Source organism: [Actinomadura] parvosata subsp. kistnae (assembly GCF_900323885.1).
Classification (GTDB): Bacteria; Actinomycetota; Actinomycetes; order Streptosporangiales; family Streptosporangiaceae; genus Nonomuraea; species Nonomuraea composti.
Map to the genome: position 1 here is coordinate 1 of NZ_OOHJ01000011.1, position 112249 is coordinate 112249.

Genomic DNA, 112249 nt, shown 5'->3' on the forward strand with positions numbered 1-112249 from the left:
CGGTCACCGAGCAGGCGGTCGACCGCCGCCACGCCGTGCCGCTCCACCAGCGCGTCCAGCCCGGCCCGGCCCTTCGCCCTGTTGCGCCGCCACTGGTCGAAGGCCAGCGTCGACAGCTCGGCCGCCGCCGTGAGGTCACCCGCCTCGCCGCGCGCCTTCAGAATCGCCCCCCGCCACCTGAACGCGGTGTTGCCGCGCTGGTCGTCGTGCAGCAGCCACGGCAGCAGCTCCTCCCGGTGCCCGAGCACGTCGAGCAGCGCGAGGCGCACGTCGGTGGACTCGCGCGGATCCCGGACGCGGTCCAGCAGCCCGGGCACCCGCGCCTCGGGGACGCGCTTGAAGAGCGCCTCCGCACACCGCCGGCGCCGCCACCACGGGTTCCTGGAGTCGAGGACGTAACGGGCCAGCTCGTCGGCGTCGATCTCGCGCAGGGCGGCGGTGTCGGCGGGGCCGGCCTCCGGGATGGCCGAGGTGATGCGATCCACGCGCGGATGCTACCGGCCGGCGGCCTTTTCTGGATTTCTCCCGCCGAACGTGTCGAAGCGGCGCGGGCGGCTCCGACCTTCTCGTGAAGGTGACCCGGAGCGAAGGAGGCTCGTGATGAGCAAGGTAGTGCTGGACGTGTCGGTCTCCCTGGACGGTTTCACGGCGGGCCCGAACGTGCGGGCGGAGGAGCCCATGGGCGACGGCGGCGAGCGGCTGCACGAGTGGATGGGCGGCGAGGGCCCGGGCGGCGAGGCCGACCTGGACGTCCGCCGGCAGGTCGACGCGGCGGTCGGGGCCACCGTCATCGGGCGGCGCACGTTCGACCTCGGCCTGCGCCCCTGGGGAGGAACGCCGTGGCCCGGCGTCCCCGGCTTCGTCGTCACCCACCGCACCAGGCAGGACCTCGTCGGCGACAACGGCGGCACGTTCGCCTTCGGCGGGCTGGAGGCCGCGTTCCGGCGCGCCAAGGAGGCGGCCGGCGGCAAGGACGTCCTGGTGCTGGGCGCCGACGTCGCCCGGCAGGCGCTCAGGGCGGGCCTGCTCGACGAGCTGTGGCTGCACCTGGTGCCCGTGCTGCTGGGCGGGGGGACGCCGCTGTTCGCCGGGGAGCAGGTCGAGCTGGTCCAGGAAGGCACGCCGGTCGCCGGGAGCGCGTCGGTGACCCATCTGCGTTACCGGGTCGTGCGCGGCTAGAGGCGGCTAGAGGTGAGCGCCTGAGGCGAGCGGCTGGTGTGCGCGGCTGGTGTGCGTGCACCCCACCATCGGACGAACCGGCCTTTCCCGGCGGTTCCGTGCGCTAGCGTGATCTTGTGACGTTCGCGGAGGGCCGGATGGCGGCGTGGCGGCTCCTGCTGGTCGCGGCGACCGTCGCGGGCCTGGTGTGCCTGACGGCGTCGATCGGCCGGCCGTGGGCCTACTTCACGGTGCAGAGCAACGTGCTGCTCGCGCTCTACTACGGCTGGCGGCTGGTCGCGGGACGCGGGAGGCCCGCCTCCGCCGACGTCAAGGGCGCGGTGACCTTGTACCTGGTGGTCACGTGCCTGGTCAACTACGTCTCCCGCGACCTGGCGAACCCGCTGGCGCTGCTGGACGGCGGCGGCGCGCGCGGCTGGGGCAACTTCCTGCTGCACTACGTGACACCCGTGATGGCCCTGGTCGACTGGGCCGTCTTCGACCGGTCGCGCCGGCCCCGCTGGGCGGCGCCGTTCGCCTGGCTGGGCTTCCCGCTGCTGTACGGCGCGTTCGTGCTGCTCGCCGCCCCCAACCTGCCGCGCCGCTACGTCTACCCGTTCCTGAACGTGGAGCGGCTCGGCTGGCCGATGGTGGCGGGGGCGGCGGTCGGCGTGCTGGCCGCGTTCGTGGTGCTGGGTTACGCGCTGCTCGGCCTCCACCGGCTCACCGCCGGCCCACGCCTGCCCTAGCGCGGCGTCCGTACGACCACGCTCCCACCAGGAGCGCGCCGCCCAGCCCCGCGAAGGCCAGCCCGCCGAACAGGATCATCCACGCGATGTCCGCGCTGGTGGTGAACGGCGCCACCGGCGCGAACGGCGGGATCACCCCGGCCAGGCCGAGCGGCACCATGGCCAGCAGCACCACCCCGTACGCCCCCAGGCAGAGCCCCACCGCCCACGCCGGGATCAGCGGCAGCAGCGGCGGCACCCGCCGCCCGGCCAGCACGAGGGTCCACCGGGGGAACACCATCCCCCACCGGTGCACCAGCCCGAGCGCCAGGAACACCCCGAGCAGCGCCATCAGCACCGTCAGATCGACACCCACGGCCGCCAGTGCCCGGTAGAGGGCGCCCCCGTCGTTCTCGACGCCGTCCAGCCAGGCCTGCCCGCTCACGCCGAGGGCGTCCCCGCCCAGCGTCCACACCGTCTTCACCCCCGCCCACGGCACCAGGCCGCACAGCAGCAGCCAGACCGCCATCCGCACCCGTGGCGAAGCACCCATGCGTTCTCCCTCCCCGATCGCCTGTCCCAGGGTCGCGGCGACGGGACGGGGCCGCCTCCCCCGTACGGGGGAATCAGTCCCGCGCCGGCCGCAGCCCCGCGGACAGGGCGACCTGCACGGCCAGCATCGCGGCGAGGAGCGGGAGCCAGGCCAGCCTGGCCGGCAGCCAGGCGGAGGGGGTGGAGAGCGCGTTGAGGCCCGGGATGGGGCCGAGCCTGGTGGTGGCCAGGGCGACGATGACGGGCGCCGTCTGGTGCCAGAGGAAGACCGGCAGCGCGAGCCGTCCCATCAGCCGGGCCAGACGTCCGGGCGCGCTCCCTGCCGCCCCGTCGGTCACGGGGGCGGGCGCGGGCCTGCCGGCGAGGATGAGGAGGTACGCGGTCACGTACGGCACCGGCTCCAGCACCACGCCCAGGACCTGGAGGATCACGTCGCGCGAGTAACCGTTCGCCAGCAGGACCAGGAGCCCGACCGCCCACGCCACCAGGAACGTCACCACCGGCCGCGGCACCCGCCTCCCTTCCACGCCCGCGCCGGCGGAGGACAGCACGGTGAGTGCGGCGAGCTGGATCGGCCAGGTCGCCCAGGACGGCAGCCCGGCCGGGTCGCTCGCCACCCCGACTCGCGGCGTGCTGACGAACACGGTGGCCAGCCAGTGCACGACCGCGATCCCCACGAGCACGATCGCCGCGACGGCCACCGACGGCGCGCTCCGGCCGGACATCCGGTGGGGCAGCCGGTGCTGCGTCGAGCGGGTCATTCGGCGCTGCCCGTGACGGCGATGCGGGCGATGCGCTTGAGTGCGGGGCTGCCGGGGCGCAGGTACGTCCCGTGCGTCGCGTCGCCGGCGTCGAACACGCGGGCGCCGAACGCCGGGCTCACCGGGTCCGTGCCGAAGCCGAACGGGCCCAGCTCCACGCCGGGGCGCCACACGTCGTCCCGGCTGCCGAGGCCCGCCCACACCCTGGCGCTGGTCCGCAGGTCGCCGGCCGTCGCGGCCCCCAGGCCCGGGCTGCCGGTCACGACGAGGTCGGCCACGCGCAGCCCCGCCACGGCGCGTCCGCAGACGACGGACCCGTAACTGTGGCACACCAGGCTGATCCGCGCCTGTTCCGGCAGCCCACGCTCCCCCTGCGCCCGGTCCCCCTGCACCCGGTCCCCTGCACCCGCTCCCCCTGCACCCGGTCCCCCTGCGCCCGGTCCCCCTGCGCCGGGGTCGCCACCACCGCCGCCCGCTCGTCCAATGCCCGGTCGAGGGCGGTGAGGAAGGCTCGTAACCGTTCGGCGCCGCGTTCGGCCGGCCACGTCGTGACGACCTCGGGGTTGATCAGGTCGGGCGGGTCGTAGCCGAGCCAGCCGATCACCGCCGTGCCCGGCTCGATGGCCGCCGCCTCGTCGTGCAGGGCGCGGGCGGCCCGGCCCGGCCCCTCGTAGGAGGAGTCGAACGAGCCGAGGCTCTGGCCCGACCCCGGGACGTAGACGACGACCGTGCGGGCCGTCGCCAGGTCGCCCACCACCTCGATCGCCTGCCCGTCGCCCTTGTGGCTGATCGCCAGGAACTGCCGCCCCGGCCGGTCGCCGGCCGCGTACCGCTCCTGCAGCGCCTGGCCGGTGAGCGCGGGCGGCGGGGGCAGCACGTCCGCCTCCGGCCGGCCGGCCGCCGCCGCCAGTGCGGCGAGCAGCATCGCGGGCAACACGCTGCGGGGAAATCTCATGCGTGCAGACTAGGAACGCGCGGGCCCGCCCGGCGTCGGCCGAAAGGACGATCTTGGTCGGGCCGGGCAGTGACCCGGGTCCTCCCCCCGAGGAGGACTCTGGACCCCTGCGGAGGCGACCTTAGGGGCGGCGGTCCGGGATCCAGGAGCCGTGGAAGCCGGTCGGGACGCCGCGCGGCAGGTCCACCGACGCCACGGGCCCGCCCCGCACGTGCGTGGCATCGAGCACCAGGAGCTGCGAGGCGGAGCCGTCGCGGCGGGTGGTGATGGTCATGAGCCAGCCGTCGTCCTCCTGGCGCGGCCCCTGCGCCGCCGGCACGAACACGGCCTCCCCCACCATCGTGTCCTCGTCGAGCTCGTGCACGTCGCAGGCGCCGGTGTCGAGGTCGTACTTGACGACGGCGCAGCGGTCGCGGCTGCGCGGCTCGCTGCCGGTGACGGTGTAGAGGTAGCGGGAGCGCCGCCCCGTAACGTCGTCGTCGATCGTGGGGAACTCCACGACGCGGTCGTCGAGCGGCTGCTCGGTGGCGGTGCCGGTGGCCGGGTCGAGGGTCCAGCGGTGCAGGCGGGCGCGGCCGACCGCCGGGTCCGACGGGACGAAGCCGCGCGAGGCGTCGGCGCGTGACAGCAGCGCCCACAGCGCGGTCCACTCCTGCGGCGAGTAGCGGACGGCGTCCAGCAGCACCCGCCCGGCGGCGTCCTCGTGGGCGTTGCCGACGTGGAAGATCCAGCACGGCTCGATGGCGAACCAGGTCACCTCCGCGCCGGGCCGGTCGTGGCGCATCAGGCCGAGGCGGGCGCCGTGGCCGTCGTCCCAGCCGTACGGCATGCCCTGCCCGGCCAGCGCGAGCTGGAAGGTCATGGGCAGGTCGAGCCAGACGACGTGGTGCTCGGTGACGGCGAAGTCGTGCATCATCGTGCCCGCCCGCACCGGCACCTCCCTGCTGTGGACGAGCTCACCCTTGGCGTCGAGGCGGTGGTAGGTGAGGTAGGGAGGGCGGAAGCCGTAGCCGAAGAAGTGCAGCTCGCCGGTGGCGGGGTCGCGCTTGGGGTGGGCGGTCATGGCGGTGGTGAGCCGGCCGCCGAAGTCGCAGGGGCCGACGGTGCCGAGGTCGGGCGTCACCTCGTACGGCAGGCCGACCTCGACGAGCGCGTAGACGCGGTCGGCGTGCGCCATCACGTGGGTGTTGGCCGAGGTGGAGGCCAGGTCCACGCGGCCGTCGGGCGTGACGAACGGCCTGCCGTGGAAGGCGCCGGTGCGTACCCACCGGTTGCGGTACCACTCGGCGCGGCCGCCGCTCAGCCGTACCCCGTGCAGCATGCCGTGACCCGCGTGGAGGTGGCCGCTGCGCTGCCCCGGCAGGGGGTTGGGGCCGTTGCGCAGGTAGCGGCCGTCCAGCTCGGGCGGCAGCGCGCCGGTCACGGGCAGGCCGGTGGCGTCGATCTCGTCGGGCACGGCTCTGAGGTGGCCGGGCAGGTCGTACTGGGCGACGGTCTGCGGGTCGATCACGGGACCCTCCCTCAAGGGCCGGGGAAGCGCCCACCCTAGAACGGGGCGGCGGCGCGGCATAGGGGCGCCGCCGCCACACTCGCGGGGCGCGGGCGGATGCCGCTGGTCAAGGCCCGGCAAGCAAGGTCGTGGCCTCGGCGGTTCAGCTAGGTCCGCCGCCGGGATCTTGCTTATCGTGAGCGCCTGTTGGCCCAGGAAAGGCGGACTTAGGATGCTCTATCGGCAATCCGTGCGGCTCGGGGGCGAGCCGTCATGAGCCGGTCACGGTACTCGCGGGTGGCCGGGGTGGCGGTGCACGTACCGGATGACAGCCTCACGACGCCGCAGCTCGAAGACCTGCTGGCCGAGCGCAATCCCGGCCTGCGCGTGCCGCGCGGGCTGATCGAGCGGCACAGCGGCGTGCGGCGGCGCCACGTCGCGCCGCCGCACACCATGGCGTCGGACCTGGCGGTGGCGGCGGCCCGGCGGCTGCTGCGGCGGACCGGGCACACGCCGCCGTCCATCGACCTGATCATCCACGCGGGGGTGTCGGGCGACGCCGTCGAGCCGGCGACGGCGCACATCGTGGCGGCCAAGCTGGGGGCCTCCTGCCCGGTGTTCGACGTGCGGGACGCGTGCAACGGCGTCCTGCGGGCGATCCATCTCGCGGACGCGCTCATCACCGGCGGCGATCACCGTACGGTGCTCGTCGTCTGCGGCGAGGTGGTCACGTCGAGCATCCAGTGGCGGCTGGCGTCGCAGGAGGACTTCGAGCCGGCGATCCCGTCCTACACGGTGTCGGACTCGGGCTCGGCGCTGCTGCTGGAGTCGAGCGCCACGCCGGGCGTGCTCGGGCACCGGTTCGGGGCGAACTCGGCGTACTGGGAAGCCTCGATCATGCCGTTCGTACGGGACGCCTCCGGCGGGTTCCGTCCCGGGCCGTTCACCATCGATCCGGTGTCGCTGGCCATCGGGGTGCAGAAGCTCGACCTGGGCGTGCTGCGGCAGCCGCTGGCCGAGCGCGGGCTCGCCTGGGAGGACGTGGCCGTGGTGTGCGCGCACCAGCCGTCGCTGGCGGCCCTGTACTGGCTGTGCGACCTGCTGGACCTGCCCCGCGACAAGGCCGAGGAGACGGTGGCCGAGCACGGCAACCTGGCCGCGTCCACGCTGCCGATGCAGCTCCATCTGGCCGAGCGCGAGGGGCGGCTCAAGCGCGGCGACCTCGTCGCCCTGGTGGGCGTGGCCAGCGGGCTCAGCTCGGGCACGGTGCTGCTGCGCTGGTGAACGCCGCCGCGGCGGCACCGACCTTGCCCCTCTCGTCGTGAACCGGGCCGCGAGCGGGCGCCCTGAAGCCGTAGGAGGACCTCGTGCGCGTCAGTGCTCGTCGTGACACCGTGACGGCCGGCCCCTCCCCCGCCGGGCCGCGCGCCTGGCAGGACGGCCTCGCCGGCGGCTCCGGCCTGCTCGACCGGCTGGGCCGGTGGGCGGCCGGGCCGGGCGGGCGGCTGATCGTCGTGGTGTGGCTGCTCCTGGCGGGCGGGGCGGCGCTGCTGCTGCCCGGCCTCACACAGCGGCTCGCCCCGCCCTCCCTGGAGGTGCCCGGCTCGCCGTCCGCGGCGGCCGCGGCGGTGGTCGCGCGCGGGTTTCCCGAGCTGGGGAGCGAGCAGGTGATGCTGGCGTTCGGCTCTCCGACACTGAACGCGGACGACCCCCGCTACCAGCGGGCCATCGCCGCGACCGTGGAGGCCCTGGCCGCCCGGCCGGACATCGGCGCGATGCTGCCCCTGCCGGAGCCCGGCACCCCGCCGCCGTCGCCGCCGCCGCCGTCGCCGTCGCCGGATACCGGTGGCACGCCGCCGCTGGCGGAGACCCGCGCCACGCCGCCGCCGGCGGAGAGCGGGGGCCGGCATCCCCGGCACGCGTATGTGCTGGCGGGCGTGCATGGTGACGAGCTGGCCCGGCAGCGGAACCTGCCCGCCCAGCTCGCCACCGCGCGGCGGGCCGCGCAGGAGGCGTCGGCGGGGGCCGTCACCGTGACGATCCTGGGCGTCAGCCGGGCCTTCGCCCAGCTCGCGCACGCCGACCTGGCCGATCTGCGGTCGATGGAGGCCATGACCGTCCCGGTGGCGGCGCTGCTGCTGGTGCTCGGGCTCGGCGCGGTGGGGCGGCGGCGGTGCCGCTGGTGGTCGGGGGCGCCGCGATCCTGACGGGCATGGGCGCGCTCGCGGTGGCGGCCACGCTGGCGCCCGTCGACTCGACCATGCTGACCTACACCGTCACCATGTCGCTGGGGCTGGGGCTCGACTACACGCTGCTCATCCTGCTGCGTTACCGCCAGGCCCGGCGCGCCGGCCTGGCCCCCGCCGTGGCCGCCGGGCGGGCCGCCGCCACCGCGGGCAGCACCGTCACCTGGTGCGCCGCCGCCATCGCCGTCACGTCCTGCCCGCTGCTGGTCGTCGGCGTGCCGTGGGCGCACTCGCTGGCGCTGGCCGGAATGCTGGCCGCGTTCGTGACGCTGGCGGCGGCGCTGACGCTGGGGCCGGCGCTGCTGTCCCAGCTGGATCACCGGCTGGAGTGGGGCACGCTGCCCTGGCACCGGCCCGGCCGTGGCACCGGGCCGTGGCGGGGTGGTGGACGGGTCAGGTGGGTGCGGGGGGCCGAGCGGATGATGCGCAGGCCAGGACGGTACGCCCTCGCCACCGTGGCCGTGCTGGCGCTGGCCGCGCTGCCGGTGCTGCACCTGCGGATGGGGCTGCACTACGACCGGCCGGCGCTCGCGGGCACCGACATCGGGGCCGGGCTGGCCGGGCTGGAGCGGGACGGCGTGGCGGGGCTGACGACCGTCGCCCTGCCGCATCCCGGCCGGGCCACGCCCGTGGACACGTTCGCGTTCCAGCAGGCCCTGAAGACCGACCCGAGGGTCACCATGGCGACCGTCCTGGACAACGGCAGGGACCTGACCGTGATGCTGGTCGCCGACCGCTGCCCGCCGGACGGCGCGGCGGCGGCCGGCTTCCAGCGGGACCTGCGCGCGCTGGCCGCCCGGCTGCTTCCGGCCGGTCAGCCGGTGCTGGCGGTCGGGCCCGCGGCGCGGCTCGGCGACCTGGCGGCGGGCGCGGTGAACGGGCTGTGGCAGGTGCTGGCGGTGGTGCTGCTGGCGTCGTTCGTGCTGCTGATGGTCACGTTCAGGAGTCTGCTGATCCCCGTCAAGGCCGTGGCCATGAACGTGTTGTGCGTCTGCGCCGCCTTCGGCCTGCTCACCGTCGTCTTCCAGGACCTGGGCGGCGGGGGCGCCGACATCAACGCGTTGCTGCCGTTGATCGTGTTCACCATCGTGTTCGGGCTGTCGCTCGACTACGAGGTCTTCCTCGTGCACCGCATCGCCGAGCACTACCGCCGCGGCGGCGACAACACCGCCGCCGTCCTGCACGGGCTGCGGCACACGGCGCGGCCCATCACGCTGGCCGCCGCGATCATGGCCGTCACGTTCGGCGGGCTGATGCTGACCCGGCGGCTGGACTTCCAGCAGGGCGGCTTCGCGGTGGCGGCGGCGATCGTCCTGGACGCCACGATCATCCGGATGGTGCTCGTCCCCAGCCTGATGCGGCTGCTGGGGCGGGGCAACTGGTGGCTGCCCCGCCTCAGCGTCCCAAGAAGGCGGTGATGGCGGGCACGAGCCGGTCGTGCGCGTCCTCCAGCACGTAGTGGCCGGCTCGCGGATAGACGTGGACCTGGGCGCGGGGCAGGCGGTGCCGCCACTCGCGCAGCATGACCGGGTCGAAGACCGGGTCGCGCAGCCCCCAGCCGATCAGCACCGGCCGGTTCGCGAACGCGCCCAGGCCCTCCTCCGCCCGCAGCAGCAGCGGCCAGGACGGATCTGCGGGCCCGAGCGGGATGTCCTGGACGAACCGCCGGACGGCCACCCGGTGCCCGTGCCCGTCGTCCGGCGCCAGGAAGGCCGCCCGCACCTCACCCGGCAACCGCCCGCGAACCCCGAACGGCGGCAGCGTGGCCAGCCGGGCGAAGGCGTGATGGCGCAGGAACAGGCGCTCACCCAGCCGCGTCTCACGCAGCAGCCAGAACGGCAGCCGCAGCGCCGGGCGCACCCGGGGGCCGTGCGGGTTGGGGAAGGCGGCCGAGTTGAGCACGACCAGCCGGGCCACGCGGCCGGGATGGCGGGCGGCCCAGGCCAGGCCGATGGGGCCGCCCCAGTCGTGCACGACGAGCGTCCAGCCGCGCTCGGGGGCGGCCCGCTCGGCGATGAGGTGGTCGGTGAGAGCGTCGAGGTCGTCCACGCGGGAGGCCAGGGTGAAGGGGTAACGGTCCTGGGCGGGTTTGTCCGACAGGCCCATGCCGAGGTGGTCGGGCGCGACGCAGCGGTGCTCGCCGCGCAACGCCAGGATCAGCCGGCGCCACAGGTAGCTCCACGACGGGTTGCCGTGCAGCATGAGCACGGGGGCGCCGGCCGGGTCGCCCTCGTCCAGGTAGTGGCGGCGCAGGCCGTCGTGGACGAACCAGCGCGAGTCGAAGGGGTAGCCGGGCAGGCGCGTGCCGCCACCGGGGCGGAGGTGTCCGGACATCAGGACCTCAGCGACGGCCGTGCGGGACGGCGGTCCGACGGCGCATTCCAGGGCTCCAGGCGTGCGTCCTGGGTGCCGGACAGGTGGGCGGTGAGCCTTGCCAGGCCCTCCGCCGTGCTGACGCGCGGCTCGTACCCCAGGTCGCGGCGGGCGGCCGTCAGGTCGAACCAGTGCGAGGTCGTGGCCTGGACGGCGGCCAGCCGGGTGAGCGGCGGCTCCGCTCGTACGGCGGCGAGCCGGTAGGCGTGCTCGACGGCCACGGCCGTGGCGCGGGCGAGGCGGGCCGGGACGAGCCGCGTCACCGGTGGCGCACCAGCGGCGGCCAGCAGGGCGTTGACCCAGGAGACGGCCGGGGCGGGCGCGTCCTGGGTGATGAAGTAGGCGCGGCCGGCGGCGGGCGAGCCGGGGGCGAGCGCGTCCAGGGCCAGCAGGTGGGCCTCGGCGGCGTTGTCCACGTACACCGTGTCGATGCGTTTGCCGGGCGCACGCGGCAGGATCAGCCGGCCGCGGCGGGCCGCCGCGACGAGCCGCGGCAGGAAGTGCGGGTCGCCAGGCCCCCAGATGAGGTGCGGGCGCAGCGCGACGGTGGCGAGCCGGTCGCCGTTCGCGGCCAGGACGAGCCGCTCGGCGATCGCCTTGCTGGCCGGGTAGGAGGCCAGGAAGCGGCGGGCGTAGGGGGCCGACTCGTCCACGCCCTCCAGGTCGCGGCCGTCGTGCACGACGCTCGGCGAGGAGGTGTGCACCAGGCGGGGGACGCCGGCGCGCAGGCAGGCGTCGATCACGTTCGCGGTGCCGTCCACGTTGATCGAGCGGTAGGCGCGGGCCGGCCCCCACACGCCGGCCAGGGCGGCGCAGTGCACGACGGCCTCGCGGCCCGCCACGGCGGCCCGTACGGCATCGGGGTCGCGCACGTCGGCGGTGTGCTGGACGACGCCGAGCGCGGCCAGCTCCGGGTAGTGGCGGCGGTTCAGGGCCGAGACGTGGTCGCCGCGCGCGGTCAGCAGCCGGCACACGGCCTGGCCGAGGAACCCGCCGCCGCCGGTCACCAGGACCTTCACCGCTCCTCCCGGCCCAGCCGGCGGGCGGCCCAATCGGCGAGGAGGGGACGGCGGATCTTGCTGGCGTGCCGGACGTCCATCGGGAAGCCCCGGTGCGGCAGCACCTCCGCGATGCCGCCGAGGGTGATGGCGCGGGCTCGGACGCGTTCGACGAGGTCGCGGCGCTCGCGGCGGGAGGTGCCCGGCTCGCACTCCACGCACAGCACCGGGCGCTGGCCGCCCGGCGGGCCCACGGCCACCAGCGCGCTGCGCCGCACGCCCGGCAGCGCGTCGATGATCGGCTCCACCTGGTCGGTGTAGAGGTCGCCGCCGGCGGTGCGGACGCGCTCGCTCTTGCGCCCGGCGAACCACAGCCGCCCCTGCTCGTCCTGCCAGCCGAGGTCGCCCATGCGGTGCACCGGCTCGCCGTGGTCGTCGATGCGGGCCAGGGCGCTCTCGTGCGGGCGGGCGAGGTAGGGGTCGCCGACCGCGGGGCCGGCCACGGTGATCTCGCCGACGGTGCCGGGCGGCACCATCAGGTCGTCCGACCAGTGCGGGATCGGCTCGTCGGTGACGCGGATGACGCGGACCACGTTCCCCGGCAGGACGGAGCCCAGGCAGGTGCCGGCGCCGCGGGCGGTGGCCGGCGCGGTGGCGGTGAGCTCGGCCGCGTCCGCCATGCTGACGAGCAGGCATTCGGTCGCGCCGTACACCGAGCGCACGTCCGCGTGCGCCGGCAGGCACCGCCGGGCGCGGTCCAGCACCGGGTACGGCAGCGGCGCGCCGGCGGTGAGCACGATCTCGACGCCGTCCAGCACCTGGCCGTGGCGCAGGCAGTGGCGGGCGAGCCGGTCCAGCAGGGCGGGTGCGGCGAACAGGCCGCGCACGCCGTTCGTGGTGATGGAGCGGACCATGGCGGCGGGATCGGTGCGGTCCGGGCGGCGCAGGTCGAGCCGCGGGATGACGGCGGCGCACCCCATCGACGGCGCCGCCACCGCGAACGGCAGGAACGTCGAGTACACGGTCGCGCCCGGCTCCAGCGCCCCCAACTGGGCCAGCAGGCCGGTCTGCCCGGTGAGGTGCCGGTGGCGGTAGGGCACCCCCTTCGGCGGGCCGGTCGAGCCGGAGGTGAAGGCGATGAGCGCCAGGTCGTCGGCGTCCGGACCCGCCGCCGCCTGGACGTACGGTGTGCGGGGCCTGGTGAGCCAGAGGGTGCGGGTGGCGAGCGTGACGGTGGTGTGCACGCTGTCGGCCGCCCAGCCCAGCATCGCGCGCGCCAGGTGCGCGCGCGGCACCCCGATGAACGCCCCCGGAGCCGCCTCCGCGAGGCACGCGCCGATGGCCCGCACGCCGAGCCCCGGATCGATCAGGACGGGTACCGCCCGCAGCCGCAGCAGGGCCAGGACCACGGCCACCAGCTCCCGGCCGGGCGGGATCATCACGGCGGCCCGCGTCCCCGGCGTCACCCCCGCCCGCGACAGCCTGGCCGCCGCCCGGGTGATGAGCTCGTCGAGCCGGGCGTACGTCAGCGTCTCGGGACGGCGGCGGCGCCGGTCCACGTGGCAGGCGGCCGTGCCGGGGTGGGCGCGGGCCCAGTGCTCGGTCATGGCCACGACGTCGAAGAGCGGGGTGGTCACACCGCATCACCTTCCACAGCTCGAAAGGAGCGACTCGGGCGGGCTCAGCAGGAGGCGGCCTCCAGGACGCGGACGTCCCTGGGCAGCTCGAAGCCGAGAAACCTCGGCGCCGGCCCCGCCGCCCCCTGAACCTGGGCGCCCTGAGCCTGGGCGCCCTGGGCCTGAGCGTCCTGGGGCGGCTGGGACACCCCGGTTCCTGGCACCGTTCCGGACGTCGTGCCGGGCACTGTGCCAGGCGCCATGCCGTTCGTCGCGCCGGTCGCCGCCACGCCCGCCGCCGCGCTCGCCGTCGCGGCCGGTGCCGTGCTGCTCGCGGAGGCCGCTCCCGTCGCGGAGCTCGGCGCGAAGAAGTTCGTGACGGCCTGGGCCAGCGACTGCACGGGCACGGTGACGCACACCCGGTCCGGGTCGGCGGCCGAGGGCAGGAGGCCGGCGGGAGTGTCGTCGGCGGCGGCCGGGCCGGTGGGCGCGCAGGCGATCAGGGCGGCGGCGAGCAGGCCGGCGGTGGCGGAGATACGCACGATGAGTCCTTCGTCAAGGTGTCGGAAATCAAGGTGTCGGCAAGCGGATGGCGAGAGTCAGTGCGGCGAGAAGACGAGCGTGGCGTTGTGGCCGCCGAAGCCGAACGAGTTGGACATCACCGGCCCCGGCGGCATGGGCCGGACCCGGCTGACGACGTCGACGTCGCACCGAGGGTCCAGGTGGTCGAGGTTGGCGGTGGGCGGGATGACGCGTTCGTTCAGCGCGAGGACGGCGGCGACGGCCTCGATGGCGCCGGCGCCGGCGATGGCGTGCCCGGTGACGCCCTTGATCGAGGTGACGGGCACCCGCGCGGGGCCGAACACCTCGTTGATCGCCTGGGCTTCGGCCACGTCGTTGAGCGGCGTGCCGGTGCCGTGCGCGTTGACGTGCGCGATCTCGTACGGTGCCAGGCGGGCGTCGGCGAGGGCGGCGCGCATGCAGCGGGCGGCGCCCTCGCCGTGCGGCGGCGGCGCGGTGAGGTGGTGGGCGTCGGAGGTGGAGGCGTAGCCGGTGAGCTCGGCGTAGACGCGGGCGTCGCGGCGCAGGGCGTGCTCGAGGTTCTCCAGGATGAGGAAGGCGGCGCCCTCGGCCAGGACGAACCCGTCGCGGTCGCGGTCGAAGGGCCGGCTGGCGCGTTCCGGCGCGTCGTTGCGCTGCGACAGGGCCTGGCAGCGGTGGAAGGCGAGCAGCACGGTCGGCGTGACGCAGGCGTCCGCGCCGCCGGCGATGACGAGGTCGGCGGAGCCGTCGCGGACGAGGCGGGCCGCTTCGCCGATGGCGTGGGAGCCGGAGGCGCAGGCCGTCTCGACCGACAGGCTGGGGCCCTGGACGCGGTGCTGGATGCCGATCGCGGCCGCCGCCGAATTGTGCATGATCATCGGCACGTGGAGGGGGCCGGGGTTGCCGCGTTCGGGTGCCGGCCGGCGAGCATGACCGCCTCGTCGGACATCCTGCCGCCGAAGCCGGTGCCGGTCACGACTCCTCGCCGGTGCGGCGGGGTCCCGGTGGGGCCGTCGAGGTGGGAGGCGTCGGGGAAGGCGTCCGTCAGGGCGTCGGTGGCGGCGCACAGCGCGAGCTGGGCCACCCGGTCGAGCCGGGACGCCTGCTTGGGCGTCAGGTACGCCGAGGTGTCGAAGCCGGTGATCTGGCAGGCGAACCCGACGCCGAGCCCCTCGGTGTCGAACGAGGTGATCGGACGGGCGGTGGAGCGGCCGGCGAGCAGCGCGTTCCACAGCTCCTTGGGGTGGGCGCCGGCGGGGGTGCGGACGCCCAGCCCGGTCACCGCGACGCGGGCGCGCGAGCCGTTCACGCCGGCTCGCTCAGCAGCAGGAGGCGGGCCTTGGCGAGGACGTCCCCGACGGTCCGTACGTCGGCGAGGGTCTCGCGGGGCAGCGGGCCCCACGTGTCCTCCAGGGCGACGTGGAGCTCGGCCAGGTCGAGGCTGTCGGCGTCCAGGTCCTCGCGCAGCAGCGCGTCCTCGGTGACCCGGGCCGGATCGACCTTCAAGATCTTCGCGCAGCGCTCGCGCACCACGGTCACGATGTCTTCGTCGCTCACAGCGAGCTCCTTCCTCCGAGACGTCGTCAGCGCTCGTGTCACCCAGCGTCGCCGATAGGGCGATAGATGATCTCTTGTGGCACGTCGTCCGCCGTTAAGGAGTTGATCAAGTTTTGCCGGGACGCGGTTCGCCCGGGCCGCCGCAGATCATGCTCGGTTCTGTCGTGGGCGCGCCTGAGCAGGATCAGCAGCGCGCCGATCACGGCCAGTACGAGGAGATGACATGCCCGTTCACCCGCTCATGCCCGCACGCCCGCTCATGCCCGCACGCCTGCCCATGCCCGTCCGCCCGCTCACGGCCGCTCGCCCGCTGATGACCGCTCGCCCGCTGGTGGCCGCGGCGGTCGCGGTGGTGATGACCGCCGCCCCGGCCTCCGCTTCCGGGGTGAGCGTGCAGCAGACGCTGCTCACCTGCCAGGTGTCCACCACCTCGGAGCGCCCGATCACGTTCACCCCGCCGGTCAAGCTGATGCCCCGCACCGTGACGGCCCAGGCCGGCATCGTGCTGACCGGCTGCTCCTCGTCCACGCCGGCGGCGGCCAACCTGCGCACGGGCGTGATGTCCGTGCGCAGCACCGGCCGCGCCTCGTGCGCCGGCGTGCGGGACGTGCACGGCAAGGGCACCATCACCTGGTACGGCGCGGACGGCACCCGCACCGGCATGTCCACCGTGCGGCCGTCGGTGCAGAAGGTGGCCGGTTACAACCCCGGCGACATGCTGCTCGGCGGGCGGGTCACCAAGGGGGCGCTGGCCGGGGCGAACGTGGTCGGCACCGCCACCCCCACCTCCGACGTCAGCGTCTGCGCCACGAAGGGGCTCGGCGCCGTCCACGGCACCGGCAAGATCACCTTCATTTCCTGACGTACGCGCGCTCGATGAAGGGGCGCTCGCACAGGTGGTAGAAGAGGTAGATGCCGAGCTGGAAGGCCGCCGCCACGGCCAGGCCCTCCAGCGAGTGCGACCACAGCGCCCACCCGTAGGCGTGCAGGTTGCCGGCCCCGTACATGGGGTTGCGCAGGTGGCGGTAGGGGCCGGCGACGACCAGCTCGCTCGCGTCCCCGATCGGTCGGCCCATGAACATGTCGCGGCAGTAGTACGTGTCCAGGCCGGCGGTGCGGGCCGCCCACAGTTTGTAGAACGTGCCCACCGCCATGAGGGCCGCCCCGGCGGCGTACGCGGCCCAGGACGGGACGGCGGCGGGCAGGCTGTCACCGTAGGCGTAGATGACGACGGCCTGCGCGAAGCCCTGGTTCATGAACAGCACGCCCAGGGCGACCTCGTACAGGGCGTAGGCGCGGTCCTCGCCGAAGCGGGCGATGAGGGCCGTGCGGCCGGGGCCGCCCAGGGTCAGGCTCAGGCCGCCGTAGTACAGCAGCCACACCGTCGCGGCGTAGGCGGTCGCGACCGCCGGGGTCGTCAGGACGGGGGTGAGCAGGTAGTACAGGGCGGCCGTCAGGACGAACAGGAGCAGGCGGGCCGGGCGGTAGCGGGTGCCACGGTCCAGCCGCAGACCGGAGATGCCGAGCAGGATGACGGGCCACCGCCAGGCGGTGGTCCGAGTGGCGGCGGCGGTGATGGTGTGCATGTGCGGGTCTTTCCGTTCACTAGACGGATAGTGACTCTATCGTGACTCACCGTGACGCTTGGGTGGTCGGCCTTCAGCAGGGGGCGGCCTGGAGGACGAGCACGTTCCGGGGCAGGGCGGGCCCGGCCGCCGCACCTGTGGCGGCGGCGTCCGGTGCGGTACCACTCGCGGAGGCGGTGCTCGCGGCGGCGAAGCTCGCGACGAAGGAGCTGAAGGCCTCGGCCATCGCGCTCACCGGGACACTGATGCAGAACTTGCCCGGGTCGCCACCGGGCGCCCCGGCCGCCGGGACGGCCACGTCGCTCAGGTCGCTCAGGTCGTTCAGGTCGGTCACGTCGGTCAGGTCAGCCAGGTCGGGGACGTCAGCGGCGGCGGCGGGGCCGGCGAGCAGGACGGCGCTGAGGGCGGCGGCGAGGACGCGAATGCGCACAATGACTCCTTGGTCGGTACGGCGACAGATCAGAGGGGTCTGTCACCCAGCGTCGCCGATGCGGCAATAGATGATCACTTGTGACGCGACGTGCCCCGTTAAGGAATTGATCAAGTTTGCACCGATGAGTTCCGGCGCCCGTCGTCGGCCGCTTCACCGGCCCGGAGGGCGACCTGATCGGCGTGATCGGCGCGCCCGCCCCGTGGCCGCCGTCGTGTCACCCCGTGTCCAGGACCCTCCCCAGGGTCTACGGTGGAGGGTCGTGACGACTGAACGATGGGCTTTGGGCGGCGACCTGAGCGTCGCGCGGGTCGGCTACGGCGCGATGAAGCTGACCGGCTGGCCACGGGGCGACCGGCCCGACCGCGAGACGGCCCTGGCCGTGCTGCGCCGGGCCGTGGAGCTGGGCGTGAACCACATCGACACCTCGCACTACTACGCGCGTGACGGGGTGGCGGCCAACGAGCTGATCAGGGAGGCGCTGCACCCGTACCCGGACGATCTGGTGATCGTGACGAAGGTGGGCGCGCTGGTGGAGGGCGCCGACATCGGCCTGCCCGCCTCGGAGAAGCGGGGCCTGACCCCGGACGGCCTGCGCCGCGGCGTCGAGGCGAACCTGCGCTCGCTGGGCGTGGACCGTCTCGACGTGGTGAACCTGCGGATGGGCGACCTCGACCGCGGCGAGACCTCCCTGGCCGGGCCGCTGGAGACCCTGCTCGCGCTGCGCGAGGAGGGCCTGATCCGCCACCTGGGCGTCTCCAACGTGACGGCCGCCGAGTTCGCCGAGGCCCGCGCGATCGCGCCGATCGCCTGCGTCCAGAACCTGTACAACGTGGCCAGCCGCGACGACGACCCGCTCGTGGACGCCTGCGCGCAGGCGGGGATCGCCTACGTGCCGTTCTTCCCGGTCGGCGGCTTCCAGCCGGTCACGGCCGAGCGCCTGGACGCGGTGGCCGCCCGGCACGGCGCGACCGTGCCGCAGGTGGCGCTGGCCTGGCTGCTGGCCAGGTCCCCGAACATCCTGCTCATCCCGGGCACCGGCTCGCTGAGCCATTTGGAGGAGAACGTGGCCGCCGCCGCCCTGAAGCTGAGCGAGGACGACCTGGCCGAGCTCGGCTGAGCGAAGGGCTCGGCGCCCTGGTCAGTGCCACCAGCCCGCGACGACCTCGATGTCCTCGCTGTCGAGGGCCTTGTGCCAGACGGGGTCGCGCAGCAGCCGCGTCTCCCACGTCCGTACGATCCCGTCGGGTCCCGTGACGGCGTCCGCGCGGGACGGGTGGAGGAACAGCTCGCTGGTGCCCTCGGGCAGGGCGGCGAGGCGGCGGAGGTAGTCGTCGCGCAGCCGTTCGTAGCCGCCGAGGTCGCGGGCGGTGCGCCGGTTGGTCGCGATCGTGTGCGGGATGGGCACGCCGAGGGCGTCGGCGTGCGCGACGGCGCGTTCGTGGGCGGCGGCGAGCGGGGGCGGGAGCGGGCCGCCGAAGTACGGCTCGGGGTCGCGGGGCAGGCGGAAGGCCAGGCCGTGGCGGGCGCACCAGCCGAGCGTCTCGGCCAGCCACGATCTGCCGTGCAGGCCGTACAGGGTGCCGGCGTGGGAGTCGGCCGCCTCGGGGGTCAGGTCGTGCGCGCGCATCCAGCGGAGCTGCGCGTCGGCCTCCGCGATGACGTCCGCGGCCGTGCCACGGGCGCCGAGCACGAACGGGTCGTCGGTGAGCGTCCCGTCGGGGTCGGTGAGGGTGGCTCCGGTGGTGAGGGGACGCCAGCGCGGCAGGCCGCCCTCGCTGGTGAGCGTCACGTGCAGCCGTGATACGACGCCCGTGTGGCGCACCTGGCCGGCGGCCCGCTCCGCTTCCGGGGAGACGCAGATGAGCGTCGTGGCGGAGATGTGCCCTTCGGCGAGCAGGGCGACGATGACCTCGGTCGTGCCCGGCTCCCTGCCGAGGTCGTCGGCGGTGATCACGAGCCGGCGGCTCATCGGGGACGCTCCGCCGCGCTCCCGCCGGCCGGTTCGGCGGCCTCGGGCGGGGTCTCGATGGGCACCGTGATGAGGCGGGCCGCGATCGCGCCGATCGCCGTCAGCACGAACGGGTAGCCGCACAGGTACACGCGGAACGCCAGCCCGGGATCGGCGCCGGGGTCGGTGCCCGAGTTGTAGCCGAACAGCAGGCCGAGCGAGGTGAGCGCGAGGCCGGTCACGACGCCGTTGAGGCGGGAGAAGAAGCCGAACGCGGACAGGAAGAGCCCTTCCCGGTGCTCGCCGTTGCGGGTCGCGTCCACGTCCAGGACCCGGGCGACGATGAGGTCGTTGGTGGCGAGCATGCCCGACCAGCCGGCGCCGACGAGCACGCCGGCGGCGATGCCGGTGGCCAGGTCGGTGGCGAGGAACAGGCTGGCGAAGCTGACCGCGAGGACGGCGAAGGCGATCCGCCACGTCCACAGGGCGCCGCGGCGGGCGACGACGCGCGTCCAGGCCACGAGGCCGGCGGCCGAGACGAGGATGACGACGCCCTGGAGGTAGAGGGCGTTCACGACGGGGAGGCCGAGCGCGTAGCGCACGTAGAGCTGGATGCCGGACAGCACGAGTGCCATGGCGATGCCGTAGCAGGCGCCGGTGAGCCCGACCGTCCAGAACAGGGGGTTGCGCACGATCGACCAGATGCTGGGCAGCAGCCGGGGCCGCTCGCGGGTGGCGTAGCGGGGTCGCTCGCGCGCGCTGAGCGCCATGAACACGATCACGGCGAGCGCGACGGCGCCGTAGACGATCGCGGTGGTCTGGAAGCCCTGGGTGGAGCGTTCGGTGCCGAAGACCTCGGTGGTGAGCAGCGGGGTGACGGCGAGGGAGATCACGAGGGCGACGAGCTGGAAGCCCTGGCGCAGGCTGTTGGCGACGGCGCGGTCACGCTCGCGCGGGTACAGCTCGGGCAGCAGCGCGCCGTAGTTCGCGTTCAGCATCGAGTCGAAAGCCTCGCACAGGATCGCGAACACCGCGAACCACAGCACCAGGCCGGCGCCTTCGAGCGACGCCGGCGCGGAGAAGAACGCGATCATGCAGGCCGACAGCATCGGCGCGCCGACGAGCAGCCAGGGGCGGCGCCGGCCGAACCGGGTGCGGGTGCGGTCGGACAGGTGGCCGAGCAGCGGGTTGTCGAGGGCGTCGATGATCGCGTAGATCACCATGACGGCGCCGTACGCGCGGACGTCGAGCCCGAGGATGTCGACGTAGTAGAGGATCATCGACCCTTTGATCATGTTGATCGGGATCGAGGTGCCGAACATGCCGATGGCGTAGCGCCACGCGGGAGTCCGCCCCGGGCCGGTCACCGTTGCAGGCTGGGTCACGCGATCACCTTCCGTACGCGGTGGCCACCATCGTCGGACGGTGGCCGTCCTCGCGCCAGTGGTGCGCCCCTTCAGGTGATCGCCGGGCGGCCGGATCTCGTTGCAGGGACGTCACCCGCCGATCGCGGGCTCGGGCTCCGCCGTCACCCCGGCGAGCAGGTCCCCCAGGTGCTCCGCGATCGCCAGGATGGTGGGCTGCTGCCACAGCAGGGTCGCGGGCAGGCGGCAGCCGAAGCGCTTGTCCAGGCGGCGCCGCACCATGACGGTCATCACGGAGTCGAGCCCCTGCTCGACCAGCGGGCGCCGGACGGCCAGGTCGCCGGGGTCCAGCCGCATCACGGCCGCGATCTCCGCGCGGACCTCGGGCAGGACGCGGTCGCGTACGTCGGCGGGCGTCAGGCCGGCGAACGCGCCCACCGGCCCGCGCCGCTCCTCCTCGTCGGGGGCGGGCGCGTCGATGACCGGGTAGCGCAGCCCGGTCAGGTGCCCCACGACGCGGCCGTCCACGTCGGCCAGCAGCGCCCGTACGGTGTCGGGGGCGGCCGGGTCCACGGCGGCGTCGACGACCACGGTGGAGGGCGGCGTCCCGGTCAGCACCACCTCGCCGATGTGCACGACCATGCGCAGCACCGGCTCGCCGGGGAACACGCAGGGCGCCACGGACATCGCCGCGTCCAGCGCCGGCGCCCAGCTCCCCGGCTCCCCGGCGGCGACGGTGTGGACGGTGGCGCGCAGCGCGCCGTCCCCGCCGAGCAGGGTCTCGATCGTCCAGTCGAAGCCCGTCGAGGGCACGCCGACGGCGTCCAGCCGCCGGTGCACGTACCCGGGGTCGAGGGGGGCGAGCCCGGGGGCGTCCGGCAGCACGTCGGGCTTGACCTGGCGGGGCGCGGCCACGTCCGTGGTGGCGTGCACCAGCCAGGCGGGCTCCGGCTCGCCGGGCGCGGCGGGGGTGCGGGCGGCGAGCCGCACCGCCGGGGGCTCGTGCACGACCTGGATCTGCCGGCGTTCCGCCGTCATCAGCGGGTGCGTCATCTCGACGCCGGTGAGCGTGACGTCCTCGCCCTCCTCCCCGGCCGCGCGCAGGAACGTGTTGACGAGGACGGCGGCGGGCACGATCTCGACCCCGTTGAGCGCGTGGCTGCCAGGGTAGGGCCGGTTGGCGTCCTCCAGGCTGGTCCGCCACGCCCTGGTGCGGCTGCCGGCGAGGGCGGTCACGGCGCCGAGCAGGGTGTGGGAGCGCACGTCGTGCCCGCGGTTGCCGTCGCCGGTCGGCAGCTCGCGCCAGTGGCGGCGGTGCTGCCAGGCGTACGGGGGCAGGTCGGCCAGGCCGCCGTGCGGCTGGAGCCGGCTCCAGTCCACCGTGACGCCGTGGCAGTGTGCGGTGCCGACGGCGATCGCGAACGTGGCGCGCTCGGGCTGGTTGCGGCGCAGGGTCGTGCCGACGAACACGTCCTCGAACCCGTGCTCGGACAGCGTCTCGGTGAGGGAGTGCGCGACCACGGGGTGCGGGGAGATCTCCAGGAACACGCGGTGGCCGTCCTGCGCCGCGGCGGTGGTCGCCGCGGCGAGCCGCACCGGGTCGCGCAGGTTCGCCGCCCAGTACGCGCCGTCCAGGACGGGCGTCGAGCGGGGGTCGGGCAGCGCGGTCGTGTACATGGGCAGGCGCGGCGCGCCGAGCGCGAGGTCGGCGGTGGCGGCGGCCAGTTCGGCGGCCAGCGGCTCCATTTGCGGGCTGTGGAAGGCGACGTCGGAGGCGACCCGGCGCACCATGATGCCCTCGGCCGGCCAGTCGTTCACGACCTCCTCGACGGCGGCGACGTCGCCGGACAGCACGGTGGAGCCGGGCGCCGACGCGATCGCGGCCACCAGGTCGCTGCGCCCGGCCAGCCGCTCGGCCGCCTCCTCGAAGGACAGGCCGGCCATCACCATGGCGCCCTTGCCCTCGGCCTGCCGCAGCAGCTTGGAGCGGCGGCAGATGAGGCGGGCGCCGTCGGCGACGCTCATCGCGCCGGCCGTCACCGCCGCGGCGAGCTCGCCGACGGAGTGGCCGATGACGGCGACCGGGGTGACCCCGTAAGCGCTCCACAGCCTGGCGAGGCCGAGCTGCATCACGAAGATCATGGTCTGGACGCGGTCGATCGTGCCGAGGTCCCCGTCGGTCAGGACCTGGCGGGGTGAGAAGCCGATCTCCGCGGCGAAGATCGGCTCCACCTCGTCCACCAGGGCCGCGAACTCCGGCTCGGCCAGCAGCTCCCGCCCCATGCCCCGCCACTGGCAGCCCTGCCCGGAGAAGACCCAGACCGGCCCGGGGCCGGGGTCGGGCAGGACGCCGCCGGTGACGACGGCTTCCGCGGGGCGTCCTGGGCGAGCCGGCGCAGGTGGGCGACCAGGTCGTCCCGGCCGGCCGCGGCGACGACGGCGCGGCGGGGCAGGTGGGTGCGGCGCAACGCCAGCGTGTGGCCCACCGAGGCCAGGTCGAGCCCCTGGGCGACGTCGTCGGCAAGTCTGCCGGCGTAATCCCGCAACGCCTGTTCGGAGGCGGCCGACAGCGGGAACAGCCGCTCCCCCGCCTCCTCTCCCCGGGGCGCGTCCTGGGCGGGAGGGGCCTGCTCCAGCACGATGTGCGCGACCGTGCCGCCGTACCCGAAGCTGGACACGCCCGCCCGGCGCGGATGCTCACGCGCGGGCCAGGGCGACCGCTCGGTCAGCACGCGCAGGCCGGAGGTCTCCCACTCGACGGCCGGGTTCAGGGTGGTGAGTACGCTCGGCGGGATCTCGCCGCGGTGCAGGGCGAGCACCGCCTTGATGACGCCGGCGATGCCGGCGGCGCCTTCGAGGTGGCCGATGTTCGACTTGACCGAGCCGATGAGGCACGGGTCGCCGGGGGGCCGCGGCGCGCCGTACACGCGGGACAGGGCGCCCGCCTCCAGCGGGTCGCCGAGCCTGGTGCCGGTGCCGTGCGCCTCGACGTAGTCGACGGTGCCCGGCTCGATGCCCGCCTGGCGGCACGCCCTGGCCATGACGTGCTCCTGGGCCTCGCCGCACGGGGCCATGATGCCGTTGGTGTGCCCGTCCTGGTTGACGGCGCTGCCGATGACGAGCGCGAGGACGCGGTCGCCGTCACGCCGCGCGTCGGACAGCCGCTTGAGCACGACCACGCCGCAGCCCTCGCCGCGCCCGTAGCCGTCGGCCGCCGCGTCGAACGACTTGGACCGGCCGTCGGGGGCGAGGGCTCCGGCCGTACCGAGGGTGAGGGTCTGGCCGGGGGTGACCAGCAGGTTGACGCCGCCGGCGAGGGCGACGTCGCTCTCGCCGAGCCGCAGGCTCTGCGCGGCCAGGTGCAGCGCGACCAGCGACGCCGAGCAGGCGGTGTCGATCGCCATGCTGGGGCCGCGCAGGTCGAGGGAGTAGGAGATGCGGTTGGCGACGGCGCAGGTGGCGGCGCCGATGCCGGTCCACGCCTCGATCTGGGGCAGGTCCTCCAGGAGGCGGCCGCCGTAGTCGGCGGTGCAGACCCCGACGAACACGCCGGCGTCGGTGCCGGCCAGCTCGTGCGGCGGCAGGCCGGCGTGCTCCAGCGCCTGCCACGCGGTCTCCATGAGGATGCGCTGCTGGGGGTCCATCAGCTCGGCCTCGCGGGGCGACAGGCCGAAGAACTCGGCGTCGAAGCCCTCGATGTCGCTCAGGAAGCTGCCGTGCCGCACGGCGCCGCGCAGCGCGGCGGCGTCCTCGGGGCTGCGTTCCTCGTACGCCCGCCAGCGGCCGTCCGGCAGCGGGCCGGTGGTGTTGCGGCCCGCGCACAGCAGGTCCCAGAACTCGTCGGGGGTGTGGACGTCGCCGGGCAGGCGGCATCCGATGCCGATGACCGCCATCGGTTCCACCCGGGCTGCGCGCATGTGCGTTCGTCGTCCCTTCGCTTCAGATCCACTGGGGAGTGTCGGTGATCGTGATGACGGCGCCGGACACGGTCACGCCCGGCCCGGTGCCGAGCATCAGCAGGTGGTCGCCGGGGCGGAGCTGCCCGGTGGCGAGCAGGTGGTCGAGGGAGAGGACCTGGTCGGATGCGCCGCAGTGGCCGATGGTGCGGCCGTAGTCCCACGTCGAGCGGGACATCGGCAGGTCGAGCAGGGCCATGCAGCGCTGCTCGACGATCTCCTCCGAGTAGTTCATGAACGCCACCCTGGTCAGGTCGGCGGCGGTGATCCCGCTCTCGTCCAGCAGGCCCTCGACGACCTCGACCAGCGCCCGCTGGATGTGGAACAGGGCCGCGGTGGCGTCGCCCGACGGCATGACGTCGCGGCGGAACTGCTCGTTGCGGGCCGTGAAGCTCATCCGCCGGCCGACCGTGACGCCCGGCGGGAACAGCGGCTCGCTGCCCCGGTGCAGCTCTTCCGCCTCGGCGACGGTCGTCGTGCGGACCGACAGCAGGCGCGCGAAGCCCTGGTCCCTGGTGAGGACGAGCGCGGCGGCGGCGTCCCCGCCGACGTAGCCGGGGCCCATCCGCCAGCGGTCCATGAGCGGGGTGCCGTAGTTGTCGGCGGCGACCAGCAGCGCGGCCTGCTTGCCGGGCGCGCTGCTCAGGTGGCCGGCGGCCAGCTCCAGGGCGATGAACATGCCGTTGCAGCCCTGCCGGATCTCGGTGGCCAGGACGTTCCCGCCGACGAGGTGGCGTTGCAGGTAGGAGTGCGGGGGCCAGCCGTCGGGCCCCTGGTGCCAGGTGGAGGCGTACAGGAGGAGGTCGAGGTCGCCGGGCGCGCGCCCGGCGCGTTTGAGTGCGGCGCGCGCCGCGTGCAGGGCCATCTCCGGCGCGGGCGTCTCGCCGGCCACCGCCGCTCCCGCCAGGTTGTGCAGCTCGGCGTCCTCGGCCGGGTACCAGCCCTTCGCGACGGCCTTCTCGACGCTGACGATCGTCCGGGGCACGAAGGTGCCGACGCCGCTGATGTAGGTGTCCGCGTACCGCATGAACGTGTGCTCCCGGCTCAGACGGATTCGAGCTCGCGGACCATCGCCACGATGGTCGCGACGTCCTTGAAGTTCTCCGGGTCGAGCTTGGCGGCGGGGACGGGCACGCCGACGTCCTTGCGCAGGAAGTTCAGCAGCCGCGCCGTGCGCAGGGAGTCGAGCAGGCCGGAGACGAGGAGCGGGGTCGTCTCGTCGACCTTGATGTCGTCGCCGTCCAGGACGAGGTTGTCCTGGATGAAGGCGACGAGCCGCTGCGTCAGCTCGGTCATGCGGGTGATCCTTCCGTGACGGGGGCGGTGGCGAGGATCCTGAACGCCGCCGCGGCGACCGAGGTGCCGGAGCCGAACCCGACCATGAGCAGGTGGTCGCCGGGGACGAGGCCGCCGGTCGCGAGCAGGTGCTCGAAGGCGATGAACTGGTCGACCGCGCCGCAGTGGCCGACGCGCCGGCCGTAGTCCCAGGTCGTCTGCTCCTCGTCGATGCCGAGCCAGGACATCTGCCCCTCCAGGTCCTCGCGGCGGCCGTGCGGGAACGCCACGCGGGTGATGTCGCCGAGGCCGATCCCGGCCTCGTCCAGGGTCTGCTCGACCTGCTGCATCATCGTCTTCTGGATCGTCAGGTGGATCCCGGTGCCCTGCGCCTTGAGCAGCCGCTGCCGGAACTCCTCGTGCCGGTCGCCGAAGCTCAGCCCCCTGCCGACGGTGGCGTCCGGCGGGAACAGGGGGTAGGCGCCGTCGTTGACCGCGTCGGCCTCGGGGATGACCGTCACGTTCACCGACAGCAGCTCGGCCAGGCCGTAGTCCTTGCCGAGGACGAGCGCGGCGGCGGCGTCGCCGATCAGCGCGCCGGGGGTCATCCGCCAGCGGTCCACCAGCGGGGTGCCGTGGTTGTCGGAGGAGACGACCATGGCGGTGCGGCGGCGCGCGTCGCTGTTCAGGTAGCTGGCCGCCAGCTCCAGCGAGCTGATCATGCCCACGCAGCCGCTGCGGATCTCGAACGCCGGTACGCCGCCGCCGAGGAGGTGCTGCTGCAGGTAGTGCTGGGGCTGCCAGCCGTTCGGGCCCTGGTGCCAGACCGACGGGTAGAGCAGCAGGTCGAGGTCGCGCGGGGAGGACTCGCCCCAGCGGTCGTAGGCGTCGAGGACGGCCAGGCGCGCCATCTCGGGCGCCGGCATGTCACCGGCCACGGCCGCGCCGAGCTGCTGGAACCGCTCGGCCTCTTCGGCCGGGTACCAGCCTTTCGCGACGGCCTGCTCGACGCTCACGCTCTCGGGCACATGGACGCCCAGGCTCCTGACGAACATGTTGGATGTACGCACACGTCCCCTAACTCGTCGACGATCCCGGACAACGGTCTTCGGGCATGGTAAGGCGGCTCATCCGAAATATTTCGGGCTCCGGGAAATGCCGGGGACACCCGGCCGGACGACAATGAGAAATGCTGCTGAATAAGCCCGGCGGGCCGTCCCAGGCAAGGATAGGGGCGGCCTGTCGGCGGAGGCAATAAGAGCGTCCATAAATTGCGCCGCGACATTCCGTGAGCGGCATTTGACAGACCGTGGCGTATTTAGGAAATACGCGTTTCCGGTTCCGCGCACCGCCTTTTCCGAATGCAATTCGGGGGGCGGTGCGCGGGGGGCGGTGCGCGGGGGGGCGGGTCAGGCGGGCACCCTCGTGCAGGCGAGGTTGTTGACCTTGAACTGGGCCGGGATGTCGTTCGTCCCGGTGGCGGTCGCCGAGAAGCCGAGACTCTGGCTGGAACCGGGGCCGATGTAGGAGTTGTGGCCGGCGTCGCGCGCCACCACCTGGGCGCCGGTCTGCGTCACGGTGGCGTTCCAGGCGCTGGTGATCTGCTGGTTGCCCGACCAGGTCCACGTCACGGTCCAGCCGCTGATGGGGGTCGTGCCGGTGTTCCTGATGACCACACTGCCGTTGAAGGCGCCGTTCCAGACGCCGGTGCTGTAGGTGACCTCGCAGGAGGTGCCCAGCTTGAGCCCGCCGCGCAGGAACGTCGCGAAGTTCGCCCAGGTGGCGTTGAGCGTGCCGGTCCCGACGGTCTCGCCGCAGCCGGTGGTGGTGCGGACGGTCTCCGTACCGTAGTGGGCGGGATCCATGATCTGGACCTTCATGTGGTCCGCGCCGGGCACCGAGACGAACGTGCCGGTGCCGCACTGCGCCTTGATCCGGTTGTAGAGCAGGACGCTCTGCCCGTGCGGCACCAGGAAGTCGGCCTGGCCGTGCAGGAACAGCAGCGGCGGGTCGTTGGCATCCACGTAGGTCATCGGGTTGGCCTGCGCCACCTTGTCCGGGCAGGTCTGGATCGGGCAGCCGACCAGCAGCGACTCCGGGGAGGCGGGCGAGTTGTGGTCCAGGCCGCCGGTCGGCAGGTTCTGCGCGTTCATCTGCAGGAAGTCGGTCGGGCTGTAGAAGGCGAGCCCCACCTGCACGTTGCTGGAGACGCCCGTGGTGCCGACGGTGCCCTCCAGCGCCGTGACGCCGCCGGAGAAGGTGGCCATCTCCGTCAGCCAGCCGCCCGAGGAGTCCCCCATGATGGCGAAGCGGTTCGGGTCGAGCTGGTACGTGGCCGCGTTCGCCCGCAGCCAGCGGATGGCCCCCTTGATGTCGTGCACCTGGGCCGGGAACGTCGCCTGGCCGCTGGAGCGGACGCTGACGCCCGCCACCGCGAAGCCCAGCGGGTTGAAGACGGCCGCGATCTCGTCGGCGCCCTCCTTGCCGTTGTCACTCGTCCACGCCGAGCCGCTGTGCCAGATCAGCAGTGGCCGGGGCGTGATGCCGGTGGACGGCAGGTAGAGGTCCAGAAGGTGCCCCTTGCTGCCGGACGGTTGCGCCGGCGCGTACGCGATATCGGTGATCACCTGCGCGGCGTGCGCCGGCGGCACGGAAGCGGCCGACACGCCTAAGGCGGCCAGCACGGTCATCGCCATGCCGACGATCACGGCCCTGGGAATTCGAGCTTGCATGGTGCGACTCCGGTTGGTCGGATGCTCACCGCTCTCCCGGCGGCCGTCCGCGCCCCTCCGGTGCCGGGGCAGCCGCGATCCGCACGCCGACTTCAGCGCCGGCGACCTGCTTCGGGTGCCGCGGCTCACATCGATATGGGCGGGGAGACGATATGACACGCACCGGACGATGGTCAAAGATTTCCTTGCGATTACGGCGAGAAAAGTTCCGACTCTCGTCGTGACAATTCTCCTGGCGCGCTGTGAGTGATATTGTCCAGCCTCAAGATCGCCCCCGTCGCAGGAGGACGAATGCGAAAGTTACGCGCTGTTCTCGTCTCGGCCGTCATGGTCGCCGGAGTCTCGCTCACGATCGGCGCCGCCCCCGCCCACGCCGAACGGCTGGCCGGTGTCTTCAGAGACCACTCGGAGTGCGAGCGGATCGGAGCCTACGGCATCACCCAGGGCTGGTGGGACGACTACTCGTGCCAGTGGGAGGGACGGTACCGCTACTACTTCCTCTACGCCTGACCTTCTGAAACGCCCCCGTGATTCCCCCTCCCCGCCCCGGGTAGCTCCCACCCAGCGAACCCGACGGTGAGGAGCAGCATGGGACAGCCGTGGACCCGCCTGGCGCGCTCGGCGCTGGCCGCGACCTTCGGCACGGCCGCACGCCTGCGGCACGGCCGGCCGCTCCACCCGTCCGGGCTCGTCCTCGACGCGCACCTGCGCCTGCACGGGACGGCCCGGCGGTGGGGAGCGGCGTTCCTCGACGAGCGCGTGGACCTGCGCGGCACCGCCCGCCTGTCCCGCTCCGTCGGCGTGCCCTGGCCCGTGCCGGACATCCTCGGCATCGCGCTGCGCTGGCGGCAGGACGACACGACCGCCGACCTGCTGCTGGCCACCACCGGCCGCAGCCCGGCGGGCCGGCGCCTGCTCCGGCCCGCGACCCGCTGGACGGGCCTCTACACCAGCCTGTTCCCGTACGAGTCGGACGGCGGGCGGTTGCTGCTGGGCGCGCTGCTGCACACGCCCGCGGCGCTGCCGGCCACGCCCGGCGCGCTCGCCGGAGCCGCCGGGCACGGCCCGCTCGTGCTCGAACTCCTCGTCGCCGAGCCGTCGGGGCCGTGGCACCTGCTCGGCCAGGCCCACCTGACCGGCCCGGCGACCCCGGACGCGGAGCGCCCGATGCGCTTCAACCCGCTCCGGCACCCCATCCCGGGCGTACGCCCGGCGGGCTGGCCGAACGACGTCCGCGACGCCGCGTACGTGGCGGCCCAGTCGGCCACGTCTCGCTCAGCGGCGTCTCAGTCGGCGGCGTCTCAGTCACGCTCCCCCGGCCGCCGCGCCCGGGCCATGACCTCCTCGTCGGTCAGCGGGCCGCTCGGGTGATAGCTGAGGCACAGCGGCGTACGGATCTTCTGCGGTGCTTCGCCCTCCAGCGCGAGATAGAATTCTCCCGCTGTGAGGGCACCGAGGTCGGGCACGTCGCCGCCTCTGGCCCTGGCCATCTCCTGTGCGGCCGTGATCTGCGCCGGCACGGTGAGCCGGCCGAAGAGGTGCGTCGCGGCGTTCCCGGAGACCCTGTTGTGCAGGTTCTTGGGCGCCTGCGTAGCGAAGATCAGCCCGAGACCGTACTTGCGGGCTTGTGAGGCGAGGGCCAGCGTGCTGTGCGTGCACGCGGTCGCCGCGCCCGACGGCGCGAAGCTCTGTGCCTCGTCCATCACCAGCAGACCGAGCAGCGGCCGGTCGCGCGCCGGGTTCTTCTTGATCCAGGCGAACAGCGCCATCTGCAGCTGGTTGACGAAGCTCTGACGGGCCTCATCACCGAGCCCGATCATGCTGATGACCGAGATCCGGGCACGCCTGCCCGGCGACGGAACCAGCAGGACGCCTGGATCGACGGGCGTTCCGCTGCCGCCGAACATGGGATCGTTGTCCATGGAGGCCGTCAGTGTCTGCGCGAGATCCGCGGCGATCTCCGGGGCGCCCGCGAGCCGGCTCACCCCATCGGGCAGGTCGGAGAGCAACTCGATCAGGCCTTGGAGGCTGTTGCTGCCCTGCCTGCCATAGTGTTCGATGGCCCGGCGCAGCACCGCGAGGCCTCGGTGGGCCTTCGGGGAGCGTCCGGCGAGGTTGGCCCGAGGCGTCAGGGCTGAGGCGGCCACCTCGACCGCCATCTCGAACTCGTCAGGGTCGTCCCGCACGCTGCCGAAGTCCGGAAGCGGCTGGAAGCTCAGCGGGCGTCCCGACTCGCGGCGTGGCGTCCAGATCACGATCTCGCTGCCGGAGAAGTAATCCGCCGCCCGGGCGGCGTCGCCGGGCCGCCACTCCGGAGGTGGCTGGGGCCACGGGTCGCCAAGCCGGGCGAGGTCGTTGTTGGGATCCAGGACGATCGCCGACACACCGCGCAGCGCGCACTCCTCGACCAGGTGCCGGATCAGTACCGTCTTGCCGGACCCGGAGGCGGCGAAGATCGCCGCGTGCTTGCGGAGCGCCTCCAGCGTCACCGTCACTGGCGCGTCGTCGTGATGCGCGTAGCCGAGGGTGAACCCGGGCGGCGTGTCCTCGGCCTCGGCACCCCGCCGATCGGGGCCCGGCACGACGGCCGCAGGCGCGGACGCCGCCCATGAGCCGGCGTCGGACAGCGCCTCCTTGAACAGGGTGATCTGCTCGGTCGGGCGATAGCGGACCAGCCAGGCGTGCAGCTCGGCCGGGTTCTCCTTACGCAGGCCGTCCAATGCGGCGAGCACGCGCAGATCAGCCTCGTCGATGCTCAGCGTCATGCCGCCGTCCGCCGCGAGCTCCTTGAGAGCCTCCTGCGTCTTGGCGGACCGGGACCATGGGCCGTTGCGGATGAGGATGAGCTTGCGCTTGCGGACGCCGGCGTCCAGGCCGGAGGCCGTGCGGGCACGGCGGATCCGATGCAGCGCACCCACACCGTGATGGGTGTCGCTGATCGCCCGGAAGGACCAGTGCACCTGATCCTCCGAGAGGGTGTCGTCCGGTGAGCGTTCCCGTTCCTCCTCACTGCGCTCGTCGAGCGCACGACGCAGCCGGGCGTGCAGGTCCGGCTTGGCGCTCGGAGGCGGATCGACGCTGAACCTCTCACCGTCGTCGCCGCGCTCCACGATCCACGCGTTCAGGCCGGCCGCGAGAAGAGCGGGAAACCGGTCGTCCTCCATGTCGTGCTCCAGCGGCGACGTCACGTCCGCCGTTCGCACCAGCTCCTCGAACCGGGACTCGATCCTGACCAGCGCCTCCTCGGACACGGTCGGTGCCGTCCTGTCGGCCGGCCGGGCGATCCGGTCCTCCTCGGGGACCTCGGCGAGGCTGTGCAGCTCCCGTACTTCGTCGTCGACCAGACACGCGCGGATGTGGCGGTCGATGTCGACCAGCAGCCTGCGCGGCGTGTAGTTGACGGCTTCCTCGAACACCCCCTCCCGTACCGGCCAGGTCGGATAGGGCGGGGTGAAGCCAATGGCCTCATATCGCGCTTTGAAACGCCTCTCGATGATCTCCCGGGCCAGCTCAGGTCTCCTGATCCCTTCAAGGGTCGGGCATCGCCGGAACCGGTCGGCGAACGACGCGATCGCCCTGTTTGCGATCAAGTCCCATGTCGTGGACAGGGTCGCGACGACGGTGAGCGTCCGGCGGGTCGTGTCTCGGAGATCCATGAGGCCGTTGGCGAGACCTGCTACCACAACCGCCACCTGCAGATCCACCGCGTCAACTGACAGCTTGGCGAGATCCTCCTGAAGAGCGGACTGCGCGATCAGGGTGTCAAGCTGGTCGAAGGCGATGACAGTCGGACCGGTCAGTGCGAGCAGCCAAGAGATGTCCTGAACGATCTGCTGAGGAGTTCGTGACCTCGTGCGGATGCCCCAAGCCTGGCGCTCGCCGGGGATCGCCTCCTCCTCACACGCAAGATAGCCGTAGGCCGTGTCCTGATGCTCCTCCTCGTCCGAGGCCAGCAACGCCAGGGCACGCGCCGTGTCTTTGCACTGCCGCGCGACGTGCGGATCATAGTCCTTGAGTCCTTCGATGAAGGTGTCCAGCGCAGCGCGGGTCAGCTCCGTCTCGCCGATCACCGCATGTCGCGCGGTCTGCGGCGTGCCGGCGCGAACAGCCAGCCTTCGCAGCAGCAGCCCGAGTTGTGTCTCGTCACCGATGACCTGACGGAACATGCCGTCGAGCAGGAGGACGAGAACGCCGTCCCAGAACTTCTTGCCGTCGAGCAGGCCGATGAGGAAGAAGTAGCCGCCTCGTCGGTGCACCTGCTCGCGCACCCACCCCAGCAAGTGCGTCTTGCCGGACCCGGCTCGGCCCTCGAGGACCAGCCCGATCGGGTTGGCGTCGGGACTCGCCTCCGCCTCGGCGATGCCGTCCAGGACATCCCGGACGACCCTGGTGTGCAGCCCATCGACGTGGAAGGGCGAGCTGCGCCACACGTCGTCGGGCGCCTGCGCCCAGCTGAACCGCAGCGCGGCGAGGGCGGCGCGCTGTTCCTCCGTCATCGCAGTCCGATCGCCAGTTTGTGCCGTTCCTCGCCGCCGACTTGGAGGGATGCGTCTCTCTCACGCTGGCCGAGTCGATGCCGGTTGACCTCCGGCTCAAGCCGGACGTCAGGCGCGTCGAGCAGTTGCTCCAACGCCTTGTCGAGGTCGGCTTTGGCGACGTCCGCGAGGAGTGCCCGGATCTCCGTGAGGCTCACCCAGTCGCCCGGGCCGTCCGCCACCTGGCCGTACGCGGCCCGAATCCGCTCGTCGAGACCACGCGGATCCTGCGAGCGGGTGTCGTCGCCAGGTTTCCCGGCGGCGCGCAGGTCGAGGTTCTCCCTGTGCACTGCCGCGAGGGCGGCCCAGAGCTGTTTCTCCTTGCCCGAGCGCCGCTCGGCGGCCTCAGTCTGCTCCTCACCGAGCGCCAGAGGCCTTGCGAGCACCCGCACGCCCTTGTCGGCGAGGCTGTGCCGGTACGGCCTGCGGTCGGTCCTGGAAACCACGTAGCCGCCGGCGTTGAGCCTCTCGTAGGCCGGGCTCAGCAGCCTGACGCCGTACAGCTCGTTGAGCTCGGTGTTGGAGATCTCCCGGTCCTCGATCTTGAGCAGGAGGAGGATCGCGTAGTCCGCGGGTGCCAGGTCGTCCGACATCAATGGTCCTTTCACCGCATCATCGAGGAGTGGATTCGGGCCCGGTCATCGCCGATCCGTCGGCGTTGAGGCCGAAGGACCGCAGTCGCGCCATCTCTTCGGGCGGGTGGCGCTCCGTGGCCGTGTACAGCGCCAGGAGCCGGTCGGCAGCGCCCTGGGTGCCCGCGTTCAGCTCGTCGGTGAGCCCTTTCTCGTCACGAAGCGCGAACAGCAGCGCGCAGAGCTGTTGCGCCGCTTCCGGCTTGCCGTCGTCCACCGCCGCGCGCAGTTCGGCCAGCTCCGCCGCCGCGTCCCCGCCGTCCGCGTCGGCGGCGCGCCGCTTCGACAAGCGCAGCCGGGCGGGCTCGTCACCGGCCTCCGCTCGAATCCTCAGCAGGTCCATCTCGCCCCAGGCGAGATAAAGATCGGCAAGGGCCGCGGCGGCGAACTCCTGCCCCTGATCGGCCCGCCGACGAAGCTCGGGGACGCAGCCGCGGTCCGCGAGCCGCTCGACCAGCCGCTCGCCCGCGGTCAGATCACCCTGGCCCTCGCGCATCCGCAGGTCATCGCTGATGCCGCAGTCGACGAGAATCTCCGCCAGCCGTTCGCGTGCCACAGGGTCGCCGGCGTCCGCCGCCGGCCGGATGGCCTCGGCCCGTTGCCACAGTTCCTGGGTCCGGGACCACATTCGCCCCACCTCCCAGTCACGTGGGTCGGCAGCCAACCGGCGGCGCAGGACGTCCATGGCCCGGTCGAAGCGGTCCTGACGGATCAGCAGCTCGGCCAGCTCCATGGCCGCACCGCCGTCGCCGAACTCACCGGCGAGCCGTTCCAAGGCCGGCTCGGCGTAGCGATACCGCAGGCGCGCCGTGGCGGCGTCGGCGAGACGGCGCAGGTCCGCCGGGCGATGCAAATGCCTGATGAAGGCCCGCCACGCCTCGTGCGGCACGCAGGCCGTGCGCCGCACCCGGCGCAGATGCTGAGCCAGGTAGTCGGCGATGGTGTAGCCGCCGAGAGTGCCGGCCACGCCGCCGTCCACGGGTGACAGGGCGGCGACGGCGCCAGGCAGCGGCCCGGTCGCGTGCGGCAGGGCCTCGGCGAGCCACATCTCCGCAGGCCGGACCCGCTGGGCCGGCTTGAGATAGCCGAACATCGCGTCGGTGAGAAGCTCCGTGCTCAGCGGCGCGTGCACGCCGAGCCGGTGCCCGTCGGCCGCCACGGTGATGATGGCCTTGGCGTACGGGGTCGCCGGCTGCTCCCAGCACATGACCAGAGCGGGGCCGCCGGCGAGCGCTTGAGTCAGCCCCGTGTCCCGGGTGTGCAGCGCGACGCGGATCCGGCTGTCGCGCTCGGCGATGCCGCTGGCCTCGTTCAGCTCCGCCGTCGACAGGGAGTCGGGGACGCTGATGGTACAGGCGTCCCGCATCAGCCGGCGACTGCCCTGGGGTGCGGACGTCCAGTGGGCGTACTGGTCAGGCCACAGCGTGCCGACGACGACGTTCCCATGACGGAGCAGTGTGCGGACGCACTCGAAGGTCAGCGGCGGACGGCCACCGAGATAGTGCTGGAGCTCGTCAAGCCAGAAGACGGTCCTGCGCGGCCGGTGGCTCTTCAGCTCCAGCAGCTCTGCCGCCTCCGACGGCTGCACCAGCGACCAGTCGGGGAAGAGGTCGTTGACCGCTTCATACAAGGAGCGGGTCTTGCCAGTGGACGACGCCCCCACCATGACGACGAACGCCCCGCGGTCCGGGCCGTTGGCGGACAGCGCCGTCCGCAGGTCGAAGTCGAAGTCCCGCTGCACGTACGTGGGCAGGCCGTCCGTGCTCCCCGGGACGGTGATGGCGCTGTGGATGCCGAGCTCACGCGGCCCGGCCTCATCGACCCGCAGCCGATCATCCCGGTCCTGCCGCATCACCCGCTCCCAAGCGGCCAGCCACGCCGCTTGCTGTGTGCCGCCCTCCCGCACGCCGCAGACGTCGAGGATGCTGAGCAGCAGCGGCTTGGTGATCCGTGACTTCCCGCGCAGGGCGTCGCTGACCGTCGACCGCTTCAGCGCCTGCCGGTCCCGCCGGTTGCCGTAAGCGCGGGTGGCTCTTTCGAACGCGTCGAGCGTCAGCTCGTGGCGGCGGGACAGCGCGCGGAGCGCTTCGGCGAGCTGCTCGTCCGTGCGAATCCGAGCCAGTTCTTCGGCGGACCACGACTCCACTGGATTCACCTCGCCATCGCTGTCTCCGCCCGGAATTGCCGAAGGAAGGCCACGATATTAAGGTCTGCCGGCGGCCGGATATCGACATGACCGGCTGCGACCATTCACCACTGATCAGCGATCACAAGTGATCCGTACAACAGTGCCTCGGAGACTATCGCAGGCTCCGGGAGATCACCAGAAGTGATGCGCAGCTCGGCGGGCACTCAATTCTTACCTTTTCGCGGATTCCGCGGATGCTTCCGAAAGCCGTCCGGGCGGGACGAGCGGAGTCCGGCGGTAAGGGTCTCGCTGCTGCGGATCACCCGTTCCACCTGGTGTTTCGCGGCCAAGTGTTCCGGGTTCGTCCGCCGCTGTAGCCGGAAGTCCTCTGGTGCTGGTGCTCTGGTCCCGTCCACACCGGACGCCTTACCCATCAGCACAATGGAGGTCAGATGCAGCAGTGGTTGACGACAATCGAAGCCGTCCTTGGTCTCGCCGGAGCGATCATCGGCTTGGTCACCGCCGTGGTATCGAATCGCGTCCGGCGAACGCCGCCGAGACGGCGCCGCGGCAAATTTCGTAAATAGTGCGGACCCATTTTCGGCCAGACCGATCGGCATTTCAGCAAGCGTTGATTCCGCCGTCCGCACCTCCCGCCACAGCACCGCGTGCCCTCTCTTCAGGAATAGCCGGCGCAGGTGCTCGCCGAGGCGGTGGGCGCGTACCGGCGGTTCATCGTGATGGTTCCCGGCCCGCATCGGCTCGGGCCGGGGGCTACTGGACTGCCATGCCCTCATGCTCGGGCCGTCCGGCAGCACGGCCGATCACGAGACCTTCAGCCGTGCCAGCAGATGGCCTGCTCGCTGCCACCGCCGCCGCTCCGGCACCGAGCCAGACCTGCCAGAGCCGCCGGCGGGACGAGGGCATGAACTGCCCGGGCCCTGCCGGAAACGCCGGTTAGCGCAGGGAGCGGAAGGCGGCGCGGAGTTCGCCGGCGAACAGCGCCGGCTCTTGCCAGGCGGCGAAGTGGTTGCCCCTGCCCAGCTCGTTGAAGTAGATGAGGTTCGGGTAGGCCCGCTCGGCCCAGCTGCGCGGCACCCGGTAGATCTCGTGGGCGAACGTGCTGACGGCGGCCGGGACGGTGACGTTCTTGACGTCGAAGAAGCCGACCGTGTTCTCCCAGTACAGGCGGGCGGAGGAGACGCCGGTGTTGGTCAGCCAGGTGAGCGTGACGTTGTCGAGGATCTCGTCGCGGGTCAGGTCGCCGACGGGCTTGCCGAGGAAGGCGTCGGCGATGTCCTGGTAGCTGCCCGCGTCGTGGTTGAGCATCCAGGCGGCCAGGGCGACGGGCGAGTCCGCGAGGCCGTACATCGTCTGGGGGCGGGTGCCCATCTGCACGCCGTACCCGACGCCCTTGGCGAAGAAGTAGTCGAGCTGCTCGAACGTGCGCATCTCGGCCTCGGACAGGCCGGACGGCGGCGGGCCGCCGGCGCCGAGGACGTTGCGGGCCAGCCTGGTCCACACGTCCGGCGGGACGACGCCGGCCATGTTGGTGTGGATGCCGAGCAGCCCTTCGGGGGCCTGGGCTCCCATGAGGTCGGTGATGATGGCCCCCCAGTCGCCGCCCTGGGCCACGTACCGGGTGTGGCCGAGGCGTTTCATCAGGACGTCCCAGGCGCGGGCGATGCGGGCGGGGCCCCAGCCGAGCTCGCGCGGCTTGGCGGAGTAGCCGTAGCCGGGCATGGACGGGATGACCACGTCGAAGGCGTCGGCGGCGTCCGCGCCGTGCGCGGGCGGGTCGGTGAGCGGGCCGATGACGTTCAGCAGCTCGACGATCGAGCCGGGCCAGCCGTGGGTGATGATGACCGGCAGCGCGTTGTCGTGGGGCGAGCGGACGTGGATGAAGTGGATGTCCAGGCCGTCGATCTCGGTGACGTAGTGCGGCAGGGCGCCGAGTCGTCGCTCGCACCTGCGCAGGTCGTACTCGGTGGCCCAGTAGCGGGCGAGCTCGCGCATCACCGTGAGCTGCACGCCCTGCGTGAAGTCGGTGACGAGCTCGGGGTCGGGCCAGCGGGTGGCCTGGATGCGGGCGCGCAGCGCCTCCAGCTCCGGCTCGGGGGTGACGGGGACGGTGAACGGCCGGACGGTCGTGGGGGACATGGGAAGGCCCTCTCTCCACGGGGGTGGCTACGACCGAAGTGTGCGGCTCCCGGCTGCGCTTCGCCTCCGTGGGAACCCTGGGGTTTGCCACCCTGGGCCGGCGATCGTCCATTCGCAGATAATCTGCCAAAGGATTGTTTGGGTAGGCTGGGGGCATGACAGCGATGGCTCCCGCGCGTACAGAAACAGACCTGTCCTTCCTCCTCGACCACACCAGCCACGTGCTGCGCACGCAGATGGCGGCGGCGCTGGCCGAGATCGGGCTGACGGCGCGCATGCACTGCGTGCTGGTGCACGCGCTGGAGGAGGAGCGCACCCAGATCCAGCTGGCCGAGCTGGGCGACATGGACAAGACCACCATGGTCGTGACGGTGGACGCGCTGGAGAAGGCCGGGTACGCCGAGCGCCGCCCGTCCAGCACCGACCGGCGGGCCCGGATCATCGCGGTCACCGAGGCGGGCGCCGAGGTGGCCAGGCGCAGCCAGGAGATCGTGGACGGCGTGCACCGCGCGGCTCTCGAGTCGCTGCCCGACGACGAGCGCGAGGTGCTGGTCCGCGCCCTGAACCGGCTGGTCGGCGGGCATCTGGCGACCCCGGCGGAGGGGCCGCAGCCGGCGCGCCGGGCACGGGAGCGCGCCAAGTAGGTCCGAAGAGGATCGTCTATTACAGAACTATCTGCTACGGTCTCTCTTGTCGACCTGAGACGGGAGAGACCATGTCGAATGTGCTCAACTCGCGCTGGACCGCACTCGGTGTGCTGTCCGCGACGGGACTGATGACGATCCTCGACGGCAGCATCGTGACCGTGGCGATGCCCGCCATCCAGCGGGATCTGCAGTTCACGGCCGCCGGCCTGAGCTGGATCATGAACGCCTACCTGATCCCGTTCGGCGGCCTGCTGCTTTTGGCGGGCCGGCTGGGTGATCTGATCGGGCGGCGGGCGATGTTCCTGGCCGGGAACGCCGTCTTCACCGCCGCTTCCGTGCTGGCCGGCGCGGCCACCGACGCGAGCCTGCTGATCGCCGCCCGGTTCCTGCAAGGCGTGGGCAGCGCGCTGGCCTCGGCCGTGGTCCTGGGCATCCTGGTGACGCTGTTCACGGAGCCGGCCGAGCGCGGCAAGGCGATCGCGATCTTCAGCTTCACCGGGGCCACCGGCGCGTCCATCGGCCAGGTGCTGGGCGGCGTGCTGACCGACGTGCTGAGCTGGCCGTGGATCTTCTTCATCAACGTGCCCATCGGGGCCGTCACCCTCCTGCTCGCCCTGCGCGCCCTGCCCGCCGACCGCGGGGCCGGCCTGGCGGCCGGCGCCGACGTGCTCGGCGCCCTGCTCGTGACCTCCGGCCTGATGCTGGGCATCTACACGATCGTCAAGGTCGAGGAGTACGGCTGGCTCGCCGCCCACACCCTCGGCCTCGGCGTGCTCTCCCTCGCCCTGCTCGGCGGGTTCGTGGCCCGGCAGGCCACCGCCAGGACGCCGCTCATGCCGCTGCGGATCCTGCGCTCCCGCAACGTGACCGGCGCCAACCTCGCCCAGATGCTGAGCCTGTCCGGGATGTTCGCCTTCCAGGTGCTCGTCGCGCTCTACATGCAGCGGGTCCTGGGCTACGGCGCCCTGGAGACCGGCCTCGCCATGCTGCCCGCCGCCGTCGGCATCGGCACGATCTCGCTGTTCGTCTCCGCCCGGCTCAGCGCCCGCTTCGGCCCCCGTACGGTGCTGATCTCCGGCCTGGTGCTGCTGATCGCCGCGATGCTGCTGCTCACCAGGGTCAGCGTGGACGCCGGCTACGTCACCCACCTGCTGCCCCCCATGCTGCTGATCTCCGGCGGCGGGCTCGTGCTGCCGGCGCTGGCCACGCTCGGCATGTCCGGCGCCAAGGACAGCGACGCGGGGCTCGCCTCCGGCCTGTTCAACACCACCCAGCAGGTCGGCATGGCCATCGGCGTGGCGGTGCTGTCCACCATGGCCGCCTCCCGCACCGGCGACCTGCTGGCCGCCGGGGCCGGCGAGGCCGCCGCACTGACCGGCGGGTACCGGCTCGCGTTCGGCATCTCCGCCGGGCTGCTGCTGGCCGCCTTCGTGGTGGCGCTCACCGTCCTGCGCCGGCCCGCCGCCTCCGAGGACGCGCCCGCGGTGGAGACCGTCGCCGCCTCCTGACCCCCATCCCTCCGGCCCGGCGCACCCTGGTACGCCGGGCCTAGGGTTTTCACCGAGCCCACCCCCGATGCGACCGGCGCCCCTCTGCCCGCACGCTGTCCATGCCCGGAGAGAACGCCGAGGAGGAGGCAACGTTGTCGTACTTGCGCAACCCGAGCTTCGAGGCTCCCGACATCGCCCCCTGGACCCGGATGAACCAGGCGGCCGCCGTGCAGTACAAGATCTGGGGCACCAGCGACGCACGATCCGGCGGCGCCGTCCTCGTCATGAGCACGAGCCAGATGGAGGGCTCGGTCTGCCAGGACTTCACCGCCACCGGCCCGCCGCCCAGCATCTCCTGCTTCGCCTGGGTCAGATCCGCCTCGCAGTCCCCCGTGAAGGGGGCGCTGGCGATCTGGGACCTCGGCGCCAACCGCTCGGTGGCCGCCAGGTTCACCGCCACCCCGGAATGGCGGCTGGTGACCTGCACGATGGACACGGCGGGGAGCGGGCCGCGGCAGATCCGCATCGAGTTCTACCTGCGCACGACCAACCATGAGCTGTGGATCGACAGCGTGAACGCGTTCTGAGCCCGGCGCTCCGCTACCGCAGCTCGTCCCGAGCGGCCTCGAACAGCTGCCCGCGCAGTTCGTAGAACTCGTCCTGCTCCGGCAGCACGCCCTGGGCGTTCATCAGGACCACGTCCCGGAAGCTGCCCATTCCACCGTTGAGCGAGAGGATGTGGCGGATCGCGTACTGAAGCAGCTCGGGAGAGTCGCGATCATGCGCCTCCTCGACCTGTGAGTCGAGGCGCCTGAGGCCCTCGGCGTAGGACGCGTGCGGCTCACCGGCTCGTTCGAGCAGCTCGATCAGGGCGTGCAGCACCCGGCGCACGCGGTCCTCCTCCGAGGGAGCGGCCATGAGTACAGCACCTCCACTCCAGGCCCAGCCCAAAACGGACAAATGCATACATTTAGGGCGAGCAGGGTAGGAACGGATAAGGGATCGATTGCCCGCCCCGCGAGGGCGCCTCTGCCGCGTGAAGCGGCCGGGGCGTTCTCGTACGCTACGCGACCACGTCCGAGCACACCCCGCCGACGACCACGTCCGTCTCCCCCACCATCACCGTGGTGACGTTGTTCAGGACGAACACGCCGCCCTCCGTACGGGGCCCGACCAGCAGGGACTCCAGCCGCCACATCAGCTTCCGCTGCACCTCCTCGGCGGGCGCGCCGCCGCCGGCCGGCCAGAGGCCGCCGAAGCGCCGCTCGGCCGCGGCCCTGTCGAGCCTGATCGTGTAGGTGTGGCCGCCGGGGAACGGGTCCCGCTGGAAGATCACGATGACGTTTCCCGGGGAGACCCGCACGCCGTCCACCTCGACGGACAGGACGGTGGCTCCGCTCACAACACCCTCCTGAACTGCGCTCCCGGCACGGACTGCCTGAATGGTGGCAGGTTCGGGGGATGGTGAAGGCGGATCGGGAAGCCGGCCGCCGCCTCGCAGTCCGTGCCGATCTCGTCGATCCAGCGTTCGTTCCTGCTCCCGCGGAACTCGGGGATCATCGTGACCAGCACGTCGAGATCGGAATCGGGACGGGGGCCCGGGCCGCGGAACGTGCTGCCCGCCCGCGAGCCGAACACCTCCACGGACGTCACGACCTTCCTGTCCCCCACCCTGAGCCCGTCGAGCCTGGCCAGCACCCGCTGCCGGCATGTGATCACCCGCTTCATGAGGTCTCGCGGGTGGTACGCGGCCGGGGCCGCGTCAGGTTCGACGCCCAAGGGGATCGGTATGGGCGGTCAGCCGCTGCGTGCCGCCACGACCTGCTCGCGGTCCTTGGCGCGGTTGGCCCACAGGTAGGCCAGTGCCCCGGCGAACAGCAGGATCGAGGTCCACTGGTTGATGCGCAGGCCCAGCAGCAGCACCGCGTGATCCACGCCGCCCACCGGGTCGATGCGCAGGCCCTCGATCCAGAACCGGCCGAAGGTGTAGCCGGCGACGTAGACGGCGAACAGGCGGCCGTGGTGCAGGGCGAAGCGCCGGCCGGCCAGGATCAGGGCGAAGCCGAGTGCCGCGTCCCACAGCGACTCGTACAGGAAGGTCGGGTGGTAGAGCACGCCGGGGTCGCCGCCGTGCGCCCGGTCGATCTCCAGGCCCCACGGCAGGGTGGTCGGCGAGCCGTACAGCTCCTGGTTGAACCAGTTGCCCCAGCGGGCGATGGCCTGCCCGAAGGCGAGGCCGGGCGCGACCGTGTCGGCGACGTCGCGCAGCGACAGGCCGCGGCGGCGGCAGGCCAGCCACAGGCCGACGCCGCCGAGCGCGACGGCGCCCCAGATGCTGAGCCCGCCCTCCCAGATGAACAGCGCCTGGTACGGCTCCTTGATCGCGCGCGCCCCGAAGTAGGTCTGCCAGTCGGTGATGACGTGGTAGAGGCGGGCGCCGATCAGGCCGAAGATCACTCCGGGGACGGCGATGTCGTAGATGGTGCCGGGAGTGCCGCCGCGGGCGCGCCAGCGGCGCTCGCTCAGCCAGGCGCCGAAGGCGATGCCGGCGATGAAGCACAGCGCGTAGGCGCGGATCGGGATGATTCCGAGATCCCAGGCGCCTTGGGCGGGGCTCGGGATCGAGGCGAGGCCCATGGTGGAGAGGGTAGCCGAAAGGGCGCCGCCGCCGTACAGGATGTTCATGACATATCCGGACATGGGAGGAGTCGGGCCATGACCACGGACGGCACGGGCGTCTCGGTCGCCATCATCGGCGGGGGGATCGGCGGGCTCACCGCGGCGCTGTCGCTGCTGCGGCGCGGCATCGACGCGCACGTGTACGAGCGGGCCGCCGAGCTGAGCGAGGTCGGCGCCGGCGTGCAGATCAGCCCGAACGCCTCGCGCGTGCTGCACGGCCTCGGTTTGGCGGACGAGCTGGCCAGGACGGGCGTCAAGCCGGTGGCCCTGCACCAGCGCCGCTGGGACGACGGCCGCACCCTCGCCCGCACCCCGCTCGCCGGCCCCTTGGAGGCCGCCTTCGGCTTCCCCCACTACCTGATGCACCGCGCCGACCTGCTCGCCGCGCTGGCCGCCCGCCTGCCCGCCGACCGGGTACGCCTGGATCACCGCCTCACCGCGCTGACCGATCACGGCGACCGGGTCGAGGCCCGGTTCGCGAACGGGGCGCGCGTCGAGGCCGGCGTGCTGGTGGGCGCGGACGGTATCCACTCCGCCACCCGCGGCCTGCTGTTCGGGCCGGAGCGGCCGCGCTTCACCGGCTGTGCCGCCTACCGCGGCCTGGTGCCGGCCGACCGGCTCAAGGGGCTGGGGCTGGAGACCACGACCCAGCTGTGGATGGGGCCGGGCGGGCACTTCGTGCACTACTTCGTCGCCGGCGGCCGGCTGGTCAACTTCGTGGCGATCAAGGAGCAGGACACCTGGACGCGGGAGTCGTGGACCGACCGCAGGGACGTCGCCGAGGCGCTGGCCGCGTTCGAGGGCTGGCACCCGCAGGTGCGGGCGATCATGGAGGCGGTGGACGAGACGTACCTGTGGGCGCTGTTCGACCGGGCTCCGCTACGGCGCTGGTCGGCGGGCCGGGTGACGCTGCTGGGGGACGCCTGCCACGCGATGCTGCCGTTCATGGCGCAGGGCGCGGCGATGGCCGTCGAGGACGCGGCCACGCTCGCCTCCTGCCTGGCCGCCGCCGGGCCCGGCCCCGAGGTGGAGGCGGCGCTGCGCCGGTACGAGGCCGCGCGCGTGCCGCGGACGACACGGGTGCACGCCCTGTCGGCCGCCGGCAAGACCCGCTACCACCTGCCGGACGGGCCGGAGCAGCGGGCGCGGGACGCCGAGCTGGCGGGCGGGGCGGGCGGCCTGTCACTCGACGCCCTGGCATGGATCTACGGCCACGACGCCACCGCCTGACCGGACATTTCCCGCCGCGGGGTGGTTCTCTCAGCTCGTCGCCGCCACCGCCTCGCCCTCCTGGCCGTCGCGCACGGCGGGCTCCCGCTCTTCGAGCGAGCTGAGCCCGCGCCGCCACCGGCTCAGGACGTGCTCGGCCCAGCGGCGTTCGAGGGTCAGGGCGCAGGCGGCGCCGTACAGGATGTCGCCCGTCAGCGACGGCTCCTGGGCGGCGAGGTCGGAAGTGTTCCGCAGATAGGACGGGGCGGCCGGCTCCAGCGCGGCGAGGTGCCCGGCCAGGGCGCCGCGCAGCCGCCGGTGCAGCCCGAACAGCGACCTGACGTTCGCGACGGCCAGCGTGATGCCGGGCACGTCGGGCAGGTAGACGCCGTAGGAGTCGTCGAGCCCTGGCCCGGTCATGGCGGCCCCGAACACCGCCGGCACCTTCAGGTGGTGGATGGCGCGGTGCACGACGAGCTCGCGGTGGCGGCCCAGGCCGGCCTCATGTCCGAGACCGGCCTCGCGCCACAGGAGGGCCGCCGGCGAGAGCCCGCCCGCCTCCTCCTTGGCCACCAGCTCGGCCAGCGCGTGCCGGACGTGCTGCGGCGGCACGGCCGGCGGGCGCGGCACGTCGTGCGCGAGCGCGGCCTCCAGGCAGCGTTCGAGGTCGCGGCGGGTGGCCAGCAGCGACGGCTGCCACTCCCACAGGTCGTTGACGTCGTCGAAGCCGCGCGAGTGCAGCTCGTAGCAGGCGAAGAGGGCGAGCTGGAGGTCGCCGTCGTCCAGTGCCGTCTCGGGCGGCGGGGTGACCAGCGGCGGGTCCAGCTCGCACGGCGGGCCGGCGAGGCGGGCGAAGAGCCCCGCCGTGATCGGACCGCGGGCGGCGGGCAGACGCATCACGAACCTCCTCGTCGAGTTCCGGCTGTGCCGCGACGGCTGAGGCACGTGTCCGGGTACGGCCAGGTACGTGCATCTCCGGCACCTGCTCGCGCCCTTCCCTGCCCCGCCTCCGCGCACTCAAACAGCGCTGCCCGGAGGGCCTGATCAGGGGCGGGCCAGCAGGGCGGCGGCCACCGCGTCCGCGTCGCGGAAGAACGGGCTGTCCTGCCCGGGCCGGCCCGTGCCGACCTCGGTGAACCAGCGGGTGTGGTTGGTGGCCACGCCGAGCGCGTGCAGGTCCCGCGCCGCCCGTCCGAGCCGGTCGATCACCCGGTACGGCGCCCGCGTCACGGCCAGCCCGCCCACGTCGAAGCGCGCCCCGGTGGACGGGTCCACGTTCACGAACTCGCTGACCATCCCGTCCGCCAGGAGCTGCTTGACCAGCGGGGAGGCGTCCCTGGACAGGTCGCGGGCGGGCGCCCGCGCGTCCACGAGCACCTTCGTCACCCGCCGCGAGCCGCGCACCTGCGGCGAGGACACCCCGAACCCGCCCGGCACCGGCTCCACCGTGCCCCCGGGCCCGACCGGCCGCACGATCCCGGCTTCCAGCAGCGCCGCGAGCTGGTCCACGTGCTCGGCGGGCGGCCCGGCCGACAGGACGAAGCTCTCCGGGACGAACCTGGACAGGAAGTCCCGGTGCGAGTCGGGCAGCAGCCCGCCGAAGTCCACGACCTGCGGGAGCAGCGGCCGGATCACGCGCAGCATCTCCGTGGCCGCCTTGACCGTGCCGTCCACGCAGCCGGCGCCCGCGCGCCGGGCGTCCTCGCGCAGCAGCCTGGCCAGGGCGGCCCGGTAGTCGCCGGGGCCGCCGAACCACCGGCCGCGAAAGGGCCGGGCCAGGCGGGTGAGCGGGTGCGCGGCGCCGGTCGAGCACGCCAGGTCGGCCTCGTACTGGATGAGCGGCTCCACCCGGCGGGCGAAGTCGAGCTGCGGCGTGCCGGTGGCCGCCAGCGCCGCCGCCCGCAGCTCGGCCAGGCGTTCCTCGGTCACGACCCGCAGCCGGACGGGCGGCGCGGGGAAGTCGGGCACCTCCGGCCTGGCCAGGAACGGCAGGCCGCCGCGCGAGAGCGCCAGCAGGTGCGGCTCGTCGCCGCTGGGCACGTACCGCAGACCATTCCGGGTGGGGACGAACCGCCCGCCCCTGCCGAGCGTGACCGCCCGCATCACGTCGTAGAACGTCAGCCCGAAGCCGCGCACCGCCACCTCGGCCCCGGCGGCAGGTCGTCGAGCGGCATCTCGGCCGCCAGCCCCGGCGGGACGTAGCGCAGGCCGTGCTCGTCGGCGTGCCGCAGCCAGGAGAGCTGCTCCTCGTCGGGCTCCACGCTGCCGTGGCCGGTCGTGAGCACCGCCTTGTCCACCCGGTACGCCCTGCCGCCCGCGACCAGCCGCAGCCCGCCCGGCACGCGGGTCAGCCCCGTGACCTCCGCCCGGACGGGACGCACCCGCACGTGCGGCGGCGCGGTCGCGCAGAGCGCGCGGAACACGTCGGCCAGGTACTGCCCGTACAGCCGCCGCGCCGGGTAGGCGCCCGGCTCCAGCCCCGCCCAGCGGGCCATCGTGCCGTAGCGGTGGGCGGGCAGGCCGTCGTTGCCGGGAGAGCGCATCGTGCTCTCGCCCGCCGTCGTGTTGGCCGACAGCCAGGAGGGCTGGTCGACGCGCCACACCCGGCCGCCGCCGTGCCCGACCGCGTCGAACGCCCAGATCGTCACCTCGTCGCCGTCCCGGTGCGGGGTGTCGCGCAGCCGTACCAGGAGGCGTTCCAGCACCGACAGGCCCCGCGGCCCCACCCCTATCACGGCGATCACCCGTTCACTCATGCCGCTCCGCTGCCCGGGCGGGGCCGGGTCAGGCGTGGTGACCTGCCACGATTCCCCGCGTGGGCCGCCGTTCCGTGCGGCGGGGGCGCCAGCCGGCCACGAGGGCCAGCGCGAGGAGCAGCTCGGCCAGGTCGCCGCCGTAGTACATGATCTCGGCGGCGCCGCGCCGCTGCTCCTCGGGTACGGGCAGGTCCACGCCGATGCCCGCGTACATGAGCTGGGACAGGACGCTGTGGCCCGCGATCGCCACGCCCAGCACGACCAGGCGGGCCACCACCGGCGGGCGGCGCGGGGCCGGGTCGGGGCCGGCGATCACCCACGCGAACAGGCAGCCCGACAGCAGGAAGTGCAGGTTCACCCAGCCGTGGAGCCCTTCGTGCGCGGCCAGCGGCGTGCCGTACAGGACGAACAGGCCGCCCGCGCTGAGTACCAGCGCGGTGATCGGGTTGGCGACGGCGTGCACGGCGCGGTGGCGCAGCAGCCCGCCCAGGCGGCGGGCCCACGCTCGGGGGAGGGTGCGCAGGAGCAGGGTGATCGGTGCTCCCATGACCAGGCCGAGGGGGGCCAGCATGCCGATGAGCAGGTGCTGCGCCATGTGGCCGCGGAAGTCGGCCGCCGCCCAGGCCGCGACCGGGCCGGTCACGGCCGCCGCGACCAGCGCCAGCCCGGTCACGAACAATGCCGAGCGCCATCCCTTCCAGGTGGTGGCGCGGGCCGCGATCAGGTAGGCGACGGCCACCGCCAGGAGGAGGAGCAGGACGGGCGCGACGGCACCGGCGTGATCCGCATGACCGCCGTGGCCGGTCACGTCCGCGCCGCCCGTTCGTCGCCTGCGCACAGGTCGAGCTCCCCGCCGCCGCGCTGCAGCCCCCAGCCGCCGATCATCAGCAGCGCGCCGAGGAGCAGGAAGCCCAGGTCCCACCAGAGCTGGTACGGGCCGGTGCGGACGTGGTGGATGCCCAGCAGGTGGTGGTCGATCACGCCTTCCACCAGGTTGAACAGGCCCCAGCCGAGCAGGATCCAGCCCCAGAGGCTGCGCGAGCGCCAGACCCGGCCGCGCGAGGCCGTGACGCGCGAGTAGAGCAGCCCGAGCCCGATCAGCACCGCCAGCCAGGTGACGGTGTGGAACAGGCCGTCCCACAGCGTGTTCATGCGCAGCCCCGGCACGGTGTCCACCGGGTAGTCGCGGATGCCGATGTTGTCGGTGCCGGTGCTGCTCAGCATGTGGTGCCACTGCAGGAGCTGGTGCAGCAGGATGCCGTCGACGAAACCGCCGAGCCCGACCCCGAGGATCGTGCCGGGCAGCGCGATGGCGTTGCGGGTCGCCATGGGGCTCCTTCTCGCGTCCTTCGCGTCCGGGCGTGGCCTACCCCGCAGAAGCTTCGGCACGCACGGACACTCCGAGCCTTGCCGAGTCCCTGACCGGCTTCGGGGCTGTTACGCGGGTGGGCGGGCGCAGGCGTCCAGGTGGAAGTCCAGCACCGCCCGCGCGATCTCGCCCGGCTGCTCGGCCACCATGGCGTGGCTGGCGTCCAGCTCCAGGACGCGCAGGTGCGGCCGGTCGGCGACGAGGGGCAGCAGGTCGCGGCGGATGCCCGCGCGCTGCGCCGGCATGAGCTCGCCGACGCGGCCGGGCAGGCCGGGCAGGTTCCGCGTGGCCAGGACGAACAGGGCGGGGCAGCGGATCTCCGCGACCGACGGGACGCTGTCGAGGAAGTACGGGTCGTACCTGACCTGCCCGGCCAGCGCGGCACTCGGCCGGGCGAAGACGCCTTCGTCCGTGGTGAGCAGCGCCCTCGGCGGGAACATCGCGGCGTGCCCCTCCGGCAGTGGCTGCGCCATCGCCGCCGCCTGCGCGTCGAAGACCGTCTTCAGCTCCGCGAGGAGTGCGCGCAGCTCCTCCTCCTCGATGCCGGCGTAGAGCCCTGGGCCGGTCTCGGCCGAGCGCAGGCCGTCGAGGTTGACGATGCCGGGGGCGTCCGGGTGGCGCAGCGCCCACCGCACGGCGACCATGCCGCCGAGGGAGTGGCCGACGACGAGCGGCGCGTCCAGGCCGAGGTGGTCGACGACGGCCTGCACGTCGTCGAGGACCGCCTCCCACTCCCACGGGCCCTCCCCCGACAGGCCGTGGCCGCGCAGGTCCATCGCGACGACGCGGTGCGAGCCGGTCAGCAGGGGCGCGACCGCGTCCCAGTGCAGCAGGGTGCCGCCGAGGCCGTGCAGCAGCAGGACGGGCGCGCCGTCGCCCCCGTGGTCGCGGACGGCGAGAGGGACCGGGCGGTCGTCGATGACGAGGTCGTGCGGTGCGGTCACGGGTTGCTCTCCTTGGGGCGGTTGAGCCGGGCGTGGATGGAGGACGTCGTGACGCCGCCGTCGGGATGCTTGTCGAGCTTGCCGCGTTTGACCAGGTCGTGGACGCCCTGGCGGGTGATGCCGAGCATCGCGCCCGCGGTCGAGTAGGAGACCGCCGCCGCGGCAGGATGCCCGACGCTGCGCGCGACGGCCCGCCCGAGCGGGGTGCGCCACCACTGCTCGGGCGGGTCGAACGGCTCGTCACCGGGGAACAGGACCCCGATCAGCCGGGCGGCGGTCAGGGCGGCCTGGCGCGGGTCGCGTCCGAGCAGCTGGGCGGACCAGACCTCGGCCTGCACGCGCAGGCGGTCCTTGATCGGGGTCAGCAGTTCGTCGCCGTCGAGCAGGATCTCCAGCGGGTCCAGCACCCTGGTCTCCAGCAGCCTGATGAGGGCGGCCACGAGCTCGACGTGATCATCGGTCGTCGTCACTTGACAGACGATAGCAAGTACTTGCTGCCGTCCGTCAAGTAGCGGCGGTGCGGGGGATCAGGGCGCCTCGGCCAGCGTCAGCCCGTAGTGCTGCACGTAGTACTCCCCCACCTGCTGGCTGTGATCGACCAGGTACAGCTCGCGCGGGGACTTGTGGCCGTTGAGGCGGGCGGTGCCCACCACGAGCCGCGCCAGCGCCCGGCCGTCCACCTCGCCGGGCCGATGGGCCGGGGAGCGGTAGGCCGCGTCGGCCAGGTGCTCGGCGTCCGGCGGGCCGGCCAGCCAGCCCAGGGCGAGCAGCTCGGGCTCGGGCAGCGGGGTGGGGTTGAAGTCGCAGAGAGCCAGCTCCAGCACCGGATCGCAGGACAGGTACACGTGCAGCGCCCCGAGCCACAGACCGAAGTGGGTCAGATCGCGGGCGATGCCGAGCGCGCGGACCTCGACGGGCAGCGTGATCAGCACCGACGCCAGGGCACGGGCGAAGACGTCCCAGTCGTCGGTACGCCAGCCGCCCGGCATCCCCAGCCCCTCGTTGGCAGGGTCACGGCTGACGCCGAAGAAACCGCCGAGCGCGTACGGCTCGCCGTGCGACTGCCGCCAGTGCCAGCTCTCGACCGGCCCGTTCGGCTGCAGCAACAGCTCGGGCCCCTGCTCACCGGCCCGCAACTCCAGCGAGTCGCTCTCGCCCCGCCACCGCCGGAACGGGCTCCCCCACGACGCCGGACTGTCGTAGAACGGACCCGGGCTCCCGTACACCCCCATGATGGACGAGGGACCGAACGCGCCCGTCAGCACGTCGGCCGCCCGCCGGAACGCATCCGCCTTGGCGACCGGATCGTCCTCGGGCACGTCGACCGGCACGTACAGGCCGAAATACTCCTCCCCCTCGGCGTACTCCTCCACCGCGTGCCTGCGCACCGACCGCAGATACGCGTCACCGGTCGGCAACCCCGTGCGCAGCACCGGCCCGTGATGCTCCCGGTGCGGCGGCTCCACCCGGTGCCGCCACTCCCACCCCAGCCCGTCCACCAGCTCCCGCATGGCCGTCTCCGTCCAGCCACCGGTTTCGGCCTGCCGGAGCCGCCGCGCCAGCTCCAGCAGTACCTCGTCCTCCAGCCTCATCGGCGCCCACCCCTATGACGTTCGTCGGTTTTACCGGGGCAGCAGCATGCCAGCCGCCTCCGGCAGACGCCGCTCGTTTCACCCCGTCTCGAAACGTCCCTCCTGCCGAACCGGCCCGCACGACGCGCCGAACCAGGTGGCGAGGGCCGTGGCAAGGGTGGAATCGGGCTGGGGCTCGGACGTGGTGGACACCCACGCGGCGTGCCCGTCGGGGCGGATCAGCAGCCCTTCGAGCTCGGGCCGGCCGGGGCAGCGGGCGTCGCAGGTGTCCACCCAGCCGCCGGCGGCGGCGGGCAGCGGCCGCTCACCGAGGCGGAGCAGGAGCGGGCGGGCGCGGCGCAGCAGCTCGGCGACGCTCGTGCGGCGGCCGTCGAGGGTCAGCTCCAGATCGGGGACGAGGCGGCCGAGCCACGGGTGCTCACCCGGGATCTTCGGGTCGTATCGGGTGCTCACCCCGGTGGCCAGCTCCGCGAGGTACTTGCCGACGCCCGGCACCCGGTCCACGAGCTGCGCGAACAGGTCACGCACCGGAGCCAGCCCCGGGTCGTGCCCGCCGAGGGCCGCCTGCGCGCCGATGGTGCTCAGCAGCCGCTCACCCGCCGCATGCCGTTCCTCGTGATAGCTGTGCAGCAGACCCTCGGGCGCGCGCCCCAGCGCGGTGGCCGCCAGCTTCCAGCCGAGGTTGACCGCGTCGGCCAGCGCCACGTTCACCCCGACCGCGCCGGTCGGCGGGTGGATGTGCGCGGCATCGCCCGCCAGCGCGACCCGCCCGGCGACGTACCGCTCGGCCAGCCGCGCCGCGTCACCGAAGCGGGTCAGCCAGCGCGGCTCCCGCAGCTCCACCGGCCGTCCGAGCTGTTCGGCCAGCAGCCGCTCGAAGGAGGCGAGCGTCACCGGCTCGTCGCGGTCGGCGGGCGGCTCGGGCTCGTTCAGCACGATGCGCACGTAACCGGGCCGCGGGATCACGAACACCGTGCCCCGCTCCCCCTTCGTCATGCCGAACGGCAGGGCGGCCGGATCGGCGAGCTCCACGTCCGCGAGCACCCCGAACGTGGTGGCGGGCGTGCCGGGGAACGCGATCCCGGCCCGCTTCCGTACGAGGCTGCGGCTGCCGTCGCACCCGACGAGGTAGGCGACCCGCGCACGACGCAGAGAGCCCCCCGCCCCTCCGACACCGTCAGTCCGTTCGACGGTGACCTCGACGCCGCCCGCGTCCTGCTCCAGGTCGGTGACCGCGTGCCCCCACGACACCTTGACACCCAGCTCGGCCAGCCACTCCTCCAGCAGCTCCTCGACCCGGGTCTGCGCGATGCCCAGCACGTACGGATGGTCGCTGTCCATCACCGTCAGATCCAGCGGGCGGGCCGGGTCGGCGAACATGCTCGACGGAACAGTCGGCCCCTCAGCCAGGAACCGCCCGGCAATCCCGCGCCGATCGAGCAGCTCCAGACTGCGAGCGTTGAGGGTGAACCCCCTGCAGTACGGCGACCGCTCCGGCAGCGCATCGACCACCATCACCTCGGCCCCGGCCAACGTCAGCTCGGCCGCCAGCATCAACCCGGCCGGCCCCGCACCCGCCACCATGATCACGCCATCGCCACCACTCATCGCCCCAGCCCTCCGTCACGAACCCGACCACTCACCCAGCACCGCGCTCCGGTATGCGTCCTGTCGCTCATCAAGCCCCGCCCTTCCGCACCCGTCCCGCCGCTCGCCGAGCGCCGCCTATCGGCACACGACCTACCGCTCGCCGAGCGCCGCCTATCGGCACACGACCTACCGCTCCGCCAAGCCCGCGCTTCCGGGCCCGCTCCGTCGCTCGTCACTCGCTCTCCTCGGCGCGCACCCAGCCGGTCGGGTCCGGCCAGGGCAGCCGGCCCGTCTCGATGTCGGTGACGATCTCCTCGATCCAGGCAAGCTCCGCCTCCTGCATCCGGATCGCGTACTCCACCTCGACCACGAACAGCCGCGGCACCTTGCCGCTCGCCAGCAGCTCGCCGTGCTCGCGCCGGTGCTCCTCCAGCGCGGTGCGCACCCGTGCGGCGCGATCGCGCAGCGCCGCCGTGGCGCCGTCGGGGCCGAGTGCCCCGAGGTAGCTGACCGCGGACAGGAACTTCGGGTACTCGGCGGAGGGCACGCGGATCAGCTCCTCCACCCACCGCGCGAACTCGGCCCGCCCGAGCGCGGTGTGCTGGTACACGGTGCGCTCGGGCCGGGCGCCGACCTTGACGGTCTCCCGCGCCTCGATCCACCCGGCCCGCTCCAGCGCGCGCACGACGTCGTACAGGGAGCCCGTCGTCACCTTGAACACCCGGTCCAGGCCGCGTTCGCGCAGGGTGGCGGCCATGGCGTGCGGGTGCAGCGGGGTCTCGATGAGCAGCCCCAGGACGGCCAGGCCCAGTGCGTTCGACACCGGGAGGCGGTTACTCGTTCCCAATCGCTCGCCTCCTATTGCTCGGATCCGAGTATTAGCCGAGTGCGACGGCCTGTCAAACGGCGAGGGCCCCGCCACCGGCACGCCGGCAGCGGGGCCCTCTTGGGGTGGGACCGCTAGCAGTTCGTCTTCTTCTTGGTGAGGACGACCTGGTCGGGGTTGGAGTTGTCGACCTTCTTCTTGCCGCTGGTGCGGGGGTTGACCGAGAAGCACTTCCAGAAGAAGTCGTGGTTCTGCTTGACGAACTTCAGCTCGACCCACCGCTTCTGGTTGCAGTGGTTGTTGAAGTACACGGTGGTGGAGACGTTCCCGTCGCCCCACGAGACGTTGATCTTCTGCCCGCTCGGCGAGGTGCACGAGGCGGACCTCCGGTGCACGCCGAGCGCCTGCGCCTGGGCCTGCGCCTGTGTCTGGGTCTGGGTCTGGGACGTCGATTGCGCGGACGCGGCGGACGGGACGGCGAGCATCGCGAGAGCGGCACCGAGTCCGGCGATCGCGGGAGCGAGCTGGGAATTCCTCATGATCCTCTTCCTGTCTCGACGAACGCCCCGGATCGGCTTCGCCGGCCACCCCCGTCGGGCGGCGACCTCGGGCACCGGGGCTCGCTCCCCACGCTGACGAGTCGCCCTGACGTACGGCAAGCAATCTTTGTCCAGCGCCCGTCCAGAAACGCAGGACGAACGTTGGACAATGGAACGCCCAGGTCAGCGCCATGGGACGGAAGGCGCCGAGCCGGTCACAACCGCGCGTCGGAAGGCAGGGCGGCCGGGCCCCTTCGACAGCGGGGCGAACCGCCGTACCAGGAGGTGGGGATCAGGCGGGGGCAGGGGTGAGGCGGGGGCCGAGGAAGAGGCCGCCGCTGGCGTCGATGATCTGGCCGGTGATCCAGCGGGCGGCGTCGGAGGCGAGGAACGCGACGACGTCGGCCACGTCGTCGGCCTCGCCCAGGCGGCCGAGCGCCGTCGAGGCGGTGATGGCGTCGGCCAGGCCCGGCGACTCGAAGATCGCCGCGTTGGCGGGCGTGCGGGTGGCGCCGGGAGCGACCGCGTTCACCGTGATGCCGCGGGCTCCGAGCTCGTTGGCCAAGGTGAGGCTCATCGTCTCGATGGCACCCTTGGTCATGGCGAACGACGTCTGGGCGGGGTTGGCCATGCGGGTGGCCACGGAGGAGATCGTGATGATGCGGCCGCCGTCGCGCAGGAGCGGCAGCGCGCGCTGAATGATGAAGTACGGGGCGCGGACGTTCACCGCGAAGAGACGGTCGAACTCGGCCCTGGTGGTGACCCCCAGCGGGCCGGCGGGCGGGGCCGCCGCGTTGTTGACCAGGATGTCGAGCGGGCGCCCGGCCAGCGCGGCCGCCACTCCCGCGACGAGCGTCTCGGCGTCGCCGTCGACGCCCAGCTCGGCCCCGACGGCGAGCGCGGTGCCGCCGGCGCGCTCGATCTCCTCGACCGTGGCCTTCGCGCCGTGCTCGTCGGCGCCGAAGTGCACGACGACCATCGCGCCCCGCTCCGCGAGCCGGGTCGCGATCGCCCGCCCGATGCCGCGGGAGGCGCCGGTCACCAGGGCCGTCTTGCCGGTCAATGCGCTCATGTCTCCGCCTTCCAGAGGAACATGTTAGAGACTACCTTCTTGGTAGTCACTATCAGTACGGTAGTCTCTATCACATGGCCGACCAGCACTCAACTTTGCGGGCGCGCAGACGGGCCCAGACGCAGCGCATGATCCAGGGGCACGCGGTGCGGCTGTTCGCCGAGCGCGGCTACGACGCGACGACCGTGAACGACGTCGCCGAGGCGGCGGGCGTGTCCCCCATGACGGTGTACCGGCACTTTCCGACCAAGGAGGACCTGGTGCTGGTGGATCAGCGGGGCGAGCTCGTCGCGGAGCGCATCGCCGCCTCGCCCGTCGAGCAGCTCCTGGCCCGCCGCATCGGTGACGCGCTCGTCGACGCGGCGGCGGCGCTGACCGGCGACGACGACGGCAGGGCGTTCCTGCTCACCCGTCTCCGCCTGATGGTCTCCACGCCCGCCTTGCGCGCCCGACACCTCGACAACCAGTACGCCCTGCAACAGGCGATCATCGACGCCCTGGGAGCCGACACCGCCGACCCCGAGGCGGCCTTCCGGGCCGAGGCGGCGGCGGGCGCCTGCCTGTCCGCCCTGCACACGGCGCTGGTGCGGTGGGCGCAGGACGACGGGCGCGGCGAGCTGCCCGGCCTGGTCACCAAGGCCCTCACCGCGGTCTTCGGCCAGGAGGTCTTCGGCGGGGAGGGGGTCTCCGGCGAGGCCACCGCCTCACGCTGAGGCTCCGGCACTCGCCCCGCGCCGAAGCACCGGGCTCGTCCCGCGCTGACATGCGACGCCCTCGTGCCCGCCGTTCTCACACCGAGGCGCCGGCCTCCGGTCCGGCCCGATGGACGTCTCCGGCGCGGACTCGGCGAGGGCGACTGCGTCCCGTCCGGGCAGGGCGGGGGCTGTGACCGGGCGGTGCGGGCATGGCGGAGGATTTGGCCGCCCGGTGTGGGCAAGGCGGAGGCGCCGACGGCTGGTGCGGGCATGCCGGGGGCTGCGACCGGCCGGTGCGGGCACGGTGGAGGAGCCAGCGGCCGGTGCAGGCGCGGCACAGGTGCCCAGGGCTGGGCCGGGCTTGGCAGAGGCGCCAGCCACCGGCACAGGCGTGCCGAAGCCGATCAAGGCGCGCCAGCTGCTCATCCAGGCGCGCCGGAGGCTGCTCCGGGCGTGCCGGCGGCTGCTCCCGGCGTGCCGGCGGCCGGTTCGAGCGTGGCGGCTGCTGCTCCGGGCGTGGCGGAGGTGCTGGCGGCCGGTGCGCGGGTGGTGGGGTTGCGGGCGGCCGATGTGGGCCGGCGAAGGGGGTGATGGCTGGGTTGGGTTTGGTGGGGGTGGTGGCCTACGGGTTGGGCTTGGGGGTCGGGGCAGCGTCCGAATCGAGGTTGGTGGGGGTGCTGGTGGCCGGGGTGGGGGTGGTGAAGGCGCCGGCGGAGGCGGCCAGGACGGCGGTCCTGGCGGCGTGGTCGGGCAGGTCCGGGGTTGGTGGGGTGCGGAGCAGGACGAGGTGGTGGTAGAGGGGGGCCGTGGCGGCGATGAGGAGTTGGCGTGCGTCGGTGTGCGGGGGGAGTTCGCCGCGTTTGATGGCTCGGCTGACGATGACCTCGCAGCGGGTGTAGCGGTCCTCCCAGAGGTGGCGGACGCCTCGGGCGGCCTCCTCCGAGCGGAACGAGGCGGCGATCAGGGCGGCGGCGAGCGGGGGCTGCGCGGTCATCGCGGCGAGGTTTTCGCGGTTGAGCGCGGTCAGGTCGCCGAGCAGGGAGCCGGTGTCCTGGGGCTGCCAGTCGTCGTCGCTCGTCGCCTCGAAGACGTCGGCCAGCAGGCCGCCGACGTCCCGCCAGCGCCTGTAGACGGTCGCGCGGTGCACGCCGGCGCGGGCCGCTACGCCGTCCAGGCTGAGCCCGTCGTAGCCATGCTCGGCGAGCTCGGCGCGGACGGCGTCGAGCACCTGTGCGCGGATGCGGCCGGTACGCCCGCCCGGCCGGCGCCGAGGCCCTTGGGGCGCCCGGCTCTCCGACGACGGGACTTCTGAGGATGAGCCCTTCGACGGCGGGGGCTTGGGTGGCGACGCCTCCGACGGTGATGCCTCAGGCGCCGGCGTCTTGGGTCTCGGGGTCTTGGGTCTCGCGGTCTTGGATCGCGAGGGCTTGGATCGCGGGAGCTTGGATGGTGACACCTCGGACGATGGCGCCTCCGACGACGGAGCTTCGGGGGGCGGGGACTCCGGCGGCCGCGTTTCCGATGGCGAGGCCGCAGAGGACGGAGACCCAGAGGACGGAGACCTAGAGGGCGGGGGCTGGGAGGGCGGGGGCTTGGAGGGGGTGGCGCGGTTGTCGGGTTGCTCGGGGCGCGGAGGCATGACAGGATCTTAATGTAGAAGTTGTCGCATTAACAAAGGTTCTCCACATGAATCCGCTCGTTCCCGCCGACCCGGACGTCCTGCACCCCATGCCGGGTCAGCCGCGGGTGGTGCTGCTCAAGCCGCTGGTCACGTCCCCGCTGATCGAGGTCGGGGAGTACTCCTACTACGACGACCCCGATGACCCGACCGCGTTCGAGACGCGCAACGTGCTGTACCACTACGGGCCGGAGAAGCTGATCATCGGCAGGTTCTGCGCGCTGGGCACGGGGGTGCGGTTCATCATGAACGGTGCCAACCACCGCATGGACGGCCCCTCGACCTTCCCCTTCCCCACCATGGGCGGCTCGTGGGCGGATCACTTCGATCTGCTGACCGGGCTGCCGAGCCGGGGTGACACCGTGGTCGGCAACGACGTGTGGTTCGGTCATGGGGCGAGGGTGATGCCGGGGGTGCGCATCGGGCACGGCGCGATCATCGCCACCGGCGCCGTGGTCACCTCCGACGTGCCCGACTACGGCATCGTCGGCGGGAACCCGGCCCGGCTCATCCGCACCCGCTACAGCGAGGAGGACGTCGCCCGGCTGCTGGCCGTGGCGTGGTGGGACTGGCCGGTCGAGCACATCACCGAGCACGTGCGGACGATCATGTCGGGCAGCGTCGCCGACCTGGAGGCGGTCGCGCCGGCCCCGCGCCCCGCCTGACGTCCCCAAGCAGCCACATGACGTCCCTGGCCCGGTGCGCGACGCCGTCTCACGTCACACGACCTCCCCGCGCCGAGCACGACGTCCCCATGCCCACACCCCCGCCGCCACGAGCTTCTGGAACGAGTGATCGCCCATGTCCCACATCGCGATGGTCGGTATCCCCGCCGTCAGCCACGTCCTGCCCAGCCTGGAGGTCATCCGTGAGCTGGTGTCCCGAGGTCACCGGGTGACCTACGCCAACGATCCGGCGGTGGGTGAGCTGATCACCGGCACCGGTGCCGAGCTCGTTCCCTGCACGTCGGTGCTGCCGGTCGCCGACAACGACTGGCCCGACGACCCCATCGCCGCGATGAGCCTCTTCCTGAACGACGCCATGCAGGCTCTGCCACAGCTCCGCGCGGCTTACGACCGGGATCCGGCCGACCTCTACCTGTACGACATCGGCGCCTACGCGGCCCGCGCCCTGGCCGAGGCGCAGGGGCGGCCCCTGGTACAGCTGTCGCCGACGTACGTGGCGTGGAAGGGGTACGACGAGGAGGTGGCGGCGCACCTGCGGCAGTTGCCGGGCGCCGACGTCTACCGGGCCACGTTCGAGGAGTGGCTGGCCGGGTCGGGGGCGTCCACGACCGACGTGGACACGTTCTCCGGCGTTCCCGAGCGGGCCCTGGCCTTGATCCCGCGGGCCATGCAGCCGAACGCCGACCGGGTCGACGCCGAAAGGGTGACGTTCGTCGGGCCCTGCTTCGGGCCGGCGAGGGAGCAGGACGGCTGGGTCCGTCCCGCCGGCGCGGAGAAGGTTCTGCTGATCTCGCTGGGCTCCGCCTACACGCGGCAGCCGGAGTTCTACCGGCAGTGCCTGGCGGCGTTCGGGGGGCTGGCGGGCTGGCACGTGGTGCTGCAGATCGGCAAGTACGTCGACGCGGCCGAGCTGGGCGCCATCCCCGCGAACGTCGAGGTGCACTCCTGGGTGCCGCAGCGGGCGATCCTGGAGCAGGCGGACGCGTTCGTCACGCACGCCGGCATGGGCGGGTGCGGCGAGGGGTTGCTGGCCGGCGTTCCGATGATCGCGGTGCCGCAGGGGGCCGAGCAGTTCGTCAACGCCGACCGGCTGGTGGAGCTGGGCGTCGCCCGTCGCCTCGACACGGCGGACGCCACGGCGCCGGCGCTGCGGGCCGCCCTGCTGGAGCTCGTCGCCGACGCCGAGGTGGCCCGCCGGTCGGCGCGGCTGCGGGCCGACGCGCGCGCCGAGGGCGGCACCACCCGCGCCGCCGACCTCATCGAGCAGGCGCTGACCTGACCGCCACCCTCGCCAGGAGGCCGATGACCTGACCGCCACCGTCGCCAGGAGGCCGATGACCTGACCGCCACCGTCGCCAGGAGGCCGATGACCTGACCGCCGGCCCCATCAGGAAGCCTCCGGCCTGACCGCCGCCCGCGCTCACGCCTGTAACGGTCGCAACCCGGCGTGACGGCGATGCGGGTGGCGGCGCCGCCCGCACCGCGCGGCCGTTACGACGACGGCTGTTGCGGCTTCGGGGACAGCGGGATGCCGCGCCACGTCAGCAGCACCAGGAGGGCGCAGCTCAGCGTGAGGGCGATGTCGGCGACGTTGCCGACGAACAGCCCGCCGTAGTCGATGAAGTCCACGACGTGGCCGTGGGCGAAGCCGGGCGGGCGGAACAGGCGGTCGAGCAGGTGGGAGGCGGCGCCGCCGAGCAGGCCGCCGAGGACGACGGTCCAGGCCGTGGAGCGCAGGCGGCGGCCGGCGTACAGGATGCCCGCGACCGCGGCGGCCGTCGTCAGCGTGAACACCCACGTCGCGCCCTCGCCGATGGAGAAGGCGGCGCCGGAGTTCAGCAGCAGCCGCAGCTCGATGAGCTGCGGGAGCACGGCGATGTCCCGCCCTTGCGCCAGCGCGGAGACCGCCCAGAGTTTGGAGCCCTGGTCCACGAGCAGGACGGCCGCGGCCAGCACGAGCATCCAGCCGTACGGCGGCATCCGCCGGCCCGTGTCACGTGCGCTGTGCTCCTCAGGCATCTCCGCCCTTTCTCGGTTGCGTCGTTCCGGACGAATCTACCGAGATCGGCGCGCCGATGGGCGGATTCGGGGTCAGCCCGCCGATCGTTCCTCGGCCGGGGTGGCGTGCTCGGCCAGGCGGCGCAGCAGGTCGATCAGGTGGCGTCGTTCGGGGTCGGTGAGCCAGCCGAAGAGCTGGTCGCCGACGTGTTCGGCGATCTGCCGCGCCTCCGCGAGCACCTGCTCCCCGCGGCGGGTCAGCACGATGGAGTACGCGCGCCGGTCCTGCGGCGCCCGGCGGCGGGAGACGAGCCCGGCGTCCTCCAGCTCGTCGATGATGCGGACCATGGTGGACTTGTCGATGCCGATGTGGGCGGTCAGGTCGCGCTGGCTGACGGGGCCGTACATCGGCAGGGCCAGCAGGACGCCGAATCCGCGGATGTTGATGCCCAGCGGGCGCAGTGCCCGGTCGAGCCGTTCCCTGCTCTGATGGTGGGCGTCTGCCAGGAGCATGCCGAGCCCCACGTGATCGGCGGACGGGCCGCCGGAACCTGACAGGAGACGTTCGAGCAGGTCGTGGAGCATGCGCACATCCTAGTGCCAGCCAATATAGTCTCAGGTGAGATTATCTCACCCGAGTAGTCAGAGGCTTTTCGAGGAGGACACCCCCATGCCCGAGTCGACCCACCACCGCGCGTTCCCGGCGCGCGCCCGTACCGGAGGATCCCGATGATCGCGACCTCGGCCGTCGAGCGCGACTCCGATCAGGTCATGGTCGCGACGCGGGTGGTGAAGACCTACGGCAGCGGCGACAGCGCGGTGAGCGCGTTGCGCGGGGTCTCGGCGACGTTCGCCCGGGGCCAGTTCACCGCGATCATGGGGCCGTCGGGGTCGGGGAAGTCGACCTTCCTGCACTGCCTGGCCGGCCTGGACACCGTGACGTCCGGCACCGTCGTCATCGGCGACGTGGACCTCACAGGGCTGTCCCGCACCGGGCTCGCCGAGCTGCGCCGCGACCGGCTGGGATTCGTCTTCCAGTCGTTCAACCTGCTGCCGATCCTGACCGCGGAGGAGAACATCCGGCTCACCGCCCGGCTCGCGAACCGCCGCGTCGAGCCGGGCTGGTTCGACACGGTCGTGAACGCGCTGGGGCTGCGCGAGCGGCTGCGCCACCGGCCCACCGAGCTGTCCGGCGGCCAGCAGCAGCGCGTCGCCGTGGCGCGGGCGCTGCTGACCAGGCCGGAGGTGCTGTTCGCCGACGAGCCCACCGGGAACCTGGACTCCCGCGCCGGCGCCGAGGTGCTGAGCTTCCTGCGCACGGCCGTGGACGAGCACCAGCAGACGGTGGTCATGGTCACGCACGACCCGGTCGCCGCCGCGACCGCGGACCGGGTGCTGTTCCTGTCCGACGGGGCGATCGTGGACGAGCTGGCCGAGCCCTCCGTCGACGCCGTGCACGCCCGCATGCGCAAGCTCGAAGGGTGACGTGATGGGAAACCCCTTGTGGCTCATCGCGCGCCGGTCCTTCGCCGAGGGATGGGTGCGGCTGGTCGCCACGCTGCTCGCCGCGCTGGGCTCGATCGCGCTCATCGCGGGCTCGCTGCAGTTCGCCCTGCGCTCGCAGGAGGCGGTCTCCGGCGGCGACGCCAGCGAGTACTCCCGCGCGGACGTGCTGGTGCAGGGCGGGGCGGTGGACCCGGAGGACGTCTACGGGGCGCCCGACGGCCGGGTCAGGCTCGACCAGCTCACCTCCCGTCCCGGAGTGGCGGCGGCGGCCGGTGACGCCAGCGTGGCGGTGACGGCCTCCCGCACCAGCGGGCAGGCGATCATGGCCGCCGCCGAGGGCCGTACGCTGCTGCGCCCCTGGGTGTCCGACCCGCAGCTCAACCCCTACCAGCTCGACGCGGGGCGGGCCCCGGCCGCCGACGGCGAGGTGGCGGTCGTCCGGCACCTGGCGCGCGCCGGCGAGCTGAACGTCGGCGACACCATGACGCTGACGCTGCCCCACGAGACGCGGCAGGTGCGGGTCTCCGGCATCGTCAACGTCCAGGGCCGGGGCGCGGTGGCCGCCGGTGACCTGGTGCTGGCGTCGCCCGAGACCGTGCAGCGCGCCGCGATGCTGCCCGCCGGCACCTGGCAGAGCGTCTGGGTGAAGGCCGCTCCCGGCGTGCCCGCCGAGCAGCTGCGCGGCGAGCTGGCCCGCGACCTGGGCAAGGCCGTCACCGTACGCACCGCCGCGTCCGTACGGCAGGCGCAGCTCGCCGCCGCCTCGGGCGAGGGCACCACGATCGCCGGCATCGTCGGCATGCTCGCCTCCGTGGCGATCTTCGTCGGGATGTTCGTGGTGGCCAACACGTTCGGCACCCTCGTCCGGCAGCGCACCCGCCGGCTCGCGCTGCTCGGCGCGATCGGCGCGACCCCGCGCCAGATCGCCCGGCTGATCCGGCTGGAGGCGCTGGTGCTGGGCGCGATCGCCTCGGTGGGCGGCGTGCTGGCGGGCTTCCCGGTGGCCGAGCTGATCATCCGGCTGTTCGCGCGGGACGGCTTCGACGTCTCCGGCTCCGACCCCCAGACCGGCTGGATCGCCCTGACACTCCCGGCCCTGGCCGGCATCCTGGTCACCCAGGGCGCCGCCTGGCAGGCGGCCTACCGCGCGCGCAGCGTCTCGCCCGTCCAGGCGCTGCGCAGCACGGTCGCCGAGCCCCGCGAGCGGCGCCTGCCCGGCTGCTGTTCGGCGGCGCGATCCTGATCGGCGCCGTGGCCTGGTACGCGGTCGCGGCCGCCATCCGCGCCTCCGAGCCGCCCGGCCCCGACCGCACGTTCGTCATCGCGCTGATGGTCCTGTTCGGCTCGCTGATGGCCGTGACCGGGCTGGCCGTGCTCACCCCGTTCTTCGTCAGACCGCTGGGCGGGCTGGTGGGGCGCGTCGGCACGCTGGTCAGCGGGGAGACCGGGCGGCTGGCGCACGCCACCGTCACCCGCAGCCCGCGCCGCGTCGCCGCCGCCGCCTCGTCGCTGACGCTCGGGGTCGCGCTGGTCGCCTCGGTGGCGCTGGTCACGATCTCCGTGAACGGGCGGTTCCGCGAGGCGGGACGGGAGGTGATGGTGGCCGAGCACGCGATCACCTCGACCGCCAGGACCGCCGAAGGCGCGCCCGCGCCGGTGGCCCGCGACGTCGTCACGAAGGTGGCCGGGGCTCCGGGGTGTCCCGGGCGGCCGTCCTGACGCAGACCGAGGTCACGCTGGTGTCACCGGCGCCGGGCGGCTCGTCCGACGAGCGGCCCGAGCCGTTCGCCTTCCTGGTCAGCGGTGCCGAGCAGAAGGGGCTGCGGGACGTGCTCAAGCTCGGCGGCCGGCCGCCCGCCCTCGCCACCGGCGAGATCGCGCTGTCCTCGGCCGTCATGAAGGGGCAGAAGCTGCGGCGCGGCCAGGAGATCGTGGTGCGCGGCGGGCACGGCCGCACCACGCTCAAGGTCGCGGGGACGTACCACGACCCGTCCCACCTGTTCGCCGACCAGGCGCTCGTGTCGCCGGAGACGATGGACCGGCTCGACACCAACGCCGTCACCCGGGCGGTGCTCGTGCGGGGCGGCACCGCGGAGGCGCTGAACCGGGCCGTGGCCGGGGTGCCGGGCGTGCGGGTCCTCGATCGCGACGCCTACGTGGACGCCGCGTCGCAGTCGCAGACCCGGGCCCTGCGCTCCACGTACGTCTTCGTCGGCATGGCGCTGCTGCTGGCGCTGTTCGGGATGGCGACCACGGTGTCGATGAGCGTCGCCGAGCGGACCCGCGAGTTCGGGCTGCTCGGGGCCGTGGGCGCGACCACGCGGCAGCTGCGCACGATCATCCGGTGGGAGGCGGCCACCGTGGTCGTCCTCGGCACGATCCTCGGCCTCGCGATCGCGATGGGCACGCTCGGGATGCTGCACATCATGAGCGGTAGCTCCTACCTGCGGCCCGATCCGCCGTGGTGGCTGTTCCCGGTGGTCGCGGCGGGGGCGGCGGTGGCGGCCCTGGCGACGTCGGCGCTGCCGGCGCGCCGGGCGGCGGCCGTGCCCGTCCTGGAGGCCGCCAAGGCGGAGTGACCCGTGATGGAGTGAGCCCGTGGCGGGTCGCCGGCGTGCGGTGAGTGCCGCCTCACCGCACGCCGGATCCCCCGGGACGGACGCCGCCGCACCGCTCGCCGGGATCGCTGGGCGCGAACGCCGCCCCGTCGCGGGCCCGCAGGGTGCAGGGTGGGACGCATGATCCTCGCAACCTTCGACCACGGCGCCGGCGAGCTGGCGGAGAACATCGCGGTACTCGCCGACGGCACGATCTGCGTGACGCTGCTGCTGGCGGGCACCGTCTGGTCCTCCGGGTGGGAGCCGGAGCGGGTGGTCCCGCACGCGGCCGACGCGCTCGTGGTGGGCCTCGCCGCCGACGCCGAGGACCGCCTGTACGCGGCGGTGCGCGGCACGACCGAGGACGTGGCGGGGATCTGGCGGCGCGAGGCGCCCGGGCGCTGGGTGCGCTTCGCCGCCGCCCGAACCAGCGCCGGGCTCAACGGCATCACGTTCGCCGCCGACGGCACGCTGTTCGCGGCCGACTCCGTCAACGGCGAGATCCTGTGCTGCGCGCCCGGCGACGACACGCTGCGCCTCTGGCTGGGCGGCGAGCGCCTGCTGGAGCCGCTGGCGCCGGACGACCCCGTCCTGTCCACGGGCGTGAACGGGCTCAAGGTCTGGGACGGCGCCCTGTGGGCCACGAACACCGCGCAGGGCAGCGTGCTGCGCATCGCCCTCGACGACGGGCGGCCCGGCGAGGTGAAGCAGGTGCACACCGGCATCCCCGCCGACGACCTCGCCTTCGACGCCGCGGGCACGCTCTACCTGGCCGTCCACCCGCGCGACACCGTGGTGCGCATCACCCCCGACGGCGCCACGACCGTGCTCGCGACCGAGGCCGACGGGCTCGACGGGCCGACCGCGATCGCCGTCGTCGCGGGCGGGCTCCTCGTGACGAGCCTGGGCATGCTGGGCTCGCGGCACCGCCCGAGCCTGGTGCGTCTCGACCTGGAGGTGGCGGACCCGGCGCTGCCCCGCCCGCGCGTGCCCGGGCGCGCGTGACGCGGGCCGGGGCGATCGCGCAGCTCATTGTGCGGAAGGAGGGGGGTTCGTTGGTCAAGTCATGGGCGGCCGGGCGCCCGTTGCGCGATCCTGGGAGGGCGAGAACGACGCAGCCCACCTGACCGGCTGCTCCCGAGGCGAAGAACGATGGCGGTCCCGTGGAACAGCTGGAATACCGAAAGCTCATCAAGGTGCTGGAGCAGGTGGCCGCGGCTCGGGAGGGGGCGCTCTATCCGGTGCTGGCCGACGCCCTGGCCGTGCATCTCGGGTGGGTCGACGCGTTCGTGGCCGCGAACCCGGCGTACCTGGTGCCGGAGGGGCAGGGCGAGGAGCAGTACCTGACGATGTTCCGGCCGGCCTTCGTGGCGGAGTACGCCGAGCGCTGGCGCTGCACCAACCCGTTCGCCTCCCCCGAGGGCGTCGCGAGCCTGACCCGGCACGGCGCGGCGACGCTCGGCCGGCTCCGCCTGGGCGCGACCGGGCCGGAGCGGGACTTCGCGGACAGGTTCCTGCGCCGCAACGGCATCGACGACATGCTGAAGATCGTCGTCCGGTCGCGGGTCACGGGCGCGGTCAGCACGCTGGGGGTGCCGTTCGACGGCGCGCGCCGCGCCATCGGGCCCGGTGACCGGCTGATGGCGGTCACGCTGGGCCCGCTGCTGAGCCCGTACTTCGACGCGGCCCTGACGGAACGCCGCCCGGCGGGCTGACCGGGCGGCCGGAGGCCGTCAGAACGTGCCGGTCGTGGTGCCGGCGTCGCCGCTCGCCGGGGTCGTCAGCACGGTGTTGCCGCCCGGTTGCCACTGGTCGGCCTTGTCGGGGTGGTGGGCCTCCTGGCGTTTGACGCACTTCCACTCGATCGTGGTCCCGGGCGGGAGCTGGGTGATCGTGCCCGTCCAGGTGGGATAGGCGGTCGGGGAGAGCTTGACGGCGGAGGCCACCGACCACGCGCCGAGCTGCGGCGCGCCGCCGACCGCGTAGACGGACTGGCCGGGGGTGGTGGTGCCGTCGTGGCAGGTGAACGTGGCCGAGACGGGCGGCTGGCCGAGCGTGAACGCGAACGTCTTGGCCGTCGTGACGGGCGTCTCGGCCGACTTGGCGACGACGAGGTTGCCGCCGGCGTTGTAGAAGCCGCTGTCGGCGGCGTCGAAGGCGGCCTTGGTGGCGTGCCGGGTGAGCGGGGCGCCGTTGAGCGTGACGGCCGACGCCTGCGTGCCGGTGACCAGCTCGACGACGTTCTGCCGGCCGGCCGGGGCGCCGGCGTAGGTGCCGTCGGCGGCGGCGATGGTGACGGTCGCGGTGCTGCCGACGAGCTGCTGGCCGAGCCGCGTGGTGCGGACGGCGCCGCCCTGGTAGGCGGTCGAGGCGCCGTCGTCCTCGTAGAGGGTGAAGCTCGTGGCGGCGGGGTCGGGGTAGACGCGGGCGATCAGCTCGTTCCTGGTGGTGGCGTCGGTCCGCCGGCCCAGGACGTTCATGGTGCGGCCGTCCACGTGCATCTTGGGCAGGATCGCGCCGGCGCGGGCGAAGGCCGGCAGCCGGAAGACGCCGTCGACCCACAGCGGCCGGTCGGTGAACCACTGGCCGGTGCTGGTGAGCCTGTCGCCGGTGGCGTAGTCGTACCAGGTGCCGGCGGGCAGGTAGATGTCGCGTTCGCGCTCGCCGGCGCCGGCGATCACCCCGACGAGCAGGTCCCGGCCGATGAGCTTCTCGTGTCCTGCTTCGCGAAGGTTCGGGTCGTTCTGGTAGTAGTACGCGGGCGGCGGCACGACGGGCTCGCCGAACCGGTGGGCGCGGTGGGCGAGCGAGTAGTAGTAGGGCGTCAGCTCGTAGCGTTGCCGGAGGTTGGCGAGGTTGCTAGCGGAGTGCCCGATCTTGTCGGGTGCGGTTTGCAGGCAGTTGCACAGGTTCTCGGTGTGGGGGCGCACGGGCACCTCGAACCAGGCGCCGTCGGCGAACCACTGCGTGTAGAGCTCGTCCAGGTCGGAGTTGAGCATCTCCCTGCGGAAGCCGCCGATGTCGGAGCCGTAGTAGTCGATGCCGGACATCGACATGTGGAGCTGGGCGTTCTGCTGCTGGGCGAGCGCGGTCAGCTTGGAGCCGATGTCGGCCGACCACATGGCCACGCCGTGCCGCTGCATCCCGGCCGCGCCGGAGCGGGCCAGCATGAACGGGCGTTTCGTGCCGGAGCCGGCGTAGCCGCGGGCGACGCTCTCGGCCCATTTGAGGTTGTAGAGGTTGTGGTAGTCGGCGTGGGCGTGCTTGCCGGGCAGGATGCCGGAGGTCCAGTCGCCGGGGTCGTACATCTCGGGCTCGCCGAGGTCGAGCCAGTGGCCGAGCACGCCGGCGTCGATGAGGGGCTGTCTCTTGAGCGTGTGCCAGTAGTCGCCGGCGGCGTTCTGCGTCCAGTCGATCATGCCGCCGCGGCCCCACCAGTCGTTGGTGGTCAGGTGCGTGGGGGCGCAGGCGGCGCAGCCGGCGCGGACGAGGTAGCCGCGCGCGGCCAGGTCGGCGTGCTCGGGCAGGTTCCCGCCGACGTAGGACTCCTCGATCGTCATCAGGCCGACGCCCTGCTCGGCCTGGTAGGCGGCGATGGTGCCCGCCGGGTCGGGGAAGGCGGTGGTGTCCCAGGCGAGGGTGCCCATCCTGGTGTTGTCGGAGTGGGCGGTGACGCCACCGAACCACGGCAGGTCGAGGACGAACCCGTCCACGGGGAACTTCGCGGCGCGCAGCCCGGACAGCCGATCGTCGATCTCCTTCCAGCCGTCGTAGCCGAACTCCGACATCCACATCCCGAACGCCTTCTTCGGCGGCACCGGCGGCCGGCCGGTCAGCTCCATGTAGTCCTGGCGCAGGTCGGGCAGGTCGGGGCCGGTCATCGTGTACCACCTGAGCTGGTCGCCCCACGTCTCGACGGTCCACGGGTCGCCGGTCAGGTTCCATTCCTGCTTGTAGACCTGGTCGAGCAGCAGCCCGTAGTTCAGGTTCGCGGGGCCGACCGCGAACAGGACGGGGATCTGGGCGTTGCCGACCGGGCCGTTGTCGCCGTCGAAGGTCATGGCGTTGCCGTACGGGCCGCCGGGGCTGCGGGTGCGGCCCACCCAGTCGCCGTCGGCGTTGCCGCCGGTGAAGAACTGCTCGCCCAGCCCGTACGCGTTCTCGATCGCCCCTTTGGTGATCGTCAGGCCCTTCCACGGCTGGGCCAGGTTGCGCGGGCACGCCTCGTACAGCGGCCGGACCGGGTCGGACACCTTCACGCACAGCGTGCCGGGCGTGACTTCGACCTGCATGGCGGCCGTGGTGAGCAGGCTGCCCGTCTGGTGGAAGCTCGACGGCCCCGGATAGTCGGTCTTGGCGACCTGCGGCGTGCTGAACAGGGGCGCGTCGGTGCCCGGCGAGGTGCCGTCGGCCAGCTCGAAGTGCACGAGGTCGTCGTCGAGGAACTCCACGACGAGGTAGGCGGAGCCGTTGGTGAACTGCACGCGCTGGATCGCCGTCCCGGTCGCGAACGGCGCCACCAGCAGGGGTAAGGACAGGGCGGCCAGCAGGGCGATCGTGCGGATCCTCATGGCCGGGCCACCACCAGGTGGTCGAGGTTGATGCCGCCGGTGTCCGCGGCGGCGTAGGCGATCGTGACGGTGTGGGGGCCCGCGGTGAGCGAGGTGGCCAGCGTGGCGGTGCCCCAGGTGTCCCAGTCGGCGAGCGCGGGCAGCGCGAGCGTGCCCGCGACGGCGCCGTCCACGGAGACGGTCCTGGTGGCGGCCACGGTGGTGGAGTAGCGGAACCGGAGCAGGTGCTCGCCGGCCGCGTCGGCGTTGACGCCGAACGTCACGGCGTCGCCGGGGGTGGCGAACCCGTCGGTGAAGCCGGTGCCGGTGTAGCCGGGGTGGTCGCCGCCGGTGGTGGTGCCGGTGCCGGTGGCGAACTCGGACTCGTAGGCCGCCTTGTCCACGCCGTTCAGCGTGACGGTGCGGTCGCCGGTCGCGGCGGGCAGCTTCACGTGGGTGAGCTGCTGGGCCGGGTCCCACCACCAGCCCTCGGGCGCGGCCTGGAGGCCGGCGAGGCTGGCCCGCGCGCTCGCGCCGCTCACCGACGCCGGCTTCGTGCTCAGGACCTGCAGCGTGCTGGTCGTGGTGAGGGCGGGCACGGTGACGGTCACGGTGTGCCCGGCCCAGTTCTCGGCGCAGGTGATCGTGCGGGTGGCGCTCACCGCGTCCTCGAAGTAGGCGTAGGAGGACGACCCGGAGGGGTAGATGCGGAAGGTCAGGTTCGTGTACGTGTCCACGCTGTTGCCGATCTCACCGCCCAGTTGGTAACCGGCGTCGAGGTTGAGCGGGATGATCGCGCCCGGCCTGGCGTAGACCGGGATGCTGTCGAGGCCGGCGTGGTAGGTCTTGGTGCCGGGGCCGGTGCAGCGGCCGCCGTTCCACAGGTCGTACCACTCGCCGGCGGGCACGTGCAGGCTCTTGGCGGTGGCGCCCGGCGTGGTGATCGGCGCCACGAGGAGCTGCGCGCCGAACAGGTACTGCTGGTCGTGCCCGGCCGCCGCCGCGTCGCCGGGGAAGGCGAGGCTCATGGCCCGCATCATCGGCACGCCGGTCGCGGCGGCGGCCCTGGCCTCGGTGTAGAGGTACGGGATCAGGTTCATCCGCACGTTCGCGAACCTGCGGAAGGCGGGCAGCACGCGGGTGTCGCCGGTGCGGGCCTGCACGTTCCACGGGGTGCGGGCCTCGGAGACGCCGGGGCTGGCCTTCTCCGAGTGGTACTGCATGATCGGCGAGAACGTGGCCTGCGCGGCCGAGCGCAGGTACAGCTCGGCGCTCGGGAAGTCGCCGGTGAAGCCGGCCAGGTCCCACGCCGTGTACGGCACGCCCGACTGCCCGGCGCTGAGCTGGGCGCGCACCGCCTCCTGGAAGGCGGTGAAGCTGGAGTTCTGGTCGCCCGCCCAGTAGATCGACGTGGTCTGCGCGCCGGTCGTGCCCGCCCGGCTGAAGATCGTGCCGTCGGGCCGCCGGCTCCTGACGTAGGCGTTGTAGGCGCCGGTGTAGCTGCCCGGGTAGGCGTTGTGCATCTCGTCGCCCCTGCGGCCGTCGGCGAACCGCACGCCCCTGCCGAAGATCGCCTCGCTGCCGTCGGTCTTGAATCCGTCGATGCCGACCTCGTCCAGGAGGTAGTCGCGCTTGCTCATCCACCAGTCCGTCGCGGCGGCGCTGGTGAAGTCGGGCACCATGCTGTCGCCGAACCACTGGCCGGTCGGGATGCGGTAGGGGCCGCCGGTCGCGTTCCTGGCGACGTGGCCGTGCTCCTGCGCGTACGCCTTGTCGTTGAGGTGCTGCTGCGGCGGCGTGGATGGGTTGGTGTCGAAGTGCTCCTTCAGCACCGGGATCTGCCAGAGGATCACCTTGATGCCCTTGCGGTGGGCGTCGGCGACCATGGCCTTCGGGTCCTGCCACGCGGTGCCCGGCGGGAACGTCAGGTCCCCGTAGGCGAGCTTGCTGTCGCCCGGCTTGGCCGGGTACGTGGCGCCGTGCCAGACGTAGAAGGTGGCCTCGTCGCTCCACTGCTCCAGCACCATCGCGGTGTGCGGGATCCGGTACGTCTCGACGTTCGCCAGCTCGGCGCTCACCTCGGCCTGGGTGTTCCACTCGTTGGCCGACATCCACACCCCGAACGCCCACTTCGGCGGGAGCTGGGGCCGGCCGGTGACGGCGGTGAAGCCGTCGAGGATCTCGGCGGGGTGCCGGTGAAGACGTGGTAGTCGAGCGTCGCGTCGAGGCCGCCGCCGGTGTCGACGGTGAAGCCGGCCAGGTCGCCGAGGTGCGTGCCGAGGTTGAAGATCGCGTAGCGGGTGCCGGTGAGGTGCACGCCGTACCCGGCCGAGTTCAGGAAGAACGGCACGCTCAGGTACGTGCGGCGGGTGGCGCCCTGGTCGCGGTACTGGTTGTAGACGTAGTGGTGCACGTCGGTGCCGCGCTGGTCGAGCCGGTCGTAGCGGCCGCCGAAGCCCTCGAAGCGCTCGCCGGGCGGCGACAGGAAGTGGTCCTCGATCTTCGTGATGGTGGTGGCGCCGTCGCTGGCCCAGCCGATGGTGCGGAACGCCGCGGGGTCGTACTGGCGGGTGATGAGCGTGCCGTCGCTCCGGTGCACCGACAGCCGGTACGGCGCCTTCTGGATCTTCAGGACGAGCGGCCCGGCCGCGATCGTCAGCGTGCTCGCCGAGTCCGTCACCGTGTACCCCGGGGCGCCGGAGATGGTCAGGCCCGAGCCGCTGGGCGCGATCTGCGTGCGGAACCGGCCGGGCACGGGGAAGGCGAAGCGGATCCGCGGCGTGAAGTCGCCCGCGCTGTCGCCGGTGGTGACGTCCACGGACGTGCCGTTGTCGACGAACCCGGTCACGTCCGTCACGGTGCTCCACGACGTGACCGTGAACGCGAACGGGCCGGTGCTCTGCTGCCCGCCCGCGTTCACGTCGGCGTTGACCGTGTAGGAGATCCGGTCGCCCCGGTCGAACGGCCCCAGGTCGGCCTTCCAGTAGCTGTTGCCGCCGCTGTTGTAGTCCCAGGCGGCGCCCACCGGGGCCTGCTCGGCGCCGTTCCTGCTCCAGGTGATCCAGACGCTCTGGCCGGGCTCGACCGGCCAGGTCGTCGCGTTGATCCGGACCCGGTCACCGGCCATCGGGTCGCGCGGGAGCCGCTCGGTCCGTTCGCTGGAGTAGAGGTCGTCGATTCCGGCCGGATCGTGGTAGACACCGCCCAGGGGGGCGCCGGCGATCGTGGAGGCGAGCGAGGCGGGCGCCGTGGCGGCGCCGCCGGACCGTGACCGGGTCATGGGGCGGGCTCCTCTCAGACGATGAGCACTCTCATTCGGTGAACACGGCGGCCAGCCGGGCCCAGTGCGCCGCCGCGCACAGCACGGGCGGGCGGTCGAGCGGGGCGGGCAGGCGCACCGTGCCCCGCCGGCCAGCTCGCGCCCGCTCCAGACGTCCACCCAGCCGCCCGCCCTCTGTGGGAGGTGCACGGACGCCTCGGTGATACCGGGCTCGGTCACGGGCGCCACGAGCAGCGCGTCGCCGAGCTGGAACTGCAGCGGGTGCCGCCACACCTCGGGGTCGTCGGGGTGGTCGAAGAACAGGCCGCGCATCAGCGGCGCCCCGCCGGCCGCGGCCGCCCGCGCCTGCTCGGCCAGGTACGGCACCAGCCGCTCGCGCAGCTCGGCCAGCCGCCGGAAGACGGGGATCACCCGCTCGTCGCCGGTCCGCTCGGCCACGTTCCACGGCGTGCGGTCCCTGAGGGGCGTGCGATGGTGGTTGAACTCCGAGTGGTACTGCATGATCGGCATGAACGCCGAGGCGCCCGCCGCCCGCAGGTACAGCTCCGCGTCCGGCACCGGCCCCGAGAAGCCCGCCAGGTCCCAGCCCCAGTAGAGGATCCCGCAGGCCGAGGCCGTGATCCCGGCCCTGATCGAGGAGCGGAACGCCTCCCACGTCGAGTCCTCGTCCCCCGCCCAGAACGCGCCGTGCGGCTGCGAGCCGGCGAACCCCGCCCGGCTGAACGTCACCGGCGCCTTGCCGCAGGCACGCAGCAGGTCGCCGAACGCGCGGGCGTAGTGCACCGGGAACAGCCCGTTGCCGGCCGCGCCGTCCCGGCCGTCGGCGTAACGCAGGTCGTGGCCCCAGGCGTGCTCGCCGCCGTCGGTCTTGAAGCCGTCCACGCCGACCTCCTCGACCAGGTAGCGGCGCTTGGCCGTCCACCAGTCGCGTACCTCCTGGGAGGACAGGTCGGGCATGAGCGCCAGCGGGAACCACCAGCCGCGGTTGCGGTAGGGGCGGCCGTCGGCCTCGCGCACGCCGTAGCCGCGCTCGACGAGCTGCCGGGCGTCCACGGCCGCCTGGTGGCGGGGGTGCGGGCGCGTCTTCTGCAGCGGGATCTGCCAGAGCAGCACCTTGACGCCCCGGCGGTGCAGCTCGTCCACCATGCCCTTGGGGTCCGGCCACGGCCCGTCGGCGGGGAAGGTGTAGTCGGCCAGCCGGTGCGGCTCCTCCGACGGCTCGTACACGGCGCCCCTGAAGGCCGTGAACGTCGTCTCGTCGCTCCACGCCTCGATGACCAGCGCGCCCACCGGGATGCCGTGCTCGCGGTGCCGGTCCATCTCGGCCAGCACGCGCTCCTGCGTGTTCCACTCGTTGCCGCTGGCCCACAGCCGGAACACCCAGTCCGGCAGCTCGGCCGGGCGGCCCACCTCGTCCAGGAACGCGTTCAGCACGTCTGCCGGGCGCTGGCCGTCGTAGAAGCCGACGCTCAGCTCTCCGTCGCGGCCGGTCTCCGCCTCGACCACGACCCGGCCCGGCCGCGACACGCCGACGTCGTACCAGGTGCGCCGCGCGGTCCTGACGTGCCAGCCCCAGCTCGCCGGGCCGCCCACCACCATCGCGTACGGCATCGGCAGGTACGTGCGCCCGTGCCGGCCCTGCGCCTTGTACTGCTCGAAGACCACCGCGTCGAGGGTGCGCCCGCGCTGGTCCACGGCGTCGAAGCGCTCGCCGAAGCCCACCACGTGCTCCCTCGGGTCCAGCCGCAGCTCGAAGCGGACCCGCAGCGGGCCGTCGCCGTCGGCGAGCCAGCGCACGCTGCCCGGCACGACCCGGTCGGCGCCCGTCACCTCCAGCTTGCCGCCGCTGCCGGACCAGACCGCCGCCGTCACCTCGAACCACCTCGTCGTCCGGGTCGCCCCGTCCCCGGCCGTCGCCCGGAAGCGGTAGGCGTAGCGGCGGCCCGCGCGCAGGGCGGGGGTGCGGACGGTCCAGGAGCCGGCGGCGGCGCGGGCGGCGCGGGCCTGGGCGGCGGCCAGGTGACCGCCGTCCACCGCACCGCCCTCCCCCGCCGGATCATCGTCCGCCCTGGTCAGGGGCAGCTCGGCGGGGGCGGCGCCGTCCACGGACCACTCGCACACGACGGCGGCGACCCGTCCGGACGCGCGCACCCGCAGCTCGACGCTCTCGCCGTCCAGCGGCCTGGCCGGGACGCGCTGGTCCTCCGTCTCGGCGTACGGGTGGCCCGAGCCGTGGGGGCGGTGCCGGATCACGCCGTCACCCCCAGCTCGTCGGCGAGGATCAGGTACATGCCGTGCGACCACAGCAGCGGCGTGGCCACCGGCCCCCACCGCTCCAGCCACTCCTGCCGCCGGTCGGGGGCCAGCAGCAGGTCCGACACCTGCTCGGGCAGGTCGCCCGCCGGGGTCGCCTGCGCCGCCATCCACTCCAGGTAGCGCGCGGCCTGCTCCCGCCGCCCGGCGCGGGCGTGGTTCCAGCCGAGGAACCCGGCCAGCAGCAGCCACCGGCCGCCGCCGTAGAAGGTGTCTTCGAGGTAGCGGTACACGCCGCCGTCGCGAGCGAGCTGCCGCTCCACCTCGGCGACCGTCGCCTCGCCGACCGGATGCCCGGCCGGGTACAGGCCGAACGGCTCGACGCAGGCCAGCAGGCTGCCGTCCACGGCGTCGCTGCCGAGCCACTTGCGCAGGTGTCCCCGCTCGTGGACGCCCTCGCGGGCCACGAGCGCGGCGACGCCCTCGACGGCCTCGGCCGCCGTCGCCGACTCCGCGCCGCTCAGCACGCCGAGCGCGATCGCCGCCCGCAGTCCCGCGTGGATCGAGCCGAGCGTGGCCACGTGGCGGTGCTCGACGTGCTCCTCCCACCAGTCGTAGCAGGGCAGGTGCCAGAACGCGGTCAGGTAGCGGGCCGCCGTCCTGACGCCCTTGTCGGTGCCGGGCACCGCCCTGCCGTGCCGGGCGACGTGCTCGCGCAGCGCCCAGAGCCATGTGCCGTACCCGTCGAGCTGGAAGTCCCACCAGTCGTCGTCGCCGTCCACGCCGTCCAGCGTGAAGCGGGTCGGCAGCATCTCGGCCGCCGTGACCGGCTCGCCGCGCGCCGCGCGGGACACCAGCACGTCCACCTGGCCCGCGCGGTCGCCGACGACCCGGGCGCACCAGGCGTGGAAGGCGTCCGCGCCGGCCGCGTCGCCGTGCCTGCTCACCCCCTCGGCGATGAACGCGCCGTCGCGCAGCCAGGAGTAGCCGCGGTAGGCGGAAAAGGTGGGCGAGGCCGGGTAGGCCCCTGAAGACGCCTGCAGACGCTTGATCACGTCGAGGCTGTGCGCGACGAGGGACAACGGATCTCTCCTGGTGCGTAGAAGTCCTGGTGCGTGGAAGTCCTGAGCGGAGACGGGGAACGGCTAGCCGAGCAGCGCGTCAACCTCGGTGGCGGCCGCCTTGAGCGCGTCCTGCACGCTCTTGCGCCCGGCCGCCGCCTCGCTGAGCTCCTTGGTGACCGCGTCCTGCATCTCCTGCTGGCGCTTGATCACCGGGGGCAGCGCGATGGACTTCAGCGAGTCGAAGACCGCCTGCCGGTTGGCCGGCTTCGGGTCCTTGAGGTAGCCCGCCAGCACCTGCTGGTCGGAGATCGGCGGCAGCTCCCACGACGACTGGATACGGGTGGTGGCCGCGACCGGGGAGGCGGACAGGAACCGGGCCCACGCCCACGCCTGCTTGCCGTGCTTGGTGGTGGAGGAGGCCGCGACCGCGTTGTGGAAGACGGCGCTGGCCTTGCTCACGTCACCCGGCTCGACGACGACGTCCCACTGGAAGGGCACGTCCTTCAGGCCCGCGAACTGCCAGATGCCGTTGTGCCACATGGCGAGCTTGCCGGACTTGAACAGGTTCGTGTCGTAGTCGGCCGTGCCGCCGATCTCGGCCTCCGTCGGCATCGTCTTGCCCACCTTGGACACCAGCCACGTGGCGGCCTTGACGCCCTGCGGGCTGTCGAAGGCCGACTTCTTGCCGTCGGGCGTCAGGAACGCGCCGCCCGCCTGCTTGAGCGTCTTGTAGAACTCGAAGAACTGCACCGGCTGGAAGTCGCCGTACACGCCCTTCTTCCTGTCGGTCAGCTTCTCGGCCGCCGCCTGCTCGTCCTGCCACGTCCAGCCGGCCGTCGGCACGGGCACGCCGGCCTTGTCGAACAGGTCCTTGTTGTAGAAGAGCACGACCGTGGAGAACGAGGCGGGCAGCGCGTACTGCTTGCCGTCGCGCTTGAAGGCGTTCAGCGACTCCGGCGCGTACGCCGAGGTGTCCATGCCGCCCGCCCCGTCACCGGCGACGGTGCCGAGGTCGAGCAGGGAGCCCGCGCTGGCGTAGGTGACGAAGTTCTCGTAGTTGAGCTCGAAGGTGTCGGGCGCGGTGCCGCCGGCGATGCTGGTCTGCAGCTTCGTGAAGTACTGGTCGAACGGGGCTGTCTCGACGACCACGTCCACGTCCGGGTTCTCCTTCTCGAAGGCCTGCTCGATCGCGGCGAGGTCCTTCACGTGGTCGGGCGCGGCGGAGAAGGTGAAGTACCGCAGCGTCACCTTGCCGCCGGCGTCGGCGGTGGTGCCCCTGGTGGCCGATCCCTGCGAGCAGGCGGTGGCGAGCAGCGCGGCCACCGCGACGGCGCCGACGATCTTGACGTGTCGTGACATGGGGGGATTCCTTCTACTTGAGCCCGCTCTGCGCGACGCTGGCGATGACGTGCTTCTGCGCGAAGACGTACAGGATGAGGATCGGGACGACGCTGACCACCGAGCCCGCCATGACCACGTCCCACTGCGTGGTGAACTGGCCGTGCAGGGTCGCCAGGCCCAGCGGCAGCGTCATGAACTCCGGCGACTTGATGATGATCAGCGGCCACAGGTAGCTGTTCCAGCTCGCCATGAAGCCGAAGATGGCGAACGTGGCCAGGGCCGGGCGGATCAGCGGCAGCACCACGTACAGAAAGATCCGGAAATGTCCGGCGCCGTCGAGGACGGCCGCCTCGTCGAACTCGCGCGGCACCTGGTTGATCGCCTGCCGCAGCAGGAACACCCCGAACGCCGAGGCGATCGTCGGCGCGAGCAACGCGAAGTACGTGTCGACCAGGTTGAACGCGCGCATCTCGATGAACAGCGGCACGACCAGCACCGGCAGCGGCATCATCAGCGTCGCCAGATAGACCGCGAACAACCCGCCCCGGCCAGGGAAGGGCAGCCGGGCGAACGCGTAGGCCGCCATCGCGCTCGTGACGAGCTGCAACGTCGTGGACGCGGCGCCGATCCAGGCGCTGTTGAGCACGATCCGCCAGAACGGCAGCGTCTCCAGCAGCCGCCCGTAGGCGTCGAGGCTCGCGCCGTCGGGGGTGAAGTCGGGCGGGACGGCCAGCACCGCGTCGCTCGGCGTGATCGAGGTGATCACCGCCCAGCCGAACGGGAACAGCATGACCAGCGCGCCGACCCCCACCAGCAGGTACCTCAGGACCCTACCCATAGGTCACCCACCTCTTCTGTCCCCGGATCTGCACGATCGTCACCAGCAGCACCAGCGCGAACAGCAGCCACGACAGCGCCGAGGCGGCGCCCGCCCGGCCGTAGCGGAAGGTCAGGTCGTAGATCTGCGAGACCACCACCTGCGTCGCGCCGCCCGGCCCGCCGCCCGTCATGATCTGCACCTGGTCGAACACCTGGAAGCCGTTGATCAGCGAGATCACCACGACGAAGAACGTGGACGGCGACAGCAGCGGCAGCGTGATGTGCCTGAACCTGCGCCACGCCGTCGCGCCGTCCACCATGGCGGCCTCCTGGTACTCCCGGGGGATCGCCTGCAGCCCCGCCAGCAGGATGATCATCACGAAGCCCAGGTCCTTCCAGGCCGAGGCGAGGATGATCGACGGCATCGCCCAGTCGGGGTCGGTCCACCAGCCCGGCCCGCTCACCCCTACCAGGCCGAGCGCCCAGTTGACGATGCCGCTGGCCGGGTTGAGCAACCACTTCCACATCAGCGCCACGACCACCCAGCTCGTGATCACCGGCAGGAAGTACACGCCGCGCAGCAGGCCGCGCGCGGGCATCGCCCGGTTCAGCAGCACCGCCAGGCCCAGGCCGCCGACGTAGACCAGCGGCAGGTAGCCGGCGATGAAGTACAGCGTGTGCAGGAACGCGGCCTGGGTGTCGGGGTCGCCGACCAGCTCGGCGTAGTTGCCGAGGCCGACCCAGCGCATGTCGGTGATGAGGTCCCACTCGTGCAGGCTCGTCCAGAACGAGCCGGCCATCGGGATCAGCGTGTAGAGGGTCAGCGGGACCAGGCTGGGCAGCAGGAACAACGCGACCGTGCCGGCGTACCGCCACCCGCGCCGCCGCTTCGGCCCCGCGTGCGCGACCGGCGCGCCCGCCCGCGCCGCCGGCCTGGCCTGCTGGACGCTCATGAGAGGGCTCCGATCGAGCGGGCGCCCGCCAGGCGGATGCTCATGGGGTGGCTCCGATCAGGCGGGCGCGGACCAGGCGGCCCTGCTCGCCCGCCGCTCCCGCCGAGTCGAACGGGGTCGCCAGCACCAGGGCCGCCGCCCCCTGGGCCCAGCTCGTGTCGTCCCAGCTCTCGACCTCGACCGCGATGTCGCGCCGGCCGGGATACAGCTGCGCGCGCAGGGCCGGCTCGAAGCCGGCCCGCCACAGCGGCCAGTCGGCCGTGCCCTCGCCCAGCACCACCACGACCTCAGGGTCCACGACGTTGATCAGCCCGGCCGCAGCGCGGCCCAGGATCGCCCCGGCCTCGGCGAACACCTCCCGGGCGGCCTGCTCGCCGCCCGCCGCCGCCCGGCCGAGCGCGGCCACCGCGCCGAGCGGATCGCTCGCGTCCGCCCGCGCCAGGCCCCGTTTGGCGCGGGCGGCCGCCAGCAGCCCGGCCGAGCCGACGAACGCCTCCAGACATCCCCGGGCGCCGCACCCGCAGGGCGGCCCCTCCGGGTCCACGGGCAGGTGGCCGAATTCGCCCGCCCCGCCCCGCGCCCCCCGGTACACCCGCCCGTCGGCGACGATCGCCGCGCCGACGCCACGCCCGATCGTCAGCACGAGGAAGTCGCTGTGCGTGCGCCCCCGGCCGTACAGGCGCTCGGCGGCGGCCAGCGCGTTCACGTCGTTCTCGACGAGGACCGGCAGGTGGAGCCGGCGCCGCAGCCGCTCCCCCACCGGCATGGCCTGCCAGCCCAGCGTGGGCGCGTTGACGGTGCCCACGGCCTGGTCGTCCACGTTCCCCGGCACCCCGACCCCGACGCCCAGCAGCGGCGGCACCCCGGGGACCTCGCGGACGACGGACTCCACCGCGTCCGCCAGGTGCTCCAGCGCGTCGGGCGCCGCCGGGTCGTGGGGCCTCTCCCAGGAGCCGAGCACCTCGCCGTCGAGCCGCACGTCCACCAGCACCAGGTGGTCGGCCGTCACCTTCACGCCGAGCGCCCGCCCGGCGCTGCCCACCAGCCCGAGCCGCTGCGCCGGCCGGCCGCCGCGCGACGGCTTCAGGTCCAGCTCCTCCAGCATCCCGTGCCCGATGAGCTCCTTGGTGAGCTGCGTGACCGTGGCGGGGCTGACGTCGAGCTCGCGGGCTATCTCGCTGCGGCTCAGCGGGCCGACCGTGCCCAGGAGGGCGAGGATCGCCGTTCTGGTGAGGTCGCCGCGGTCTGTGGCTGCCATGTGGGGGGACTTTCTTTAGGAATAAAGTTAGTGGTGAAGATACTGAGGCCGGCCCCTCCCCCTGTCAATACTCCGAAACCTTCCTGGAACCTTCGGCGCGCGTCAGGTCGCGGGGCCGGGGCACACCGTGCCCATCGGGGCCGGGCGCAGGCTGATCAGGTAGCGGTTGACGTGCGCGATGACGCAGGAATTGCCGGCGTTGTAGAGGCCGTGGCCGTGCCCCAGGTACTGCACGCCGCCGGAGCCGGGGATCGGCCGGACGAGGTCGGCGCCGCCGCCGAAGTCCGTCCAGGAGCCGACGGCCAGGTACGGCGGCAGCTTCCCGGCGGGCAGCGGCGCGGGCGGGTTCGTCGCGGCGACCGGCCAGCCGACGCAGGCGAGGGGGTGCCACAGCTCGATGCCGGCCAGGTTCGGCAGCAGGCGCTCGCCCTGTCGGCGCAGCTCCCGGTACTCGTCGTAGTCGCGCAAGCCCATGCCGTCGAGGCAGTGCGTCATGTTCATCCCGGTGAACGAGGGCACCTTCAGGCTGTTCGTGCTCTGCCGGACGTAACCGGCGAACCCTGACGCGTCACCGCCCACGGCCCGCGCGATCGCCTCGGCGAGCTGCGTCCAGCGGGGGAAGTCCGGCGCGGGCCCCGGCGAGATGACGCTGGGCGCGGCCGCCTCCTTGATGTCGAGCCCGCTGTAGGCGGCCCGCGGCGACTCGCCCTTGACCGGCACCGGCACGCGGTCGGCGCGGGCCACCAGCGCCCGCCACACCTCGCCGACGTCCTGCCCGCGCAGCGCGCACGTGCTCGCCCGCGCGCACCAGGCGGCGAAGCGGCCGAACGACTCCTCGTGCGGCAGCCTGCCACGGGCCCGGTCCACGTACGGGTTGGCGGCGCCGTCGAACACCATCGCGCGCACCCGCTCCGGGAACAGCCGGGAGTAGGCGATCCCCGGCATGCTGCCGTAGGAGTTGGTGATGAAGCTCAGCCGCTCCTCGCCGAGCGCGACGCGGATCGCCTCCATGTCCCGCGCCACCGACGCCGAGTCCATGTGGTCGAAGAACTCGGGGTCGGCGGCGCGGCAGCGCTCGGCCGCCGCCCGGTTGCGCCGGCCCAGCTCGGCGTACTCCTCGCGGGTCTCGGGCCAGGTGATCCACGGGCCGGAGACCAGGCAGTCGTACGGCAGCACGCCCTTGTCGATGGTGTTGCGGGGCTCGACGCTGACCACGTCGAAACGGTCGCGCAGCTCGGCGAAGCTGCCCGCGTTCGTGCTCAGGTCCTGCACGCCCGAGCCGCCCGGGCCGCCGGGGACCGCGAACACGGTGCCGATCCGGCGGTGCACGCCGGTGGCCGGCAGCAGGCCGACGGTCAGCTCGATCTTCCGTCCGTACGGGCGGGACCAGTCGACCGGCACGGCGATGGACGCGCACCGCAGGTCCTTCACGAGTCCCTTGCCCGCGCCCTTGCCCTCGCCCCTGTCGGCGCCCTTGTCGGCGTCCTTGTCCGCGCACCCGCCCCAGCGCAGCGCACCTGCGCCCGCGCCCGGTGTGTCCGCCGCGACGGCGGGGGCCGCCATGACCAGGACGGCCGTGGTCACGCCGATCGCCAGCGCCCTGATCCGGCGTCCGCGCAGCGCGATCACGGTGGCGCCCGCCGTCAGCGCCGCGACCACGTACCCGATGAGCAGGCCCGCCGCCACGGCGGGCGGCAGGCTTCCGCCGCCGGTCCCCGCGATCTGGAGCGGCAGGTTCTCGATCATGAACGAGCCGGCCCGCGCCCGCAGCGGCATGGGCAGCGTCCTGGCGACCACCGGCAGCACCACGATGAGCACCGTCAGCACGACCAGCGCGCCCGGCGTGGACCGGACGGCGGCCCCGACCCCGAGCCCGATCAGCGCGACCGCCGCCATCGACAGCCCCGCCACGATCACGGAGGCGAGCACGCCGGGCTCCGACAGCGGCGTCCCCAGCGTCACCCCCGCGCGCAGCAACTGGCCCGCCCGATCGCCGAGCACCGCCATGGAGGCCGCGTGCATGGCGAACGCCAGGACCTGGCCCGCCACCAGCGCCACCGCGGCCACGCCCGGGATCTTGGCCAGCAGCAGCACCTGCCGGCGCGGCACGGCCACCAGGCTCGGCTGGATCATGCCCGTGGCGTGCTCGGACGTGATCGCCAGCGCCCCCAGCAGGGCGAACACGAAGTAGGCGACCGCGATGCCGTTGCCGAGGCCGTCCCCGTTCGTGGGGAAGGCCAGCCGCTCCTCCGGCGTCTGGTTGTCGAACCCGCGGCCGATCATGAACGCGATCCCGGCACACGCCAGGACGGCGGCCAACGAGCAGGCCAGGAGGTAGAGGTTGGAGCGGAGCGAGCGCAGCTTGAGCCATTCGGAGGCGATCACGTCGATCATCGCCCGACCCCCTTGTTTCCGGTGAACTCGGTGCTGTCGCCGGTGAGCCGCATGAACGCCTCCTCCAGGGACGCGGCGCGCGGCGACAGCTCCGCCAGCGCGATCCCGGCGGACAGCGCCAGCACGCCGATCTCCGCGGCGGTCAGGCCCCGCACGGACAGGGCGCCGCCGTCCTCGGCCGTCACCGCCGCCCCGCGCTCCCGCATGAGGGCGGCGAGCCGGTCGGGGCGGGACGCGCGGACCAGCACGTCCCCCTGGAAGTGCCCGGCCAGGGCGTCGGTGGCGGTGTCGGCGATCAGCCGGCCCCGGCCGATCACGATGACGTGGTCGGCGGTGAGCGCCAGCTCGTTCATCAGGTGGCTGGACAGCAGCACGGTGCGGCCCTCGCCGGCGAGCGAGCGCAGCAGGCCGCGCAGCCAGCGGATGCCCTCCGGGTCGAGGCCGTTCAGCGGCTCGTCCAGCATCAGCGTCGCCGGGTCGCCGAGCAGCGCCATCGCGATGCCGAGCCGCTGCTTCATCCCGAGGGAGAAGCCGCGGATCCGCCGGTTCGCGACGGCCGTCAGGCCGACCTGCTCCAGCACCGCCGACACCCGGCCGGCGCCGATGCCGTTGCTGCGGGCCAGGCAGGCGAGGTGGGCGTGGGCGGTCCGGCCGCCGTGCACCGCGCCGGCGTCGAGCAGCGCCCCCATGGTGCGCATGGGGCGGCGCAGCGACACGTACGCGCGCCCGTCCACCAGCGCCTCCCCCGCCTGCGGAACCTCCAGCCCGAGCACGGCCCGCATGGTCGTGGACTTGCCCGCCCCGTTCGGGCCCAGGAACCCGGTCACCAGGCCGGGTTTCACCGTGAAGGTCAGGTCGTCCACGGCGACCGTGCGGCCGTACCGCATGGTCAGGCCCCTCACTTCGATCACAACTCTCCCTCGTCGGCGGTCTCGGATCTTCGTGACGAGCCTGTCGGGCCGGCGGCCCGGCCTCCATGGGTCTGCGCCCACCCGGCCGGTGGACGATCTCCACCCTCCGGGGTGGGGCCAGCCCTACCCCCGCACCGCCGCGAGCAGGGCAGACTGCAAGGGTGATCCGGACACCACCCCCGCCCGCCACTCGCCCGCTCGACGGACGGCTGGCGGCCCAGGCGCGCAGAACGCTGGCGGGCCCGGCCGACCTCGTGCTGAACGCCGCCACGGGGGTGGCCGCGCTCGCGCTGCTGGTGCTCCTGACAATGTGCGCGGCCCTGAGGCCGGTGACCGGCTCCCGGACGGCTCCGCTGGACCGGGCGCTCGCCCTCGCCCACCGCCTGGCCGCCTTCCACCGCCACCGCGCCGACCGCATCCTGCGCCGGGAGCCCCGCACGCACGATCGGGACGCCCGTTCACACGCCCACGACGCCCACTCCGACGGCCGAGACGCCCGCACAAGCGACCGGAACACCCACTCGGACGGCCGGGACGTCCGCTCGGACAGGCGGGAGGCCCGCGCGAGCGACGGCGGTGTCCGATCGGACGGCTGGGGCGAGGTGGGTGGGGCGAGGGGACGGGTGTTGGTGTGGCTGGCGGTGCAGAGCGTGGCGGGGCCGGCCCCGCTGGTCGTGGCGTGGGGCATGCTGGCCGCCCTGGACTACGTGTTGTTCCGGTTGAACCCGGTGGAGCGGAGCCCGTTGAACACGTTCGCCCTCTCCCTGTCCATCGTGGCGATCGCCGTGGTCCTCCTCCTGTCCGTCGCGCTGTTCCGCGCCGGCCAGGCGCGCCTGGCGCGCCTGCTGCTCGCCCCGGCCGCCACGCCGGACGCCCGGATCCGCGAGCTGACCGCGTCGCGGGCGGCGCTCGTGGACGCGCGGGACGCCGAGCTGCGCCGGATCGAGCGGGACCTGCACGACGGCGCGCAGGCCAAGCTGATCGCCATCCGCATGCAGCTCGGCCTCGCGCGCGGCTCCCGCGACCCGGGCGAGACGCTGCGGATGATCGACGAGGCGCGCGAGATCGCCGGTCAGGCCCTGACGGACCTGCGTGACCTGGTACGCGGCATCCACCCGCCGGTCCTGGCCGACCGTGGCCTGGCGGGCGCCATCGAGGCGTCCGCGCTGCTCTGCCCGATGCCGGTCGAGCTGGACCTCGACCTGCCCGGCCGGCTGCAACCGCCGGTCGAGTCGGCCGTGTACTTCGCCGTCGCCGAGGCGCTGACCAACGTGACCAAGCACAGCGGCGCCTCCCGCGCCTGGGTGCGGCTGCGCCACGCGTCCGGCGTGCTCCGCCTCACCGTGGGCGACGACGGCCGCGGCGGCGCCGACCCTCGTTCCGACGCTGGTTTGCGCGGGATACGTGATCGTCTGTCCGCCTTCGACGGCTCGCTCACCGTGAGCAGCCCTCCCGGCGGCCCCACCGAACTCACCATGGAGCTCCCTTGCGCGTTGTCATCGCCGAAGATCTCGCACTCCTGAGGGACGGGCTGGTCCGCCTGCTGACGGCGCACGGCTGCACCGTCGTCGAGGCGGTCGACAACGGCCCCATGCTGCTGCGGGCGCTGGTCACGCACCGCCCCGACGTGGCCGTGGTGGACGTGCGGCTCCCGCCGGGCTTCACCGACGAGGGCCTGCGCGCCGCGCTGGAGGCCCGCCGGCGGGTTCCGGGGCTGCCGGTGCTGATCCTGTCCCAGTACGTGGAGCAGCTCTACGCGAGGGAGCTGCTGTCGGACCGGTCGGGCGGCGTCGGGTACCTGCTGAAGGACCGGGTGGGCGACGTGGACCGGTTCGTCGAGGCGGTGCGCCAGGTGGCCGGGGGCGGCACCGCGATGGACCCGGAGGTGATCACGCAGTTGCTGACCCGCCGGGGCCGGGACGAGCCGCTGGCCACGCTCACCCCGCGCGAGCGCGAGGTGCTGGCACTGATGGCGGAGGGGCTGTCGAACCTGGCCATCGCCGCTCGCCTCCAGGTGACGGACAAGGCGATCAGCAAGCACGCCAACAACATCTTCGCCAAGCTGGGCCTGCCGCCGTCGGACGACCAGAACCGGCGGGTGATGGCGGTGCTGGCGTACTTGCAGGCCGCCCCGCCCCGTCCCGCCCGCCCGCGTGACACCGGGCGAATCGGGCGATGCTGCTCCATCACCATGACGCTTCTAAGATCCGAAGGGTGGCCAGATACTTCGACCTCCACCCGGACAACCCCCAGCCCCGCCTGATCGGTCAGGTGGTGGAGCTGCTGAACGCGGACGGGCTGATCGCGTACCCGACGGACTCGTGTTATGCCCTGGGGTGCCGGCTGGGCAACAAGGAGGGCATCGACCGGATCAGGGAGATCCGCAGCCTCGACGACAACCATCACTTCACCCTGATCTGCAGGGACTTCGCCCAGTTCGGCCAGTTCGTACGGGTGAGCAACGCGGTGTTCCGGCTGGTCAAGGCGGCGACGCCCGGCGGGTACACGTTCATCCTGCCGGCGACCAAGGAGGTGCCGCGGCGGCTGCTGCACCCCAGGAAGAAGACGGTCGGCGTGCGGATCCCCGATCACGTCGTCACGCAGGCGCTGCTGGCCGAGCTCGGCGAGCCCCTGCTGTCGAGCACCCTGCTGCTGCCCGGCGAGAGCGAGCCCCCGACGCAGGGCTGGGAGATCAAGGAGCGGCTCGACCACGCGGTGGACGCCGTCATCGACGCCGGCGAGTGCGGCGCGACCCCGACGACCGTCGTCGACCTCTCGCAGGACGAGCCGGAGATCCTGCGCCGGGGCACGGGCGACCCGTCCCTGTTCGAGTAGCCAGTCAGGTGCGGACCGGCAGGCCGGTGAGCGCTCGCTTGAAGCCCGGCTGCCAGCCCGCCTCGCCGGCCAGGGTGAGGGCGGGGAAGCGGTCGAAGAGGGTGGTGAGCGCGATCCGGGTCTCGGCGCGGGCCAGCGCGGCGCCCAGGCAGTAGTGGATGCCGTGGCCGAAGCCGAGGTGCGCGTTGTCGAGGCGGTGGAGGTCGAGCTCGCCGGGCCGGTCGAAGCGGCGCGGGTCGCGGTTCGCCGCCGCGTACACGACCTGGACGGCCTCCCCGGCCGGGATGGTGACGTCGCCGAGCTCCACCGGTTCCAGGGTGTAGCGCAGGACGGCGAGCTCGGCGGGCCCGCTGTACCGCAGGAACTCCTCCACCGCCGTCGCGACGTCGCCGCGGTCGAGGGGGTGGGTGAGCAGCAGCCAGGCGCTCTGGCTGATCAGGCCGACCGTGGTCTCGTGGCCGGCGAGCAGGATGCTGATCGACAGGGCGATCAGCTCCTCGTCGCCGAGCCGGTCGCCGTCCTCGTCCCGTACCCTGACCAGCCCGGACAGCAGGTCGTCGGCCGGTGCGCGGCGCTTGGCGGCGACCAGGTCGCGGACGTACCCGACGAGCCCCCTGGCGCCCGCGGCGATCCTGGCCGGGTCCGGCGCGCCGAGGTCGGCGGCCCAGGCCCGCCACGTGTCGCGGTCCGCGCCGGGGACGCCGAGCAGCTCGCAGATGACCTGGATCGGCAGCGGGTAGGCGTACCGCTCGATCAGGTCGAACTCCTGGGGCAGGCCGGTCAGCAGCTCGCCGGCGATCTGCTGGATGCGCGGCCGCAGCCGCTCCACGCGGCGGGCGGTGAACTCGCGCGAGACGAGGCGGCGCAGCCGGGTGTGGTCGGGCGGGTCGTAGGCGCCGAGGGTGTGCATCAGGTACGGCGCCACGTCCTCCGGCAGCCCGGCGGCCGCGGCCACGTCGATCTTGCCCTGTTTGGTGACGTCGCTGCTGAAGCGCGGGTCGGTGAGCACGGTGACGGCCTCCGGATGGCCGGTGACCAGCCAGATGGGGGTGCCGTCCAGGTAGGTGCCGGGGCTGACGGGGCCGTGCCCGGCCAGGCCGGTCAGGAACGCGTCCCGGTCGGTGGCGGTCAGCAGGCCGATGAGGTCGTTCAAGGATCACTCCAGGATGAGGGGGAACGGGGCGGATGGGCGCGGTCACCGTGAGCGGCGCTGCTCCCTGACCGCGTCCCAGGCCTCCAGAGCCCGCTCGTCGGTGAAGACGCCGCGGGTGAAGAGCTCGACGGCGGCCCGGGAGTAACGCAGGGTGGCGTCGGTGTCGTGCAGGTCGGTGACGCCCAGCGCCCGCGACAGGTGCTCGCCGAAGGCCAGGGGCGCCAGCAGCCAGGTCACGTAGATCGCCGCCCGCGCCCGCGGGTCCTCGCCCGGCTGGGCCCACCCTTCCCGTACGCCCTGCTCCAGCCACCGCCCGGTGGTCTCGACGAGCTCGTCGAACAGGGCGGCGGCCTCCGGCGTACCGTCGAGGAAGGCGCGTGCCAGGTAGCGGCGTACGCCGGCGCCGGCCTCCAGCAGGGCACCCAGCCCGGCGGTGTCGTCCAGGGGGTCGTCGAGCGCCTCCATGCCGGGGCCGCCGCGCACGAGCGCGATCACGTACGCGTCGCACTCCTTGCGCAGCCCTTCCTTGGTGCCGAAGTGGTGCAGCACCAGGGCGTGTGAGACGCCCGCGCGGGCGGCGACGGCGCGCAGGCTGACCCGGCCCACGCCTTCGGCGCCGAACAGCTCCAGAGCCGCGTTCCTGATCCGGGCGCGCGCCGTGAGATCGGCGTCGTTGTCTGACCGCATGGTTGGGATGCTAACCAATTGGTCAGTCGATCGGCAAGCCGTCAGTGGAGATCGCCGGTCACGTCGGGCACCGGGATCTCCACCCTCGGCGGGCGCCGGTAGCCGGTCGGGGCGGGCCGGGGCGGGATCTCCAGCGGCGTGCGCCGCACCTCGTGGTACGGGATCGTGGACAGCAGGTGGGAGATCATGTTGATCCTGGCCCGGCGCTTGTCCTCGCCCTCCACCTCGTACCACGGCGCCTCGGGGATGTGGGTGTGCACCATCATCTCGTCCTTGGCGCGGGAGTACTCCTCCCAGCGGGTGATCGACTCCAGGTCCATCGCCGACAGCTTCCAGCGCCGCATCGGGTCCTCCAGCCGGTCGCGGAAGCGGCGCTCCTGCTCGGTGTCGCTGACCGAGAACCAGTACTTACGCAGCAGGATCCCGTCCTCCACCAGCAGCCGCTCGAAGATCGGGCACTGGTGCAGGAACCGGGTGTACTCCTCCTGCGTGCAGAACCCCATCACCCGCTCGACGCCGGCCCGGTTGTACCAGCTCCGGTCGAACAGCGCGATCTCCCCGGCGGCCGGCAGGTGCTCGACATAGCGCTGGAAGTACCACTGCGTACGCTCGCGCTCGGTCGGCGCGGGCAGCGCCACGATCCTGGCCACGCGCGGGTTGAGGTACTCCGTCACCCGCTTGATCGTGCTGCCCTTGCCGGCCGCGTCCCGCCCCTCGAAGATCACCACCAGCCGGTGTCCCTCGGCCCGGACCCACTCCTGCAGCTTCACCAGCTCGGCCTGCAACCGGAACAACCGCTTCTCGTACGGCTTGCGCCGCAGCTTGTCCTTACTCATGGCCACGCACCTCCGCTCGTCACCGTACGCTCCGGCGCCGCGCGGCGATGCTGCCGGGAGCGGTCAGTCCCAGCCCAGGCGCCGCTCCAGCAGCTCCTGCTGGGCCGGGTTGGCGGTCAGCCGCAGCGCCCGCTCGTCGGCCCGGCGGGCCTCGTCGTCGCGCCCGAGGTCGCGCAGCAGCTCGGCCCGGGTGGCGTGGAAGAGCGGGTAGCGCTCCAGCGCGCTTCCGAGATCGTCCAGCTCGGCCAGGGCCGCCTCCGGGCCCCGGACGTGCCGCAGCGCGACGGCCCGGTGCAGCCGCGTGACCGGTGACGGCGCCACGTGCAGGAGCATGTCGTACAGCACGAGGATCTGCGCCCAGTCGGTCTCGGCGAACGACGCGGCCTCCGCGTGGCAGGCCACGATCGCCGCCTGGAGCTGGTACGGCCCGGGCCGGCGGTGGGCGCGGGCCGTACGCGTGAGCAGGGCAGTGGCCGCGGCGATGGCGTCGCGGTCCCAGAGCGAGCGGTCCTGGTCGGCCAGCAGCACCAGGCGGCCCCGCCCGTCGAAGCGGGCGGCGCCGCGGGCCCGGTGCAGCCGGATGAGCGCCAGCAGCCCGGCCGCCTCCGGCTCCTTCGGCATCAGGTTCACCAGCAGCGCGGCCAGCCATTCGGCCTCCTCCACCAGGTCGGGCGCCTGCGCCCGCTCGGCCGTGGTGGACAGGTACCCCTCGTTGAACAGCAGGTAGACCACCGCCAGCACCTCGCCCAGCCGCCCCGGCAGCTCCTCCTCCGGCGGGACGCGGTACGGGATGCCGGCCTCGCCGATCTTCCGCTTGGCGCGCGTGATGCGCTGCGCCACCGTGGACTCGGGCACCACGAACGCCGCGGCGATCTGCGCCGCCGACAGCCCGCACACCACGCGCAGCGTGAGCGCGATCTGCGCGGGCCGCGACAGCGCCGGGTGGCAGCAGGTGAAGATCAGCCGCAGCCGGTCGTCCCGTTCCGCCGGCACCGGCCAGGTGAGCCGGGCGAGCTTGGCCCGGTAGTTGGACTCGCGGCGCAGCACGTCGAGGCCGCGCCGCCGGGCCACGGTGAACAGCCACGCGTCCGGCCGGTCCGGCACGCCCTCGACCGGCCAGCGCCGCAACGCGGTCTCGACCGCGTCCTGCACCAGGTCCTCGGCGGCGGAGAAGTCACCCAGCAGCGACACCAGCGACGCGGCCAGCCGGCCCGCGTGCTCGCGCACCACCCGCGCCAGCACCTCCCGCCCGTCCGGCGCGTCACTCATGAGAGCCGCCCGCCGGCGCGGCGCTCCCGATAGTGCCACCGCTCATGCGACGGGACGGATCTCCACGATCGGGCAGGCCGGCCACGAGCGGGCCACCCGCAGCGCCTCGTCCAGGTCCGCCACCTCGATCTCCGCGAACCCGCTCACCACCTCCTTGCCCTCCACGAACGGCCCGTCGGTGACCACCGGCTCCCCCTGGTCGAGCCGCATCGTGGTGGCGGTGTGCACCGGCGCCAGGTGCGTGTGATGGGTGATCTTGTCGGCGTGCTCGGCGAACCACCGGCCCACCGCCTCGTAGGCGTCCTGCCGCTCCAGCTCGCCCATCGCCTCCAGCTTCTGGGCGAACTGCTCCGTCTCGACGAACATCAGCACGTACTTCACGATCGTCCTCCTCGGGTCTCGTGGTGGTCAGCTTGCCGGGAGCGCGGCGTACAGGTCGACGCCGTTGCCGTCCGGATCCGCGACCGTCGCGTAACGCATTCCCCAGAACGCGTCGAACGGCTCGGCGATCCCGCGATGACCGGCCGCGACGAGCTCGGCGTACTTCGCGTCGACCGCGGCGGGCCCGTCGAGCTCGAAGCACAGCAGCGTGCGCGGCCCGCCGGTCGGGGCGCTCCAGCCCGGCAGGAACGGCGTGCGGAACCCTTCGGTGTCCAGCATGACGTGCAGCCCGTTCGGCAGGTCGCAGCCGGCGTGCTCGGGCGAGTGCTCGTCCACCTTGAACTCCAGGCCGAGCCGGGCGTAGAAGGCGATCGAGGCGTCCAGGTCGGACACCACGATGTCGATGGTGTTGAGTGCGGGGTACATGATGCGCTCCTTTCGATGGTCCTCACCTTGGAGACGATCGGCCGGGTCCCCGATACGACACCTTCACCCCGCGCTTTAAAACGATCTACCGGGCGGAGGGAACGACTACGGGCCGGGGGCAGGGAGGGGACCGGCGTGTGCGGGATCAGCGGATGGGTGGACTTCGAGCGCGACCTGCGGCAGGAACGCGAGATCGCGCAGGAGATGACCGACACGATGGCCTGCCGCGGGCCCGACGACCAGGGGTTGTGGATCGCCCCGCACGCCGCCGTCGGCCACCGCCGGCTGGCGATCATCGATCTCGCCGGTGGCCGCCAGCCCATGGTGGCCGAGGGCGAGGAGGGCGAGACGGCCGTCCTGAGCTACAGCGGCGAGGTGTACAACTTCGAGGAGCTGCGGGCCGAGCTGTCCGCCCGCGGCCACCGCTTCCGCACCCGCAGCGACACCGAGGTCGTGCTGCGCGCCTACCTCGAATGGGGCGAGGACCTGGCCGGGCACCTCAACGGCATGTACGCCTTCGCCGTCTGGGACGCCCGTTCCGAGGAGCTGCTGCTGGTGCGCGACCGCATGGGCATCAAGCCGCTCTACTACTACCCGACGCCGCACGGCGTGCTGTTCGGCTCGGAGCCGAAGGCGATCCTCGCCAACCCGCTCGCCCAGCGCGTGCTCGACGCCGGCGGGCTGCGCGAGCTGCTGTCGTTCGTCAAGACGCCGGAGCACGGCATCTTCTCCGGCATGTACGAGGTCCGCCCCGGCCAGGTCGTCAAGGTGAGCCGGGACGGCATCGGCAAGCGGCGTTACTGGCGGCTCGACGCGCGCGAGCACGCCGACGACGTCCGCCGGACCGTCGAGACCGTCCGCGGCCTGCTGGACGACATCGTCGCCCGCCAGCTCATCAGCGACGTGCCTTTGTGCGCGCTGCTGTCGGGCGGCCTGGACTCCAGCCTGATCACCGCCCTGGCCGCCAGGCTGCTGCGGGAGCAGGGGCTGGGGTCCGTGCGCTCGTTCTCGGTCGACTTCGCCGGCTACACGGAGAACTTCAAGCCCGACCTGACCCGCTCCACCCCCGACACCCCGTACGTGCACGAGCTCGCCCGGCACGCCCGCGTGGACCACACGGACATCGTGCTGGACTCATCCGAGCTGATGGACCCGGCGGTGCGGGCGGCCGTGCTGCGCGCCCGTGACCTGCCCATGGGCATCGGCGACATGGACAGCTCGCTCTACCTGCTGTTCAAGGCGATCCGCGGCCACTCCACGGTGGCGTTGTCGGGCGAGTCGGCCGACGAGGTGTTCGGCGGCTACCGGTGGTTCCACGACCGGGAGGCGGTCGAGGCCGGCACGTTCCCGTGGCTGGCCTCGGCGGCGACCGCCGCGCACTCCGGCGCCGAGCTGCTGCTCAGGGACGACGTGGCGCGGCTCGCCAACCTGCGGGGCTACCGGGACGAGCGGTACCGGGAGGCGCTGGCCGAGGTGCCGCGGCTGCCCGGCGAGAGCGGGCACGAGCGGCGCATGCGGGAGGTCGGCTACCTGCACCTGACCCGGTTCGTGCAGATCCTGCTCGACCGCAAGGACCGGATGAGCATGGCGGTGGGGCTGGAGGTGCGGGTGCCGTTCTGCGACCACCGGCTGGTGGAGTACGTCTTCAACGTGCCCTGGGCGATGAAGACGTTCGACGGGCGGGAGAAGAGCCTGCTGCGGGCGGCCGGGGCCGACCTGCTGCCCGACAGCATCCTGCAGCGGGTCAAGAGCCCGTACCCGGCCACCCAGGACCCCTCCTACGACCGGGCGCTGCACGGGCGGGCGGCGGAGCTGCTCCAGCGCCCGGACTCCCCGGCCGCCGCGCTGGTCGACTGGGACCGGGCCCGCGAGATCGCCGCCGGGCCGCCGTCCCCGGCGAGCCGGGCGGCGCTGGAGCGGCTGCTCCAGCTCGACCGGTGGCTACGGCAGTACCGGGTCGAGCTGGCCCTGTGAACCCTTCACTGGCACTTGCCGACGAGCCAGGAGCGCAGCTGGGCCGGGTAGTCGGTGGCGATGCGCCGGGCGCCGCTCTGGAGCGCCGCCTTCCACGCGCTCTCGTTCAGCGTCCAGGAGGGCGGCGGCTCCTCCCACTTGGTGACGTCGGGCCAGACCGGGCCGCCGCTGAGCACCTGCGTCATGCCGGCGGCCGTCACCCGGCTCTTGAGCTCGGCGGCGATGCCGCTGTCGTGGGAGTACAGGATGATCTCCTGTGACCGGTAGTTCTCGCGGACGGGGTCGAGGACCTCGGCCCAGGCCCGCGCCTTGATGGCGGCGTCGGAGTTGAACAGCGACTGCCGGGCCTCCGGCTTGATCTCCACCAGCCCGATCATGCCGGCCGACCGCATCGCGGCCAGCCACTCGCGGAAGGTGTGGACGGTCTCGCCCGCGAACGGGCCACGCGTGATGGTGCGGCCCTGGAGCTTGGTGTCGCCGCTGGCCCACCAGATCTCGGTGATGTTCTTCTTCGTGCCGGTCAGGCCCCACGTGGAGGTGTTGTGCCACATGACGCCCTTGGTGCCGTTCTTGGTGAGCTGCAGGTCGGCTTCGACGCCCGCCGCTCCCCAGCTCTTGTACTGGCGGATGGCCGTGGGGTTGTTGGGCTGGCGGATCTGGTCGCGTTCCCAGGCGTTGGCGCCGGTGGGGTAGCCGCCGTGCCCGAAGATCTGGGGGCAGGCGGGCAGGGCGGCGGGGGCGGGGGAAGGGGCGGTGAGTAACGAGGCGAGCAGCAACGCGGCGAGTGGGGCGGCCACAGGACACCTTTCGATCTTGGGGTCGGCTCACCGTACTCTCGCGGTCTCGACCGCCTCCGGTCAAGATCGTGATGGCGGGGCGGTGGAGCGGCGGGTCACGAGGGTCGGCGTGACGGAGAAGCGCACGGCGGAGGTGCGGCCGTCGATGCGTTCGAGCAGCAGCCGGCCGGCGGTCTTGCCCATGACGGCGCCGTCCTGGTCGACACTGGTCAGCGCGATGTGGGCGAGGCCGCTCATGCGGGCGTTGTCGTAGCCGGCCACGGAGACGTCGCCGGGCACGGTCAGGCCCGCCTCGTGGACGGCGGCGAGCGCGCCGAAGGCGGCTCCGTCGGCGCCGGCGAAGATGGCGGTGGGCCGGGGGTCGCGGGCCAGGAGCTGGCGGGCGCCCTCGTAGCCACCCTCCTCGCTGTAGGAGGTGGCGGCGACGGCGATGTGGGCGGCCAGGCCGTGCTCGGTCATGACGCGTTCGTAGGTTCGCGCCCGGATGGTCTGCAGCAGGGCCGCGGCGCGGCCGGGCAGGTCGTCCTTCTGGGTGATGTGCCCGATGCGGCGGTGCCCGAGCGCGATGAGGTGCTCGACCACCAGCTCGGCGCCGACCTCGTCGTCGTCGAGCACGCAGTCGTAGACGGCGGAGCGGTCGTGCCGGCCGAGCACGACGGTGGGGGTGTCCCTGGCCAGCTGTTCGAGCTGGGCCTTGGCGCAGCAGGGCGCGACCCAGAGGATGCCGTCGACCTGCCGGTCCACCAGGGCGTCGCCGGCGCGGCGCTCGGCGGCCGGGTCCTGGCCGCCGCTCTGCACCATGATGGCCTGGTAGCCGCTGGCGGAGATCTCCTCGGTGAGGCCGTCGAGGATGTCGGCGAAGAACGGGTTGCGGATGTGCGGCAGCAGCACGCCGATGGTGAAGGTGCGGCCGCGCATGGCCCGGGCGGCGTGGTGGGGGCGGTAGCCGAGCTCGTCGATGGCGGCCTGCACCTTGACGCGCATGGCCTCGCTGACCCCGTACGCGTTGCGCACCACCTTCGACACGGCGGTGGTGGACACCTGCGCGTGCCTGGCCACGTCGGTGATGGTCACCCTGCGGCGGTCTCGCGCGACCATGTGCTGCCTTTCCTCGACCCCGACAAGCCCCATCGGATTGTACGGGCCGCACGCGCCGGACGGTATGGGCAACGTTATTCATCTCATCCCAGCAGGTGCCGGTGGTTACCACGGTGGTCACGCATCACGATTGGGGTTCGTTCCCCAAAATCACCCTTGACGCCCTATCAGGTAACGCCTACGTTAACTGCCATCGGGGGGCTCTTAAAACGTTTCAACGAATCCGGAGGGGCGTTGTGAAGACCTCGCACCGCGTACTGGGAGCGGCTCTGGCCGCTCTCACGGTGGCGGCCCTGACCTCGTGCGGCTCGGGCTCCGGCGCCGGGTCGGGAGCCGCGGACGGCTCCGTCACCTTGAAGTTCCTCGTCGACAACAGCCAGGCGACGGTGGACACCGCCAAGGCTCTCGCCGACGCCTTCATGAAGGCCAACCCCACCATCAAGATCGAGACCGAGACCCGGCCCGGCGGCAGCGAGGGCGACAACATCATCAAGACCCGCCTCTCCACGGGCGACATGTCGGATGTGTTCTGGTACAACTCCGGGTCGCTGCTCCAGGCGCTCAACCCGGCGCAGACCCTCGTCGACCTGACCGGCGACCCCGTGCTGCAGAACGTGCAGAAGGACTTCCTGCCCGTGGTGAGCCAGGACGGCAAGGTGTACGGCGTGCCCGCCGGCACCGCCATGGGCGGCGGCATCCTCTACAACCGCAAGGTCTACGAGCAGCTCAAGCTGGAGGTGCCGAAGACCTGGGATGCGTTCATGGCCAACAACGCCAAGATCAAGGCGGCCGGGATCGCGCCGGTGATCGGCACGTACAAGGACACCTGGACCTCCCAGCTCTTCGTGCTGGGCGACTACTACAACGTGCAGGCGGCCGTGCCGACCTTCGCGCAGGACTACACGGCCAACAAGGCCAAGTTCGCCACCACCCCGGCCGCGACGGCGGGCTTCCAGCACCTGGCGGACGTGCACGCCAAGGGCTACATGCAGGAGGGCTTCGGCTCGGCCACCAACGACCAGGGCATGAAGCTGCTGGTCGAGGGCAAGGGCGCGCACTACCCGATGCTCAGCGCCCAGCTCCCGCCGCTGGTGGCCACCATGCCGCAGGCCGCCACCGACGTCGGCTTCTTCGGCATCCCCGGCACCGACGCCGCCAAGAACGGCGCCACCATCTGGGAGCCGGCCGGCATCTACATCCCCAAGACCACCGAGAACCTCGACGCGGCCAAGAAGTTCCTGGCCTTCGTCGCCTCGCCGGCCGGGGCCGACGCGGTCAACACGGCCGTGCCGCCCGCGGGGCCGTACCGGATCAACGGGGCCAAGCTGCCCGAGGACGCCATCCAGGCGGCCAAGGACCTCCAGGTGTACGTGGACGAGGGCCGCACCGCGCCCGCGCTGGAGTTCGTCTCGCCGGTCAAGGGCCCGTCGCTGGAGCAGATCACGGTCGCCGTCGGCTCCGGGCTGACGCCGCCCGCCGAGGGCGCCGCCCAGTACGACAAGGACGTGGAGAAGCAGGCCAAGCAGCTGGGGCTCGCGGGGTGGTGACGCAGCAGGAGACCGGGCCCCGCACGGGGTCCGGCACGCCCACCGGGAAGGGGCACGCCCGCCCGGCGGCCCGCCGCAGGTCCGCCTACCCGTACGCGCTGTACCTGCCGGCCGCCGTGGTCTTCGTGGTGATCTTCCTGGTGCCGACGGCGATGGCGTTCTACTTCGCGCTGACCCGCTGGACGTTGTTCGACAGCGAGTTCGTGGGCCTGCAGAACTTCCGCGACTTCCTGGCCGAGCAGAACCTGCGCATCGGCTTCCAGAACACCATCATCTACGCGGTCGTCACCAGCGGCCTGAAGGTGGTGCTCGGGCTGCTGCTCGGCGTGCTGCTGACCAGCAGGCTGAAGGTGCGCGGGTTCCTGCGCTCGGTGGTGTTCTTCCCGACCCTGGTCTCCACGGTCGCGGTCGGCATCACCTTCGCGATGCTGCTCAAGCCGCAGACCGGCCTGGTCAACCAGGCGCTGGCGCTGGTCGGCATCGACGGCCGCGACTGGCTGGGCGACGCCGCCACGGCGCTGCTGTCGGTGGCGCTGGTGGACGTGTGGAAGGGCGTCGGCCTGGCCACCGTCATCTACATCGCCGGCATCATGTCGATCCCGACCGAGTACTACCAGGCCGTCGCGGTGGACGGCGGCGGCGCCTGGCACCGCTTCCGCCACGTCACGCTCCCCTTGAGCTGGCCGGCCACCTACTCGGTGATCATCCTGTCGTTCATCGGCGGCCTGCGCTCCTTCGACCTCATCTGGACGATGACCCGCGGCGGGCCCGGCTTCACCAGCGACACCATCGCCTCGATCATCTACAAGCAGTACCAGGCCGGTTTCTTCGGCCTCTCGACCGCCGGGAACGTGATCCTGTTCCTGGTCGTCACCGCCATCGCCGTCCCGCTCAACTACTACCTGGGCAAGAGGCAGGTCGCCGCATGAGAGCAGTCCGCAGGCTCGGCGCGGAAGCCGTCGCGCTGGTGCTGGCCACCGTGATCTTCCTGGTCCCGTTCGCGCTCATGCTGCTGACCGCCGTCAAGGACCAGACGCAGGCCGTCGACCTCGACTTCGCCTGGCCGACGAGCTGGCCCGTGGTGGAGAACTTTCTGGCGGTGATCGAGGCCCGCGATTACATCCTGCTGCGCGCCTACGTCAACAGCACGATCATCACCGTCGCCTCGGTGACCCTCCTGGTGATCTTCGGCGCGATGGCCGCGTTCGTGCTCCAAAGACGCCCCGGCAAGGTCGCCAGGCTGGCCGACTTCCTGGTGCTGTCGGGGCTGATCATCCCGCCCGCCGTGGTGCCGACCATCTGGCTGCTGCAGGCGCTCGGGCTGTTCAAGACGCTGCCCGGGATGATCCTGGCGGAGGTGGCCTTCCACCTGTCGTTCGCGATGCTGCTGTTCCGGGCGTTCATCGCGGCCATCCCGCGCGAGCTGGACGAGGCCGCCCAGATCGACGGCTGCAGCGGCTTCCGGTTGTTCTTCCGGGTGATCTTCCCGCTGCTGCGGCCGGTGACCATCACGGTCATCCTGGTCAGCTCGGTCAACATCTTCAACGACTTCGTCAACCCGCTCTACCTGCTGCCCGGCGACGAGAACGCCACCGTGCAGGTCACCCTCTACAACTTCCAGAGCCAGTACAACACCCAGTGGAACCTGCTGTTCATGGACATCGTCCTGATCACGATCCCGCCGCTGATCCTGTTCGTCTTCTTCAACCGCAAGATCGTCGCCGGGATGACCGCCGGCGCCATCAAGGGCTAAGGAGCACCTTGCTTAACGTCACCGCGCCCGCCTTCGAGCACCACTCCGAGCCGCTCGGCATCGGCGAGCCCGAGCCGCGCCTGTCCTGGACCGTCACCACCGACCTCCCCGGCTGGCGGCAGGCCGCCTACGAGATCGAGCTGAGCGACGGCACCGGCACCGGCCTCGTCGAGTCCGCCGCCTCCGTGCTGGTGCCGTGGCCGGGCACGCCCCTCGGCTCGCGCGAGCGGCGCGACGTCCGGGTCCGCGTCCACGGCGCCGACGGCTCGGCCAGCGACTGGAGCACCTGGTCGTCCGTGGAGACCGGGCTGCTGCAAGCCGCGGACTGGCAGGCCGCGGCCGCCGCGCCGCCGCTGGAGCTGCTGGGCGTCCCCGACGGGCCCGCGCTGCTGCTGCGCCGCGACTTCACCCTGCGCGGCCCGGTCGCGCACGCGCGCCTCTACATCACCGCCCACGGCCTGTTCGAGGCCGAGCTGAACGGGCGGGTGGTCGGCGACGACGTGCTCGCCCCCGGCTGGACCAGCTACGGGCACCGCCTGCGCTACCGCACCCACGACGTCACCGAGCTGCTGCGCGAGGGCGGCAACACCATCGGCGCCACCCTCGCCGACGGCTGGTACCGGGGCCGCATCGGCTTCGGCGGCGGCAAGACCGGCGTCTACGGCGACCGTACCGCGCTCATCGCCCAGCTGGAGATCACCTACGCCGACGGCAGCACGGACGTGGTCGTCACCGACGACGCCTGGCGCTGCGCGAGCGGCCCGATCACCGCCACCAGCCTGTACGACGGCGAGAAGTACGACGCCCGCCTGCTGCCCGCCGGCTGGTCGGAGCCCGGCTTCGACGACTCCGCCTGGCTGCCCGCCGACGCCCTGGCCCACGACGCGTCGCTGCTCGTCGCCCCGACCGGCCCGCCCGTGCGCCGCACCCAGACGATGAGCCCGGCCGAAGTACTGACCGGTCCCAACGGCGAGACCATCCTCGACTTCGGCCAGAACCTCGTCGGCCGGCTGCGCATCCGCGTGCAGGGCCCCGCCGGCCACACGGTCACGCTGCGGCACGCCGAGGTGCTGGAGAACGGCGCGCTGGCCCTGCGCCCGCTGCGCCACGCCGACGCGCTCGACCAGTACACCCTGCGCGGCGACGCCGAACCCGAGGAATGGGAGCCGCGCTTCACCACCCACGGCTTCCGCTACGCCCAGGTCGACGGCTGCGACCCCGGCGACGTGCAGGCCGTCGTCTGCCACACCGACATGCGGCCCATCGGCACGTTCGAGTGCTCCGACCCGCTGCTGAACCGGCTGCACGACAACGTCATCTGGAGCATGCGCGGCAACTACGTGGACGTGCCCACCGACTGCCCCCAGCGCGACGAACGGCTCGGCTGGACCGGCGACCTGCAAGTCTTCGCCCCCGCCGCCGCCTTCCTCTACGACTGCGCCGGGCCGCTGACCTCCTGGCTCGCCGACCTGGCCGCCGAGCAGGCCGACGTGGGCACCGTGCCGCACTACGTGCCGTGGGTGCCCCTCGTGTTCGGCGTCTCCCCCACCGCCGCCTGGGGCGACGCCGCCGTGCTCGTCCCCTGGACGCTCTACCAGCGCACCGGCGACCTCGGCCTGCTGGAGCGCCAGTACGCGAGCATGACCGCCTGGGTCGACCAGGTCGCCTCGCTCACCCGCGACCACTTGTGGGACCAGGGCTTCCAGTTCGGCGACTGGCTCGACCCCGCCGCGCCGCCGGACGACCCCGGCAAGGCCCGCACCGACCACGCGCTCGTCGCCACCGCCTACCACGCCTGGACCGCGAGCGTCGTCGCGGACACCGCCGCGCTGCTCGGCCACGACGGCGACGCCACCCGCTACGCCGCGCTGGCCGGGCAGGTACGGGCCGCCTTCCGCCGCGAGTTCGTCACCCCGTCCGGACGGCTCGCCTGCGACACCCAGACCGCCTACGCCCTCGCCCTGACCGTCGGCCTGCTGGACGGGCAGGAGCAGCGGGAACGGGCCGGGCGCCGCCTCGTCGAGCTCGTCGAGGCCGACGACCACCGCATCGGCACCGGCTTCGTCGGCACCCCGCTCATCTGCGACGCGCTGTGCTCGGTCGGGGCGTACGACACCGCGTACAAGCTGCTCACCCAGCGCGCCTGCCCGTCGTGGCTCTACCCCGTCACCATGGGCGCCACCACGATTTGGGAGCGGTGGGACAGCATGCTGCCCGACGGCTCCGTCAACCCGGGCGAGATGACCTCGTTCAACCACTACGCGCTCGGCGCGGTCGCCGACTGGATGCACCGCACCGTCGCCGGGCTCGCGCCGGCCGAGCCCGGCTACCGCAGGATCGCCGTCCGGCCGCGCCCCGGCGGCGGCCTCACCTCCGCCCGCGCCACCCACCTCACCCCCTACGGGGAGGCCGAGGTGGGCTGGCGGGTGGACGGGGAGCGGCTGACGGTCACCGTCCAGGTCCCGCAGAACACGACCGCCGTCGTCGACCTGCCCGGCCGGCCGACCGTGGAGGCCGGTCCCGGCCGGCACGTCTTCGACGCCGCCGTCACCGGCTGACCTCGCGCGGCGCGCCCCCGGCCCGCGTCCCTGGCCGGGGGCGCTCCGCGCTCCTGACGGCCCGCAGCACCGCGGGCTTCGGCACCGCGTCGATGTGCCGGGGAGCGGTCGGGCCGGGGTCACGAGTAGAGGAGGACCTGCTCGGAGTCGCGGCTGGTGTTGGCGCACAACGTGTGCGGGTCGGGGTCCTCGTCGCTCTGGCGGTCCTGGCAGGTCCAGGTCTGCCCGTCGACCTGCACCGTGAGGCCGCTCAAACCGCGGGCCGGGCCGGGCGCGCTGCCTTCGATGGCCTCCTTGGCCACCTTCTTGGCGGTCTCGCACGCGCTTTCCTTGTCGTCGGCGCTCCTCGCCTCGATGGACAGCCCGATCTCCCCGCACTTGTGGGTCTTGGACGCGGCCTCGCCCGGCCCGGGATCGGCGGCGAGGTGGTGGGCGGACGCCGGCTGCGTCCGGGCGACGGCGGCCGTAGGTGTCAGGGCGGCCGCCGCCAGCAGGGCGATGAGGGCGGGGCGGATCGTGGTCTTGCGGCTCATCTGGCAACACTTCCCTCCGAAGGTCCGGAGTCGTGCTCGACGGCTCCGGTCAGGGGAGCCGGTCGCGTGGTGCGGGCCGACCGCTCCCCCGGTGTCCGCTCAGCTCACGGGCTCGTACGTGGACAGCGACAGCATCTCGTCGGCGTGCGAGCATTCGACGTACGACTCGTCCAGCTCGCTCTTCTGGACGCAGGCCCAGTTCGCGCCGTCCACGGTCACCGAAGCGGGGCTCTCGGCGCCGGCCTGGCGGGGCGCGGCGGCGTAGGCGCCCGCCACCTCACCGGCCGTGGCGCAGGCGTGGGCCATCTCCTGGTTGCTCCGCATCGTCATCTTCAGCCCGCCCGGCCCCTGCCCGCAGGCGAAGTCGTCCCGGAGCGGCAGCCGTTCCTGGACGGACGCGGCAGGCGCCGCACCGGCGGCCGCCGCTGAGCACCAGCCGCCGATGACGAGCACCCCGGCGGCCAGGAGAGCCGAAGAGGCGCGGACGGCAGATTCCGGCACAGCACGCATGTGAACACTCCTCCGCATGCTCGGAGCGGCTTCCGACAGCTCCAGCATCGCCTGTCCGGGTGTCCTCGCGGGTCATGCGTGGTCGACGACTGCCACAAGGCCCCGTCCAGTCACGGCGGCAACGTGCCGGGGAAACCCTCGTTCGTCTGCGGAGTGCGTGGTCCGACAGGGTGGCCTATCTGCTTGTTCTGGCGGCTTGCCCCCTCCAGCTAGTTATGCCCGACTAGCTGCGATAACTACAGTAAGTAATTGAATAGCAACAAAGGGTCACCGACGAAAGGAGAGCTCACTTCATGAGCCCCGACCCCCGCAACAGCAGCCAGGCGATCACCACCATCTCCGCCCGCATCAAGACCGGCGGCGACGGCACCAGCGACGGCGCCTCCGGCGGCGTGGACCACTACAAGGCCGACGTCTACCTCGGCATCACCGGGCGGGAGTACTTCCTCGCCCGTTCCGACGTCAACGACTTCCAGGTCGGCTCCGACCACACCTACGTCCTCGGCGACGGCGCCAACGTCATGCATCCGGACGAGAACGACCCGCGCAAGCCCCAGCGCCGGTTCGGCGACCTCCGGCACGAGCCCGTCTACCTCCGCTTCCGCGCCTCCGAGGAGACGCCGGAGGACCGGTGGCACCTCGCCGCCGTCGAGGTGACGGTGACCGGCGCCGACGGCTCCACGCTCGGCTACTCGGCGGACATCGGCGCCGACGGCATCTGGCTCGGCCAGCAGACCGGGCAGGTCGTCCACCTGTCGCTCGGCCGGACGGAAACGGCGTCCTCCTCGCAGGCCCGCGCGTCCGACCGCGCCCTCAAGACCGCGATCACGCCCGTCGCATGGCAGTGAGGTGGCCCCTGGGGCTCCGCGCCCGCGCCCGGCGCCGCCCGGTCAACGGCCACGACGTGCTGGCCAAGGTCGTCGCGCTGCCCGTCAGCACGTGGCGCTACCGCAACGACGGCGACCACGTGTGGCACCTGGGCCCCATGGCGCAGGACTGGTGGGCCGCGTTCGGGCTGGGCGGCACCGACAAGGCGATCCACTGCATCGACGCCAACGGGGTCGCGCTCGTCGCGATCCAGGCCCTGCACCGCGAGGTGGAGTCGTTGCGAGCGGAGCTACGGCGACTGCGCGAGTCGTCTGATTGAGCCCCGCCCGCTCCCCGCCTCAGCGGGCTGGCGGGCGGAGCCGCACGCGCCGAGGTGCGGCTACTCTCCGCAGGCGGCCGAAGCCCCAGGCGGCTGCCCCCGCAGGCCGCCCAGGGCTCGGGCGACCGAGCCCTCAGGCGGCCGAGCCCTCCCGGGTCAGGAGGTCGGCGAGGAGATCCACCAGGTCGGGGCGGTCGAACGGGCCGACGTGGGGGGCGGCGATGCTGCGCACGTCGGTGGGGTTGTCCGGGGTGAGACGGTCGGCCTCGGCGATGAAGCGGTCCTGGAGGGCGAGCGGGATCAGCCGGTCCTCGGTGAAGCGGATGTACGTGCGCGGGATCCGTCCCCAGGTGCCGGCCTGGCCGCGGGCGTCGGCGAGGGGGATGCCGACGGGCTCGTCCGGCTGGAACGTGTTGAGCAGGCGGGTCATCGCCTCGTCGGTGAAGTCGCCGGCCAGGCACTGCCTGATGCCGTCGATGAGCGCCGGGTCGGCGGTGCGCCAGTTGACCCGGGCCACGCCCAGGGCGGCCGGGTCGCCGGCGATCGCGGCGGTGACCAGCGGCAGGAGGCTGGTGGCGTTCTCCGGGGTGTCGAGGTAGGCGTTCAGGCTGGGCAGGTCCACGCAGCAGTACGCGGCGGCGTACACGACCCGGTCGAGCAGGTCGGGGACGGCGTTGCCGACCCTGCTCACCACGACGCCGCCCTGGCTGGCGCCGGCCAGGACGACGGGGCCGTGGCGGCGGGCGCGGCGCACCACGTCCACCGTCCGTTCCACGTAGTCGTCGATGGTGAGCTTCGCGAGCGGGGACGGCTCGCTCGCCAGCGCCTGGAGGTCCTGGGGGGCCTGGTAGGAGCGGGGGTAGAACGCGTCGCCGCCGTGGCCGGGCAGGTCGGGGGCCACGGCGCGGTGGCCGCGCAGGGTCAGCTCGGTGATCAGCCCGGAGGCCAGGTAGGACGAGGAGTGGGTGCCGTGGACGAACACCAGGGTCGGACGAGTCATGACATTTCCTTGTCTTGAGTAGGTTGACGCCACATGGGCCACAGGGTCGGGCCGCCGGGTACGCGTACCGGCTCGCCGTGCTCCTCGAACCCGTGCCGCAGGTAGAGCGTCCGGCTCCGCTCGGAGCTGGCCTCCAGGTAGGCGGGCAGGCCGTCGGCGTCCGCGCGGCGCAGGCGGTGCCGCAGCATCGCCGAGCCGAGCCCGGCGCCGCGCCGGCCGCCGAGCACGCCGACGCAGGGCAGGTAGAGGTGCGGCTCGCGGGGGTGCCGGGGCTCCAGCACCTCGCCCAGGGCCCGCAGCCGCGCGCCGCTCTCGCCGAAGGCTCCCGGCTCGAACGTGCCGGACGCCTGCTCCCCCGCCGCCAGGGTCAGCCACACCGCGGCCCCCTCGCGGTCGCCGGCCAGGTACGCCTCGGCGGCGGGATGGGCGAGCAGGGGCCGGTAGTAGCGCCGCTGGAGGCGGCCCCGGTCGCCGGCCGAGGGGAAGAGCCAGCGGACGACGGGGTCGTTCATGAACGCCTCGGTGAGGACGTCCAGCACCGCCCGCTCGTCCTCAGCGCGCCGCACGGATGCGTACGCCGTATCAGGTGTCATGCGTACAGCGTATAGACGGAAGTATCCCCGCTAACGCCTGAAAGCAGAAGAAGTGTGCTGGACGGAAGCGGAAGTGCACTAGTACACTCCAGGCCCATGCCGCCCTACCGCACGATCGTCGCCGAACTCCGCGCCCGCATCGCGAAGGGCGAGCTGCGCCCCGGCGACCGCGTCCCCTCCGTCCGCGAGATCGCCCGGCGCTGGGGGGTGGCGGTGGCGACCGCGACGAAGGTGATGGCGGCGCTTCGTGACGAAGGGCTGGTGGAGACGAAGGTCGGCTCGGGCACGGTGGTCGCCGCCCGTTCCGATCAGCCGGAACAGCAGCAGCCGGCGGACGCGGGCAAAAGCGCGCTGAACCGCGAGCACACCCTGCGCACCGCCGTCGCGATCGCCGACCGCGAAGGGCTCGACGCCGTGTCCATGCGCCGGATCGCCGCCGAGATGGGCGTCGGCGCGATGTCGCTGTACCGGCACGTGGCGGGCAAGGACGAGCTGGTCACGCAGATGACGGACCTGGTGTTCGGCGAGGTGGAGCTGCCCCGGCCGGGCCCGGACGGGTGGCGGGCCAAGCTGGAGCTGATCGCGCGCCGGCAGTGGGAGCTGTGCCGCAGGCATCTGTGGTTGCCGAGGGCGATCTCGTTCACCCGCCCGCTGCTGGTGCCGCGCGTGATGGAGCACACGGAGTGGACGTTGCGCGCGCTCGACGGGCTCGGGCTGCCCATCCAGACCCGGCTGCGCGAGGCTCTCACGTTGCACACCCTGGTCGTGTCGGCGGCGCTGACCATGGCGCAGGAGGCGGAGGCCGAGCAGGAGACCGGCGTGACGCTGGAGCGCTGGTGGCTGGCCCAGCGGGAGCAGGCCGACGCGCTGCTCGGCACGGGGCGGTTCCCGCTGCTGGCCACCGTGCCCGAGGAGACGGCGACGGACGTGGACGGCCTGTTCGAGTACGGGCTGGCCCGCCACCTCGACGGCTTCGCCGCCATGCTCGAACGCCCGCCATCGCCCTGAGCCGGGGTCCGCCTCCCATCGCCCCGGCACCCGTGCCTGGGTCAGACGAGGCGGGCCTCGTAGGCGGCGATGACGAGGTGGACGCGCGTCCGCGCCCCGAGCTTGGTCAGCAGGCTGCTGACGTGCGTCTTCACCGTGCTGAGGCTGACGTACAGCGTCTCGGCGATCTCCGCGTTGGACAGCCCCCTGGCGACCAGGACGAGCACTTCGCGCTCCCGTTCGGTGATGTCGAGGCCGCCGGTGCGCGACGGCGGGCTCACGTACCGCTGGATCAGCCGCCGGGTCGCGGTCGGCGCCAGCAGCGACTCGCCCGCCGCGACGACGTTCATGCTCCTGATCAGCTCGGCCGGCGGGGTGTCCTTGAGCAGGAAGCCGGCGGCGCCGGCCCGGAGCGCCCCGTAGACGTACTCGTCGAGGTCGAAGGTGGTGACGATGAGGACGCGGGTTCCGGGCAGGTCGGCGCAGATGCGGCGGGTGGCCTCGATGCCGTCCATCTCGGGCATGCGCACGTCCATGAGCACCAGGTCGGGACGGTCGCGGGCCGCGGCCGTCACCGCCTGCGCGCCCGTCGCGGCCTCGCCGGCCGAGCGCAGGCCCGGCGTGGCGTCGATCAGCCGGCGGAAGCTGGCCCTGATGAGGGGCTGGTCGTCGGCCACCAGCACGGTGATCACAGCGGCAGCCTCGCCATGACGCGGTAGCCGCGCCCCGGGCGGGCGCCCGCCTCGAACTCGCCGCCGAACAGGTGCACGCGCTCGCGCAGCCCGGTCAGGCCGTGCCCGTAGGGGCAGGCGGCGCCGCGCGTGCCGTCATCGGTGACCTCCACGGTCAAGGCGTCCTCCTCGCGTTCGACGCGGACCGCGGCGTGGCGGGCGCCGGCGTGTTTGAGCACGTTGGTCAGCGCCTCCTGCACGATCCGGTAGACGGTCAGGCCCATCTCGCCGGCGGCGTCGCCGTCGATGCTCAGGTCCACGTCCAGGCCGGCCGCCCGGGTCCGCGCCACGAGCGCGCCGAGGTCGGCCAGCCCGGGTGCGGGGGCGAGGTCGGCCTCGCCGTCCTCGCGCAGGACGCCGAGCAGCCGCCGGGTCTCGCGCAGCGCGGACCTGCTGGTCTCCTCGATCGAGGCCAGCGTACGGCTCATCTCCTCCGCCTCCCCCACGTGGCCCGCGACGCCGGCCTGCACGGCGATGGTGCTCAGGCTGTGCCCGATGACGTCGTGCAGCTCCCTGGCGACGCGCAGCCGCTCCGCGACCGCCTGCGCGCGGGCCCGTTCCTCGGCCTGCGCGGCCAGCTGCTCGGTGTAGCGCCTGCGCTGGCGCACGGCCGTGCCGGCGGCCCAGGCGGCCACCAGGATGGCCAGCACCAGCCCGAGCTGGTCGCGGACCGTGCCGGTGACCGGGAAGGCCACCACGCCCTGGACGGTGGCCGCGCCCGCGGCGAGGAGCGGGAGCACGGCCCTGCCGCGCGTGGTCAGCGTGTAGAGGGCGAGCGGCAGGCAGAGCGGGTCGGCGTGCGGGATCAGGAACTCGCGCATGCCGAGCCCGCCCACCAGGACGATCACGAACACCGCGCGCGGCCACACCCGCCTGACCGCGACGGGCAGCGCGGTCGCGAGGGCCGCCGCCTGGTCCAGGACGTCGGGCTCCGAGGCGTTGCGCGAGGCGGCCAGCCCGAGGAACGAGGCCGCGAGGACCAGGGCGATGGCGGTGTCGACCGTCACCCAGGCCCACTCCGGCACGCGGCTCAGCAGGGGAGGTCGGATCTGTTCGCGCACGGTAGGAAACCTAGCCGGATCGCCCGGCCGGCCGTATCGGTCCTGAGACCGATGCGCGGGCGCCCGGCGGCGGCCGATCGTGGAGGGCATGATCGAAGTCACCGGACTCACCAAACGTTTCGGGCGGACGCTCGCCGTGGACGACCTGTCGTTCACGGTCGCGCCCGGCCGGATCACCGGCTTCCTCGGCCCGAACGGCGCCGGCAAGACCACCACCATGCGGGTGCTGCTCGGCCTCGACGCGCCCACGGCCGGGCGGGCCACCGTGCACGGCCTGCCGTACCGGGAGCTGAGCAGGCCGCTCACGCGGGTCGGCGCGCTGCTGGACGCGACCGCGGTGCAGGGCGGGCGCACGGCGGAGCAGCACCTGTGGTGGCTGGCCCGCTCGAACGGCCTGCCGCGCAGCCGCATCGGCGGGCTGCTGGGCCTCGTCGGGCTGGACCACGCCGGCGGCAGGCGCATCGGCGGGTTCTCGCTCGGCATGAAGCAGCGGCTGGGGCTGGCCGCGGCGCTGCTGGGCGACCCGGAGGTGCTGGTGCTGGACGAGCCGGGCAACGGGCTCGACCCCGAGGGCATCCGGTGGCTGCGCGGGCTGCTGAAGTCCCTGGCCGCCGAGGGCCGCACGGTGCTCGTGTCGAGCCACCTGATGAGCGAGATGGCGGTGACGGCCGACCAGCTGATCGTGCTGGCGGGGGGCCGGCTGCGGGCCGACGCCGCGCTCGGGGAGCTGGTGCGCCCCGGCAGGTCGCTGGAGGAGGCGTTCATGGACGTCATCGGAAGGAGCGCGTCGTGAGCGTGCTCGCCGCCGAGTGGATCAAGTTCAGGACCCTGCGCTCGTCCTGGTGGGCGCTGGGGATCGGGGTGCTGGTGTCGCTCGCGCTGACCGTGCTGGGCGCCGCCACCGTCATCGGGCGCTGGGATCCGGCCCGCACGAGCGACCAGGCCGCCATGGGGATCGTCGTCGCGGTGTACGTGGGCGTGGTGCTGGCCCAGCTCCCGCTCGGCATGCTGGGCACGATGACGATCGCGGGCGAGCACGCGTCCGGCATGATCGACACGACGTTCGTCGCGATGCCGTCGCGGGTGCGGGTGCTGCTGGCCAAGGCGGCCGTCCTGGGCGGGGCCGCGGTGGGCGCTTCGCTGCTCATCTCCGTGCCCGGCTACCTCTTCGGGCGGTTCGTCGCCGCCGCGTACCGTCCCTCGCTGCTGCCCGCCGGAGCCTGGACGGTGATCGCCGGCGGCACGCTGATGATCGTGGTGACCACGCTGCTCGGGCTGGCGCTCGGCGCGCTCCTGCGCAACGGCGCCGTGGCGACCGCGGTGCTGATGGCGATCGTGCTCGTGCTGCCGGCCCTGGTCGTCAACCTGCCGTGGGGCGAGCAGGTCAGCCGGCTCCTGCCCGCGTACCCGGCGCTGCAGCTCATCGAGCAGGTCCCGGACATCATGCCGGACTGGGCGGCGTTCGCCGTGCTGGCCGCGTGGGGCGTGCTGCCGCTGCTGCTCGCGGCGGCCCGGTACGCCGTCCAGGCGCGGCGGTAGCCGGGGCGTCTTCCTGGCGCGTCCCCGAGACGTGACGGCCGTGGCTGCCTACGTTGGGAACATGGAGGCAGACAGCAGCGCGAACGGCCGGCTCGGCGACCCCCGCTACCTGCCGATCGGCGAGCACGGCCTGATCGGCGACCTGCGCACGGTCGCGCTCGTGGGCACGAACGGCACCATCGACTGGTACTGCTGCCCGCGCTTCGACGCCCCGTCGGTGTTCGCCTCGCTGCTGGACGCCGAGCGGGGCGGCTCGTTCGAGCTGGCCGCCGACGTCCCGTACACGACCAAGCAGTTCTACTTCCCCGACACGAACGTGCTGATCACGCGGTTCTTCGCCGACGACGGCGTGGGCGAGATCCAGGACTTCATGCCCGTGGAGGGCGACACCTCCGAGGCCGACCGGCACCGGCTGATCCGGCGCGTCACGTGCGTGCGCGGCACGCTGCCGTTCCGTGCCCTGGTGGCGCCCCGCTTCGACTACGCCCGTCAGGAGCACACCGTGCGGGAGGAGGGCGGGCAGCTGATCTTCGAGTCGCCGTCGCTCACGCTGGAGCTCGTCTCCAGCGTGCCGGTCGAGCACGACGGGCGCGACGCGCGCAGCCGGTTCACGCTGCGGGAGGGCGAGCTGGCCGTGTTCGCCCTCGACCGGCTCACCTCGGGCATCGAGTCGCGCGGCTGCCCGCTGGAGGAGGCCGAGAGGCTGTTCACCGCCACGGTCGGCTTCTGGCGCAAGTGGCTGTCGGCCTCTCGCTACCGGGGCCGCTGGCGGGAGATCGTGCACCGCTCCGCGCTCACGCTCAAGCTGCTCACCTACGCGCCGACCGGCGGCATCGTCGCCGCGCCGACGACCAGCCTGCCCGAGCGGATCGGCGGCCCCCGCAACTGGGACTACCGCTACGTGTGGGTGCGCGACGCCGCCTTCTGCGTGTACGCGCTGCTGCGGCTCGGCTTCACCGAGGAGGCCGAGGCGTTCATGGGCTTCCTCGACGAGCACGTCCGGCTGGACCGGCCCGGCCCCGGCGGGCCGCTGCAGATCATGTACGGCATCGACGGCCGCAGCGACCTGCCCGAGGAGGAGCTGCCGCACCTGGAGGGCTACCGTTGCTCGCGGCCCGTCCGGATCGGCAACGCCGCCGTCGGCCAGCTCCAGCTCGACATCTACGGCGCCCTCATCGACTCCATCTACCTGTACAACAAGTGGGGCACGCCCATCTCCAGCCGGCGCTGGGAGGAGCTGTCCACGCTGGTCGACTGGGTCTGCGAGCACTGGGACCAGCCCGACGAGGGCGTCTGGGAGACCCGCGGCGGGCGCCGGAACTTCACCTACTCCCGCCTCATGTGCTGGGTCGCCATCGAGCGCGCCATGCGGGTGGCCATCCAGCGCGGCCTGCCCGCCGACATGCCGCGCTGGCGGGAGAGCCGCGACGCCATCTACCGCGACATCATGCGGCACGGCTGGTCGGAGCGGCTGCAGGGGTTCGTGCAGCACTTCGACGACGAGGTGCTGGACGCGGCCGTGCTAATGATGCCGCTGGCCAAGTTCGTCTCGCCGACCGACCCCAAGTGGCTGTCCACCCTCGACGCGCTCGGCGACGCCCTGGTCTCCGACTCCCTGGTCTACCGCTACGACCCCGAGCTCAGCCCGGACGGCCTGGAGGGGCAGGAGGGCACGTTCTCGATCTGCTCGTTCTGGTACGTCGAGGCGCTGGCGCGGGCGGGCCGGGTCGAGGAGGCCCGCCTGGCCTTCGAGAAGATGCTCACCTACGCCAACCACCTCGGCCTGTACGCCGAGCAGATCGGGCACACCGGGGAGCAGCTGGGCAACTTCCCGCAGGCGTTCACCCATCTGGCGCTCATCAGCGCGGCCTTCAACCTGGACCACGCCCTCGGCTAGGCGATCACGCCAGGAACGGCAGCACCTCGGGCAGCACGTCGTCCCGGCGCCGCAGCGCCTCGCCGTGGTCGGCGCCGGGCACGGTGAAGAACGGGGCGCCGTGCGCGAGCGCGAAGTCGCGCATGGGGTCGTGCCACGGGTCGAGGCCGCCCGCGTACATCAGGACCGGCACCCCTGAGGCGGCCAGCCGCTCGCCCAGGGCGGGCTCGCGGGAGAACGCGTCGTAGTTCGCCCGGTACGCGGCCGCGTCGCCCGCCTCGATGACCGCCACCTGGTACGGATCGGCCAGCGCCCCCTCCTTGACGATCGCGTACACGTCGTGGTCGCCGGGCAGCCCGAGCGCGGCCAGCACCGCCGGCACCCGGGAGCGGAAGCCGTCCGGGTCGAAGCCGCCGGCCACCAGCCGGGTCAGCCGCTCGGGGGCGTGGGCGGCCACGGCGTACCCGGTCATGGCGCCCAGCGAGTAGCCCCAGAACGCGGCCCGGTCGAGGCCGAGGTCGTCGAGGACGGCAGTGACGGACGCGGCCCGGCGCTCGGCCGCGTACGCCGCCGGATCGCGGGGCGCGTCGCCGGCGCCGAGCCCGAGCGGGTCGATGGCGATCACGGTGTGGGTGGCGGCGAGCACCTTGGTGTAGCCGAGGTGGGCCCAGTGGCCGCCGTCCTCGAACATGCCGGGGTGCAGGACGACGGGCGGCCCGCCGTTCCCGGCGACCTGGTAGGCGATGCGGTGGCCGGCGCTCCGCGCGAAATACACGGCTATACCCCTTCTGAACAGGAACGTTCTGTTTTGTAACGGGTAACATCCTGGAGGATGATCTCCGGGCCTGAGAAGGAGGCACTTTCTTGTCGCAACGGAACACCGCCGTAACGGACCAGGTCACCGACTGCCCGCTGCCCGAAGTGCTGCGGCTGATCGGGGACAAGTGGTGCATCCAGATCCTGGTCGAGCTGGGCGCGGGGCCGCGCCGGTTCACGCAGCTGGAGCGGGCGATCGAGGGGGTCAGTCGCCGCATGCTGACCCTCAACCTGCGCAACCTCGAACGCAACGGCCTGATCACGCGCACCGTGTACCCGGACGCGCCGCCGAGCGTCGAGTACGCCCTCACGCCGCTGGCCGAGGACGTCCGCGAACCCCTGGAGCTGCTCGCGCAGTGGGCCCGCCGTTCGATCCCGGCGCTGATGGCGGCCAGGCACGCGTACGACGCCCGCGTCCAGTAGCGCCCCGATTTAGTAGCGCTCGGGCGAAATACATCGAAGTTTGATATAACTTCGGGCATGGCGTCCGCGTCCCAGGATCCCCGCCTCGACGCGCTGGCCCGCGCGATCGAGGACTTCAACGGCTACTACATCCGCCTGCCCTCGGTCCGGCGGCTCAGCTTCTCGAGCCTGTCCGTGCTGCACACCCTGTCGCGCAGGGGCCCGATGCGGCTGACCGAGCTGACCACGACCGAGCAGCTCAAGCAGCCCGCGCTGACCAGCCTGGTCGCCAAGCTGGAGCGCGACGGCCTCGTCGCCCGCAGCCCCGACCCGCGCGACGGCCGGGCGGTGCTGCTGTCCCTCACGGAGGAGGGCGAGCAGGTCGTCCGCTCCCGGCACGCGGACCGGGTGGCTCGGCTGGCCCGCGTGGTGGAGCGGCTCAGCGACGAGGAGCGCGCGGCGCTCGACGGCTACGCGCGGCTCCTGGGCCGGATGACCGAGATCGCCGCGCGGCTCGACGATTAGGAGGACAGGTGGACGAGCGAGCGTTCCCGCTGGAGCCGGTGCCGCTGCACGTGCCGGACGAGGTGCTGGACGACCTGCGCCGCAGGCTGAGGGCCACCCGGTGGCCCCTGGATGTGGGCAACGACGACGGCCGGTACGGGGTGCGGCGGGCGTACCTGGAGGAGCTGGTCGCCTACTGGGCCGACGGCTTCGACTGGCGGGCGGCCGAGCGGGCGATCAACGCCTACGAGCACTACCGGGTGGACGTCGGCGGCGTGCCCGTGCACTTCATGCGCAGGCCGGGCGCCGGCCCCGACCCGGTGCCGCTGATCCTCAGCCACGGCTGGCCGTGGACGTTCTGGCACTGGTCGAAGGTCGTCGACCGGCTCGCCGACCCGGCCGCGTACGGCGGCGACCCGGCGGAGGCGTTCGACGTGATCGTGCCGTCGCTGCCGGGCTTCGGCTTCTCCACGCCGCTGACGCAGCACCCCGACATGAACTTCTGGAAGATCGCCGACGTCTGGCACGAGCTGATGACCGGCGTGCTCGGCCACGACCGCTACGCCGCCGCCGGCTGCGACGTCGGCGCGCTGATCGCCGGGCAGCTCGGCCACAAGTACGCCGGCGAGCTGCACGGCATCCACATCGGCTCGGCGCAGAAGCTCACCATGTTCAACGGCGACCGCGCGTGGGACCTGAGCGGCGGCGCGCCGATCCCGCCCGGCCTGCCGCCCGAGGTGCACGACCGCATCGTCGAGCTGGACCGGCGCTTCGCGGTGCACCTGGCGGCGCACGTGCTGGCCCCCTCGACGCTC

110 protein-coding genes and 2 pseudogenes (1 of these 112 cut by a window edge) are annotated in these 112249 nt (G+C 73.0%); 39 read left to right on the forward strand and 73 right to left on the reverse strand.

Annotated elements, in window-relative coordinates:
• Positions 1-485, reverse strand: a 485-nt coding sequence (locus KIS93_RS10605; RefSeq protein ID WP_222107391.1) for a hypothetical protein, incomplete at its 3' end; no start/stop codon positions are given.
• A gap of 115 nt (positions 486-600) precedes the next feature.
• On the opposite strand from KIS93_RS10605, the gene KIS93_RS10610 reads away from it, so the two are divergent.
• Positions 601-1179, forward strand: a complete 579-nt coding sequence (locus KIS93_RS10610) for a dihydrofolate reductase family protein (protein WP_080039894.1) — start codon at positions 601-603, stop codon at positions 1177-1179.
• 116 nt (positions 1180-1295) lie between these two features.
• Positions 1296-1907 carry a Pr6Pr family membrane protein gene (locus tag KIS93_RS10615; protein ID WP_080039895.1) on the forward strand — a complete coding sequence of 204 codons (612 nt, stop codon included), beginning with the start codon at positions 1296-1298 and terminating at the stop codon, positions 1905-1907.
• Here KIS93_RS10615 and KIS93_RS10620 read toward each other — a convergent pair.
• The 5 genes from KIS93_RS10620 to KIS93_RS10635 form a co-directional block, all read right to left on the reverse strand.
• Positions 1882-2439: a hypothetical protein gene (locus KIS93_RS10620; RefSeq protein WP_155127795.1), complete on the reverse strand. Its 558-nt coding sequence runs from the start codon at positions 2437-2439 to the stop codon at positions 1882-1884. The two genes, KIS93_RS10615 and KIS93_RS10620, sit on opposite strands and share 26 nt — an antisense overlap.
• Before the next feature lie 73 nt (positions 2440-2512).
• Complete coding sequence (locus KIS93_RS10625; RefSeq protein WP_080039897.1) at positions 2513-3199, reverse strand: hypothetical protein; 687 nt, start codon at positions 3197-3199, stop codon at positions 2513-2515.
• Positions 3196-3492: an alpha/beta hydrolase gene (locus tag KIS93_RS67405; RefSeq protein ID WP_281261962.1), complete on the reverse strand. Its 297-nt coding sequence runs from the start codon at positions 3490-3492 to the stop codon at positions 3196-3198. Before KIS93_RS67405 ends, KIS93_RS10625 begins: the two co-directional genes overlap by 4 nt.
• On the reverse strand, positions 3459-4154 hold the full coding sequence (locus KIS93_RS63275) for an alpha/beta hydrolase (RefSeq protein ID WP_222107393.1): 696 nt from the start codon (positions 4152-4154) through the stop codon (positions 3459-3461). The genes KIS93_RS67405 and KIS93_RS63275 overlap by 34 nt, the downstream gene beginning before the upstream one ends.
• Positions 4155-4275: 121 nt before the next feature.
• On the reverse strand, positions 4276-5664 hold the full coding sequence (locus KIS93_RS10635) for a carotenoid oxygenase family protein (protein WP_230466283.1): 1389 nt from the start codon (positions 5662-5664) through the stop codon (positions 4276-4278).
• A 252-nt stretch (positions 5665-5916) separates the two neighbouring features.
• Between KIS93_RS10635 and KIS93_RS10640 the strand changes: the two genes are divergently transcribed.
• The 3 genes from KIS93_RS10640 to KIS93_RS67415 all read left to right on the forward strand — a co-directional run bounded on the left by KIS93_RS10640 (position 5917) and on the right by KIS93_RS67415 (position 9307).
• Positions 5917-6927, forward strand: a complete 1011-nt coding sequence (locus KIS93_RS10640) for a 3-oxoacyl-ACP synthase III family protein (RefSeq protein ID WP_080039900.1) — start codon at positions 5917-5919, stop codon at positions 6925-6927.
• A gap of 83 nt (positions 6928-7010) precedes the next feature.
• Positions 7011-7850, forward strand: a complete 840-nt coding sequence (locus KIS93_RS67410) for an MMPL family transporter (RefSeq protein WP_186404084.1) — start codon at positions 7011-7013, stop codon at positions 7848-7850.
• Positions 7817-9307: an MMPL family transporter gene (locus tag KIS93_RS67415; RefSeq protein WP_186404085.1), complete on the forward strand. Its 1491-nt coding sequence runs from the start codon at positions 7817-7819 to the stop codon at positions 9305-9307. Before KIS93_RS67410 ends, KIS93_RS67415 begins: the two co-directional genes overlap by 34 nt.
• Here the strand turns inward: KIS93_RS67415 and KIS93_RS10655 are convergent.
• Genes KIS93_RS10655 through KIS93_RS10685 form a run of 8 tightly spaced genes read right to left on the reverse strand, consistent with a single transcriptional unit; the run spans position 9285 to position 15179 of the window.
• The gene (locus KIS93_RS10655) at positions 9285-10223 is read right to left on the reverse strand and encodes an alpha/beta fold hydrolase (RefSeq protein WP_080039902.1); all 939 of its coding nucleotides are present in this window, start codon (positions 10221-10223) and stop codon (positions 9285-9287) included. The two genes, KIS93_RS67415 and KIS93_RS10655, sit on opposite strands and share 23 nt — an antisense overlap.
• Positions 10223-11281: an NAD-dependent epimerase/dehydratase family protein gene (locus KIS93_RS10660; RefSeq protein ID WP_080039903.1), complete on the reverse strand. Its 1059-nt coding sequence runs from the start codon at positions 11279-11281 to the stop codon at positions 10223-10225. The genes KIS93_RS10655 and KIS93_RS10660 overlap by 1 nt, the downstream gene beginning before the upstream one ends.
• On the reverse strand, positions 11278-12897 hold the full coding sequence (locus KIS93_RS10665) for a fatty acid CoA ligase family protein (protein ID WP_080039904.1): 1620 nt from the start codon (positions 12895-12897) through the stop codon (positions 11278-11280). The genes KIS93_RS10660 and KIS93_RS10665 overlap by 4 nt, the downstream gene beginning before the upstream one ends.
• Before the next feature lie 44 nt (positions 12898-12941).
• Positions 12942-13418, reverse strand: a complete 477-nt coding sequence (locus KIS93_RS10670; RefSeq protein ID WP_080039905.1) for a hypothetical protein — start codon at positions 13416-13418, stop codon at positions 12942-12944.
• A gap of 57 nt (positions 13419-13475) precedes the next feature.
• On the reverse strand, positions 13476-14297 hold the full coding sequence (locus KIS93_RS10675; protein WP_222107394.1) for a beta-ketoacyl-[acyl-carrier-protein] synthase family protein: 822 nt from the start codon (positions 14295-14297) through the stop codon (positions 13476-13478).
• Positions 14294-14728 carry a beta-ketoacyl synthase N-terminal-like domain-containing protein gene (locus KIS93_RS67420; protein WP_222107395.1) on the reverse strand — a complete coding sequence of 145 codons (435 nt, stop codon included), beginning with the start codon at positions 14726-14728 and terminating at the stop codon, positions 14294-14296. Before KIS93_RS67420 ends, KIS93_RS10675 begins: the two co-directional genes overlap by 4 nt.
• Positions 14725-14976 carry an acyl carrier protein gene (locus KIS93_RS10680; RefSeq protein ID WP_168016230.1) on the reverse strand — a complete coding sequence of 84 codons (252 nt, stop codon included), beginning with the start codon at positions 14974-14976 and terminating at the stop codon, positions 14725-14727. The genes KIS93_RS67420 and KIS93_RS10680 overlap by 4 nt, the downstream gene beginning before the upstream one ends.
• Before the next feature lie 38 nt (positions 14977-15014).
• Entirely contained in the window at positions 15015-15179 is a 165-nt protein-coding gene (locus tag KIS93_RS10685; RefSeq protein ID WP_155127798.1) for a hypothetical protein, read from the reverse strand.
• A 20-nt stretch (positions 15180-15199) separates the two neighbouring features.
• On the opposite strand from KIS93_RS10685, the gene KIS93_RS10690 reads away from it, so the two are divergent.
• Positions 15200-15838, forward strand: a complete 639-nt coding sequence (locus KIS93_RS10690) for a hypothetical protein (RefSeq protein ID WP_080039908.1) — start codon at positions 15200-15202, stop codon at positions 15836-15838.
• On the opposite strand, the gene KIS93_RS10695 is transcribed toward KIS93_RS10690, so the two are convergent.
• Positions 15828-16562: a methyltransferase gene (locus KIS93_RS10695; RefSeq protein WP_080039909.1), complete on the reverse strand. Its 735-nt coding sequence runs from the start codon at positions 16560-16562 to the stop codon at positions 15828-15830. The two genes, KIS93_RS10690 and KIS93_RS10695, sit on opposite strands and share 11 nt — an antisense overlap.
• Positions 16563-16635: 73 nt before the next feature.
• On the reverse strand, positions 16636-16992 hold the full coding sequence (locus KIS93_RS10700) for a hypothetical protein (RefSeq protein WP_080039910.1): 357 nt from the start codon (positions 16990-16992) through the stop codon (positions 16636-16638).
• A 262-nt stretch (positions 16993-17254) separates the two neighbouring features.
• Here KIS93_RS10700 and KIS93_RS10705 point away from each other — a divergent pair, with 262 nt between their 5' ends.
• Positions 17255-18112: an oxidoreductase gene (locus KIS93_RS10705; protein ID WP_186404086.1), complete on the forward strand. Its 858-nt coding sequence runs from the start codon at positions 17255-17257 to the stop codon at positions 18110-18112.
• Positions 18113-18133: 21 nt separating this feature from the next.
• On the opposite strand, the gene KIS93_RS10710 is transcribed toward KIS93_RS10705, so the two are convergent.
• From KIS93_RS10710 to KIS93_RS10740, 8 genes are all read right to left on the reverse strand, one after another.
• On the reverse strand, positions 18134-18964 hold the full coding sequence (locus tag KIS93_RS10710) for a carbohydrate deacetylase (protein ID WP_080039912.1): 831 nt from the start codon (positions 18962-18964) through the stop codon (positions 18134-18136).
• Positions 18961-20328, reverse strand: coding sequence for an MFS transporter (locus tag KIS93_RS10715; RefSeq protein ID WP_080039913.1), 1368 nt, complete (start codon positions 20326-20328; stop codon positions 18961-18963). The genes KIS93_RS10710 and KIS93_RS10715 overlap by 4 nt, the downstream gene beginning before the upstream one ends.
• Before the next feature lie 111 nt (positions 20329-20439).
• On the reverse strand, positions 20440-22590 hold the full coding sequence (locus tag KIS93_RS64960) for an acyltransferase domain-containing protein (RefSeq protein WP_246005249.1): 2151 nt from the start codon (positions 22588-22590) through the stop codon (positions 20440-20442).
• Complete coding sequence (locus KIS93_RS64965) at positions 22488-24200, reverse strand: type I polyketide synthase (RefSeq protein ID WP_246005250.1); 1713 nt, start codon at positions 24198-24200, stop codon at positions 22488-22490. The genes KIS93_RS64960 and KIS93_RS64965 overlap by 103 nt, the downstream gene beginning before the upstream one ends.
• A 46-nt stretch (positions 24201-24246) precedes the next feature.
• A complete protein-coding gene (locus KIS93_RS10725) occupies positions 24247-25290 on the reverse strand; it encodes a ketoacyl-ACP synthase III family protein (RefSeq protein WP_080039915.1) in 1044 nt (347 codons plus the stop codon).
• A 17-nt stretch (positions 25291-25307) separates the two neighbouring features.
• Positions 25308-25559: a phosphopantetheine-binding protein gene (locus KIS93_RS10730; protein ID WP_080039916.1), complete on the reverse strand. Its 252-nt coding sequence runs from the start codon at positions 25557-25559 to the stop codon at positions 25308-25310.
• Positions 25556-26608 (reverse strand): ketoacyl-ACP synthase III family protein, encoded by a 1053-nt coding sequence (locus tag KIS93_RS10735; protein ID WP_230466284.1) that lies wholly within the window; start codon positions 26606-26608, stop codon positions 25556-25558. The genes KIS93_RS10730 and KIS93_RS10735 overlap by 4 nt, the downstream gene beginning before the upstream one ends.
• 339 nt (positions 26609-26947) lie before the next feature.
• Positions 26948-28270: a cellulose binding domain-containing protein gene (locus tag KIS93_RS10740; protein WP_080039918.1), complete on the reverse strand. Its 1323-nt coding sequence runs from the start codon at positions 28268-28270 to the stop codon at positions 26948-26950.
• Positions 28271-28561: 291 nt separating this feature from the next.
• Here KIS93_RS10740 and KIS93_RS10745 point away from each other — a divergent pair, with 291 nt between their 5' ends.
• Both KIS93_RS10745 and KIS93_RS10750 read left to right on the forward strand, forming a co-directional pair.
• Positions 28562-28780: a hypothetical protein gene (locus tag KIS93_RS10745; protein ID WP_080039919.1), complete on the forward strand. Its 219-nt coding sequence runs from the start codon at positions 28562-28564 to the stop codon at positions 28778-28780.
• Between the two features lie 78 nt (positions 28781-28858).
• Positions 28859-29641: a hypothetical protein gene (locus tag KIS93_RS10750; protein WP_080039920.1), complete on the forward strand. Its 783-nt coding sequence runs from the start codon at positions 28859-28861 to the stop codon at positions 29639-29641.
• Here the strand turns inward: KIS93_RS10750 and KIS93_RS10755 are convergent.
• From KIS93_RS10755 to KIS93_RS10775, 5 genes are all read right to left on the reverse strand, one after another.
• Entirely contained in the window at positions 29572-32766 is a 3195-nt protein-coding gene (locus KIS93_RS10755) for an ATP-binding protein (RefSeq protein ID WP_080039921.1), read from the reverse strand. The genes KIS93_RS10750 and KIS93_RS10755 overlap by 70 nt on opposite strands.
• On the reverse strand, positions 32763-33398 hold the full coding sequence (locus KIS93_RS10760) for a hypothetical protein (RefSeq protein ID WP_080039922.1): 636 nt from the start codon (positions 33396-33398) through the stop codon (positions 32763-32765). The genes KIS93_RS10755 and KIS93_RS10760 overlap by 4 nt, the downstream gene beginning before the upstream one ends.
• Before the next feature lie 19 nt (positions 33399-33417).
• Complete coding sequence (locus KIS93_RS10765; RefSeq protein WP_080039923.1) at positions 33418-35583, reverse strand: tetratricopeptide repeat protein; 2166 nt, start codon at positions 35581-35583, stop codon at positions 33418-33420.
• Positions 35584-35789: 206 nt separating this feature from the next.
• Complete coding sequence (locus tag KIS93_RS10770) at positions 35790-36323, reverse strand: hypothetical protein (protein ID WP_186404087.1); 534 nt, start codon at positions 36321-36323, stop codon at positions 35790-35792.
• 199 nt (positions 36324-36522) lie between these two features.
• Positions 36523-37725: an epoxide hydrolase family protein gene (locus tag KIS93_RS10775; RefSeq protein WP_080039924.1), complete on the reverse strand. Its 1203-nt coding sequence runs from the start codon at positions 37723-37725 to the stop codon at positions 36523-36525.
• A 155-nt stretch (positions 37726-37880) separates the two neighbouring features.
• Here KIS93_RS10775 and KIS93_RS10780 point away from each other — a divergent pair, with 155 nt between their 5' ends.
• From KIS93_RS10780 to KIS93_RS10790, 3 genes are all read left to right on the forward strand, one after another.
• Positions 37881-38369 (forward strand): MarR family winged helix-turn-helix transcriptional regulator, encoded by a 489-nt coding sequence (locus tag KIS93_RS10780; protein ID WP_080039925.1) that lies wholly within the window; start codon positions 37881-37883, stop codon positions 38367-38369.
• A 71-nt stretch (positions 38370-38440) separates the two neighbouring features.
• Entirely contained in the window at positions 38441-39880 is a 1440-nt protein-coding gene (locus tag KIS93_RS10785) for an MFS transporter (protein ID WP_080039926.1), read from the forward strand.
• A 134-nt stretch (positions 39881-40014) separates the two neighbouring features.
• Entirely contained in the window at positions 40015-40449 is a 435-nt protein-coding gene (locus KIS93_RS10790; RefSeq protein ID WP_080039927.1) for a hypothetical protein, read from the forward strand.
• A 13-nt stretch (positions 40450-40462) separates the two neighbouring features.
• Here KIS93_RS10790 and KIS93_RS10795 read toward each other — a convergent pair whose 3' ends face one another.
• The 4 genes from KIS93_RS10795 to lgt all read right to left on the reverse strand — a co-directional run bounded on the left by KIS93_RS10795 (position 40463) and on the right by lgt (position 42562).
• A complete protein-coding gene (locus KIS93_RS10795; protein ID WP_080039928.1) occupies positions 40463-40780 on the reverse strand; it encodes a DUF6966 domain-containing protein in 318 nt (105 codons plus the stop codon).
• A gap of 145 nt (positions 40781-40925) precedes the next feature.
• Positions 40926-41264, reverse strand: coding sequence for a hypothetical protein (locus KIS93_RS10800; protein WP_080039929.1), 339 nt, complete (start codon positions 41262-41264; stop codon positions 40926-40928).
• Positions 41261-41641 (reverse strand): nucleotidyltransferase domain-containing protein, encoded by a 381-nt coding sequence (locus KIS93_RS10805; RefSeq protein WP_155127804.1) that lies wholly within the window; start codon positions 41639-41641, stop codon positions 41261-41263. The genes KIS93_RS10800 and KIS93_RS10805 overlap by 4 nt, the downstream gene beginning before the upstream one ends.
• Positions 41642-41659: 18 nt before the next feature.
• Positions 41660-42562, reverse strand: a complete 903-nt coding sequence (gene lgt, locus KIS93_RS10810; RefSeq protein WP_230466285.1) for a prolipoprotein diacylglyceryl transferase — start codon at positions 42560-42562, stop codon at positions 41660-41662.
• A gap of 15 nt (positions 42563-42577) precedes the next feature.
• Between lgt and KIS93_RS10815 the strand changes: the two genes are divergently transcribed.
• A complete protein-coding gene (locus tag KIS93_RS10815; RefSeq protein WP_222107396.1) occupies positions 42578-43771 on the forward strand; it encodes an FAD-dependent monooxygenase in 1194 nt (397 codons plus the stop codon).
• 30 nt (positions 43772-43801) lie between these two features.
• Here the strand turns inward: KIS93_RS10815 and KIS93_RS10820 are convergent, their stop codons facing one another.
• The 12 genes from KIS93_RS10820 to KIS93_RS10870 all read right to left on the reverse strand — a co-directional run bounded on the left by KIS93_RS10820 (position 43802) and on the right by KIS93_RS10870 (position 54438).
• Entirely contained in the window at positions 43802-44647 is an 846-nt protein-coding gene (locus KIS93_RS10820) for an iron-containing redox enzyme family protein (protein ID WP_080039931.1), read from the reverse strand.
• 147 nt (positions 44648-44794) lie between these two features.
• Complete coding sequence (locus KIS93_RS10825; protein WP_186404088.1) at positions 44795-45886, reverse strand: FAD/NAD(P)-binding protein; 1092 nt, start codon at positions 45884-45886, stop codon at positions 44795-44797.
• Positions 45868-46506, reverse strand: coding sequence for an FAD/NAD(P)-binding protein (locus KIS93_RS10830; protein WP_186404089.1), 639 nt, complete (start codon positions 46504-46506; stop codon positions 45868-45870). Before KIS93_RS10830 ends, KIS93_RS10825 begins: the two co-directional genes overlap by 19 nt.
• 28 nt (positions 46507-46534) lie before the next feature.
• The gene (locus KIS93_RS10835) at positions 46535-47344 is read right to left on the reverse strand and encodes a cytochrome c oxidase assembly protein (RefSeq protein ID WP_155127807.1); all 810 of its coding nucleotides are present in this window, start codon (positions 47342-47344) and stop codon (positions 46535-46537) included.
• Entirely contained in the window at positions 47311-47835 is a 525-nt protein-coding gene (locus KIS93_RS10840; protein ID WP_080039934.1) for a DUF2243 domain-containing protein, read from the reverse strand. The genes KIS93_RS10835 and KIS93_RS10840 overlap by 34 nt, the downstream gene beginning before the upstream one ends.
• Positions 47836-47943: 108 nt before the next feature.
• Positions 47944-48819 (reverse strand): alpha/beta fold hydrolase, encoded by an 876-nt coding sequence (locus tag KIS93_RS10845; protein WP_080039935.1) that lies wholly within the window; start codon positions 48817-48819, stop codon positions 47944-47946.
• The gene (locus tag KIS93_RS10850; protein ID WP_080039936.1) at positions 48816-49289 is read right to left on the reverse strand and encodes a hypothetical protein; all 474 of its coding nucleotides are present in this window, start codon (positions 49287-49289) and stop codon (positions 48816-48818) included. The genes KIS93_RS10845 and KIS93_RS10850 overlap by 4 nt, the downstream gene beginning before the upstream one ends.
• 57 nt (positions 49290-49346) lie before the next feature.
• Positions 49347-50411, reverse strand: a complete 1065-nt coding sequence (locus tag KIS93_RS10855; RefSeq protein WP_080039937.1) for a hypothetical protein — start codon at positions 50409-50411, stop codon at positions 49347-49349.
• A gap of 78 nt (positions 50412-50489) precedes the next feature.
• Entirely contained in the window at positions 50490-52019 is a 1530-nt protein-coding gene (locus KIS93_RS10860; protein ID WP_080039938.1) for an FAD-dependent monooxygenase, read from the reverse strand.
• Positions 52020-52233: 214 nt separating this feature from the next.
• Positions 52234-52824, reverse strand: coding sequence for a PadR family transcriptional regulator (locus KIS93_RS64970; protein ID WP_155127810.1), 591 nt, complete (start codon positions 52822-52824; stop codon positions 52234-52236).
• Positions 52825-52961: 137 nt separating this feature from the next.
• Positions 52962-53366, reverse strand: a complete 405-nt coding sequence (locus KIS93_RS64975) for a hypothetical protein (protein WP_155127813.1) — start codon at positions 53364-53366, stop codon at positions 52962-52964.
• A 292-nt stretch (positions 53367-53658) separates the two neighbouring features.
• Positions 53659-54438, reverse strand: a complete 780-nt coding sequence (locus KIS93_RS10870) for an SDR family oxidoreductase (protein ID WP_080039940.1) — start codon at positions 54436-54438, stop codon at positions 53659-53661.
• A 74-nt stretch (positions 54439-54512) separates the two neighbouring features.
• Here KIS93_RS10870 and KIS93_RS10875 point away from each other — a divergent pair, with 74 nt between their 5' ends.
• Positions 54513-55151, forward strand: coding sequence for a TetR/AcrR family transcriptional regulator (locus KIS93_RS10875; RefSeq protein WP_080039941.1), 639 nt, complete (start codon positions 54513-54515; stop codon positions 55149-55151).
• Positions 55152-55755: 604 nt separating this feature from the next.
• Here the strand turns inward: KIS93_RS10875 and KIS93_RS67425 are convergent.
• Positions 55756-56361, reverse strand: coding sequence for a TetR/AcrR family transcriptional regulator (locus KIS93_RS67425; RefSeq protein WP_155127816.1), 606 nt, complete (start codon positions 56359-56361; stop codon positions 55756-55758).
• A 458-nt stretch (positions 56362-56819) separates the two neighbouring features.
• On the opposite strand from KIS93_RS67425, the gene KIS93_RS10885 reads away from it, so the two are divergent.
• Together KIS93_RS10885 and KIS93_RS10890 are read left to right on the forward strand one after the other, a co-directional pair.
• A complete protein-coding gene (locus KIS93_RS10885; protein WP_080039942.1) occupies positions 56820-57476 on the forward strand; it encodes a CatB-related O-acetyltransferase in 657 nt (218 codons plus the stop codon).
• A gap of 136 nt (positions 57477-57612) precedes the next feature.
• Entirely contained in the window at positions 57613-58776 is a 1164-nt protein-coding gene (locus KIS93_RS10890; RefSeq protein WP_230466286.1) for a macrolide family glycosyltransferase, read from the forward strand.
• Positions 58777-58988: 212 nt separating this feature from the next.
• On the opposite strand, the gene KIS93_RS10895 is transcribed toward KIS93_RS10890, so the two are convergent.
• Both KIS93_RS10895 and KIS93_RS10900 read right to left on the reverse strand, forming a co-directional pair.
• The gene (locus tag KIS93_RS10895; RefSeq protein WP_222107397.1) at positions 58989-59516 is read right to left on the reverse strand and encodes a signal peptidase II; all 528 of its coding nucleotides are present in this window, start codon (positions 59514-59516) and stop codon (positions 58989-58991) included.
• 72 nt (positions 59517-59588) lie between these two features.
• Positions 59589-60080, reverse strand: coding sequence for a MarR family winged helix-turn-helix transcriptional regulator (locus tag KIS93_RS10900; protein WP_080039944.1), 492 nt, complete (start codon positions 60078-60080; stop codon positions 59589-59591).
• 144 nt (positions 60081-60224) lie between these two features.
• Here KIS93_RS10900 and KIS93_RS10905 point away from each other — a divergent pair, with 144 nt between their 5' ends.
• The 6 genes from KIS93_RS10905 (at position 60225) to KIS93_RS10930 (ending at position 65313) form a co-directional block, all read left to right on the forward strand.
• On the forward strand, positions 60225-60980 hold the full coding sequence (locus tag KIS93_RS10905; protein WP_080039945.1) for an ABC transporter ATP-binding protein: 756 nt from the start codon (positions 60225-60227) through the stop codon (positions 60978-60980).
• Between the two features lie 4 nt (positions 60981-60984).
• Positions 60985-62244, forward strand: coding sequence for an ABC transporter permease (locus KIS93_RS10910; RefSeq protein WP_186404090.1), 1260 nt, complete (start codon positions 60985-60987; stop codon positions 62242-62244).
• An 8-nt stretch (positions 62245-62252) separates the two neighbouring features.
• The gene (locus KIS93_RS10915) at positions 62253-62720 is read left to right on the forward strand and encodes a hypothetical protein (protein ID WP_186404091.1); all 468 of its coding nucleotides are present in this window, start codon (positions 62253-62255) and stop codon (positions 62718-62720) included.
• Positions 62699-63580: an ABC transporter permease gene (locus KIS93_RS10920; RefSeq protein WP_186404092.1), complete on the forward strand. Its 882-nt coding sequence runs from the start codon at positions 62699-62701 to the stop codon at positions 63578-63580. Before KIS93_RS10915 ends, KIS93_RS10920 begins: the two co-directional genes overlap by 22 nt.
• 159 nt (positions 63581-63739) lie before the next feature.
• Positions 63740-64603, forward strand: a complete 864-nt coding sequence (locus KIS93_RS10925; RefSeq protein ID WP_080039947.1) for an SMP-30/gluconolactonase/LRE family protein — start codon at positions 63740-63742, stop codon at positions 64601-64603.
• Positions 64604-64761: 158 nt separating this feature from the next.
• Entirely contained in the window at positions 64762-65313 is a 552-nt protein-coding gene (locus tag KIS93_RS10930) for a hypothetical protein (protein ID WP_080039948.1), read from the forward strand.
• Between the two features lie 18 nt (positions 65314-65331).
• Here the strand turns inward: KIS93_RS10930 and KIS93_RS10935 are convergent, their stop codons facing one another.
• The 10 genes from KIS93_RS10935 to KIS93_RS10980 form a co-directional block, all read right to left on the reverse strand.
• The gene (locus tag KIS93_RS10935; RefSeq protein ID WP_080039949.1) at positions 65332-68169 is read right to left on the reverse strand and encodes a TIM-barrel domain-containing protein; all 2838 of its coding nucleotides are present in this window, start codon (positions 68167-68169) and stop codon (positions 65332-65334) included.
• Positions 68166-70259 (reverse strand): TIM-barrel domain-containing protein, encoded by a 2094-nt coding sequence (locus KIS93_RS64985; RefSeq protein WP_335673883.1) that lies wholly within the window; start codon positions 70257-70259, stop codon positions 68166-68168. The genes KIS93_RS10935 and KIS93_RS64985 overlap by 4 nt, the downstream gene beginning before the upstream one ends.
• Positions 70223-73681, reverse strand: a complete 3459-nt coding sequence (locus KIS93_RS63290; RefSeq protein WP_222107398.1) for a TIM-barrel domain-containing protein — start codon at positions 73679-73681, stop codon at positions 70223-70225. The genes KIS93_RS64985 and KIS93_RS63290 overlap by 37 nt, the downstream gene beginning before the upstream one ends.
• Positions 73678-74763, reverse strand: coding sequence for a glycoside hydrolase family 15 protein (locus tag KIS93_RS10950; RefSeq protein ID WP_080039952.1), 1086 nt, complete (start codon positions 74761-74763; stop codon positions 73678-73680). The genes KIS93_RS63290 and KIS93_RS10950 overlap by 4 nt, the downstream gene beginning before the upstream one ends.
• A 63-nt stretch (positions 74764-74826) precedes the next feature.
• Positions 74827-76104 (reverse strand): ABC transporter substrate-binding protein, encoded by a 1278-nt coding sequence (locus KIS93_RS10955; protein WP_080039953.1) that lies wholly within the window; start codon positions 76102-76104, stop codon positions 74827-74829.
• 13 nt (positions 76105-76117) lie between these two features.
• Positions 76118-76924, reverse strand: coding sequence for a carbohydrate ABC transporter permease (locus KIS93_RS10960; RefSeq protein ID WP_080039954.1), 807 nt, complete (start codon positions 76922-76924; stop codon positions 76118-76120).
• Positions 76917-77858 (reverse strand): carbohydrate ABC transporter permease, encoded by a 942-nt coding sequence (locus KIS93_RS10965; RefSeq protein WP_080039955.1) that lies wholly within the window; start codon positions 77856-77858, stop codon positions 76917-76919. Before KIS93_RS10965 ends, KIS93_RS10960 begins: the two co-directional genes overlap by 8 nt.
• 40 nt (positions 77859-77898) lie before the next feature.
• The gene (locus KIS93_RS10970; RefSeq protein ID WP_080039956.1) at positions 77899-79116 is read right to left on the reverse strand and encodes an ROK family transcriptional regulator; all 1218 of its coding nucleotides are present in this window, start codon (positions 79114-79116) and stop codon (positions 77899-77901) included.
• Between the two features lie 102 nt (positions 79117-79218).
• Positions 79219-81510: an alpha/beta fold hydrolase gene (locus KIS93_RS10975; RefSeq protein ID WP_186404093.1), complete on the reverse strand. Its 2292-nt coding sequence runs from the start codon at positions 81508-81510 to the stop codon at positions 79219-79221.
• Positions 81507-82421, reverse strand: a complete 915-nt coding sequence (locus tag KIS93_RS10980) for an ABC transporter ATP-binding protein (protein WP_080039957.1) — start codon at positions 82419-82421, stop codon at positions 81507-81509. Before KIS93_RS10980 ends, KIS93_RS10975 begins: the two co-directional genes overlap by 4 nt.
• Before the next feature lie 161 nt (positions 82422-82582).
• Between KIS93_RS10980 and KIS93_RS64990 the strand changes: the two genes are divergently transcribed.
• From KIS93_RS64990 to KIS93_RS10995, 3 genes and pseudogenes are all read left to right on the forward strand, one after another.
• On the forward strand, positions 82583-83944 hold the full coding sequence (locus KIS93_RS64990) for a sensor histidine kinase (RefSeq protein WP_230466287.1): 1362 nt from the start codon (positions 82583-82585) through the stop codon (positions 83942-83944).
• Positions 83908-84543: pseudogene (locus KIS93_RS10990) on the forward strand (response regulator transcription factor); the annotation flags it as partial. The gene KIS93_RS64990 and the pseudogene KIS93_RS10990, both read left to right, overlap by 37 nt.
• A gap of 92 nt (positions 84544-84635) precedes the next feature.
• Entirely contained in the window at positions 84636-85256 is a 621-nt protein-coding gene (locus tag KIS93_RS10995; RefSeq protein ID WP_080039959.1) for an L-threonylcarbamoyladenylate synthase, read from the forward strand.
• 4 nt (positions 85257-85260) lie between these two features.
• Here the strand turns inward: KIS93_RS10995 and KIS93_RS11000 are convergent, their stop codons facing one another.
• The 6 genes from KIS93_RS11000 to KIS93_RS11025 form a co-directional block, all read right to left on the reverse strand.
• A complete protein-coding gene (locus tag KIS93_RS11000) occupies positions 85261-86409 on the reverse strand; it encodes a cytochrome P450 family protein (protein WP_186404095.1) in 1149 nt (382 codons plus the stop codon).
• Between the two features lie 42 nt (positions 86410-86451).
• Entirely contained in the window at positions 86452-87096 is a 645-nt protein-coding gene (locus KIS93_RS11005) for a TetR/AcrR family transcriptional regulator (RefSeq protein ID WP_080039960.1), read from the reverse strand.
• A gap of 41 nt (positions 87097-87137) precedes the next feature.
• On the reverse strand, positions 87138-87932 hold the full coding sequence (gene ppk2, locus KIS93_RS11010; RefSeq protein WP_186404096.1) for a polyphosphate kinase 2: 795 nt from the start codon (positions 87930-87932) through the stop codon (positions 87138-87140).
• Between the two features lie 63 nt (positions 87933-87995).
• The gene (locus KIS93_RS11015) at positions 87996-89201 is read right to left on the reverse strand and encodes an RNA polymerase sigma factor (RefSeq protein ID WP_080039962.1); all 1206 of its coding nucleotides are present in this window, start codon (positions 89199-89201) and stop codon (positions 87996-87998) included.
• Positions 89202-89243: 42 nt separating this feature from the next.
• Positions 89244-89582 (reverse strand): YciI family protein, encoded by a 339-nt coding sequence (locus KIS93_RS11020; RefSeq protein ID WP_186404097.1) that lies wholly within the window; start codon positions 89580-89582, stop codon positions 89244-89246.
• Between the two features lie 27 nt (positions 89583-89609).
• Positions 89610-90008 carry a VOC family protein gene (locus KIS93_RS11025; RefSeq protein ID WP_080039963.1) on the reverse strand — a complete coding sequence of 133 codons (399 nt, stop codon included), beginning with the start codon at positions 90006-90008 and terminating at the stop codon, positions 89610-89612.
• A gap of 135 nt (positions 90009-90143) precedes the next feature.
• Here KIS93_RS11025 and asnB point away from each other — a divergent pair, with 135 nt between their 5' ends.
• A complete protein-coding gene (gene asnB / locus KIS93_RS11030; RefSeq protein WP_080039964.1) occupies positions 90144-91982 on the forward strand; it encodes an asparagine synthase (glutamine-hydrolyzing) in 1839 nt (612 codons plus the stop codon).
• 5 nt (positions 91983-91987) lie between these two features.
• On the opposite strand, the gene KIS93_RS11035 is transcribed toward asnB, so the two are convergent.
• Entirely contained in the window at positions 91988-92779 is a 792-nt protein-coding gene (locus KIS93_RS11035) for a glycerophosphodiester phosphodiesterase (protein WP_080039965.1), read from the reverse strand.
• A 60-nt stretch (positions 92780-92839) separates the two neighbouring features.
• Positions 92840-93877 (reverse strand): LacI family DNA-binding transcriptional regulator, encoded by a 1038-nt coding sequence (locus KIS93_RS11040; protein ID WP_155127825.1) that lies wholly within the window; start codon positions 93875-93877, stop codon positions 92840-92842.
• A gap of 236 nt (positions 93878-94113) precedes the next feature.
• Here KIS93_RS11040 and KIS93_RS11045 point away from each other — a divergent pair, with 236 nt between their 5' ends.
• The 4 genes from KIS93_RS11045 to KIS93_RS11060 are packed head-to-tail and all read left to right on the forward strand — an operon-like array spanning position 94114 to position 99735.
• Complete coding sequence (locus tag KIS93_RS11045) at positions 94114-95424, forward strand: ABC transporter substrate-binding protein (protein WP_080039966.1); 1311 nt, start codon at positions 94114-94116, stop codon at positions 95422-95424.
• The gene (locus KIS93_RS11050; RefSeq protein ID WP_222107400.1) at positions 95421-96353 is read left to right on the forward strand and encodes a carbohydrate ABC transporter permease; all 933 of its coding nucleotides are present in this window, start codon (positions 95421-95423) and stop codon (positions 96351-96353) included. Before KIS93_RS11045 ends, KIS93_RS11050 begins: the two co-directional genes overlap by 4 nt.
• Positions 96350-97177 (forward strand): carbohydrate ABC transporter permease, encoded by an 828-nt coding sequence (locus KIS93_RS11055; RefSeq protein ID WP_080039967.1) that lies wholly within the window; start codon positions 96350-96352, stop codon positions 97175-97177. The genes KIS93_RS11050 and KIS93_RS11055 overlap by 4 nt, the downstream gene beginning before the upstream one ends.
• Before the next feature lie 8 nt (positions 97178-97185).
• Positions 97186-99735, forward strand: a complete 2550-nt coding sequence (locus KIS93_RS11060) for a glycoside hydrolase family 78 protein (protein ID WP_080039968.1) — start codon at positions 97186-97188, stop codon at positions 99733-99735.
• A gap of 119 nt (positions 99736-99854) precedes the next feature.
• On the opposite strand, the gene KIS93_RS11065 is transcribed toward KIS93_RS11060, so the two are convergent.
• Both KIS93_RS11065 and KIS93_RS11070 read right to left on the reverse strand, forming a co-directional pair.
• Entirely contained in the window at positions 99855-100268 is a 414-nt protein-coding gene (locus tag KIS93_RS11065) for a hypothetical protein (RefSeq protein WP_080039969.1), read from the reverse strand.
• 99 nt (positions 100269-100367) lie between these two features.
• A complete protein-coding gene (locus KIS93_RS11070; protein WP_155127828.1) occupies positions 100368-100778 on the reverse strand; it encodes a hypothetical protein in 411 nt (136 codons plus the stop codon).
• Between the two features lie 293 nt (positions 100779-101071).
• Here KIS93_RS11070 and KIS93_RS11075 point away from each other — a divergent pair, with 293 nt between their 5' ends.
• On the forward strand, positions 101072-101626 hold the full coding sequence (locus KIS93_RS11075) for a hypothetical protein (RefSeq protein WP_080039971.1): 555 nt from the start codon (positions 101072-101074) through the stop codon (positions 101624-101626).
• Positions 101617-101925 carry a tail fiber domain-containing protein gene (locus tag KIS93_RS11080; RefSeq protein WP_080039972.1) on the forward strand — a complete coding sequence of 103 codons (309 nt, stop codon included), beginning with the start codon at positions 101617-101619 and terminating at the stop codon, positions 101923-101925. Before KIS93_RS11075 ends, KIS93_RS11080 begins: the two co-directional genes overlap by 10 nt.
• Positions 101926-102058: 133 nt before the next feature.
• Here the strand turns inward: KIS93_RS11080 and KIS93_RS11085 are convergent, their stop codons facing one another.
• Both KIS93_RS11085 and KIS93_RS11090 read right to left on the reverse strand, forming a co-directional pair.
• Positions 102059-102925 (reverse strand): alpha/beta hydrolase, encoded by an 867-nt coding sequence (locus KIS93_RS11085; protein WP_080039973.1) that lies wholly within the window; start codon positions 102923-102925, stop codon positions 102059-102061.
• Complete coding sequence (locus KIS93_RS11090) at positions 102922-103518, reverse strand: GNAT family N-acetyltransferase (RefSeq protein WP_155127831.1); 597 nt, start codon at positions 103516-103518, stop codon at positions 102922-102924. Before KIS93_RS11090 ends, KIS93_RS11085 begins: the two co-directional genes overlap by 4 nt.
• 96 nt (positions 103519-103614) lie before the next feature.
• On the opposite strand from KIS93_RS11090, the gene KIS93_RS11095 reads away from it, so the two are divergent.
• A complete protein-coding gene (locus KIS93_RS11095; protein WP_080039975.1) occupies positions 103615-104526 on the forward strand; it encodes a TetR/AcrR family transcriptional regulator C-terminal domain-containing protein in 912 nt (303 codons plus the stop codon).
• A gap of 41 nt (positions 104527-104567) precedes the next feature.
• On the opposite strand, the gene KIS93_RS11100 is transcribed toward KIS93_RS11095, so the two are convergent.
• Positions 104568-105197, reverse strand: coding sequence for a response regulator (locus KIS93_RS11100; RefSeq protein WP_080039976.1), 630 nt, complete (start codon positions 105195-105197; stop codon positions 104568-104570).
• Positions 105194-106297: a sensor histidine kinase gene (locus KIS93_RS11105; RefSeq protein WP_155127834.1), complete on the reverse strand. Its 1104-nt coding sequence runs from the start codon at positions 106295-106297 to the stop codon at positions 105194-105196. Before KIS93_RS11105 ends, KIS93_RS11100 begins: the two co-directional genes overlap by 4 nt.
• A gap of 88 nt (positions 106298-106385) precedes the next feature.
• On the opposite strand from KIS93_RS11105, the pseudogene KIS93_RS11110 reads away from it, so the two are divergent.
• The 3 genes and pseudogenes from KIS93_RS11110 to KIS93_RS11120 all read left to right on the forward strand — a co-directional run.
• A pseudogene (locus KIS93_RS11110) lies at positions 106386-107030 on the forward strand (ABC transporter ATP-binding protein); the annotation flags it as partial.
• A gap of 56 nt (positions 107031-107086) precedes the next feature.
• The gene (locus tag KIS93_RS11115; RefSeq protein ID WP_080039979.1) at positions 107087-107836 is read left to right on the forward strand and encodes an ABC transporter permease; all 750 of its coding nucleotides are present in this window, start codon (positions 107087-107089) and stop codon (positions 107834-107836) included.
• Positions 107837-107897: 61 nt separating this feature from the next.
• Complete coding sequence (locus KIS93_RS11120; RefSeq protein WP_080039980.1) at positions 107898-109733, forward strand: glycoside hydrolase family 15 protein; 1836 nt, start codon at positions 107898-107900, stop codon at positions 109731-109733.
• Between the two features lie 4 nt (positions 109734-109737).
• Here the strand turns inward: KIS93_RS11120 and KIS93_RS11125 are convergent, their stop codons facing one another.
• Positions 109738-110487 carry an alpha/beta fold hydrolase gene (locus KIS93_RS11125; RefSeq protein WP_080039981.1) on the reverse strand — a complete coding sequence of 250 codons (750 nt, stop codon included), beginning with the start codon at positions 110485-110487 and terminating at the stop codon, positions 109738-109740.
• Between the two features lie 89 nt (positions 110488-110576).
• On the opposite strand from KIS93_RS11125, the gene KIS93_RS11130 reads away from it, so the two are divergent.
• The 3 genes in view from KIS93_RS11130 to KIS93_RS11140 are tightly spaced (at most 57 nt apart) and all read left to right on the forward strand, a layout consistent with a single transcriptional unit that may run on beyond the window.
• Positions 110577-110951, forward strand: a complete 375-nt coding sequence (locus KIS93_RS11130) for a winged helix-turn-helix transcriptional regulator (protein ID WP_080039982.1) — start codon at positions 110577-110579, stop codon at positions 110949-110951.
• A gap of 57 nt (positions 110952-111008) precedes the next feature.
• Entirely contained in the window at positions 111009-111455 is a 447-nt protein-coding gene (locus KIS93_RS11135) for a MarR family transcriptional regulator (protein WP_080039983.1), read from the forward strand.
• Between the two features lie 8 nt (positions 111456-111463).
• Positions 111464-112249 carry the 5' portion of an epoxide hydrolase family protein gene (locus KIS93_RS11140; protein WP_080039984.1) on the forward strand. The gene runs 447 nt beyond the window's last position, so 786 of the gene's 1233 nt are visible here — the first part of the coding sequence; it begins with the start codon at positions 111464-111466; its stop codon lies off the right edge, out of view.

Coding starts and splice junctions, on each gene's coding strand:
- KIS93_RS10610 (WP_080039894.1), top strand. CDS start 601: ATGAGCAAGGTAGTGCTGGACGTGTCGGTCTCCCTGGACGGTTTCACG.
- KIS93_RS10620 (WP_155127795.1), bottom strand. CDS start 2,439: ATGGGTGCTTCGCCACGGGTGCGGATGGCGGTCTGGCTGCTGCTGTGC.
- KIS93_RS10625 (WP_080039897.1), bottom strand. CDS start 3,199: ATGACCCGCTCGACGCAGCACCGGCTGCCCCACCGGATGTCCGGCCGG.
- KIS93_RS63275 (WP_222107393.1), bottom strand. CDS start 4,154: ATGAGATTTCCCCGCAGCGTGTTGCCCGCGATGCTGCTCGCCGCACTG.
- KIS93_RS10640 (WP_080039900.1), top strand. CDS start 5,917: ATGAGCCGGTCACGGTACTCGCGGGTGGCCGGGGTGGCGGTGCACGTA.
- KIS93_RS10655 (WP_080039902.1), bottom strand. CDS start 10,223: ATGTCCGGACACCTCCGCCCCGGTGGCGGCACGCGCCTGCCCGGCTAC.
- KIS93_RS10675 (WP_222107394.1), bottom strand. CDS start 14,297: ATGATCATGCACAATTCGGCGGCGGCCGCGATCGGCATCCAGCACCGC.
- KIS93_RS10690 (WP_080039908.1), top strand. CDS start 15,200: ATGCCCGTTCACCCGCTCATGCCCGCACGCCCGCTCATGCCCGCACGC.
- KIS93_RS10695 (WP_080039909.1), bottom strand. CDS start 16,562: ATGCACACCATCACCGCCGCCGCCACTCGGACCACCGCCTGGCGGTGG.
- KIS93_RS10710 (WP_080039912.1), bottom strand. CDS start 18,964: ATGAGCCGCCGGCTCGTGATCACCGCCGACGACCTCGGCAGGGAGCCG.
- KIS93_RS64960 (WP_246005249.1), bottom strand. CDS start 22,590: ATGGGGCGGGAGCTGCTGGCCGAGCCGGAGTTCGCGGCCCTGGTGGAC.
- KIS93_RS64965 (WP_246005250.1), bottom strand. CDS start 24,200: ATGGCGGTCATCGGCATCGGATGCCGCCTGCCCGGCGACGTCCACACC.
- KIS93_RS10725 (WP_080039915.1), bottom strand. CDS start 25,290: ATGCGGTACGCGGACACCTACATCAGCGGCGTCGGCACCTTCGTGCCC.
- KIS93_RS10730 (WP_080039916.1), bottom strand. CDS start 25,559: ATGACCGAGCTGACGCAGCGGCTCGTCGCCTTCATCCAGGACAACCTC.
- KIS93_RS10740 (WP_080039918.1), bottom strand. CDS start 28,270: ATGCAAGCTCGAATTCCCAGGGCCGTGATCGTCGGCATGGCGATGACC.
- KIS93_RS10745 (WP_080039919.1), top strand. CDS start 28,562: ATGCGAAAGTTACGCGCTGTTCTCGTCTCGGCCGTCATGGTCGCCGGA.
- KIS93_RS10750 (WP_080039920.1), top strand. CDS start 28,859: ATGGGACAGCCGTGGACCCGCCTGGCGCGCTCGGCGCTGGCCGCGACC.
- KIS93_RS10755 (WP_080039921.1), bottom strand. CDS start 32,766: ATGACGGAGGAACAGCGCGCCGCCCTCGCCGCGCTGCGGTTCAGCTGG.
- KIS93_RS10760 (WP_080039922.1), bottom strand. CDS start 33,398: ATGTCGGACGACCTGGCACCCGCGGACTACGCGATCCTCCTCCTGCTC.
- KIS93_RS10770 (WP_186404087.1), bottom strand. CDS start 36,323: ATGCGGGCCGGGAACCATCACGATGAACCGCCGGTACGCGCCCACCGC.
- KIS93_RS10775 (WP_080039924.1), bottom strand. CDS start 37,725: ATGTCCCCCACGACCGTCCGGCCGTTCACCGTCCCCGTCACCCCCGAG.
- KIS93_RS10780 (WP_080039925.1), top strand. CDS start 37,881: ATGACAGCGATGGCTCCCGCGCGTACAGAAACAGACCTGTCCTTCCTC.
- KIS93_RS10785 (WP_080039926.1), top strand. CDS start 38,441: ATGTCGAATGTGCTCAACTCGCGCTGGACCGCACTCGGTGTGCTGTCC.
- KIS93_RS10795 (WP_080039928.1), bottom strand. CDS start 40,780: ATGGCCGCTCCCTCGGAGGAGGACCGCGTGCGCCGGGTGCTGCACGCC.
- lgt (WP_230466285.1), bottom strand. CDS start 42,562: ATGTCCGGATATGTCATGAACATCCTGTACGGCGGCGGCGCCCTTTCG.
- KIS93_RS10815 (WP_222107396.1), top strand. CDS start 42,578: ATGACCACGGACGGCACGGGCGTCTCGGTCGCCATCATCGGCGGGGGG.
- KIS93_RS10820 (WP_080039931.1), bottom strand. CDS start 44,647: ATGCGTCTGCCCGCCGCCCGCGGTCCGATCACGGCGGGGCTCTTCGCC.
- KIS93_RS10830 (WP_186404089.1), bottom strand. CDS start 46,506: ATGAGTGAACGGGTGATCGCCGTGATAGGGGTGGGGCCGCGGGGCCTG.
- KIS93_RS10840 (WP_080039934.1), bottom strand. CDS start 47,835: ATGGCGACCCGCAACGCCATCGCGCTGCCCGGCACGATCCTCGGGGTC.
- KIS93_RS10855 (WP_080039937.1), bottom strand. CDS start 50,411: ATGAGGCTGGAGGACGAGGTACTGCTGGAGCTGGCGCGGCGGCTCCGG.
- KIS93_RS10860 (WP_080039938.1), bottom strand. CDS start 52,019: ATGAGTGGTGGCGATGGCGTGATCATGGTGGCGGGTGCGGGGCCGGCC.
- KIS93_RS64975 (WP_155127813.1), bottom strand. CDS start 53,366: ATGAGGAATTCCCAGCTCGCTCCCGCGATCGCCGGACTCGGTGCCGCT.
- KIS93_RS10870 (WP_080039940.1), bottom strand. CDS start 54,438: ATGAGCGCATTGACCGGCAAGACGGCCCTGGTGACCGGCGCCTCCCGC.
- KIS93_RS10875 (WP_080039941.1), top strand. CDS start 54,513: ATGGCCGACCAGCACTCAACTTTGCGGGCGCGCAGACGGGCCCAGACG.
- KIS93_RS10885 (WP_080039942.1), top strand. CDS start 56,820: ATGAATCCGCTCGTTCCCGCCGACCCGGACGTCCTGCACCCCATGCCG.
- KIS93_RS10890 (WP_230466286.1), top strand. CDS start 57,613: ATGTCCCACATCGCGATGGTCGGTATCCCCGCCGTCAGCCACGTCCTG.
- KIS93_RS10895 (WP_222107397.1), bottom strand. CDS start 59,516: ATGCCTGAGGAGCACAGCGCACGTGACACGGGCCGGCGGATGCCGCCG.
- KIS93_RS10900 (WP_080039944.1), bottom strand. CDS start 60,080: ATGCTCCACGACCTGCTCGAACGTCTCCTGTCAGGTTCCGGCGGCCCG.
- KIS93_RS10905 (WP_080039945.1), top strand. CDS start 60,225: ATGATCGCGACCTCGGCCGTCGAGCGCGACTCCGATCAGGTCATGGTC.
- KIS93_RS10910 (WP_186404090.1), top strand. CDS start 60,985: ATGGGAAACCCCTTGTGGCTCATCGCGCGCCGGTCCTTCGCCGAGGGA.
- KIS93_RS10925 (WP_080039947.1), top strand. CDS start 63,740: ATGATCCTCGCAACCTTCGACCACGGCGCCGGCGAGCTGGCGGAGAAC.
- KIS93_RS10935 (WP_080039949.1), bottom strand. CDS start 68,169: ATGAGGATCCGCACGATCGCCCTGCTGGCCGCCCTGTCCTTACCCCTG.
- KIS93_RS64985 (WP_335673883.1), bottom strand. CDS start 70,259: ATGTCGGCCAACGAGTGGAACACCCAGGCCGAGGTGAGCGCCGAGCTG.
- KIS93_RS10955 (WP_080039953.1), bottom strand. CDS start 76,104: ATGTCACGACACGTCAAGATCGTCGGCGCCGTCGCGGTGGCCGCGCTG.
- KIS93_RS10960 (WP_080039954.1), bottom strand. CDS start 76,924: ATGGGTAGGGTCCTGAGGTACCTGCTGGTGGGGGTCGGCGCGCTGGTC.
- KIS93_RS10965 (WP_080039955.1), bottom strand. CDS start 77,858: ATGAGCGTCCAGCAGGCCAGGCCGGCGGCGCGGGCGGGCGCGCCGGTC.
- KIS93_RS10970 (WP_080039956.1), bottom strand. CDS start 79,116: ATGGCAGCCACAGACCGCGGCGACCTCACCAGAACGGCGATCCTCGCC.
- KIS93_RS10975 (WP_186404093.1), bottom strand. CDS start 81,510: ATGATCGACGTGATCGCCTCCGAATGGCTCAAGCTGCGCTCGCTCCGC.
- KIS93_RS11005 (WP_080039960.1), bottom strand. CDS start 87,096: ATGCGGTCAGACAACGACGCCGATCTCACGGCGCGCGCCCGGATCAGG.
- ppk2 (WP_186404096.1), bottom strand. CDS start 87,932: ATGAGTAAGGACAAGCTGCGGCGCAAGCCGTACGAGAAGCGGTTGTTC.
- KIS93_RS11015 (WP_080039962.1), bottom strand. CDS start 89,201: ATGAGTGACGCGCCGGACGGGCGGGAGGTGCTGGCGCGGGTGGTGCGC.
- KIS93_RS11025 (WP_080039963.1), bottom strand. CDS start 90,008: ATGTACCCCGCACTCAACACCATCGACATCGTGGTGTCCGACCTGGAC.
- KIS93_RS11040 (WP_155127825.1), bottom strand. CDS start 93,877: ATGGTCGCGCGAGACCGCCGCAGGGTGACCATCACCGACGTGGCCAGG.
- KIS93_RS11055 (WP_080039967.1), top strand. CDS start 96,350: ATGAGAGCAGTCCGCAGGCTCGGCGCGGAAGCCGTCGCGCTGGTGCTG.
- KIS93_RS11065 (WP_080039969.1), bottom strand. CDS start 100,268: ATGAGCCGCAAGACCACGATCCGCCCCGCCCTCATCGCCCTGCTGGCG.
- KIS93_RS11070 (WP_155127828.1), bottom strand. CDS start 100,778: ATGCGTGCTGTGCCGGAATCTGCCGTCCGCGCCTCTTCGGCTCTCCTG.
- KIS93_RS11075 (WP_080039971.1), top strand. CDS start 101,072: ATGAGCCCCGACCCCCGCAACAGCAGCCAGGCGATCACCACCATCTCC.
- KIS93_RS11080 (WP_080039972.1), top strand. CDS start 101,617: ATGGCAGTGAGGTGGCCCCTGGGGCTCCGCGCCCGCGCCCGGCGCCGC.
- KIS93_RS11085 (WP_080039973.1), bottom strand. CDS start 102,925: ATGACTCGTCCGACCCTGGTGTTCGTCCACGGCACCCACTCCTCGTCC.
- KIS93_RS11090 (WP_155127831.1), bottom strand. CDS start 103,518: ATGACACCTGATACGGCGTACGCATCCGTGCGGCGCGCTGAGGACGAG.
- KIS93_RS11095 (WP_080039975.1), top strand. CDS start 103,615: ATGCCGCCCTACCGCACGATCGTCGCCGAACTCCGCGCCCGCATCGCG.
- KIS93_RS11120 (WP_080039980.1), top strand. CDS start 107,898: ATGGAGGCAGACAGCAGCGCGAACGGCCGGCTCGGCGACCCCCGCTAC.
- KIS93_RS11135 (WP_080039983.1), top strand. CDS start 111,009: ATGGCGTCCGCGTCCCAGGATCCCCGCCTCGACGCGCTGGCCCGCGCG.